Origin of the sequence: Shinella sp. BE166 (assembly GCF_051201095.1) — a bacterium.
GTDB classification, from domain to species: Bacteria; Pseudomonadota; Alphaproteobacteria; order Rhizobiales; family Rhizobiaceae; genus Shinella; species Shinella lacus.
Genome location: NZ_JBPEHL010000008.1, coordinates 1 through 112459, shown reverse-complemented (window position 1 = coordinate 112459; position 112459 = coordinate 1). Strand labels below are relative to the sequence as shown.

The window sequence follows — 112459 nt, the reverse complement described above, 5'->3', positions numbered from 1 at the left end:
ACGGCGTGGTGGCAAGCCCCATGCCGGAGCGCAGGATCGAAAACGCGATGACGAAGCGCGGAAAGCTCGTCACCATGATGAGGATGCCGGGGGCGACCGAAAGGACGGTCAAAAGCCCGAAGGTGCGAATGATCCAGGAGGCGACCGAGCCATCGATGGGCGCGTTGAGGAGATCGCCCGGCAGCTGCAACTGCTGCTGGGCGTAGGCCGCACCGGTCATCGCCATCATGGCGACGAAGGTCAGAAGGGCTCGAATCATTCGATCACAAAACTTCGGAACATGACGTTGGTTACGCGCCCTTCGGACCGAAGGTCAACCCGCTCCTGCAGGTCTTCCCGGAGATATTGGAAGCCGCGGGGTCCCTGCACCTGCTGGAGCGAGACCGTGCGCATGTAAGCCATGATGTCCTGGTGGATTTCTTCGGCCAGAACCACGTCCGGAACGCCCTTGAACATCAGCGCGACTTCGAGGCGCACGCGGTTGTCGGAGGGATAGGCGAGATTGCTGGTGATCGGGTCGAGCAGCACGACGCCGTTCGCCGGGGTGGAGATATGCGGCACGGCTTCCGCCGCATCGCCTTCCGCACCACCGCCATGGCCGTCTCCGCCTGCGGCGGCCTCGGCTGCCGCCACCTCTTCCACCGGCTTATCGGTGGGCGGCGGGGCCAGCATGTTGCCGACGAGCCAGCCGCCGCCGAGCGCCAGGACCGTCAGCACCGCGATTGCCGCGATGGTGATGACCAGCGAGGGCTTCTTCTTCTCCTCGACGACTTCCGCTTCGTCCGCCATGCTTTTCTTTCCGGGTTGCTAGGGTTTGGCGTCAGATCGGCGAGAGCAGGTCGACGGCCTGCTGGCCCCATGGCGGCTGCTGCACTTCGGTCAGGCGGCCGCGGCCGCCATAGGAGATGCGGGCTTCCGCGATGCGCTCGTAGGCGATCTGGTTGTCGGAATCGACGTCCTGCGGGCGCACGATGCCGGCAACGTTCAGGATGCGGAGCTCATGGTTGACGCGCACTTCCTGCGAACCGCTGATCAGGAGATTGCCGTTCTCGATCACGCCCGTCACGACCGCGGCGACGAGCAGGTTCAACCGTTCGGACCGCTCCGTCGTGCCGTCGCCCTTGGTGCTGGTCGACGAGCCGTAGTTCAGGTCGGCTTCCGTATCAGTCTTGAAATTGTTCCCCGAGCCGCCGAAACCGAGATTCATGCCGCTCTTGTTGGTGCGCGAGCGGTCAGTCTTGTTGTCGAAGGTCGCCCGGTCGTTGACGCGGATGTTGACGGTCAGGATGTCGCCGATCTTGAAGGCGCGCGAATCCTTGAAGAGCGCCGACTGCTGGTCGCTCCAGATCGAATAGCCGGACACCGCCGTGCGCGGCTGCTTCGGATACATGGCAAGCTGCGGGGTTTCCGCATAGTTCAGCCCGCTGCCGATCGGGCTCATCGCCGGCGCCTTGCCGATCTCGTTCAAGGCCTGGCTAGAGCAGCTCGACAAAGCCAGCGCGACGGCGAGTGCTGAGGCGGTCTTCTTCATGACGGGTCCTTTGACGTGTTCGGGTCGCCCGCAATCGCGATGAGACGGGTGAGAAGTGCTGCCTTGTCGGCCGGCATTTCGGCCAGGATGGTGCTCGACTGGCGCGGCGGCAGCTTCATGATGATCGCCGAGGCGATCTCCGGGTTGATCTCGGCGAGCTGGCCTGCCGCCGCATCCGGCTTCATCTTGCGGTAGATCTCGACGAGGCCACCCTCGGCCATCTTGAGGAAATCGTTGCGGCGCTTCAGCCAGTCCTCATATTCCGCCCGTCGGGCTTCCAGCGTCTTGATGCGCTCGTCGACATCCTTCTGGAGGTTTTCCAGCTCCTGCTTCTGGAGGAGATAGCGCTGGTCGCGCGCCGCATCCGCGATATTGGTGCAGAATTCGCGGATCTCGTCGGCGGTCGCCTTGGTCGTCATGATGACCGGGCGTTCCTCTGCGAAGGCGCCGGGAATGGCCATCAGCACGAAGCCCGCCATCGGCAGCGCGAGCTTGCGCGCCAGCGTCTTCACGGCGGTAAGGGTCGATACGGTGGTCATTGCAACACCAGTTCTGCCTGGAGGGCGCCTGCGGTCTTGATGCTCTGGAGGATCGAGATGATGCCGTCCGGCTTGACCCCGATGCTGTTCAGCCCGGAGACGAGCGAGCGCAGGCTCGAACCATCGAGCAGCGCGACCGTGCCGCCATCCTGCTGGACGAGGATATCCGTGTTCGGCTCGACCGCCGTCTCGCCCCTGGAGAAGGGCTCCGGCTGCACGACCTTCGGCATCTCGTTGATCTGCACGGTCAGCGTGCCGTAACTGACGGCGACGGGCGAGATGCGCACATCCTGGCCGATCACGATCGTTCCCGTGCGTTCGTTGACGACGACGCGCGCGGGCACATCTGTCTCCACGACGAGATTCTCGATATCGGCCATCAGCCGCGCGAGGTCGGCCATTTTCGGCTTGGCGACGTAAACCGACTGCGAATCGCGCGATTCGGCGATCGGCGCGCCATATTGCGCGGCCGCATAGCGGTTGATGGCGTCAGCCATGCCGACGGCGGTGGAAAAGTCGGGGTTGCGCAGTTGCAGCACGAGATCGGACGAATCCTTGAAGCGCGAGGGAAGCTCGCGTTCGATGATCGCGCCGTTCGGCACACGGCCTGCCGTGGTGACACCCTGCTGCACTGTGGCAGCCTCGCCGCCGGCACTGATGCCGGTAACGACGATCGAGCCTTGCGCGACCGCATAGATCTGGCCGTCGGCGCCCGACAGCGAGGTCATGACCAGCGTGCCGCCGCGCAGCGACGATGCATCGCCGAGCGAGCCCACGGTCACGTCGATGCGGCTGCCGGGGCTGGCGAAGGGCGGCAGCGTCGCGGTGACGAGCACAGCGGCGATGTTTTTCGCCCGCGTCTGAGTACCGACCATCGAGATGCCGAGGTTCTGCAGCATCGCCCGCATGGACTGTTCGGTAAACGGCGACGAACGCATGCTGTCGCCGGTGCCCTGGAGGCCGACGACGAGGCCGTAGCCGATAAGCTGGTTGTCGCGCCCGGCCTGAAGCGAGGCGACGTCCTTGATGCGGGCGGCGGGAAGTGCCGGGCCTGCCGCGAGCAGCAGGCAGGCGATCATGGCAAGGGCATGGGAGAAGAGGTTACGCATCATTTCGCCACCACATGCACGGTTCCATCCGCCATGACCGTGCCGGAGACGGTGACGCCCGAATCCTTGTTGCGGATGCGGATCAGTTCGCCGGCCGCGCCATCCTGCAAGGGCGTGCCGGATGCCCGGATGACGAGCGATCCATTGTCGAAGACCATCTGCACGGTCGTGCCGCGCGACACGAGGAAGGGTTCGCGCAGCGCCGAGACGAGGATGACGCGACCCGGCAGCAGCGTGCGCTTGGTCACAAGCCCGCTGACCTCGTCGACATTCTGGGCAAAGCCCTTGACGATGTTCGGGTTGGTGACCTCGACCACTTCGAGCTGTCCCGCCTGGATCTCCTCGCCGGGATAGATGATGCGCTTGGGCACGACCGCAGTGCGCGTGTCGGCAAGGGCCGCATCGGCCACGAGAAGACCGACGAGCGCGGCGGGCGCGAAGAGGGCCGCGCGCCACCGGATCGACCGGGTCTTTTCTTTCCGAAGAGCTGCTATCAGGCGAAACATCATGTTCCCCGCATGTCCGGTTGTTATCTCAGGTTCTTGCTGACCACGGCCGCCATTTCGTCCGCCGCCTGGATGATCTTGGAGTTCATCTCATAGGCGCGCTGGGCGGAGATCAGGTCGGTGATTTCCTTGACCGGATCGACGTTCGAGGCTTCCAGGTAGTTCTGCTGGATATAGGCGAAGCCCGCTTCGTCCGGGGCGCCGACATTGGCCGGGCCGGAGGCTGCGGTTTCGCGGAAGAGGTTTTCGCCGAGCGGCTCAAGGCCGGCCTCGTTGACGAAGTTCGCCAGCGTGATCTGGCCGAGTTCCTGCTGGTCACCGGCGACGGTGGCATAGACCTGGCCGGACTTGCTGACGGTGACTTCCGTCGCGTCGGCCGGAACGTTGATGCCCGGCACGACCGTGTAGCCGTCCAGCGTCACGAGCTGGCCGTCGGCATTGGTGTTGAAGGCGCCGGCGCGGGTGTAGAGCGTCGTGCCGTCCGCCGCCTCGATCTGGAACCAGCCGCGGCCGATCAGCGCGAGGTCGAAGGAGTTGCCGGTGCTGGTAAGGCCGCCCTGGAGGTGCAGGTTGCGCACCGCGGCGGTCTTGACGCCGAGGCCAACGATGGCGCCTTCCGGCACCACGGACTGGTTGGCGCGGTTCGGCACGCCGGCGGCGCGCTCCGTCTGGTAGAGAAGGTCGGAGAACTCGGCGCGGGCGCGCTTGAAGCCCGTCGTGTTGATGTTCGCGATGTTGTTCGCGATCACTTCGAGATTGGTCTGCTGCGCGTTCATGCCGGTGGCGGCAATGGCAAGGGCTTTCATGTCCGGTCCTCAGATCTGCATTCTAGCGACTTCGAGATAGGCGGTGACGACCTTGTCGCGGATGGCGATGGCGGTCTGCAGCGACTGCTCGGCGTTCATGACGGCATCGACCACTTCGCGGGTCGAGGCCTTGCCCTGGATGGCTTCGAAGGACTTGGTTTCGCTGAGCTTCAGCGAATTGGCCGCGTCGGTCGCCATGTCGCCCATCACCTGGGCGAAGCTCATTCCGGTTGCGGTTCCCTGCGCGGCGGCAGCGGAAACGGGGTTCGACGTTTCCGTCACGCCCGAAAGGGGATTGGCGGAGAAGAGCGAATTGACGCCCTTGATGCTCTCGATCATTGCGATGCCCTCAGGAGGTCGATGGTCGCGCTGATCAGGTCGCGCGATTGTTTGATGCTCTGCAGGTTGGCTTCATAGGAGCGGTTGGCTTCCCGCATGTCGGCCATTTCGACCAGCATGTTGACATTCGGCATCTTGACGATGCCCTGTTCGTTCGCCGCCGGGTTGCCGGGGTCGTATTCGGTCGAGAACTCGCCTTCATCGACGCCGAGGCGCTCGACCTCGACGAGGGCCGCGCCGGTCGCCCGGTCGAGCTCGGCCGCGAAGGTCACGGTCTTGCGACGGAAAGGGTCGGCACCCGGCGTATCGCCTGTGGAGCGGGCGTTGGCGAGGTTTTCCGAGACGATACGGATGCGGGTGGATTGCGCCTCAAGTCCCGAGGCCGCGACTTTCAGTGAAGCTATGAGCGGATCCATTTTTTACCTTCTGACTGTCATCAGCATCATGCGATGAAAGGCCTTGACGAGGCCGGCATTCAACTCGAAATCACGCTTGACCTGACCCTCCTTCATGAGTTCCTCGGCAAGGCCGACGGTGTTGCCGGACTCCTGCACGCCGATCTCTTCGGTGGGCTTGGTGTCGATGACGCGGCTTGCCATTTCGGTTTCGGTGAAATGGCCCGGCTGCGTCGCCGCCATGCGGATGCCCGTGGTTTCGAGCACCGACTGGAAAGGGGTCACGTCCTTTGCCTTGAAGGCGGGCGTGTTCGCGTTGGCGATGTTGCCTGCAACCACGCTCTGGCGGACAGAAAGCCATTCGGCTTGTTTCGATGCCAGTTCAAACAGTTGTATCGGTTGCATGACAAGCTCCATCCTTGTTCGAGGCGAACCTACGGAGCCAATCTTGCGTGGGACTTGCACCGGGTGAGCTTCACCGCCAAGTCCCTGAATTCCCCGGAAATAAAGTGCTCAAGCTGCTCTTGCCACAGCGAGCGGGCGGCCGGCATCCCTCATCGGACGGGCCGAATCGAAGGCGGGCGAAGGCCCGCCGTCGCGTCAGTTGCGTTTGACGATGTCGCCGTTCGAGGTGACGATGACCCAGGCGCCGTCGCGCTGTTCCAGCGTCGCCAGGCGGCTGTTGTCCGGCAGGATCGAGCCGACACGCACGATATACATGCCGCTCGCATCCTCGATCAGCGCCCGGCCGTTCGCCACATGCATCAGCCGGAAGCCGGACGAGGCGGGCAGCGGCTGGTCGAGACCGGTTTCCACCGGAGCGCCGAGCGTCGTCTTATCCTTTTCACCGCCGCCAGCGGTGGTCGCGGTCGAGACGGGATCGACGCTTTCCAGGCTCGGATCGTCGTCGTTATCGACCATCGCGGCAGGCGAGACACTCATCACTTCCTTGGGCTTCGTTTCCGGCAGGTCGCGGGTGTTGCCTTCCCAAAGTGCGGGAACCGAAAACTGATCCGGGTTGAGGAAAACGTACCACGGAAAGAAAGCGGCCATGGCGGCCAGCAGCACGCCGGTGCCCACCAGCATCTTGTCGCCGGTGCTGTAACGCCCCTTCGTCACGCGCTTGATCGGCGGAACGCTCTGGTCCGCATCGAAATCCGTCACTGTTATCCCCTTCTCGTTGCCGGCGCGCCGCCCTGCCCGGCCGCATTCTTCAACGCGACCGCAAGGTCGGAGAACGCGTCACCGGCGGGCCTTTCGCCCGGCGTCTGTTTCAAAACCTCGTAGATGACCGGCACCTGCTTGATCGCCATGTCGAGATCCGCATCAGCACCCGGGCGGTAGCCGCCGATGAGGCGCAGGTCCCGCGTCTCCTCGAACCGGTGGATCAGCGCCTTCAGCCGCGACACCAGCTTCTCCTGGTCCGGCGTCCAGGCCTTGCGGGCAAGACGCGAGATGGAGGCGAGCGGGTTGATCGGCGGGTAGCGGCCCTCTTCGGCGAGGCTGCGCTCAAGCACGATATGGCCGTCGAGAATGCCGCGCGTCGAGTCGGCGATCGGGTCGTTGTGGTTGTCGCCGTCGACGAGGATCGAGATGATCGCGGTGATGGTGCCCGCACCCTCGGCGCCCGGTCCGGCACGCTCCAGAAGGCGCGGCAACTCGGTGAAGACAGAGGCCGGATAGCCGCGGGCGATCGGCGGCTCGCCCGACGCGGTCGCCACTTCGCGGATCGCATGCGCAAAGCGCGTGACGCTGTCGATGATCAGCAGGACGTTGTCGCCCTGGTCGCGGTAATGTTCGGCGATGGTTACGGCGGTCAGCGGCGCCATCTTGCGCAGCATCGGACTTTCGTCGCTGGTCGCGACGACGGCAACGGACTTCGCCAGGTTGTCGCCGAGCGTATCCTCAATGAATTCACGCACTTCACGGCCACGTTCGCCGACCAGCGCGATGACGACCTTGTCGAACGCGTCCGCGCGGGCGAGCATCGATAGAAGCGTCGACTTACCAACACCGGAGCCGGCGAAGATGCCGAGACGCTGGCCGAGGCAGAGCGGCGCAAAGATATCGATGGCGCGCACACCGGTATGGAACCCTTTTTCGACGCGCTTGCGGGTCATCGAGGGCGGGGCGGAATTGGAGATCGAGCGGCGCACGTCGCCCTGGACCAGCGGGCCGAGCCCGTCGATCGGCTCGCCGAGCGCATTGATGGTGCGGCCACACCACGAGGAGGCCGGCGCGACGCGGAAGGCGCCCTTGCGAATGACCGTGTCGTGGATGCCGATCGGCTCGCCGGGCTCGATCGGGCAGACGACGACCGTCTCCGGCTCGACACGCACGACCTCGCCAAGATGAATGCCGGTCGGGCTGCGATGCGCGACGAATTCGCCGAGGCGCACATGGCGCGACAGGCCGCTCACCGTATAGTTGCCCGACGCGATCGTCTGGACATGGCCGCCATGCACGACGGAAAATTCCGGCGAGGAATAGCGCCGCACCAGGCCCGCCATCGCGCTCAGCATGCGGCCGCCGTCGGGGATACGGGTGTCGCTGGTCGTCCTCTTCTCTGCCGCCATGATCGTTTACCGGTTTCCGCCGAAGGTGCGGATGGCTTCCTTCAGCGATTCCTCGCTGTCGCGCATCAGCGATGCGATGCTTTCGAAGGCGCGCGTGACCTGGATAAGCTGCGTCATCTCGCCGATGGCGTTGACGTTGGATTCCTCGACATAACCCTGCACCACGCCGGCATCCATGCGGTCGACGACCGGCTCGGGCGGAATGGTGGTGATGATGCCGCTGTTGCCGGCGCGCACGAAGCCGCCGGAGAGATCGGCGTCGAACAGGCCGAGGGCCGCGACGGGCTGGCCGTTCTGGTTGAGCTGGCCGTCGGCGCTGAGCAGGATCGGCCCGTTGGCGAGATCGAGCTGGATCGGCCCGCCGCCGGCATCCAGCACCGCATAGCCGTTGAGCGTCACCAGTTCGCCGGCATCGGTCACCGTGAAGCGGCCATCGCGGGTGAGCGTGGGGCCGGAGGGCGTCTCCACCTGGAACCAGGCGTCGCCCTTGATGGCGAAGTCGAGCGTGCCGCCGGTCTCCGTCATGCCGCCGCTGCGGGTGGACAGGAATTCGTTGCCCTGCGAGACGAAGGCGACGTCGGCGACTTTCTGGTCGCTGACGACCTGGTTGAATTTCACTTCCGTGGCGCGGAAGCCGACGGTCGTCGAATTCGCGACGTTGTCTGCAAGTGTCGTCAGGCGGCGATCAAGCGCAAGCTGGGACGAAAGCGATACATAGAGCCCGGTCTGCATGATCAGCGACCTCCGAGTTTCAGGTTGTTGATGGAAATCAGCAGGTCCGTCGAAATGCCGGTGAGGCTCGACGACTGGAAGACGGTCAGCGGATCGTAGCTGCCGGACGGGTTTTCCAGCTCCCACATGGCGGTGAAGCGTTCGAGGAACTTGCCGACCTTGCTGGTGTCCTTGAAGTCTTCGAGGTTCAGCGCCTCTTCGTAGTAGGCGGCCTGCCGGTCGATATCGGTGCCGGCGAACTCTGCCGGAAGCTGGAGCGCGGTGCGCACGACCTGGGCCAGCGCATCGTCGGCGATGATGGAATAGCCGGACGTGATGGACGAGGCCATGCGCTCGAAATAGAGCGCCAGGCGCACGCCGGTATTGTCCTCGCCGGCGCTGACTTCCAGCGTCTGGCGGGCATATTTGTCGACGACGCCCTTCTGGGCGCGTTCGAAGCCGGTGGCGAACTCGCCGTGCTTGGCGAAGTTCAGCGATTCGGCCAACTCTTTGTAGCGGGTGTCGCTGAGCTGGTTGGCGAAGGCGGCCTCGTCCTCGGTGCCTTCCGTCAGCACCTTGCGCATGAAGGCCTTGGCGTAGGCCATGTCCTCCAGCCCGTGGGCCTTCATCACGTAGTTATAGAGCCGGCTGTCGGCGAAGAATTCATCGACCGACTTTATGCTGCCGATCTTCGAGAGGTAATATTCCGTCTCGCGCTTGACGTCCGGCTGCTCCTGAACGCGCGACAGCGACGTCTGGAGGTCCGCGGTAATCAACTTGTAGCTCGTATAGGTGGTCGTCACGATTGGCCGCCGATCAAGGTGCAAGAAGGCACGATTGCCCGTTATGAGCCATGATCCTGCGGGTTTTTGCTTGCGCGAACCTGATCCGTAAACCTGCCGTTAGGTACAGCCTCACGCAAGGCTGGAACCGTATCTCCACAAGGGTCAGAATTGTGTTGGGACACCTGCGCTCATGAACATTATCATCGGTCTAATCGTTACCTTCGGCTGCGTCCTTGGCGGCTATATGGCCATGGGCGGGCACCTGGAGGTGCTGAACCAGCCCTTCGAGCTCCTGATCATCGGCGGCGCCGGCGTCGGCGGCTTTATCGTGGCGAACACGATGAAGGTGATCAAAGGGACCGGAACCGCGCTCGTCGAAGCCTTCAAGCACAAGGTTCCCAAGGAGCGCCATTATCTCGATACGCTCGGCGTGCTCTACAGCCTGATGCGGGACCTGCGCACGAAATCGCGCAACGAGATCGAAGCGCATATCGACAATCCGGACGAGTCGCCGATCTTCCAGTCCGCGCCAACAGTTCTCGCCAACAAGGAACTGACCGCCTTCATCTGCGACTATGTCCGCCTCATCATCATCGGCAATGCCCGCAGCCACGAAATCGAGGCGCTGATGGACGAGGAAATCCAAACGATCACCCGCGACAAGATGAAGCCCTACCACGCGCTCAGCACGATGGGCGACGCCTTTCCGGCCATCGGCATCGTCGCGGCCGTTCTCGGCGTTATCAAGGCCATGGGCGCCATAAACGAAAGCCCGGAAGTGCTTGGCGGTAAGATCGCGGCGGCCCTCGTCGGCACGCTGCTGGGCGTGTTCCTGTCCTATTCGATCGTCACCCCGATCATCACCAACATCAAGGTCGTGCGCGAAAAGCAGAACCGCCTCTACGTCATCGTCAAGCAGACGCTGCTCGCCTACATGAACGGTTCCGTGCCGCAGGTGGCGCTGGAATACGGCCGCAAGACCATCTCTTCCTACGAGCGCCCGTCGATCGACGCGGTGGAGCAGGAAATGATGAATCCGGGCGGCAGTTCGAAGGCGGCCTAAGACATGAAAGAAGCGAGCGTGAGCGAAACCCCTACCCTAGACCCGATCGTACTGGCCCGGCTCACCGGCCGGCTCGGCGACCACGCGACGATCTCCAAGCTCTGCGCCAGCCTCGGCGACGTCTTCGCCGAGTTCCTGCCGGACATGCTGGAGAGCGAGCTTGGTTTCGAGGTCGCAGTCTCCTATGCGGGTTTCGAGACGGGCAAGTACGGCCCGCTGGTGGAAGGCCTCGGCGGTGCCATGGCGTTCTGCGACGCGTCGCTGCGTGACTGGTGCGATCGCTTCACGCTGATCTGCGACAGCCCGATGATCATCACGCTCGTCGAAAACATGCTCGGCGCCGTCAGCGATACGATCGAGGATCCCGAACCGCGTCCGCTCTCCAAGATCGAGCTCGACCTCGCCGCCATGATGTTCGACCGCATCTCCGGCGTCGTGAAGACCGCCGTCAACGGCGCGAACGGCTTCGAACCCTTCCTCGGCCCGGCGCACAATGCGGAGACCCGCAAGGCTGCCGACGATGGCTCGGACGATACTTTCGTCGCCATGGTCAACATGGCCGTCGGGATCGGCCCGGTGCTCTCGACCTTCCACATCGTCGTTCCGCAGAGCGTTCTCCTGAAATCCAACATCGCGGCGCCGAAACCGGCGAATGTGGCGAAGACCCGCGTCGAGTGGAGCGAACAGCTCGGCGAGCAGGTCCGCCGCTCGAAGGTGACGCTGGAGGCGCGCATTCGTCTCGAAGCCCAGACGCTCGACACGATCAGCCGTCTGCAAGCGGGCGACATCATTCCTTTCAACGAGACGGGCGACGTTCGCGTCGACGTGAACGCCAACGGCCGCAACCTCTATGTCTGCGAGTTCGGCCGCTCCGGCGCCCGCTACACGGTTCGCGTCAAGGATACCTACGGTTCGGAGGACGAGCTTCTCCAGCACATCATTGGATAGTTTAGGCATGAAGCCTGACGAGTGGCACGCCTCAGGCAAGTTTCGAATGGAATAGTGGTCTTATGGCACCGAAGAAAACACCCATCGCTGACGACATGACGTCTTCCCTCAACGCGGGCGACCAGGAACTGGAGCAGGCGATCGACGACCTGCGCGGCGTTCTTCAGAAGGATGCTACCGGCAGTTTCGGCGCGGATCTTCCCGCGACCATCGACAACGACCCGCTCGCCGCTTTCGGCGGCGATTTCGGCAGCTCGGACTTCGGCGGCGGCGCGGCCACGTCGGATTTCGGCGGCGGCACGAGCTTTGGCGGCTCCGATTTCGGTGGCGGCACCGATTTTGGCGCCGATCTCGGCGAAGCGGCCCGCCCGGGCAGCGCGCTTACGTCCAATATGGACCTCATCATGGACATCCCGATCGATCTTCAGATCGTTCTGGGCTCGTCGCAGATGCAGGTCTCCAGCCTCATGAACCTCTCGGAGGGCGCCACGATCGCGCTTGATCGCCGCATCGGCGAGCCCGTCGAGGTCATGGTCAACGGCCGTGTCATCGGCCGCGGCGAAATCACCGTTCTTGAAAATGACGACACCCGCTTCGGGGTCAAGCTCATCGAAGTGAAGAGTACACGCAAGGTCTGATACCGGTTCAGGTCTCAGGGGGATAATCCATGATGGATTTCGAAAATTTCGGCACCTCCACAGCGGTCGGCGCACCGCTATCGCAGGTCGAGAAGGCGGCAGCCGTGCTTCTGGCCATGGGCAAGGGTGTTGCCGGCAAGCTCTTGAAGTATTTTACCCAGAGCGAGCTCCAGGCGATCATCGCCTCCGCACAGAACCTGCGCGCCATCCCGCCGCATGAATTGCTGGACCTCGTCAACGAGTTCGAAGACCTCTTCACCGAGGGCGCCGGCCTCATGGACAATGCCAAGATGATGGAAGGCATTCTCGAAGAGGGCCTCACGCCGGACGAAGTGGACGGACTGCTCGGCCGCCGCGCCACCTTCCAGGGCTACGAGACGACGATCTGGGACCGTCTGCAGGACGCCGATCCGGTCTTCGTCGCAAAGTTCCTGCTCAACGAGCACCCGCAGACCATCGCCTATATCCTGTCCATGATGCCCTCGGCCTTCGGCGCCAAGGTGCTGCTGGAGATCCCGGAAGATCACCGCGCGGACATCATCAACCGTACCGTCAACCTCAAGGATGCGAGCCCCAAGGCGACCGTCATCGTCGAGGCGCGCGTCATCGAGATGATCAATGCGCTCGACGCCGAACGCAACTCGATGGGTTCGAACAAGGTCGCGGACCTCATGAACGAGCTCGAAAAGTCGCAGGTCGACGAAATGCTCGCCTCGCTCGAAACGGTCTCCACCGAATCGGTCAAGAAGGTCCGTCCGAAGATCTTCCTCTTCGAAGACGTGCTCTACATGCCGCAGAGAAGCCGCGTGTCGCTGTTCAACGACGTCTCCGGCGACATCATCACGGCGGCCCTGCGCGGCTCGACGATGGAACTGCGCGAATCGATCCTCTCCTCGATCGGCGCACGCCAGCGCCGCATGATCGAATCCGATCTCGCCGCCGGCGACCAGGGCGTCAACCCGCGCGAAGTGGCGATCGCCCGCCGCTCGATCACGCAGGAAGCCATCCGCCTGGCGGCGGCCGGACAAATCCAGTTGAAGGAGAAGGAACAGGCGCGCGAAGCGGCCTGATCCCGCTTGACACCGTAACGCCACAGGCGGAGCGTACTTCCGGCCCGAATCTCCTGAATGGGGATTCGGGCCGTTTCTTTTAGGGAGCGCGACGTGTCGGACGACGACAAAGACAGCAAAACAGAACTCCCGACCGAGAAAAAGATTCGCGATGCGATGGAGAAGGGCAACACGCCCTTCTCGCGCGAAATCACCATCTTCGCCTCGACGCTCGCGATCTATCTCTTCCTCGTCTTCTTCATGCCGGGCGGCATCGCGCGCATGAACGAGACGCTGCGCGACTTCTTCGAGCAGCCGGAGGCCTGGAACCTCAAGACCGGTACCGACGTGATCGCGATCTTCCGCCATCTCGGCTGGGAGGCCGCAACGCTTTTGACGCCCATCCTCATCATGATGATGGTCTTCGGCATCGCTTCCTCCGTGTTGCAGAACCTGCCGAGCCCGGTGCTCGAACGCGTGCGCCCGCAGATATCCCGCCTCAACCCGGTGAAGGGCCTCGGCCGACTGTTCGGCAAGCAGGGCCTCGTCGAATTCGCCAAGTCGCTGATCAAGATCCTGCTTGTCTCGCTCGTCGTGGCGCTTGCCATGCGCGGCAATTATTTCGCCTCGCTCGACACGATGTTCTCCGAGCCGGCGGCGCTGATCATGATGATGACGGCTGATATCAACAAGGTGCTGCTGATCATCCTGTTTGCCACCGCGCTCATCGCCGGCATCGACTTCGCCTGGACGCGCCATCACTGGTTCTCCGAACTGATGATGACGAAGCAGGAAGTGAAGGAGGAAATGAAGCAGTCGCAGGGTGACCCGATCGTGCGCGCCCGCATGCGCTCGATTCAGCGCGACCGCGCCCGCCGCCGCATGATGACGGCCGTGCCGCGCGCCACCCTCGTCATCGCCAACCCGACCCACTTCGCCGTCGCCCTGCGTTACGTGCGCGAAGAAGGCGACGCTCCGGTTGTCGTCGCCAAGGGCCAGGACCTCGTCGCGCTGAAGATTCGTGAGATCGCCGAGGAGAACGGAATACCCGTTTTTGAAGACCCGCCGCTCGCACGCTCAATGTTTGCGCAAGTCTCGGTCGATAGTGTCATTCCGCCGGTGTTTTACAAAGCCGTGGCAGAGCTGATTCACCGGGTTTACGCAGCTTCGCCTCAGACCAGACGGGTAAACTAGATCCGATGAGAAAATGCACCTATTCCGCCGAGCGCGAGAAGATTGTTGCTGAAGCAATCTGCCCGGTCGCCACAGAGCTCCGACTGCTCGACGCCGCCGATCTCGTCTCGTTGTTGCGTTTCGAGTGCTACGGTAACCTGGCCGATCTGGTCTCCTCGGCGGCGGAGCTGTATTTCCTGCCCGGCACGGTGAATTTCGGCGCCGGCGGTGACTACAGCCTCGACTGGGGCACCGAGCCGGAAGTGACGCTCGACATGGAGCTGCGCCCGCAGGGTGTCACGGTCTATGCGAAACTTCTGTTGCAGAAGGACACGGCAGGCGTGGAAGTCACCCATGTCGCCTTCAACAATCCGTCGGCCGATCCGGACGACAACACGGCCTTCTTGCGCAAGAGCCTCCAGGAGGCCCGCTACGTGAAATCCGGCGGCAAGGCGCCACCGGCTCTGCACGCTCATTAGAGCATTTCTGCAATTCCGGACGCAAAACCGCTACGCACTTTTGCTGGAATTGCTTTAAGGCAAAAGGCTCGTCAGGTGATGTAGCCGAGGCGGATCGCCTTGGCGATCGCCTGGATGCGGTTGACTGCGTCGAGCTTCGTCGTGGCGGTGCCGAGATAGGCGTTCACGGTGTGCACCGAAAGCCCCATCTTTTCGGCGATCGCTTCCGAGATGCAGCCATCGCCGGCCATCTGGAGGCAGGCGATTTCGCGTTCGCTGAGGGCTTCGGAGGGCGCGAGCTTCTTTTCCTCGCAGGCCAGCATGTCGATCAGCACTTGGCAGCTCTTCATGTGCATATCGACGATGAGGTCGCTGGAGGGCGCGATGAACGGCCCCACGAAGACGACATAGCCGTTACCATGCGCGCCGAGACGGATCGGGAAAGCGATGCCCGACCAGGCCAGCAGCCGCGGCGGGAGACGCGTCGTGAAGGGCTCGGCACCTGATTCGGCGAACTGGTTGTCGCCGGCCCCTTCCCAGATCAGCGGCAGCATGGACGCTTCGAGATGGGCGAGCATGGCGGGGCCGTAGGCTTCGATAAGTGCGCGGGCATTGCCGTCGACATCCTGCGCCCAGTTGTGCAGCGAGAGCGTCAGCTTGCGTGCCGACGGCAGGCCGTGGCCGCTGAGGCGAAGCACCGCGAAGTGCTCGGCGCCGATGATCGTCTGCATCACCTGAAGGCGGGAGACGAAATCGGAGGCGCGGGCCGCCTTTGGCGGGCGCGCAAGGCGGATTTCCGTCTCGATGGCCGTGGGGGCGGAAAGCTGGATGTCCATGATGCCCTCCTCAGACCAGGCTGTTGCGAACGGCCCAGGCGATTGCCTCGGACCGCGTCTTGGTCGCGGTCTTGCGCATCACGCTGGTGATGTAGTTGTTGATCGTGTTGCGCGAGATGCCGAGGATGACGGCGATCTCGTCGCTCGTCTTGCCTTCGGCGATCCAGTAGAGGCACTCGATCTCGCGTTCGGTCAGTTCCATCTCGCGATCCTGACGGAGGATCGCGCCCTTGCAGCAGACGCTGGCGAAATAGCCGGTCATGACGCCGACATCGCGCAGCTTGCTCTGGGAGAGGATGAAATGCTCCGGGAAGAGCAGCAGCAGCGACATGCGCGCCCGGCCGACATGGAAGGCGATGACGCAATATTCGCGGCTGACGCCTTTCGGCACCGGAGCGCCCTCGGCGAGGTGGTGGAAGCAGGGCTTCAACAGCCCGAGGCACTTGTCGAGTTCGCTCATGCGGGACTGGCTGGCAAGCACGGAGCCCGCGATGGAGCGCACCATGTCGAACGGCCAGTCCGAGGCCACGACGGTTTCGAGCCCGGCTTCGGGCGAGACATCGTGGCGGACGAGAAGGTAGTGGGACGCGCTGACATAATCGGTCAGCGCTCTCAGACCGGTGGACAGGCCCGCGCGGTTGGCGCAGCGTCCGAGGTGTTGAATCAGAAGCTCACGCGCACTCTTACGCTCACCTGACTCGGCGGAGAATCCATAGGATTCCCAGGCCGCGACATCCGACCGGATCGTTTCCATGATAGCCCCCTGTTCCGATTCAGAACGGACATTCCCGCCTCCTTCCCGCCAAAAGTTCGGAACCGTCCGAACTTCCCCCGGTCAGGCCGCATCGGCGAGAATCACCAAGCGAATCAGTGACTAAAGTGTACATCGGCCATCGCTAAAAACCACCGCCATCTTCTCGGGATTTACTTTTGCCGGCTTCCGTGAGTCGATTCGAAACGGGTGATTTGCCGGCTCACGAAGAGCTTAATCTCGCCGATGAGCCAGAGGTAAGTGATTGTTAACCATACAATATTCATTTGCCGCAATCGGGGTGCCGCTTGAAAGTGGGCGCTAATTCGATTCACGATTGTGAATAAATAATACAAATCACAACCATAAAGATCATAAACTTTTTGCGAGCATCGACGGCGTGCGGAATCGGCGGGGCGGGAAGTGACTCCGCCGGCGAAAAAATTGCGCGGATCGACCAAGCGAGCGTTGCCGAAATGCGACACGAATTGGCAAATCAGCGTCGCCGTTTTGTCATCCGCAAAAGCAAGGGCGCGGTCGTTGCCGACCGCGCCCGATGTCTTTTCGAAATTTTGGAGCCGTCAGGCCGCTTCCTTGTCGACCGCCCACTTGCGCAGGATCTTGGCAGCGCGTTCCTCGCTGATTTCGACCATGCGGCCGAGGCGGCGTTCCGGGCCTTCCTTGACGCGGCGGTTGAAGGTGCCGTCGCCGTCGTCACCGGCATTGAGCAGGTCGTCGGTGCTGTCGAAGCCGAAGTCCGCGCCGAAGCCGTCCATGAGCGTGGCACCGGGGCCGCCGACACCCGCCACCGGCGAGAAGTCGGGCAGTTCGAGGCCGGCCGCGTCGCTTTCCAGCGCATTGGCCGAGGCACCACCGCCGGTAACCGAGCGGACCGCAGGGCGAAGGCCGAACCAGACCACCACGATGGCGACGCCGAGGAAGGCGAGCGCATTGATGATGCCGCCGAGGTTGCGCGTCAGCACTTCCATGATGCCCGGACCCGCCACGGCCTCGTCGAGGAGCTGGTGGTCGAGGAATTCCATGGCGTTGATCGTCACGATGTCGCCGCGGTCGGTGCTGAGGCCAGCGGCTGAAGAGACGATCTTCTGCATGTCGGCGATGTAGGCATCGATTTTCGCCTGGTCGGCAGGCTCGCCAACCATGGCCGCGATACGGGCGCGGTTGACGACGACGGCGACAGACAGCTTCTCGACCGCAAAGCCGCTGCGCACGGTGGCGACGGTCTTGCTGTTGATCTCGTAGTTTGTCTGCTCTTCCTTCTTGTCGGCTTCGTCGCTCGATTTCTGGCCGTTAGCGTCGCCCTCGGGGCCGCCCTGGGGAATGTTCTGCTCGACGGTCGCGGCCTTGTTGTCGGCCTGCTGTTGAGACTTCTGGGTTTCCCGCGTGACGCGGACCGAGCGCTCGACGCGGGATTCCGGGTCGTAGACCGTCTCCTGGATCTGCTGCGAGTCCGTGTTGAGCGAGGCTGTAACGCTGGCGCGGAAATTGTCCATGCCAAGGAAGGGTGCGAGCGCCTTTTCGATGTTGCGTTCGACTTCGCTCTGCACGGTCTGTACGGCCGTCAGAGAGCGGTTGACTGCACCATTCTCCGCATCGTCGCCAGAGGCGAGAAGCTGGCCGGCCGAATCGAGGATGGTGACACCGTCGACTTCCAGGCCCGGCACGGAGGCCGCGACGAGATGGCGGATCGCGCCTGCCGATTCACGGCCGATCTGCGCGCTGGCGCGGATCATCACGGAGGCGGTCGGCACCTGCTCCGCTTTGCGGAAATTGCCGCGCTCCGGCATGACGATGTGCACGCGGGCTGCGGCGATGCCGCTGATCTGCTGGATGGTGCGGGCGATTTCGCCTTCGAGTGCGCGGACACGCGTCACTTCCTGCATGAAGGAGGTGAGGCCGAGCGATCCGACCTTGTCGAAGAGTTCGTAGCCGGAATTGGCGCTGCTCGGCAGGCCGCGCTCGGCGAGATAAAGCCGCGCCTTGCCCGTCTGCCCGACCGGCACTTCGATGCTGCCGCCGTCCGTTCCGGTGTTGAAATCGATATTGGCTTCGGCGAGCGCCAGGCTGATCTGGTTCACGTCGGTCTTTTCCAGACCGACATAGAGTGTCTCGTAAGCGGGTTTGTTAACCAGGATTCCGGCGGCAAGCACCAGACCGATCGAGACGATGGCGGCTCCCGCCAGCATCGCGAGCTTCGCCTGCCCTAGCGAAGCCAGGTTCTTGTAGACTTTCGTCAACTGTTCCAACAGATTCATTCTGTTCCCGCACGGACTAGTCGCCTGGACACCGGGCAACATGCCGGCGTTATCAGACGCATTTTCAATCTCGTGGGACGAAACCGGCGCATTTCCGCACGCGCCGCCTGCCCCATGGAATACCTGGATCTAACTGACCCGACATGGAGACTAGCCGGCGAAACTTGCGCGAGCATTTCGTTGCGGCGCACTGGAGAGTGCCCGCACAATGCAGGACGGCGCCACAGGGGCGCCGCCAAACTCACTGATTATAGTGTGTGGAATCGGCTAGAAGGCCTCGAAATCGCCGACGGCCTTGCCGATCGGCTGGGAATGGCCGTGGCGCATTCCGTTGCTCAGCGCCTTCTGCATATCAGCAAGCTTCACCAGATTGAGCGCGGTCGTAACGTCGACGATCCAGTTCTCCGGAATGCTTGCGGTGATCGTGTCGATGAACTCGGCGAGGCCGCGCGTCTTCTGGACGGCAAGGTCGATGCCTTGCAGCACCATCATGCGCTCCATGGCGTTCGCTGCGGTTTCGCCATGCACGGCGGCCAGCTGCGGCTCGATACGTTCGATCAGGTAGGCGACATCGTGCAGTTCGGACACGATTCGCATCAGGACATCCGGAAGGGCTTCCTCCATGGCAGTCGCTGCACTCAGATACTCGGCTTGCATGGGTGACCCTTTTTATACCCTGTTCGCTTCCTTGGGGTGCGATTGCCCGGTCAGAAGAATTCGATCGAGCTTTCGACAGGCCTGGCGACGGGTACGGGCCGCTGCTCCAGCGCCACCGTCTTCTGCGTCTCCACCCCTGTCAGCGCATATTGCCTGGCCCGGCCGCTCGACGGCCAGTATTCCAGCTTGCGCCCATGCTCGCCGCCGGTGCTTTCACCGACGACCTTGATGCCTTCGTCCATCAGGAACTGCCGGGCGAACAGCGCGTTCTGCTCGCCGACATTGGAGAAGCGCGCGATCGTCTTCGCGCCTCCAAAGATTTTCGCCTCCAGCCGGTCGCGGCGCGCGCCCTGCTTCAAAAGGCCGTTGATCAACAGTTCCATCAGGTGCACGCCGTAGCGCGTGGCGTCGCCGCCCGAGGCCATCGCCTCGGCCGAGCCCGGCAGCAGGAAATGGTTCATACCGCCGACGCCAATGACCGGGTCGCGCATGCAGGCGGCCACGCACGAGCCGAGAATGGTGGTGAGCACCACATTCGGATCGTTGAGGACCTTGTATTCTCCCTGGATGACATGGACGCGGCGCGTCCCGGCGTCTGCTATCATTTCAATGCCCCGAACACGGCTTCGATGGCCGCCTTCATCTTTTCGATGGTGAACGGCTTGGCGAGAACGTTGTTGGCACCGAGTGCCGCCGCCTTCTGCACCAGGGCACGGTCGCCCTGTGCGGTGAGGATGATGAAGGCCGCCTTCTTGGTGGTGGGGTTGGACCGCACCGCCTGAAGGAACTCGATCCCGTCCATCTTCGGCATGTTGAAGTCGGAGATCACGAGATGGTGCGGCTGCTGGGCCATGATGGCCATGCCCTGCGCACCATCACCGGCTGCCGTGATCTGCTTGAAGCCGAGTTGCTGCAGGGCATCACCCAGCAGCAGGCGACTGGTCACCTGATCATCGACGATGAGGACTTTGATTTTTTCAGCGATAGACATTATTCGCTCCCTTCTCTACGGGCCGCAGTGATCTTCAAGATTTCCTCCCCAATGGAGGAGAGCGGAAACTGGTGTTCTACGGCGCCCAGCTCGAAAGCCACTCTCGGCATTCCATATACGACGCAGGTTTTTTCATTCTGACCGATGGTCCGCGCCCCTGCATGGCGCATTTTCAACAGGCCGCTTGCCCCGTCCCGGCCCATGCCGGTGAGGATGACGCCGACCGCATTGCGGCCGGCAAGTTCGGCCACCGAATCAAACAGCACATCCACCGAAGGGCGATGGCCGTTGACCGGATCCCGTTCCACCAACCGGCAGCAGGGTGCATGCGGGTTGGAGACCTGGAGATGACGTTCGCCGCCGGGCGCCAGGTAGATCTTGCCGATCTCAAGGCGGGCACCGTCCGTCGCTTCCTGCACCACGGGCGCGCAGAGCCGGTGCAACCGGTCGGCAAAGCTCTTGGTGAAGGACGGCGGCATGTGCTGGGTGATGACGGTCGGCGGGCAATTGACCGGGAACTTCTGCAGGACCGCGATCAGCGCTTCCACGCCGCCCGTCGAGGCGCCGATGGCGACGACCCGGCGGCCGGGCTTGTAGCTCACGGCCGGGTTGACGTTGGCGGCGGTCGGGGCCAGCGGCGGCACGTCCGTGCGGATCTGGCGGCGCTGCGAGCGGGCGGCGGCCTTCACCTTTTCGGCGAGGTCGCCAAAGGGGCGGGCGTCGCCCGGCTGCGGTTTTCCCACGCAATCGAAGGCACCGATTTCCAGCGCCATCAGCGAAGCTTCCGCGCCGCGATGGGTCAGCGTCGAAACCATGATGACCGGCATCGGCCGGAGCTTCATGATCTTGTCGAGGAATTCGAGCCCGTTCATGTTCGGCATCTCGATATCGAGCGTCACGACGTCCGGATTGAGCTGCTTGATCGCGTTGCGGGCTTCCATGGCGTCGCCGGCCTGGCCGACGACGTTGACGTCCGGATCTGCATTGAGCACGGCCGTGATCAGGCCGCGCATGGTCGGCGAGTCGTCGACGACGAGTACGCGCGCGGGTGCCATCATGCGCTCCTCCTGTACTTGCCCGTGTAGCGGTAGGTGGTGATGCCGATATTATCGAACTGGTTCTTCGCCTCGCCCGAGACGCGCTCCGAGTGGCCGATATAGAGGTGGCCGGCGTCGCCGAGCATGCCGGCGAAGCGCGACCAGATCTTCATCTGCGTCGGCTCGTCGAAATAGATGACGACGTTGCGGCAGAAGATCACGTCGAACGGACCCTTGAACGGCCATTGCGCCATCAGGTTCAGCTCGTTGAAGGTGATGAGGCGCTTCACGCGGTCATCGACCTGCCATTTCTGCCGGCCGCCCGCATCCACCTCGCGGAAGAACTGCTTTCGCATGGCGGGGTTGACCGTTTCGAGCGCATTGGCGTCATAGGCGCCGGCGCGGGCGATGGCGAGGATCTTCGGGTCGATATCCGTCGCGAGGATGCGGAAGTCGTAATCCGCGGCGTTCGGCATCAGCGACAGCACGGTGAGCGCGATCGAATAGGGCTCCTGACCATCCGAACAGGCGGCCGACCAGATGCGCACGCGGCCGCCATTGCGGGCGCGCGCCAGGAGGTCCGGCAGCACGTCGGTCTTCATATGGTCGAAGTGATGGTTCTCGCGGAAGAAGCGCGTGAAGTTGGTCGTCAGGTGCGACAGCATCTCCTTGCGCGGGCCGGCACCGGCGGGCGAGGAAACGAGCGCACAATATTCCCGAAAGCCCTTGAGGCCGAGCTGGCGGATGTGCTTCGACAGGCGCGAGTAGACGAGCGAGGCCTTGGTCTCGTTGAGGTAGATTCCGGCATCCGCATAGATCATGGCCGCAATCTCCGAGAGGTCCTTGCGCGTCAGCGGGTATTCGCCGCTGGCAAGGCACTCGTCCGGAGACTGTCTTGCATCGATGGCCGGGGAATAGGTCATGCAGCTTCGCTTTCCGTATGCGGGAACAGGGCATCGAGTTCGATGAGGCAGATCATGCGGCCCTCGATGGCGAGGATGCCGCGGGCGTAGGCCTTCGCCGCCTCATTGGCGATGTCCGGCGTCGGCTGCATGTTGTCGTCGGTCACGGTCAGGATGTCGGACACCGCATCGACCAGCAGGCCCACCACCCTCGTCCCGACCTGGGCGACGATGATGACGTGGCGCACCGTCGGCTCGGCCGGCTTCATGCCGAGGCGCAGCGACAGGTCGACGATCGGCAGAACGGCACCGCGCAGGTTGATCACGCCCAGCACATAGGACGGCGCATGCGGCATCGACGTCGCCGGGGTCCATCCACGGATCTCCCGGACCGACATCACGTTCACGCAGAACTCCTGGTCGCCGATCCTGAAGGCGATCAGTTCCCGTCCATGCGTGAGATTGTTTGCCGCGTACGTCATTGTCTCTTAACCGGTTGCAGCGAGCGAGATGTCTTGTCTGAGCGACTGTCCGCGCGAGGCGGCGACCACCGCATCGACGTCCAGGATGAGGGCCACGCGGCCGTCGCCGAGAATGGTGGCGGCGGCGATGCCGGGTACGTGGGTGTAGTTGGCCTCCAGGCTCTTGATGACGACCTGGCGCTGGCCCTGGATGGCATCGACCATGAGGGCACGCTGGCCGCCGCCTTCCGATTCGACGAGCAGGGCCACGCCGTCCATCGGATTGGCCTGCGTGTTGCGGAAGTTGAGGATCCGGCCGACATCCACCAGCGGGCAGAAGGAGTTGCGGATCGAGATGAGGCGCTGCGAGGCGCCGAAGGAGTGGATGGCCGAGGCTTCCGGCTGGAGCGTCTCGACGATCGCCGTCAGCGGCACGACCAGCGTCTGGCCGGCAACCGTGACCACCATGCCGTCGAGGACGGCCAGCGTCAGCGGCAGGCTCATGGTGAAGACGGAGCCCTGGCCCGGCTTCGACGAGATCGAGATGCGGCCGCCGAGCGCCTGGATCGAGCGCTTGACCACGTCCATGCCGACGCCGCGGCCGGAAAGGTCGGAAACCTTGTCGGCGGTGGAGAAACCGGCGTGGAAGATCAGGTTGTCGATTTCCTCGTCCGACAGGTTGGCGTCGGCGGCGATGAGATCGTTGTCGATCGCCTTCTGGCGCACCTTCTCGCGGTTGATGCCCGCGCCGTCGTCGGCAAGTTCGATGACGATGCGGCCGGAGCGGTGTTTCGCCGTGAGGCGGACCGTACCTTCCGGGTTCTTGCCGAGCGCTTCGCGCTTCTCCGGCATTTCCAGGCCATGGTCGACCGCGTTGCGGATCATGTGCGTCAGCGGCTCGGCGAGCTTGTCGATGACGGTCTTGTCGACTTCGGTGTTCTCGCCTTCCGTGATGAGGCGGACCGACTTGCCGGTAATATCCGCGATTTCGCGAACGGTACGGGCCATGCGCTGGAAGACCGGCTTCACCGGCTGCGCGCGGATCGCCATCACGGAATCCTGGATCTCGCGGGTGAGCTGTTGCAGCTCTTCGAGGCCCATATTGATGGAGGACGTGCCGTTGGTGTCGTTCTCGACGACGCTCTGCGAGAGCATCGCCTGGTTGATGACGAGCTCGCCGACAAGGTTGATCAGGCGGTCGACGCGGTCGAGATCGACGCGGATCGTCTGGCCTGCGGCGGCAGCCTGGTTGGCCTGAGCGGCGCTGGCGGCGGAAGCCGCGGCCTTGGCGTTTTCGGCGGCGCGGCTTGCGACCTGCGCCACCTTGCTGACGGTTTCGGCGGCGGCAACGGCGGCAGCCGCGTCGCTTTCAATGGCGGCCGGCTCTTCGTCCCCAGCAGTCGAACCACCTTCGTCGAGGATCGACAGGTCGAACGGCACCGGCTGCATCGGCAGCTCTTCCTCGTTCGCCGCCTCGCCGACGACTTCTTCCTCGACGGTGCGGATGTCGAGATCGCAATCCCACTCGGCGAATTCGAAGACGGTGCGCACACCGTCCTCGCCCTTGTCTGTCGTCACCGAGATCTTCCAGGAGAAATAGGCTTCCTCCGGGTTCATCTTGTCGAGCGGCGGCAGGCTGTCCATGTCGCAATAGATGCTCATCTCGCCGAGGCGGGAGAGATCGCGCAGAAGCAGGGCCGCTTCGTTGCCCTTGGCATAGAGGTCCTTCTTCGGGCGGAAGAGGATCTGGCAGGTCGGCACGTAGCGATCGGCCGGCTCTTCGTCGAAATCGCCGAAGGAGAAGGGGATCGGCTGGAAGCCTTCGTCGTTGACCGCCGGCTTTTCGACGACCGGCGCCGGCGCGGCCGCCTTGGGAGCAGCAGCCACGGGTTTCGGCGCGGGGGCCTCGGCAGCGGCCGGCACTTCGCCGTTCGCCAGCGCTTCCAGTTCGCGGATGAGGGTGCGGCTGCGCGCCTCGTCGACGCTTCCGCCGTCGCGCGCCGCATTGGTCAGGTCCGCCAGAACGTCGGCGGATTTCAGCATGACCTTCAGGACGTCCTGGGTCGGCTCCAGCTTGTTGGATCGAACGCAATCCAGTGTCGTCTCAAACACATGGGCGAAGGAAACGAGGTCATCGAGGCCGAATGCACCGGCACCGCCCTTGATCGAATGCACGGCGCGGAACACGGCGTTGACCGTCTCCGGGTCGCGATCCCCATCGTTCAACTTCAAGAGACCGGACTCCAGTTCCGCGAGTTGCTCCTCGCACTCCTGGAAGAAAATCTCTTTGATTTCGTTCATATCCATCGGGAGAAATCCTGGATTAGGCGGTTACGCGCTCGATTGCGTCGATCAGCTTCGTCGGGTCGAAAGGCTTTACGATCCAGCCCGTGGCGCCGGCCTGGCGTGCACGGTTCTTCTTCTCGGCGTCGCTTTCGGTCGTCAGAACGAGGATCGGGATTGCCCGGTACTTCTCGTTGCGGCGAACGCCCTCGATGAAGCCGAAGCCATCGAGACGCGGCATGTTGATGTCGGTGACGATGACATCGGGGTTCGCGTTTTCCAGAACTTCGAGGCCCGCGATGCCGTCTTCGGCCTGGATGGTCTCGAAGCCTGCATTGTTGAGGGTGACGAGAAGCATGTTTCGAATTGTCCGGGAATCATCCACGGTGAGTACTTTTTTCTTCATTGCCTAGCCTCCTGTGCCAGCAAGTGATCAATATTCACGCCAATAAGTTGCATTGTCTTCATGAAAGGTTCGGACACCTTGGCGAAGGTGAAGGGCTGCTTGTCCTCCTCCCAGCTCTTGGCGCCAGCCATCAGTACCTGGGCACAGAGCGCACCGACCCGCTCGACCGCCGAAGCGTCGATGACGAGCGGACCGCCCTTCAGCCCCATGAGCTGTGCATGCAGCGCCGTCGCCTCGTTAAGATCGAGGACGGGGGCAAGGCTTAGACTTTTCTGAGCGGCTTTCTTGCTCGCCATTACCGGGTTCCTTGTCTGCGTCTGTGCAAAATCATCGTTGTCTCGTTCCGGCCGGCGGGCGGATGGCTTCCTTCCGAAAGCCGGCTGCGCGCCGTCGAGAACCAGTGCCGGGGCCGTCTCTCCGTCATCTCACCCTCCGAAGCCGACGGCACGAGCCGTGAGGAAATCGAGGGGCGAAGCCTGCACGTCGCTGCGTTCCGCGGCGACACGCGTTTCCGCCGGCGCGGGACGCGTGTTGCGACGAAGGTCGCGGCCGGACGAAACGTGGAATTCACGGATCGTGCGGCCGAGTTCGAGGATGACCGTGTGCAGGTCGCCGCCGGCCTCGCCGACGCGGCCCGCATCCGAAGCATCGGCTTCGAGCGCACGGCCGGCACGGCCGATATCCGCGGTGACGCCGCCAAGCCCTTCGGCATCGACGGCGCTTTCGCGCACGATGCCGGTGATGGCGTCATTGATGTCGGCAACCTGGCGCACGATGTTGCCGATCGCATCCTGGGTACGGTGAACGTGCTCGACGCCGGCTTCCACCTGCGCCTTGGTGCCCGTCACGAGCTGCTTGATCTCGCGCGCCGCGTCCGCCGAGCGCTGGGCGAGTGCCCGCACTTCCTGCGCGACCACCGCGAAGCCGCGGCCGCTATCGCCGGCGCGGGCGGCTTCGATGCCGGCGTTGAGCGCCAGGAGGTTGGTCTGGAAGGCTATCTCGTCGATGACGCCGATGATCTGGCCGATCTTTTCCGCCGACGCCTCGATATCCGCCATCGCGGACATGGCCTCGCCGACGATGTTACCGCTTTCGGCTACGGACTGCTGCGTTGTGGCGGCGGCCGACTGCGCCTTGCGGGTTTCGCCCAGCGTCTGGCGCACGCGCTCCACGATGGTGCCGAGGGCATTCGCCGTCTCGATCAGGCTTGCCGACTGCTCGGCCGAACGGGCCGACAAGGCGCCGGCGCCCGAGGCGAGCGTGCCGACGAGGCGGTCCGATTCCGTCGCGCGATCGGCGGCGGTGGTAAGTCGGGACTGGATTTCGTCGAGCGCGCCGTTCAGCGTCTCGGCCAGCTCGCGCCAGGCCTCCGGCATCTCGCCGGAAACGCGCGCGGAGAAATCGAGTGCGGAAAGGCTGCGGATCGTTTCGCCGAAGACGCGATCGAGCTCCGCGCGGTCCTCGCGGCGCTGTTCGCCAAGCGCCCGTTGATGGGCGTGGCGCAACTTGTTGAAGCGCAGCGAGACGCCGATTTCCATATCGACCATCGCGGTGCGCAGGAAGGCGGAGACGAGGTCGGTCAGCTCCTGGCGGCGGGCCTTGGCACCGGAGAACATGGATTTCGGCCAATATTGTTCGATCAGGCCGGTGACGACCGTTTCGACGACGACCGAATGGCCGGCAATGCGCCAGCGCGGGTCGAGGCCCATCTGGCTTTCGCTGTCGGAAAGGACCTTGACCCGTTCGGCATAGAGCGCATCGAACCGCGCATCGGTCAGCACGCTCCAGTGGGAGCTCTGGAGATCGTGCAGGCGGTCGATCTGGCGCTCGCTCTGGAAATGGCGGGCGGCATCGGGAAAGGTCTGGAAGCGCTGGAAGAGATCGCGAAGTGCCGTTTCGACATGCCGTTCGAGCGTCTGGCGGTGACGGCGGAGCGTGTCGCCCTGCGTGCCTTCGACGCCGGCAAAGCGCAAACGGTCGCGCAGGCTGGCTGCCTGTCCCGTTCGTGCCTGTTCTGCCGGCATTTCCTGCACCAAACTGCTCCCAAACCAACAATGCCCCGGCCACCCGCAATGGATGGACGACTGAATTCTCGCATGGAGAGGTTGGCTACCGAGCCGTGCTCACGCGGCGGCACAGAGATGCCACCCGTCGATCCATGATCAAATTCGGTGAAACTCGAATACCGGCTCGGATCCGGTACGGCGGTTCGGCATCATGCCTGGGTGAGAAATGGCGAATTTCCCATTCCGACGTGTAGAGCAATGTTTATGGTTAATTCCTTGCCTGAAGGTTAATAGTTCATAGCTTGCTTATGGCATTGCTAAAATTAACAGAACCGACGTTGCGTAAGCCACACGCAAGCTCGCGCGCGTAGGGTCTGGGCATGGACTGACAATGATGTCAGGAGGAACGAACAATGATTGTTCTAGGACTGGGCGCCGCGCTGATCGCTTCTGCAACCCTCGCCGCCATCTACCTGCTTCTCGATATCGATGCGGGCCGCGCCCCGGCCAAGGCCCGGGTGTTCTGAAACAGCCCTCAGCCCTCGGCGACGAGCGAGCGCCAGCGCGCCGCATAGTCGGCTGCGCCCGGCGGTAACTCCTCTGCAATCGTCACCAGCGCCGGCTCCGGCGCCCGGCCCGCCGCAAGGCAGGCCGCGCCGACGCTCGTGCCCGTCGCGCTGCCGCCGGTCAGCACCGCGCTCGCCGTCGCCACCTTCAGCATCATCAGGAACGCCCGGTTGGCCGCAAACGGCCCCTCGACGATCACCGGTCCTTCGGCGCCGATGAGGTCGAGGCAGGTCGCCGTCATCAAGGCGAGATGGAAGGCGATCACGGCCTGCGCTGCGTCTTCGCTCAGGTCTTCGCGCGCAACGGTCCACGTCGCCTCGCGGCCGGGAAACGGCCCGGAATCCTCGGGCAGCGACGGGAGCAGCATGGCGCCACGCCCCAGCACCTCGGCTATGGCTTCCGGCGGCAGGTCGCCGGACTTGCCGCCCAGCACCGAAAAAGCCCGGCCGCCCATGAAGCGGGCGGAGGGCACCGGGTCGCCGAGCGCATTGACGTTGACGAGCGTATCGCGCGCCTCGTCCAGCACGACCGGCCGCGCGCCTATCGCCATCACCACGACCCAGGTGCCCGTCGAGACCACCGCATAGGGCGCCCGCCGCGTCAGGACGTAAGGCAGCAGCGAGGCATTGGAATCATGAATGCCGCAATGGACCGGGATGCCCGGCCGCAGCCCCGCCGCTTGCGCGATTTCCGGGAGGATCGGCCCCAGCACGTCGCCCGCCTTGCGGACGGGCGGCATCAGCCGGGTCCAGCCCTGGCTTTCCACGAGGCTGGAAAAGCGCCCGTTGCGCGGCTCCCAGAGATCGGCATGACAGCCAAGCGACGTCACCTCGCTCGCCGCAACGCCTGTCAGGCGGAAGGACCAATATTGCACATACATCAGGATCCAGCGCGCCTTGGCGAATTCAGCGGGAAAGCGTTTCGACTGCCAGTAGATCTGCAAACCGGCATTAAGGCCGACAGGCAGCACGGGCGTGCCGCTTTCCTTGAAACGTGGACGGACGGTCTGGTATTCTTCTCCGAGTTCCTGCGGCCCCTCATGCTCATAGTCCAGGACGGGAAGGACGAGTTTGCCATCGTCGCCGACAAGGGCTGCCGTGGCACCGTGCGTGGTGACCGAAATCGCATCAATCGGGTGCTCCCGGTTCAGCGCAGCAAGGCTTTCGACGATGAACGCCCAGAGTTTTTCGGTGTCGAAATGCGGATAGGGCGCGGCCTGCACCACGCCGTTCGGCATGGTGCGTGCGGCAACTTCCCGAAAGCTTTCGCCATCGACGAGCACGACCTTGGCATTCGTCTTGCCGATATCGATGACGGCGATGATCATCGGCTCATTCCATATGGAAGACGGTGACGAGCGGCACGGCGACCGGTTCGTTGTCCGGCTTCGTTTCCATGATGTCCGCCATGAACGCCCACCAGCGTTTCATGACCGGATGACTCGGCAGGTCCGCCATCGTGTGGTCGTCTCGCCGCCAGAGCACGCCGAAGAGCAGGTTCGTCTCCTCATCGAGGTGGATGGAATAGTCGGATACGCCGGCCTCCTTCAGGAGCGCGGAGAGCTCCGGCCAGATCGCATCGTGCCGCGCCTTGTATTCATCCGCCATGCCGGGATTGAGCCGCATGCGAAACGCGTATTTCTCCATGGCTCAACGGCTCCGGAAGCGGCGATAGAGGATCGGCAGCGCGATGACGGAGATCAGCAGCAAACCGATGAAGATCGACATGACTATGCCCGGCACATTCAAGAGGCCAAAGCCGAAGGTCACCATGCCCATGATAAGCGCCGCCAGCACGACACCCGGAATGGTACCCGAGCCGCCGAGAATGTTGACGCCGCCGAGCACGACCATCGTCACCACTTCCAACTCCCAGCCGAGCGCAATGGATGGCCGCGTCGAGCCGAGGCGCGCGGTGAGGCAGATCGAGGCGATCGCCGCCATCAGGCCGGTCAAAAGGAACAGCACGAATTTGACGCGACCGACGCGGACGCCGGAGAAAAGGGCAGCCGTCTGGTTGTTGCCGATGGCGTAGACGGCGCGGCCGAAATTCGTCTTGTGGAGGACGATGCCGTAGATGATCGCGAGTGCCACGAAGAGGCAGAATTCGAAGGAGAACACCCACCAGACGTAGCCCTGGCCGAACCAGGAGAAACTTGCCGGATAGCCGGTGAACGCCTTGTCGCCGAGAATGACGAAGGAGAGGCCGCGGAAAAGGCTCATCGTGCCGATGGTGACGACGATCGACGGCAGGCCGAGGCCGGTGACGAGCAGGCCGTTGAAGGCGCCGCAGAGCAGGCCGGTGGCAAGGCCGACCATGACGAGCGCCGGCGTGTCGAAGCCAAGTTGCACGGCGTAGCCCATCGCGGTGGAAGTCAAAGCGATGATCGAGGCGACGGAGAGGTCGATCTCGCCAGAGATGATGACCAGCGCCATGGCAAAGGCGATCATCGCCTTTTCGGTGAAGTTGAACGTTGCGTCCGACAGGTTCCACGGATCGAGGAAATAGGGCGAAGCGAAGGAATTGACGAGGAAGATCGCCAGCGACACAGCGACCAGCAGCGTCTCCCAGCTCTTCACAAGACGCGCGCCGCGGCCTTCCAGCCGGTCGGGGATGTGGCGCGCCACCATCTGGGTCTCAGCCATGCACCGCCTCCGCTTTTCTGAGGATCACCCGACCTTTTCGCTTTTCGGCACGCGCATTCACGGCGACGGCGATGATGATGACCATGCCGGAAATCGCCATCTGGGCGAAGGGCGAGATGTTGATGACGGGCAGCGCATTCTTGATGACCCCGAGGAACAGCGCCCCAAGCAGCGCCCCGCCGACCGAGCCGATGCCGCCGGCAATCGAGATGCCGCCGATGACGCAGGCCGCGATGATATCGAGCTCGAAGCCCGCCGCGATATCGACATAGGCGACGGCGTAGCGCGACACCCAGAGATAGCCGGAAAGGCCGGCCAGCGTGCCCGACAGGCAATAGGCGAAGAAGCGCGTGCGGCCGACATCGATGCCGGTATAGACCGCCGCATGCGGATTGCCGCCGACGGCGAAGAAGGCGCGGCCGAGCGGCGTGCGGCGCATCACCACGACCATGATGGCGATGATGACCAGCGACAGCCAGGAGAGCAGCGGAAAGCCTAGCACGACTGCGCGCGGTAGTGCCTTGAAGGCATCGCTCATCTGGTGCGCATTGATCCAGGCGCCACCCGACAGCAGGAAGATCAGGCCGCGATAGATGGTGAGCGTGCCGAGCGTGACGACGATCGGCGGAATGTCGAGTTTCCAGACGAGCAGGCCGTTGATCGAGCCGAGCACGGCTCCAAGCGCCATGGCGATCAGGATGATCAGCGGGATCGGCAGGCCCGGCATCGCCGCGTTGATCATCGCCGCCACCATGCCGGAAAGCGCGAGGTTCGCGGCCATCGACAGATCGATGCAGCGCGTCAGGATCACGGCCATCTGGCCGAGCGCCAGGACGATCAGGATCGACGTGTCATTGTAGACATTGGCGAGATTGCCCGGCGTCACGAAGGGCGGGAAGCGGATGGCGATCAGCACGACCAGGGCGACGATCGCCACGACCAGCAGCATTTCGCGGTTCTTGAGCAAGAGTGTCATGCGGCCTCCTGAATGCCGGCGGCGGCGCGCACGAGCTTTTCCGCCGTGAGGTCCGCGCGCTCGAAGCGGCCGGCAATGCGGCCCTCGCGCATGACGATGACCCGGTCGGCCATGCCCATGATTTCCGGGATTTCAGAGGAGACCATGATGACGCTGAGGCCCGAGGCTGCAAGTTCGCTCATGAAGGCGTGCACGGCCGCCTTGGAGCCGATGTCGATGCCCTTGGTCGGCTCGTCGAGGATGATGACTTTCGGCCGCGTCGCCAGCCATTTGGCGATCACCACTTTCTGCTGGTTGCCGCCCGATAGCGTGCCGACATCCTGGTCGAGCGAGGCGGCGCGCAGATCGAGGCGTGCCGTATATTCCCGCGCCAGGGCGAACTCCTCCGCCATGCGCAGGAAGCCGGCGCGGGAGGTGCGCGAGAGCGAGGGCAGCGTGACGTTCTGGAAGATCGGCAGGCCGATGATCGCGCCCTGCCGGCCGCGCTCCTCCGGCACATAGACGATGCCGGCTTCGATCGCTTCCGCCGGCGAGCGGATGACCTTGATCTCGCCATCCAACCGGACGGCACCGGCTGAGGGCCTGGTGATACCGATCAGCGATTGCATGAATTCCGACCGACCTGCGCCGACGAGGCCGTAGAAGCCGAGGATTTCGCCGCGGCGTAGTTCGAAATTGATGTCCTCGAATTCCGTCGGGTGGCGGTAGCCGGAGACGGTGAGCACCGGCTCGCCGATCGCCACCTCCTGCTTGGGAAACACCTGGCCGACATCGCGGCCGACCATCAGGCGCACGAGATCGTCCTGCGTCGTCTCGCCAATCAGCCCCTCGCCCACCATACGGCCATCGCGGAAGACAGTATAGCGGTCGGCGATGCGGAGAATTTCATCGAACTTGTGACTGATGAAGAGGATCGCCTTGCCATCCGCCTTCAGCCGGTCGACCAGTTCGTAGAGTTCGTGGATTTCCTTGTGCGACAGCGCCGCCGTCGGCTCGTCCATGATGACGACGCGGGCGTCGATGGAGAGCGCGCGGGCGATGGCAACGAGGTGCTTGTTGGCGATGCCGAGATCGCGCAGCCGGATCGACGGGTCGAGATCGGCACCGACGCGGGACAGCAGGGCGCGGGCATCGGCGTTCATCCTTTTCCAGTCGATGAGGCTGAGGGCAGTGCGCGGGGCGTGGCCCAGAAAAATGTTTTCGGCGACCGAGAGTTCGTCGAACAGCACGGTCTCCTGATGGATGGCGGTGACGCCAGCTTTTGCGGCAGAATTGGCGGTCGGGAAGCGGGTCTCCACGCCGTCGACTTGGATTACGCCCTCGTCGGGCTGATAGATGCCGGTGAGGATTTTGACCAGCGTCGACTTGCCGGCACCGTTTTCGCCGACGAGCGCCGTCACCGAGCCCGGATAGAGCGCGAGCGAGACCTCTGCGAGTGCGCGCACGCCGGGAAAGGATTTCGAGATCCCCTCAAGCGCTACGGCGGGCTTCATCCGCGATGTGGTCGTGTCCTGCAGCAAGTCTCGGTCCACTCGTTGGGTTCATGCTTGATAACGGGCAATGCGCACCCCCCTCTGACCTGCCGGCCATCTCCCCCTCAAGGGGGGAGATCGACAAGGGGCAAGAACCCTGCTCCATCAGCAGCGTCGGAGATGGGCGAGGCGATGCCCCATCCGATCTCCCCCCTTGAGGGGGAGATGCCCGGCAGGGCAGAGGGGGGTCACGCCAGATCAGAAGATCTTGGCGAACTCTTCGACGTTCTTGGCATCGTAGATGAACGGATCGGCCATGGCGCCTTCGTTCTTGTCGTCGAGCTTGACGGTGCCCATGCGGCCCATCTTCAGTTCTGCGCCGGGCTTGGCTTCCGCGCCGCCGATCAGGTCATAGGCGATCATGGTGGCGGAATAGCCGAGGTCGATCGGGTTCCAGATGGCGAAGGATTTGGAGGCGCCCGACTTCACATGGCCGGCCATTTCCGAGGGAAGGCCGAGGCCGGTGACGTTGATCTGGCCGATCTTGCCAGCGTCGGTGACGGCCTGGGCGGCGGCGACGATGCCGACGGAGGTCGGCGCGATGATCGCCTTCAGGTTCGGATGCGACTGGATGAGCCCTTGAGTCTCGCGATAGGACTTGTCGGCAAGGTCGTCGCCATAGACGGTGGCGACCACGTTGATGCCCTTGTAGTTGGGCAGCACCTTGGTCATCTCCTCGATCCAGACATTCTGGTTGGTCGAAGTCGCGGTGGCCGAGAGCACGGCGACGTCGCCGCCTTCCGGCAGGTTGTCGGCGGCGAGCTTGATGATCATGTTGCCGATCAGCGGGTTCGACGACGGGTTCAGGTGCATCGAGCGACCTTCGGGTGCGACGCCGGAATCCCAGGAAATGACCTTGATGCCGCGGTCCATGGCCTTCTTGAGGGCCGGTACGAGCGCATTCGTATCGTTCGCCGAAACGGCAATAGCGTCGACCTTCTGGGCGATCAGCGAGTTGATCACCTCGATCTGACCTTCAGCGGTCGTCGTCGTCGGGCCGGTATAGATGACCTCGACATCGCCGAGTTCCTTGGCGGCTTCCTGCGCGCCCTTGTTGGCGGCCTCGAAAAAGCCGATGCCGAGCGCCTTGACGACGAGGGCGATCTTCTTGGTTTCCGCCTGCGCGGTGGCCATCATCGCGACCGAGACGGCCGCGGTCATAAGCAATGTCTTCAGAATTTTCACGACTGTTTCCTCCCAGTGAAAATCAACCCGCCGGCGTCATGCCGACGAGGGTGCATTCTGCGTTTTGGCATCGGCCTGAACGTTTGCGACGATCAGGTTGACGCCGGCCTCCTCCAGCATCGCGGCATCCCTGTCCTCGATGCCCGAATCCGTGATGACGGTTGCGATGCGCTTCAGCCCGCAGAGAATGAGGCTGGAGCGCTTCTTGAATTTGGTGGAATCGACCAGCACGATGAGTTCGTCCGCCTGGTCGATCAGTTTCTGCTCCGCCTGGATGAGCAGCGGATCTGCCTCCATCAGGCCGAGCGGCCCGAGGCCCTGCGCGCCCATGAACATGCGGCGCGCATAGAAATTGCGCGTCACGTCATTGTCGAAGGGGCTGAGCACGATGTTCTGCTCGCGGTAGATCGTGCCGCCCGAGAGCATGATCGTGTTCTTCGAATGCTTCAGCAGGTGTTCGGCGATGTTGAACGAGTTGGTGAAGACCTGCATGCGGCGGTTGGTCAGGAAATGCACCATCTGGAACGTCGTGGTGCCGCCGTTGATGATGATCGGGTCGCCGTCCTCGCAGAGCCCGACAGCCTCCTTGGCGATCGCCTGTTTCTGACGGGTGTTCAGCGTCTCGTTCACCGTGAAGGGCCGGCCGGCGAGGCCGACGAATTGCGGCGGATGCAGCGCCTCGGCGCCGCCGCGCACCCGGCGCAGCTTCTTCTGCACGTGCAGGGCCGCGATGTCGCGGCGTATCGTCGCTTCGGAACTGTCGGTCAGGTCCACCAGTTCGGGCACGGTGACGACCGGCTTTTCCTGAACCGCGGACAGAATGATCCGATGTCTTTCCTTCTCGTGCATGGTTCCTCCAGTGCTGGCAATGCTTCCATCAGGAACGCGCAATGTCAATCACGATCAATCATATTTTTTCATTGTGCAGCGCAATATGACTGTTTTTGATCGTTTATGATTGACATCCGCGAAGTTTCCGTGAGATTTGAAAGCATGCCTTCAAGCGCGGCGATAGCCTTGCGCATACGAAACACCGGGAGGAAATGCCGATGCTGGAGAAGAACCAGGGCGCACGCCTTGCAACCCTGTGGGATGACGCAAAGGCGTCGACGATGAGCGAGCCCGAGCGGCTGCTTTATCGCTCCAACCTGCTCGGCTCCGACAAGCGCATTACCAATTACGGCGGCGGCAACACCTCGGCAAAGGTCATCGAGAAGGATCCGCTCGGCGCGGGCGAGGTGGAGGTTCTCTGGGTCAAGGGCTCGGGCGGCGATGTCGGCACGATCAAGATGGACGGCTTTGCCACGCTTTACATGGACAAGCTGACTGCGCTGAAGGGGCTCTATCGCGGCCTGGAGCATGAGGATGAGATGGTGGGTTACCTCCCCCACTGCACCTTCAACCTCAACCCGCGCGCCGCCTCGATCGACACACCGCTGCATGCCTATGTGCCGAAGAAGCATGTCGATCACATGCATCCGGACGCGATCATCGCGATTGCCGCCGCAAAGAACAGCCGCGAGCTGACGCAGCAGATTTTCGGCGACGATATCGGCTGGCTTCCCTGGAAGCGGCCAGGCTTTGAACTGGGCCTATGGCTCGAAAAGTTCTGCCTGGAAAACCCGACGGCGCGCGGCCTCGTGCTGGAAAGCCATGGGCTCTTCACCTGGGGCGATACGGCCAAGGAATGCTACGAGGTCACCATCGAGATCATCAACAAGGCGATCGGCTGGTTCGAAGAAAACAACACGGCGCCGGCCTTCGGTGGTGCGGTGAAGCCGGTGCTGGCCGCTGCCGAGCGCCGCGCGGTTGCAGAAAAGCTGATGCCGATCATCCGCGGCATGATCAGCGAGGACGAGAAGAAGGTCGGCCATTTCGACGATGGCGAGGCCGTGCTGGACTTCGTGACGTCGAAGAATCTTGCACCACTCGCGGCCCTCGGTACGAGCTGCCCTGACCATTTCTTGCGCACGAAAATCCGGCCGCTGGTCGTCGATTTCGATCCGGCCAATCCGGATGTCGACAAGACGCTTGCCGGCCTCGCCGATGCGATAGCCGCCTATCGGGCCGATTACGCCGCCTACTACGAGCGCTGCAAGCGGGACAACAGCCCGGCCATGCGTGATCCGAATGCCGTGGTCTATCTGGTGCCCGGCGTCGGCATGATCACCTTTGCCAAGGACAAGGCGACGGCGCGCATTTCCGGCGAGTTCTATGTCAACGCCATCAATGTCATGCGCGGCGCTTCCGGTGTGTCGGACTATGTCGGCCTTCCGGAGCAGGAGGCCTTCGACATCGAATATTGGCTGCTGGAAGAGGCAAAACTCCAGCGCATGCCGAAGCCGAAGAGCCTCGCCGGTCGCATCGCGCTCGTCACCGGAGGTGCCGGCGGCATCGGCAAGGCAACGGCCAACCGGCTGATGGCGGAAGGCGCCTGCGTGGTGCTGGCCGATATCGACGAGGCGGCGCTTGCCGCCGCGCAAAACGAGCTTGCCAGCCGCTATGGCAAGGATGTCGTGCGCTCGGTCGCGATGAACGTGACGGATGAAGCGCTGGTGGCGAAGAGCTTTGCCGATACGCTGGTCGAATTCGGCGGCCTCGACATCCTCGTCTCCAATGCCGGCCTCGCCTCCTCCGCCGTCATCGAGGAAACGACGCTGGAGCTCTGGAACAAGAATATCAGCATTCTCGCCACCGGTTATTTCCTCGTCTCGCGCGAAGCCTTCCGCATCTTCCGCCGGCAGAAGGCTGGCGGCAACGTGGTCTTCGTCGCCTCGAAGAACGGCCTTGCCGCCTCCCCCGGCGCCTCGGCCTATTGCACGGCGAAGGCCGCCGAGATCCATCTTGCCCGCTGCTTGGCGCTCGAAGGTGCATCCGAGCAAATTCGCGTCAATGTGGTGAACCCGGACGCGGTGCTGCGCGGCTCGAAAATCTGGACCGGCGAGTGGAAGGAACAGCGCGCGGCAACCTACAAGACGGATGACCTGGAGGCGCATTATCGCGAGCGCTCCATGCTGAAGATGTCGGTCTATCCGGAGGACATCGCCGAGGCGATCTACTTCCTCGCCTCCGACATGTCGGCGAAATCGACCGGCAATATCGTCAATGTCGACGCGGGCAATGCCCAGTCCTTCACGCGCTGAGGAGATCGACCGATGACGATGATTTCCAAGGACGTGGTTTCGCGCGAGAACGACAGGCGTCTTGCCGATCTAAAGAGCGACTATGCGCATCTCGGCGCGCAGCTTGCCCGCCGCGGCGTCGATATAGATGCGGTGAAGCGCAAGGTCGCGGCCTATGCGGTGGCAGTGCCCTCCTGGGGCGTCGGTACCGGTGGCACGCGCTTTGCCCGTTTTCCCGGCGAGGGCGAGCCGCGCAACATCTTCGACAAGCTGGAGGATTGCGCGGTCATCCAGGAACTGACCCGCGCGACGCCCACGGTCTCCTTACATATTCCGTGGGACAAGGTAACGGACCTCAAGGAATTGAAGGAACGGGGCAATGCGCTCGGCCTCGGTTTCGACGCGATGAACTCCAACACTTTTTCCGATGCGCCGCAGCAGGAGCATTCCTACAAGTTCGGTTCGCTCTCACACGCCAATGCCGCGACGCGCCAGCAGGCCGTCGAGCACAATCTCGAATGCATCGCCATCGGCAATGCGCTCGGCTCGAAGGCGCTGACGGTGTGGATCGGTGACGGCACGAACTTTCCGGGGCAGGCGAATTTCACGAAAAGCTTCGAGCGTTATCTCGATGCGATGAAGGCGATCTACAAGGAGCTGCCGGAGGATTGGCGGCTCTTTACCGAGCACAAGATGTACGAGCCGGCCTTCTATTCGACGGTGGTGCAGGACTGGGGCAGCAACTACCTGATCGCGCAGGAACTCGGCCCCAAGGCCTATTGCCTCGTCGATCTCGGCCACCATGCGCCGAACGTCAATATCGAGATGATCGTCGCCCGGCTCATCCAGTTCAAGAAACTCGGCGGCTTCCATTTCAACGATTCGAAATATGGCGACGACGATCTCGATACGGGCTCGATCGATCCCTACCGGCTCTTCCTCGTCTTCAACGAACTGGTCGATGCGGAGGTGCGCAAGGCTGAGGGCTTTGCGCCGGCGCATATGCTCGACCAGAGCCACAACGTGACCGACCCGATCGAAAGCCTGATGCGCAGCGCCACGGAGGTCTGCCGTGCCTATGCGCAGGGGCTGATCGTCGATCGCGCGGCGCTCCTTGGCTATCAGGACGGCAACGATGCGCTGATGGCGTCGGAGACGCTGAAGGTCGGCTTTCGCACCGATGTCGAGCCGATCCTTGCCATGGCGCGGCTGGAGTCCGGCGGCGCGATCGATCCGGTCGCGACCTACCGGGCGGCGGGTTACCGGGCGAAGGTCACCGGCGAGCGGCCGGCGGTGGCGAGCGGGGGCGGCGGCATCGTCTGAGCGGCTGAAGAGAAGTTTTCAAAGCCCCTTGCTTTCCGGAAAACGGCTGCCAGATTGAGCAGTGACAGAATGATGCTGTCAAAGGGAGCATTCCATGGGCATTGAAAGCATTCTTATTTTCCTCCTCATCGGCGCCATTGCGGGCTGGCTTGCGGGCCTGATCGTCTCGGGCTTCGGCTATGGCCTCATCGGCAATATCGTCGTCGGCATCGTCGGCGCCTTCATCGCCGGTTTCCTGTTTCCCCGGCTCGGCTTCTCCATCGGCGGCGGCATTCTCGCCGCGATCATCAACGCCACGATCGGCGCGGTGATCCTGCTCGTGCTCATCAAGGTCCTCAAACGCGCCTGACCAAGGCGCAAAAATCGAAAAGGCCGTGGCGGGAAACCGCCACGGCCTTTTCGTTTCAGTTGACGCTCACCGGCTTCGAGCGCATGCGCGACACCGTCTCGCGCTCGGCGCGCTTGCAGCGCATCGGCGGCAGGCCGCGGTCCATCAACACCATATCCTCCAGCACCATGTCGCCCATCTTCTTGAAGGCACTGTCGAGCGCGCCGGCGCGGTGCGCCGAACGCACGAAACCGGCAAGCGTGCGCACCGGATGGTCGAGCGGCAGTGGTTCCTCCGGATAGACGTCACTTGCCGCAACGATATGGCCGGATGCGACGGCCGCCATCAGCGCCGGGAAATCGACCACGTCGGCGCGGCTGAGCAGGATGAAACCCGCGCCCTTTCGCATGGAGGCGAAGGCCTCAGCGCCGAGGAACCCCTTGTTCTCGCTCGTCACCGAGGCGACGACGAAGACGAAATCGCTCATCGCCAGCACTTCGGAGAGCGACGCCGGCTCGACGCCCGCCTCGCGCAGCATCGACGGCGGCAGCCAGGGATCGAACACGCGGATTTTCGCCCGGAAGCCGGAAAGCACGCGGTTCAGCGCCCGGCCGAGATCACCGAAACCGACGATGCCGATTTCGGAGCCGGAGAGAAGGCGGGCTGACTGGTTGCCCTCGCCGCCCCAGAGCTCTTTGCCCTCGCGGAACGCGACGTCCGCATCGATCACCCCGCGCGCGAGGTTCAAGGCCATGGCGAGGCCGAGTTCCGCGACCGGCTCGGCAAAGACCTGCCCCGTCGTCACGACATGAATGCCGCGCGAAAACAGGATCTCGTAGGGCATGTTGTTGAGGAGATTGCTCTCGACATTGAGGATGGCACGCAATTTCGGCATGCGCGCCAGCGTCTCGGCGGAGAGCGGCGGCTGTCCAAGGATATAGCGCGCCTCGCCGAGCACATCGTCGGAAAGCCCGGCGATGTTGTCCGGATCGGCCTCGACGATGCGGTAGGTGCTGCGCAGCTCGGCCTCGGCCTCCCGCGTGAAGATCAAGTCCAGCGAGCGCGGCTCGGGCGCGCTGATCACCAGCGGCAGGGGGGCATCGGTCATGGCTGCTCCGGAGAATGGATGGGAGAATGTTACCAGTCGAGGCCGCGCAGGTTGCGCTCGCGCGACAGCGGCATGCCGCTGCCCGTCGTGGTCACGCCGCTGCGCGTGCAGTCATAGACCGTGCGGCCCCAATGTTGCTGCGTGCTGTTTTCCGGCGGCGGAATGTAGCGCGGCGTGCAGTCCACCCGCTCCTCGGCTTCATGCTCCTGTGTCGTCACGACACCGGGCAGGTCATGAAAAACCTGCGCCTGCGTGGCGGCCGGGGCAAACAGGAGGCTCAGGGCGACAAGGGCCAATCGTATCTTCATCGTCTCTTCCGGCCGGCGGCCGGTCCTTCGTCTTCCACAAAGAAGTACCGCGAGCCGGAAACATGCGCTATAGGCCTCACGATAATCGTGCAGCTTAGATGGGGTTTTTCATGGCAAGTGCAATCCGCTATCACGAAGGCGACATTTCCGCGGCGGATGCGGCCCGCTACACCGGCGCCATCGCCATCGACACCGAGACGCTCGGCCTCATCCCGCGGCGCGACCGGCTCTGCGTGGTGCAGCTTTCGCCGGGCGACGGCACGGCGGATGTCATCCGCATCGCCGCCGGCCAGAAGGAGGCGCCGAACCTGACGGCCATGCTGGAAGATCCGGCCCGCCAGAAGATTTTCCACTACGGCCGCTTCGATATCGCCGTGCTGTTCCACACCTTCGGTGTCACCACCACGCCGGTGTTCTGCACCAAGATCGCCTCGCGGCTGACGCGCACCTATACCGACCGGCACGGCCTGAAGGACAATCTCAAGGAAATGCTCGAGGTCGACATTTCCAAGCACCAGCAGTCCTCCGACTGGGCGGCCGAAACGCTGTCGCCGGCGCAGCTCGAATATGCCGCCTCCGATGTGCTGCACCTGCATGCACTGCGCGACAAGCTGAATGCGCGCCTCGTGCGCGACGGCCGGCTGGCCCATGCGGAAGCCTGTTTCGCCTTCCTGCCGACCCGCGCCAAGCTCGACCTCATCGGCTGGGAAGAGACCGACATTTTCGCGCATAGCTGAGCCTTTTCGTGCAGGAGCAGCACCAGACCGGGCCGACGCTGGAGCCGTTGCGCCGCGTGATCCGCGGCCGGCTGGCGGCGCTGCCGCCGGGGCTTGCCGAATTCGTGCTGTTCGGGCTGAAGCAGGCCTGGGCCTGCCTGTTCGGCGGGCTGATGCTCGGGCTGATCATCCTGACGAAACTCGTCTGGCAGCCGGACTGGCCGATCCATCGCTACGACGCGCTTTTCGTGATGGCGCTCGCCATCCAGGTCACCTTCCTCAAGCTCAAGATGGAGAGCTTCGAGGAAGCGAAGGTCATCCTGATCTATCACCTCGTCGGCACGGCCATGGAGATCTTCAAGGTCCATATGGGCTCGTGGGTCTACCCGGAGGAGGCGCTCATCCGCATCGGCGGCGTGCCGCTGTTTTCCGGCTTCATGTATGCCTCGGTCGGCAGCTACATGGCGCGCGCCATCCGCATCTTCGACATGCGCTTCACCCACTATCCGCCCTTCTGGGCGACGGCGCTGCTGGCGATCGCCATCTACGTCAATTTCTACATGCACCATTTTTTCATCGACATCCGCATGGTGCTCTTCGCGGCGACGGTGCTGCTGTTCTGGCGGGTGCGCATCTACTACACGGTCGAAGAAAAGCCGCGCTGGATGCCGCTCGTGCTCGCGGCTTTCTTCACCAGCATTTTTCTCTGGATCGCCGAAAACATCGGCACGGCAACGGGTGTATGGCTCTATCCGGGGCAGAAGACCTGGCACATGGTGCCCTTCACCAAGCTCGGCTCGTGGTATCTGCTGCTCTATGTCAGCTTCGTGCTGGTGACGGTCGTCTGCCGGCCACAGCCGCCGGATACCCCCGAAATCCGACGGGCACAGGCTTAACGTTCGGTTAATCGCCTGCGGACTATCCTCCGGCAAGACTGGAGGTTGCCATGTTGACACCCCTGCAAAGCGCGCAGTCCACCGCCGCCGTCTCGGCGATGCAGTCGATCGTCGAGACGATCGAGGATCGGCGCCGCGAGGAAGCGGAAAAGACCAGCGGGCGCAAGACCGATGACGTCCTGCAGCCGGCGGCCCTGCGTTCGGATGACACCGCGCGGCAGGCGAATGCCCGCATCAACGAACATTTCTTCGGCAGCAACGGCCGCGGCGAGGATACGCTCGCCAAGCTCATCTCCCGCTTCAGCGATGCGCTCGGCGTGACGCAGCAGGAGGGCGAAACGTCCCGCGCCTTCGCGCAGCGCCTTTCCGACATGCTGACGCTCGTCGACGGCATCGCGCTCCCGGCCAAGGGCAGCACGCTCAACGTGACGCTCGGCGGGCTCGGCACAACGCTGACCGCCGTCAAGCAGGCGATGTCCGGGCCCTCGGACGACCAGACCGCCAACCTCGTCGCCCGCCTCGCATTCGCCTCCGGCGTGGAGCAGGGCGAGGAGGAAGCGGACGCCGATTTCGAAAAACGCCTTTCCAACATGCTGACGCGCCTGCGCGGCGAATTGCCGACGGACGTGGCGACGCTGGAAAGCAAATCCGGCCTTTCCGATCTCGGCCTCAAGGCGACGGATCTCGTCGCGGCGATCCGCAGCCCTTATGGCGCGGAAGCGGAGCGCGTGAAGGAAGCGCTTGCCGAGAAGGCGCGCGACGAAAAGGCACTGACGCCCGAGATGCGCAAGGTGCTCGCCCGTCTGGAAGACGCGGCCGACCCGAAGACCATCGAGGAACTCAAGCTCGACCGCACGAAGCGCGACCCGACTCGCGTCGAGGATGCCGAGACCCGCGCCGAGCGCGAGGAAACGATCCAATCGCTGGAAGCCGGCGAGAAGCTCGAAGACGTGCAGAAGCTGCAGGACGCCGTCGGCCGCGCCCATGAGGATGCGACGAAGGGCAAGACGGACGGCAAGGCGGCGAACGACCCGGCAAAAGCCGCGGTCGACACGATCCAGCTGCTTGCAGCCGGTGCCGCGGCGACGGCACTTGCCGAGAAGACGCCAGCGAAATCCGACAAGGCCCCGACCGACGCCAAGGACATCACGGCGGAAACCGTTCGCGATCTCGATGCCGCAAGCGTGCGCGAGCAGGAAGAGCGCGAAGAGGCCAAGAAGGAAATCTTCACGCTGCGCGTCGATGACAACGGCATCTACGACCTCATCACCCGTCAGCTCGTGGCCTGACGATCAGGGCTTGCGCCGCACGATGCCGAGCCGGGCGATGACTTCCGGTGGAATGGCGTAGCGGCGGACAGCATCCTTCTGGCTGCGCAGGCCGCACATTTCCCGCTGGATGAAGAAGGCCCAGACTTTGTCTGCCGCGTCGTTCAGCAGGTCCTCGCGTTCCAGCTCGGTGCAGCCGGCGGCAAGGCGCTCGGCGAGCAGCGCCAGCGCCTTCTCGACCTTCAGCCCATGCCGGCCGAGCGCATCCGCCCGTTCCGACATCAGCTCGTATTCCAGGATGTTCAGCCCCGTGTCCTTGGTGAAGGAGGGGGCGAGCGCCTGCGGCGGGCGTACCGTCATCTCTCGTCTCCAGTCATCGAAGCCAAGATGGAGCGGCGGACGCCCGTCTGCAAGGGGATCAGGCGGCGCGGGCGCGCACCTCGTCGAAGGTCCAGTCGCGCAAAAGCTTGCCATCGCGCCAGACTGGCTGGAGCAGGTTTTCGCGGCCGACGAGCTGGTCGACGCGCGCGGCTTCCAGGCCGCCAACGCCCGTCACCACCGCCTGCCGGCCAGCCTTCGAGGCTTTCAAGTTCATCGTCGCCGGGCGCTTGTAGACGTCGTGCCAGGCGCCGGCCGTATCCTGCCGGGCATTGGCCTTCATGGCGAAGGAATAGGTGTCACGGTTGACCTTCTGCAAAAGGCCCGCGCCCATGCCGAAGGCGATGTTTTCCGCGGAGAAGCCGAAGGCCTCCAGGCGGCCGAGTATAAGGCCGATATCGGCGGGTGAAATGCCATCGCCCTGGATGACGCGCACGCTGTCGTCGAGCACCTTGTAACCCTTGGCATTCAGGTGCGTGCCGAAGGCATAGGCGAGCTGGCGCACGACCTGCACCGGTGTCTCCACCGGATCGCCGCTGTCGGGGCGCACGACCAGCGTGCCGCCGGCCGTCTGCACCCGCTCCTTCAGCTGCTTGCCCCAGATTTCCGCGACGGCATTGTTGATGTCGTAGCTGTCGGAGACGACGGCATAGAGGCCCTTGGCCCCGAACTTGTCGATCATGTTGCCATAGGCTTCCGCCTCGTGCTCCTGGCCCCAGGAGGTCATGGTCGAGTGCTCGGAGGCCGGGATCGAGAAGCCGGCCATGTCGGCACCGTAGTAGCGGCGGGCGAAGAGTACGGCGCTCACCGTATCCGTGCCCATGAAGTTGACGAGATGCGCCGCACCGCCGATGCCCGCCTGCTCGAAGCTCGTCGTGCCGCGCGCGCCAAAATCGTGCAGGCGGAAGGGGAGGACGGCGGCCGGGTCGTCGCAGGTCTTTTCCAAGAGGGGCTGGATGATCTGCTTCACCTTGCGCGAATTGGAGGCGACCGTGCTCGGATACCAGATGGCGCGCAGAAGCGAGGTCTCGATATAGGAGGTCAGCCAGTAGCAGGCCGGATCGGTGTTCACCACCTGAACGACCGGCACGCCGCGACGCACCATGGTGCCTTCCGGCAGCGCCTCGATGAGAAGCGGGAGGAAGCCACCGTGCTTGTTGACGATATGCGCCCAGCCCTCGCGGTTGAACGGCAGGCCATGGGCCGTCACGATGCCTTCGGCCTCCTCGATATCCTGGCGCGTGACCGGCTTCGACAGATAGTCCTTGAGGAACATCTGGAGGCCGAAGAACAGCACTTCCGGCTGCTCGGAATGGCCGCGCGCCTCGACATAGGAGGAAATCGCGCGCGTTTCTGGCGGATATTGCAGGTAGTGGCTGAACTTGTAGCTGTCGGTGTTGAGGATGGGATTGGTGAGGTTCATCGAGGGGGTCTCCGCCGCATCCGCGGCCCGCAAAACACCGGCGGCCAACAGTGCCGGGAAGATTTACGCGAGCTGAGCATAAGGGGCAAGGCCCGTTTCGCGCGACAATTCGGGGTCAACAATGCTGCGTGTGCGAAGCGTTTCAGCACGCGTTAGCAATTCGTTAACCATAAAATGCCAATTCTAATGGATAGGAAGTTGTTCGGAATAGCGGGCTCGCCCGTCCGGCACAGTTGCAGCGGTTCAGTGTTTCGCCGGGTTATCCGTCGCCTCCGCAGAAATGCCCGGTTCGTCCGGGCCGAAGATCATCACCTCGCAGCGTCGCGCATGATGCGCCATCCGACGAACGATGGAACATTGGCAGGCTTTGCGATGCGGATAGCATCGGCCGGGAAGAACAGGAGGCGGGCATGCTGCCACGAGTGGCACCTACGACCGGGGCACTACAGCCCTCCCTCGCCCTTCAGGCCGGCACCCCCGTCGAGGCCGCCGTCAAGCCGCAGCTTTCCGCCGCCGCCCTCGCCAATCTCCGCGCCGAGGTGCTGCTGCGCCTCATCGAGACCATGCTCAAGCACATGCCGCGCACGAGCGAGCCGAGCCCGAGCCGCGACCTGCTCGAGACGCTGCTTGCCGCGCTGAAGACCTTGCCCGGCCGGGAGGGCGAAGGCGGGCGCAAGCTTGCCGACATCCTCGCCAAGCTGCCGCCGGAACTTCGCCCCGCCGTGGAAAAACTGATCGGCACCGTGCTTTCCGCCATGCCGACGCGCAGCCTCGTCGAGGTGGTGCGCAACCCGAACGGGCCGGAAGCGCAAAAGCTCGCCATCCTGCTGACGGCACGCCTCGATGCCGTCGATCTTCCCGCCGCCGGCGCGGAACGCCAGCAGAAGCCGCTCGGTCTCACCGCCCAGCAGCTCGCCGCCGTCGGCCGCCATGGTCCGCAGCAGACCGCTCAGGCAACGCAGATCGCCGGCGATGCCCGCGCGCTCCAGACCGTGCTGAAGCGCATCTTCGATCTCGACAGCGGCAGCAAGCCGCGAACCGTGACCACGACGCGCACGGTGGAAACGGCGCTGGCACGCCCGGTCGCCCTCGCCGGCGCGAACCGCCTGCCGGTTCAAGCGAATACGACAGCGCGGACGGAGCTGCCCGTGCAGGCTCCCATCACCAAGGTCGCCGACCGGCCGCCGGTGGAAGCAACCGAGGCGGTTACCCGCGACAACAACGATACGGAAGAAACGCAGAAAGCGGCGCCGGCCGTGAAGCAGGACGAGATGCCCGCCAAGGCGCAGACCGCCAATGCCGCCGGCCAGGCGCTCGCGCGCAGCGTGCTGCAAGCCGTGGCGCGTGACCTGCCGCAGGCACTCGTGATGCAGGCCGTCGCCCACCTCGTCGAAAACCTGTCGCCGGAAGAGGCGAAGTTCCTGCAAGCGCTGCTGGAACAGCCCATCGATCCGCCGGCGGAGCAGAACCAAAATCCCCTCCGCACTAAACTGCCAGAACAGGCCGCAGAACAGGCAATGGAGGCCGAAACGGTCGCCGATGGCGGCAAGGTGCGCGCCGAGACCACGCAATCGACCCCGACCCTGCCGCGCCAGACGGCCGAGCTGGACGACGCCCTGCCGCTGCCGCTGCAGAGAGAAACCATCCGGGCCGCCGTCGCGGCCGACACGACACCCGAGAGGCTGCTTGCAGCAACGGTCTTGCCGCGCGAGGGTGTGCCGCTCGCCTTCGTGCCCTACCTGCCAGCGGAAGAGGATCTTGAATGGTTCGAAACCCGCGACACGGAGAAGGACGAAGAGCAGGCGGAGGGTGAAGGCGAAGGGGACGGCGAGGATGCAGACCCGGATGCCTCCGGCGACGAACCGGGAGAAGCCACCCCGGAAACCACCGACATGGTGCGCCGGCGCGAGAAGACGGCGGAGATGGTCGGCGTCATCGAGCCGGGCCTCGTCTTCTACCAGAAGCTCGGCGACTACTGGACCTGAACGAAAAAGCCCGCGGAGATCGCTCTCCGCGGGCTTCTTATTTTTCAAGCAAGCAAGGCTTACTCGGCGTTGTTGCGGTTCTTCAGAGCCGCGCCGAGGATGTCGCCGAGCGACGCGCCGCTATCGGACGAACCGAACTGTGCGACGGCTTCCTTCTCTTCGGCGATTTCGAGCGCCTTGATCGAAAGCTGGATCTTGCGATCCTTCTTCGAGAAGTTCAGCACGCGGGCGTCGACGGTCTGGCCGACCGAGAAACGCTCCGGACGCTGTTCGTCACGGTCACGCGACAGGTCGTTGCGGCGGATGAACGAGGTGAGGTCTTCGTGGTTGACGAGACGCACTTCGATGCCGCCATCGTTGATCGCGATGACTTCAGCCGAAACGACGGCGTTCTTGCGCAGGTCGCCTGACGCAGCGGCGTCGCCGACCGAGTCCTTGCCGAGCTGCTTGATGCCGAGCGAGATGCGCTCCTTGTCGACGTCCACATCCAGAACGACAGCCTTGACGACGTCGCCCTTGTTGAACTCCTCGATGACCTGCTCGCCCGGACGGTTCCAGTCGAGGTCGGAGAGGTGCACCATGCCGTCCACGTCGCCGTCGAGGCCGATGAACAGGCCGAATTCGGTCTTGTTCTTGACTTCGCCTTCGACTTCCGTGCCAGCCGGATGGCTGTGCGCGAAGGCCTGCCACGGGTTCTCGAGGGTCTGCTTGAGACCGAGCGAGATGCGGCGCTTCGTCGGATCGACTTCGAGAACGACTACGTCGACTTCCTGGCTCGTGGACAGGATCTTGCCGGGGTGAACGTTCTTCTTGGTCCAGGACATTTCGGAGATGTGGATCAGGCCTTCGATGCCCGGCTCCAGCTCGACGAACGCACCGTAGTCGGTGATGTTCGTGACCGTACCGGAGATCTTCTTGCCGGTCGGGTACTTGGTGCCGATGCCATCCCACGGATCCGACTCGAGCTGCTTCATGCCGAGCGAGATGCGGTGGGTTTCCTGGTTGATGCGGATGATCTGAACCTTGACCTGCTGGCCGATGGACAGGATCTCCGACGGATGGTTGACGCGGCGCCAGGCCATGTCGGTGACGTGCAGCAGGCCGTCGATGCCGCCGAGGTCAACGAACGCACCGTAATCGGTGATGTTCTTGACGACGCCGTCAACAACCTGGCCTTCTTCGAGGTTCTGAACGATTTCAGAACGCTGCTCGGCGCGCGATTCTTCGAGAACCGTACGGCGCGAAACGACGATGTTGCCGCGACGCTTGTCCATCTTGAGGATTTCGAAGGGCTGCGGGTTGTGCATGAGCGGCGTGACGTCGCGGATCGGACGGATGTCGACCTGCGAACGCGGCAGGAAGGCAACGGCGCCGTCGAGATCGACGGTGAAGCCACCCTTGACCTGGTTGAAGATGACGCCTTCGACGCGCTCGCCGGCTTCGAACTTGACTTCGAGCTTGGCCCAGCTCTCTTCGCGGCGAGCCTTTTCGCGCGAAAGAACAGCTTCGCCCAGCGCGTTTTCGATGCGCTCGACATAGACTTCGACTTCGTCGCCGACCTTCAGCGTGCCGTCCTTGGACTTGGCACCGAATTCCTTCAGCGGTACGCGACCTTCGACCTTGAGGCCGACGTCGACGATGGCGACGTCCTTCTCGATGGCCGTAACGATGCCCTTGGCGACATAGCCTTCGGCCAGGTCGTTAGACGCAAAGGATTCCTGCAGAAGGGCTGCGAAATCTTCGCGCGTGGGGTTTGCTTGAGACATGAAAACTCCTGGTGTGCCACTCGGGCACGGGCGCCGGGGGTTAGCGTTGATGATAAACGGAGCTTTGTCCGCTGCCTCGTGAGGCAGCAAATCCGGCGCGGGGACAGGCTTCGTTCTAGTGCTTCAGAGCGGCGTCGATGATCGATTTAGCCGCCGAAAACGCCGCCTCTATACTCATTTCCGAGGTATCAAGCAAGTGCGCATCGTCGGCGGGGCGAAGCGGGCTGTCGGCGCGGCCCATGTCGCGCTCGTCGCGGCGGCGGATATCGTCGAGGATCGTCTCGAAATCGGCCACCCCGCCGCCCGCCACGATCTCGTCCAGGCGGCGCGTCGCGCGCACTTCGGGCGAGGCCGTGACATAGAGTTTCACCGCCGCATCGGGGCAGACCACGGTGCCGATATCACGCCCGTCGAGCACCGTGCCGGGCTCGCGCGCCGCAAAACCGCGCTGCGCCTCGACCAGCGCCCGGCGCACGGACGGCATCACGGCGATCTTCGACGCCGCCTCGCCGATGTCATGGGCGGACAGCACCGTGCGGTCGAGCCCGCCGAGATCCAGATTGCGCGCCACGCCGGCCGCCACCGCCTCGTCGTCGAGCGGCAGCCCGCGATCGATGAGCGCCTTCGCCGTCGCGCGATAGGTCAGCCCCGTATCGAGGTGATGAAAGCCATAGTCCTCCGCAATGCGGCGCGACAGCGTACCCTTGCCGGCAGCGGCGGGACCATCGATGGCAATCGTTTTCATAGAACACCCATGTGTCACATGTTTTTCATGAAGGGTGTTAGCGGAAGACGAGGGGCGATGCCAAGAGGCAAGGTGCATGGCGCAAATTCATGAGCCGGCATCGCCACGCGCGAGCGTCAATCGTTCACCTCGATCTTCGCCCCAAGCCCCGCCATCAGGTCCATGAACTCCGGGAAGCTCGTGGCGATCATCGTCGCGTCGTCCACGGTAACCGGATGTTCCGAGACGAGGCCCATGACGAGGAAGCTCATGGCGATGCGATGATCGAGATGGGTGGCGACAGCCGCACCCGAGGCGTTGCCGAGGCCCTTGCCATCCGGGCGGCCGCGCACGACGAGCGAGGATTCGCCCTCGTCGCAGTCCACGCCGTTAAGCTTGAGGCCGATCGCGACGGCCGAAAGCCGGTCGCTTTCCTTGACGCGCAGTTCTTCCAGGCCGTTCATCACTGTCGTGCCTTCCGCGAAGGCGGCGGCGACAGCGAGCACCGGATATTCGTCGATCATCGACGGCGCGCGGTCTTCCGGCACCGTCACGCCCTTGAGCTCGGAGGAGCGCACGCGCAGGTCCGCGACGTCTTCGCCGCCGGCAAGGCGCGCGTTCAGCACTTCGATGTTCGCGCCCATTTCCTGCAAGGTGAGGATCAGGCCGGTGCGGGTCGGGTTCATCAGCACGTTGAGGATCGTGATGTCCGAGCCCGGCACGAGCAGCGCTGCAACCAGCGGGAAGGCCGTGGAGGACGGATCGCCCGGCACGTCGATGACCTGGCCGGTGAGCTTGCCACGACCTTCAAGCCGGATCGTGCGCACACCGTCCGCATCCGTCTCGACGGTCAGGTTGGCGCCAAAACCCTGCAGCATCTTTTCCGTATGGTCGCGCGTCATGATCGGCTCGATGACCGTCGTGATGCCCGGCGTGTTGAGGCCGGCGAGCAGCACAGCGGACTTCACCTGGGCGGACGCCATCGGCACGCGGTAAGTGATCGGCGTCGGGGTCTTCGGGCCATGCAGCGTCACGGGCAGGCGGTCGCCGTCAACGGACGTTACCTGCACGCCCATTTCACGCAGCGGATTGAGCACGCGGCCCATCGGACGCTTGGTGAGCGAGGCATCGCCGACGAAGGTGGACGAGAAATCGTAGACGCCGACGAGGCCCATGGTCAGGCGGCAGCCGGTGCCGGCATTGCCGAAATCGAGCGGCGCTTCCGGCGCCAGCAGCGCGCCATTGCCGAGGCCGTTGATGATCCAGGTATCGCCGTCCTTGCGGATCTTGGCGCCCATGGCCTGCATGGCCTTGCCGGTGTTGATGACGTCCTCGCCTTCGAGCAGGCCGGTGATGCGCGTCTCGCCGCTGGCAAGCCCGCCGAACATGAAGGAGCGATGGGAAATCGACTTGTCGCCGGGGATGCGGACGGTCCCGGAAAGGCCTGAGGATTTGCGGGCGGTTGCGGGCCGGCTGCTTGCGCCGTGCGACATGGGCGTCTTCCTTATATACATCCACCGCTCCCCGGAGAGGATCGCCCGGGGAGAACGCGGGCTTGCTATCACAAACGATTTAAAGCGTCATCATCCCGCCGGAAAACATTCGTCCGGGAGCGGCGGCCGTTTCCTCCCGAAGTTTGGCTTTGACAGGATTGCCCAAGACGACTATGGGGACCGGCTAATCATTCTACCGTTCAACGCGCCGGCAACCCGGCCCCGCCGGAAACATACGGCACAGAGAAGGCTTCGACTGTGGCAAAAGCGGAACTCGGAACCAAACGCATCGATCCGGAAACGGGCAGGAAGTTCTACGACCTGAACCGCGATCCGATCGTCTCCCCCTACACGGGCAAGTCCTACCCCTTGTCCTATTTCGAGGAAACGGCTGCTGTCGCCGTTCTCGAAAAGGCTGAGGAAGAGGATGTCAACGAAGTCGATACGGAGAACACCGAAGTCGAACTCGTCTCGCTCGAGGATGCCGACGACGAAGCAGCGGCCGGCGACGACATCCCGGATCTCGGCGATGACGACGTCGAAATCGACGGCGACGAGGACGATACATTCCTGGAACAGGAAGAAGACGACGATGACGACATGACCGGCCTGATCGGCGTCACCGGCGACGAAGACGAAGTTTAAGCTTTTGATTTTCCGGCCGGTTTCAAAAAAACCGGCCGGATCTCATTTTTCGGCTTGCCATCTCCGATCACCGGAAGTAATAAGCCGCACACCGAACGGACACACCGCTTCGGTTCCCGGAAAACCGGCCATGCCGGACCCGTTATGGGGCTATAGCTCAGCTGGGAGAGCGCTTGCATGGCATGCAAGAGGTCAGCGGTTCGATCCCGCTTAGCTCCACCAAACTTCCCCTGATCCATAAAATGACTGAAATCGCCGGAACGCTACGGCTGTTCGCGTGTGCCGGGCACCTCGCGCTGGTCGGCGTCTTCAAGGTCGGTCTTCACGACGAAGGCGTCCGTGTGTTGGCGGGCGGCTTCGCGTACTGCGGCGAGGTTGGGGACGTCGTCGCCCTCGATTTCGCCATCGCCCTGGTCGATTTCGCGGGCGGCCTGAAACCAGTGATCGTCGGGCTTGCCGTCAGGCTGGCCTTCCTGCTGCCAGAGTTCGTGGGCGCGTTTGCGGATTTTTTCTTCGCGGTCGTCGGTCATGGAGGTGCTCCCTTCGCATTTCAGCAATGAACGAAGGCCACGGCGAGATGTTCCGCGCCCTGCCCTTCGCCTCCGCCGGATTATGTCCCCGCTTGCGCAGGTAAGGAAGCGCGAATAAGCATGGGCTTTCGGGCGTCTCAGGGATTGGACGCACGCCTTGTCGGGGGACAAACATGAGCTTTACGGAAACGACGACCACCTCCTGGTTCTCCAGGCTGAAGGGCGCGCTAATCAAGATCGTGGTCGGCTTCATCCTTCTCATCGCCTGCATCTGGCTGCTGTTCTGGAACGAGGGCCGGTCGGTGAAGACCTACCGGGCGCTCGTCGAGGGCGCGGGACTGGTCGTGTCTGTCGACAATGGCAGCGTCGATCCGGCGAATGACGGCAAGCTCGTGCATATTTCCGGGCCGGTGAAGCCGGTGGGCGTGCCGGAGGACGACGTACTCGGCATTTCGGCGGATGGCGCGGTCGGCGTCAACCGCATCGTCGAGATGTATCAGTGGATCGAGACCTCGAAGTCGGAGACGCGCAAGCAGCTCGGCGGCAGCGAGGAGACGGTGACCACCTATTCCTACCACAAGGAATGGAAGAGCAACGAGGTCAACTCCAACAACTTCCGCCAGTCGGGCCATGAAAACCCACAGAAGCCCATCGACGATGCGAGCTTCCCGGTAAAATCCGCCACGATCGGCGCCTTCAGCGTGGATGGCCGCGCGGTCGCCCGCCTTGGCGATGAGCGCCCCGTGCCGCTCACCGCCATCGAGGCGAACCGGATGAGCGAGGCCGTAACGCTCGGAAAGCCGGTCTCGACGATTGCCGGCCAGGCCGTCTTCTCCTTCAACCCGGAGGACCCGCAGGTCGGCGATATCCGTATCCGCTTCGAGCGCTCGGACATTTCCGAAGCGAGCTTCGTCGGCGCGCAGCGCGGCAGCGGGCTGACGCCCTACAAGACGACGAACGGGCGCGACCTCTTCCTCAGCGACGCCGGCCTTCTCGATGCGCCCGCCATGTTCGATGCGGCGCAGAGCGAGAACACCATCATCACCTGGCTGGTGCGGGTCGGCGGCCTCGTCGGCATCTTCGTCGGCTTCGCCTTCATCCTGTCGATCCTCGGCGTGATCGCCGACGTGGTGCCCTTCATCGGCTCCATCGTGCGCTTCGGCACGACGGCGATCGCCCTCATCTTCACCCTGCTGATCGGCCCAGCCGTCATCGCCATCGCCTGGATCGCCTATCGCCCGTTCGTTGCCATTGCGGTTCTCGCCGCCGGCATTGCGATCGCGGCCGGCATCCTCTATCTGCGGCGCGGCAAGGCGGCGGCGACAACACCGGCTCTCGGGAGAGCGTGAACGCGCCCGCACGACAACAGCAGGGCGGGTGACGCTTGACCTATTATGCCTCGAAGATCTTCTGGCTCGCGGCCCAGCCCTTGTCGCTTGCCCTTCTGCTGGTCCTGTTCGGCCTGCTGGCCGGGCTCCTGCGCTGGAAGCGGCTGCGGACGACGGCAAACATTTTTGCTGCCCTCCTGCTCTTCGTCACGCTGTTCACCTCGACCGGCGCGGTGCTGCTGCAAACCCTGGAAGACCGCATCCCGCGGGCGGAGCTACCGGCCGGCGGCCCGGGCTGCGTCATCATGCTCGGCGGTGGCGTCGAGGCGGAGGTGATTGCGGCGCGCGGCGGCTTCGAGATGAACCAGGCCGGCGACCGCTTCATCGAGACGCTACGGCTGGCGCGGGAGTTTCCCGCGGCGCGCATCCTGATTTCCGGCGGCGACGGCTCGTTCAGCGGCAACTATGAGGGCGATGCCGCGGTGGCGACGCGCTTCTTCGAGGCTTTCGGGGTTCCTGCCGACCGGCTGATCCGCGAGACGGAATCGCGCACCACCTTCGAGAATGTCGAGAACACCAAGGCGCTATTGGCGGCAAACGGCCTCGACCGCTGCTTGCTGGTGACCTCGGCCTTCCACATGCCGCGCTCGGTCGGCCTGTTCCGCAAGCTCGACATCGACGTGCTCCCCTGGCCAACGGATTTCCGCACGACGGGCCAGGCCGGCCTCGCCTTCGATTTCAGCCAACCCTCGACGAACAGTCAGCTGATGACGACGGCATTGCGCGAATGGACGGGCCTGCTCGCCTACTATCTCGCCGGCCGCACGCACGCGCTTTTCCCGCAATAGAAGCTATTTTTTCGAGATCGTGTCGAACTGGGCGCCGCGCACGCGGATCGTCATGATGCAGTATTCGGAATCGTCGCGCCCGCAGCTTGCGGCATTGGCCTTCAGTTCCAGCACCATGTTGCCGTAGCGCTTCTTCAGCTCGTAGCCGTAGAGATCGGCATTGGCGGCGAGGAAATAGCCGCCCTCGGCCACCTGGATGTAGAATTCATAGGGGCAGCCGACATTGCCGCACAGGCCGCCCGGTGTGCCGTCGCAATTGACCGCGCCGAGATTGACGATGGCGTCGGGAAGGCTGTCATTGTTGAAATCGATGGTCTCCGAAAAGTCCTCGCCGTAGATCGGCGTCTTGCAGCGCTTGGCGACCTCGGCCTGCGCAGTGGCGATGGCATCCGGCACGATTTCCGCCGCGCGGACCGGCAGGACGGTCGAAACGAGCGCTGCGCAGACAAGCGCCAGGATTCTGATGCGGATGGCCATCTCTCAAACCTTTCCATGGCAGGCGATTCGGTCATTATGCGGACGGGCCGGCGCGCTGCCTGATTCTGCCCGGGTACACGGGCGCGCACTCTAGCGCGACAAAGCTGTCGCGAGGCTTGGCCCGAGAATGGCCTGTGATGGAAGGGGACAAGCGTGCCGATCCTGGAACTGCTCGATTATACCGGCGTGGCGGTCTTCGCCGCCACCGGCGCGCTTTCGGCCTCGCGCAAGCAGCTCGACATTATCGGCTTTCTCTTCCTTGCGGCCGCGACCGGCATCGGCGGCGGCACGTTCCGTGACGTCATCCTCGGCGCAACGCCCGTCTTCTGGGTGGTCAACCCGACCTATCTCATCGTCTGCGTCGTCGTGGCGCTCGTCGTCTTCGTGCTCGCGCACCGCATCGAGTCGCGCTACCGGCTTCTGCTCTGGCTCGATGCGATGGGTGTCTCGGCCTATTGCGTGATGGGGGCGGCGAAGGGCCTTGCCGCCACCGGCTCACCGACGGTCGCGATCACCACCGGCGTGCTGACGGCAAGTTTCGGCGGCATCCTGCGTGACCTGCTGGCGGGCGAGCCTTCCGTGCTGCTGCGGCCGGAGGTCTATGTCACGGCGGCACTCATCGGCTCTGCGGCCTTCACGGCGGCAAGCGTTGCCGGCGCACCGCTCTGGCTCGCCTCGGCGATCGGAATCGGCGCGGCCTTCATCGTGCGCGGCGGGGCGTTGCGGTTCGGCTGGCGGTTTCCGGTCTACAGGCCGCGGCCGGGGCGGCATCCGGATGACGTGATGTGAGGGCTTTGAGCGCTCTCAGGGCTTGCGCGGGCGCAGGCGGATGATCACATCAACGTGAGCGATCTCCATGCCTTCCGGCGGCTCCGGCAGGTTGCCGATCGCGATATTGCTCACCGGAATGTCGAGAACGTGGTTTTCACCCTCGACGAAGAAATGGTGGTGGTCGGAGACATTGGTGTCGAAGTAGGTCTTCGAGCTTTCGACCGCGAGAACGCGGATGAGGCCGGCCTCGGTGAACTGGTGCAGCGTGTTGTAGACGGTTGCGAGAGACACCGGAACGCCCGCGGTAACCGCTTCTTCGTGCAGTTCTTCCACCGTTAGGTGGCGGTCGCCCTTGGCGAACAGCAGGTCGGCGAGAGCCACGCGCTGGCGCGTCGGGCGCAGGCCGGAATGGCGCAGGCGCTCTTCGATGGGCAACTCGTGTGCATGCGTCATGGGCGACGGATCCGCTTGTCTGGCCTTGAACAACAATCTTGATATTTCGATATAACTTTAGCGCCGCCGGGATTCAATAGGATTACGGCGCTTGAAAGGCGCGCAACAGGCGGAAAAACCGGGGCCTTTGCTTGCCTCGCCCGAATTTAGGCTGGCTGTCACCGCAAGCATCATGTATGCGGACTGCTGGATTAACGTATCGCCCGGCCAGGGCGCGACGATAAAAAGGGGTGGTCCGGGGTGCTTCAATTCGCGCCTTAGCTGCTCTAAATCTAAACGCAATAAGCGTCTACGCGACCGGGGATGAGACATTCGATGACGACCAGGCAATCCAGCTACAACTATGAGGAAATTCTGAGCTGCGGCCGCGGCGAGCTTTTCGGCCCCGGCAATGCCCAGCTTCCTCTGCCTCCCATGCTGATGGTCCATCGCATTACCGACATTTCCGAAACGGGCGGTGCCTTCGACAAGGGCTATATCCGCGCCGAATACGATGTGCGCCCCGACGACTGGTATTTCCCCTGCCACTTCCAGGGCAATCCGATCATGCCGGGCTGCCTCGGCCTCGACGGCATGTGGCAGCTCACCGGCTTCTTCCTCGGCTGGCTCGGCGAGCCCGGCCGCGGCATGGCGCTCTCCACCGGCGAAGTGAAGTTCAAGGGCATGATCCGCCCCACCACGAAGCTCCTGGAATACGGCATCGATTTCAAGCGCGTCATGCGCGGCCGCCTCGTGCTCGGCACGGCCGACGGCTGGCTGAAGGCCGACGGCGAGACTATCTATCAGGCATCCGACCTGCGCGTCGGCCTGTCCAAGGACAAGGAAGCCTGAGGCGGCGGCCTACGCCGCCTTCACCACGAGACGTTCTAGATAAAGGTCAGAAACATGAGACGGGTTGTTGTCACGGGTCTGGGGATCGTATCCTCCATCGGGAACAATGCTGACGAAGTGACGGCGTCGCTGCGCGATGCGCGCTCCGGCATCAGCTTTTCCCAGGATTTCGCCGACCACGGCTTCAAGTGCCAGGTCTGGGGTGCGCCGAACATCGACACGGCCGACCTCGTGGATCGCCGCGCGGCCCGCTTCCTGTCGCAGGGCGGCTCCTGGAACCACGTTGCCATGAAGCAGGCGATCGCCGATTCCGGCCTGGAAGAAGCCGATTACGCCGCCAACGAGCGCGCCGGCATCATCATGGGTTCGGGCGGCCCCTCCACCCGCACGCTGATCGAGGCGGCCGAGATCACGCTGAAGAACAACTCGCCCAAGCGCATCGGCCCGTTCGCCGTGCCGAAGGCGATGTCGTCCACGGCATCCGCGACGCTTGCCACCTGGTTCAAGATCCACGGCGTCAACTATTCGATCTCCTCGGCCTGCTCGACCTCGGCGCACTGCATCGGCAATGCCGCGGAAATGATCCAGTGGGGCAAACAGGACATCATGTTCGCCGGCGGCCACGAGGACCTCGACTGGACCATGTCGAACCTCTTCGACGCGATGGGCGCCATGTCCTCCAAGTACAACGACACGCCCGCAACCGCCTCGCGCGCCTATGACGTCAGCCGCGACGGCTTCGTCATCGCCGGCGGTGCCGGCGTGCTGGTGCTGGAAGAGTACGAGCGTGCCAAGGCCCGCGGCGCCAAGATCTATGCGGAAATCGTCGGCTACGGCGCGACCTCGGACGGTTACGACATGGTCGCTCCGTCGGGCGAAGGCGCGATCCGCTGCATGCGCCAGGCGCTTGCCACCGTGAAGGGCGACGTCGACTACATCAACACGCACGGCACCTCGACGCCCGTCGGCGATTCGAAGGAGATCGGCGCGATCCGCGAAGTCTTCGGCGACAAGATCCCGCACATCCAGTCGACCAAGTCGCTGACCGGCCATTCGCTGGGTGCAGCCGGCGTGCAGGAATCGATCTACGGCCTCCTGATGATGCAGGCCGGCTTCATCGGCGAAAGCGCGCATATCACCGAGCTCGATCCGGAATTCGACGGCGTTCCGATCGTGCGCAAGCGCATCGACAATGCCAAGATCGACACTGTTCTTTCCAATTCCTTCGGCTTCGGCGGCACGAACGCCACGCTGGTCTTCCAGCGCCACAACGGATGACAAGCATGACGGGGATCATGAACGGCAAGCGCGGCCTCATCATGGGGGTCGCGAACAACCACTCCATCGCCTGGGGCATCGCCCAGAAGCTGGCAGCCCAGGGCGCGGAACTCGCTTTCACCTACCAGGGCGAAGCGCTCGGCAAACGCGTGAAGCCGCTTGCCGCCGAGCTCGGCTCGGATTTCGTCATCCCCTGCGACGTCGAAGACATCGCTTCGGTGGATTCGACGATCGAGGCCATCAAGGAAAAGTGGGGCAAGCTCGACTTCGTCGTGCACGCCATCGGCTTTTCCGACAAGAACGAGCTGAAGGGCCTTTACGCCGACACCTCGCGCGACAATTTTTCGCGCACCATGGTCATCTCCTGCTTCTCGTTTACGGAGATCGCCAAGCGGGCGGCAGAGCTGATGACGGAAGGCGGCTCGCTCCTGACGCTGACCTATGGCGGCTCGGTGCGCATCATGCCGAACTACAACGTCATGGGTGTCGCCAAGGCCGCGCTGGAAGCCTCGGTGCGCTATCTTGCCGGCGACTACGGCCCGCGCGGCATCCGCGTCAACGCGATCTCGGCCGGCCCGATCCGCACGCTGGCCGGCGCCGGCATTTCCGATGCACGCGCCATGCTTTCCTGGCAGCAGAAGAACGCGCCGCTGCGCCGCACCGTCACCATCGAGGATGTTGGCAATTCGGCGCTCTACCTGCTTTCCGATCTGTCGAGCGGCGTCACCGGCGAAATCCACTACGTGGATGCCGGCTACAACATCACCTCCATGCCGACGCTCGAGCGTCTGGCGAAGGCCGACAGCGAATAGGATTTTCGGCGCGAAGCGAAAGCCTCGCGCCGTCTTCTCCTGCCTTCAAAGCGCCATCAGCACGACGACGAGCAGGATGACCACGGCGAGCACGCCGAGGAACAGCACGCGCACGCGGCTGTTCATTTCCGGCACTTTTGCCTCCGCGGCGCGCTTCAGGAAGGCGAGCGGCACTTCGGAGGTCGGCGTGTGCCCCTCCGCCTCCTTCACATCCTTGACGATGACTTCCGCCACATCTTCCGTGATCGGCGGTCTTGCAGGTCCAAAAGCCATTACGGATCTCCTGAACGGAACGGTTCCGTGATGGTGGACCTCTTTCATTGAAATGGCAATCGGTCGCTATTCCAGCACGACGGGCACCAGCGAGAGGACGAGCAGCAACGCCATCGCACGGTTGAACAGCCGGAGGCTGCGCTCGCGGGTGATGAAGCGAGCAGCCCCGACGCCGACGATGGTCCAAGCCACGGTGCTGACAAGTGTCGCACCGCCGAAGATGACGGCGAAGGCGGCCGGAACCGTCAGGTCTCCGGCGGTGCCGCTGCCATAGGTGACGACGGCGCCCGCCACCATCACCCAGAGCTTTGGATTGACGAGTTGCAGCAGAGCGCCTTCGACGACCGTGAACGGCCGCTGCCTGCCGCTTTCCGCAGCAAAGCCGGCAGGCGCGGCGTTGGCAATGCGCCAGGCGAGCCAGAGCAGATAGGCGACGCCCACCCATTTCAGCACCAGATGCACGCGCGGCTCTGAGACGATCGATCCGCCCGCCGCCGCAACGACGAAGATGATGACGGCAACACCGATTCCCATGCCGATCGCCACCGGAAGCGTGCGGCGGAAGCCGTAATTCGCCCCGGAGGCCGTCACCATCGTGTTGTTCGGCCCCGGCGTGCCCGCCATGGCGAATGCAAAGCCCGATGCCGCCAGAACCCAAGTCCAGTCCATATCGCTCTCCTCGTCAAACCGGGCAAGCCTAGCCGACCCCATGCGCAACGGGGTTGCCAAGATGCCAAAGCTGGGGAAGAGTTTGGCATCGGCTGCCGTTAACCGGCTTGAACGTTTGTGAGGATTCCAATGCAGCTCGACGACATAGACCGCCGCATCCTGCGCGAGTTGCAGCAGGACGGCCGGATGCAGAATATCGAGCTGGCACGGCGCGTCGGCCTGTCGCCCTCGCCCTGCCTGCGCCGGGTCAAGCTGCTGGAAGAGGCGGGCGTGATCAGCCGCTATGTGGCGGTCGTCGACCAGGCGAAGGTGGGCTTGCAGCTTTCCATGTTCGCCCGTGTGTGGCTCACGGCACAGGATGCCGAGACAATCGACCATTTCATCGCAGCGATGAAGCGGCTGCCCGAGGTGGTGGAGTGTTACATCATGCTCGGCGAGAGCGACGCGCTGTTGCGCGTCGTCGTGTCGGACCTTGCGGACTACCGCCGCTTCCAGGCGGCGAACCTCACCCGCAAGAACGGCATCCAGAACGTCAAGACGGACGTGCCGAGCGAGACGATCAAGCAGACCTTCGCGCTGCCGCTGTGAGCATTTAGACTAGCGCTTGCCCCAGAGCACCTTGAAGCGGGCGTTGCGGCAGACCTCGCCGCTCTCCTTGAAGGCCTCCTTCAGCACCGGCTCGTAGGGCAGGCCGCGGTTGGCGACCATCAGCAGGCGGCCGCCGACCTTGAGGGCCTTCGCCGCCGCCTGGATCATGCCGGCGCCGAGCGCGTGGTCGGCCGCATGGCCTTCATGGAAGGGCGGGTTCATGACGATGAGGTCGTAATGGTCGCGCGGCGTCTCGGCGGTCAGGTCGAACCAGTAATAGCGCGTCGGGATGTTCGGGCAGTTCTCCGCCATGTTCTCCTTGGCGGCTTCGAGCGCTTCATAATGCGCCTCGAACAGGTCGATGCCCTTCACCTCCGGCGCGCGGCCGCCGAGCATGACGGAAAGGTAGCCCCAGCCCGCGCCGAAATCGGCGGCATGGCCGTGGAAATCTTCCGGAATGCGGGTGGCGAGCAGTTCCGAGCCGTCATCGATACGGTCATGCGAGAACATGCCCGGGGCTGCGGTAAAGCGGCCGACGATGCGCACCGGCTTGGCCGCGAGCTTGGCGATGGCGTCCGCCGGGTCTTCCGGACGGGCGAACCAGATGGCGAGGCCGTGGTACTTCGGCATGTAGTCGCCGGTCAGGCCGAGCTGGTCCAGCCGCTTGCGCATGGACTGGATGCCGTCTTCCTTGCCGCCGGCAACGACGATAATGCCGCCCGTGCGCACGCGGCGCAGCGCCTCGGCAATGCGGTTCTCGTTCTCGCCCTTGTGCTTGTTGATCAGGATCAGCGCGCCGTCATAGTCCTCGCCCTCGACCAGCGGCTTGACGGGCACGCGCACCGCCTCCAGGCCGCGATAGAGCGGGCGAAGTGGCTGGACCGCGTCGAGCGCCGCCCCAAAGCCCTCCGGCGGCCGCTGGCCGGCCTCTGCGCCGAGGAACAGATAGCGCTCGTCCTCGCCGGGCATGGCGAGCGTGCCGGAGGCGAAAGGATGGAACAGGGTTTTCAGGGCTTCGCGGGTCATATGGGTGGGCTTTCGGACGGGCGGGAGAACAGATTGAGCATAAGTAAAAGGGGCGCGGAACGTGCCGCTCCGCGCCCCTTTTAAAGGTAGAGAGTAGGCTTACTCGGCGGCTTCGCCGTCGCCCTTCTTCTCGGCAGCGACTTCCTTGCCGGTCGCCTGGTCGACGACCTTCATGGAGAGGCGGACCTTGCCGCGCTCGTCGAAGCCCATCAGCTTGACCCAGACCTTGTCGCCTTCCTTGACGACGTCGGAGGTCTTGGCAACGCGCTCCTGGGCGAGCTGCGAGATGTGCACGAGGCCATCACGCGGGCCGAAGAAGTTGACGAAGGCGCCGAAGTCGGCGGTCTTGACGACCGTGCCTTCGTAGATCTGGCCGACTTCCGGTTCCGCGACGATCGAGTGGATCCACTTGCGGGCCGCTTCGATCTCCTTGCCGGAGGACGATGCGATCTTGATCGTGCCGTCGTCTTCGATGTTGATCTTGGCGCCGGTCTTCTCGACGATTTCGCGGATGACCTTGCCGCCCGTGCCGATGACTTCACGGATCTTGTCGACCGGGATGTTCATGACTTCGATGCGCGGTGCGAATTCACCGAGCTGCGAGCGGCCTTCGGAGATGGCGTTGGCCATTTCGCCGAGGATGTGCTTGCGGCCGCCCTGCGCCTGGCTGAGCGCGACCTTCATGATCTCTTCGGTGATACCGGCGATCTTGATGTCCATCTGCAGCGAGGTGATGCCGTCGGCGGTGCCGGCGACCTTGAAGTCCATGTCGCCGAGGTGGTCTTCGTCACCGAGGATGTCGGAGAGAACGGCGAAACGGTCGCCTTCGAGGATCAGGCCCATGGCGATGCCGGCGACCGGCTTGGCCAGCGGAACGCCGGCGTCCATCAGCGCGAGCGAGGTGCCGCAGACCGTTGCCATCGAGGACGAGCCGTTCGACTCGGTGATCTCGGAGACGACGCGCAGCGTGTAGGGGAACTGTTCCGCCGTCGGCAGCATCGGGCGGATAGCGCGCCAGGCGAGCTTGCCGTGGCCGATTTCGCGGCGGCCCGGGGAGCCCATGCGGCCCGTTTCACCGACCGAGTAGGGCGGGAAGTTGTAGTGCAGCAGGAAGCGTTCCTTGTACATGCCGGTCAGGCTGTCGACATACTGCTCGTCTTCGCCGGTGCCCAGCGTCGCAACGACGACGGCCTGGGTTTCACCGCGGGTGAAGAGCGCCGAACCGTGGGTGCGCGGCAGGATGCCGACTTCCGAGACGATGGCGCGAACGGTGTCGAGATCGCGGCCGTCGATGCGGCTCTTGGTGTCGAGGATGTTCCAGCGAACGATCTTGGCCTGGAGGTGCTTGAAGACGGCGCCGATGACCTCGGCGGTGTACTTCGGCTCGACGCCTTCCGGGAAGAAGTGGGCCTTAACCTTCGCCTTGACGGCGTCGACGGCGGCGTAGCGGTCGGCCTTCTGGGTGATCTTGTAGGCGGCGCGCAGTTCGGTTTCGGCGAGGCCCAGCATTTCGGCTTCGAGCGCGGAATGGTCTTCCGGGTTGAAGTCGCGGGGTTCCTTGGCAGCCACTTCAGCGAGCTTGATGATCGCGTCGATGACCGGCTGGAAGCCCTTGTGGCCGAACATGACGGCGCCGAGCATGACGTCTTCGTTCAGTTCCTTGGCTTCGGATTCGACCATCAGGACGGCGTCCTGCGTGCCGGCGACGACGAGGTCGAGAACCGACTCGTCCATCTCGTCGAGATGCGGGTTGAGGACGTATTCGCCGTTGATGTAGCCGACGCGCGCACCGCCGACCGGGCCCATGAAGGGAACGCCGGAGATCGTGAGCGCTGCGGAAGCGGCAACCATCGACAGGACGTCGGGATCGTTTTCGAGGTCATGCTGGACGACCGTGACGACGACCTGCGTGTCGTTCTTGTAGCCTTCCGGGAAGAGCGGGCGGATCGGACGGTCGATCAGGCGGGAAACCAGCGTTTCCTTTTCCGACGGGCGGCCTTCGCGCTTGAAGTAGCCACCCGGGATCTTGCCGGCGGCGTAGGTCTTTTCCTGGTAGTTGACGGTCAGCGGGAAGAAATCCTGGCCCGGCTTCGGCGCCTTGGCGGAAACGACGGTGGCGAGAACGACGGTTTCGCCGTAGGTCGCGAGAACCGCACCATCAGCCTGACGGGCGATCTTGCCGGTTTCCAGCTTGAGCGGACGGCCCGCCCATTCGATTTCAACCGTATGGGTATCGAACATGTCTTGTCCTTCTTGGCAGATACGCGCACCGCCGCCCGAAAAGGCGCAGGTGGTCTATCCGCTTTCATGACGCATCATGGGCAAGACAACGGGAGGCTTCCGGGTGGTGGCTCGCGAACTCTGCGGGCGAAGGCTCTGTGAGCCCGGCCGACGACAGGCGCGCGCCTGAAGCATCCTGCAATCCTGCCCCATGACAGGTCATCGGTTGGTTCCGCAGGACCGGCCCATCCGGCCTGCTGGAGAATTCCGTTTCACGAGGCGGTCGCAACCGGCACAGGCAAAACGGTGTGTCCTTGTTCCCGCAATCCCAAACGCAAAACCGCGGTCCGCGCTCCTGCTGGAATTGCTTTAGCGGAATTCTCTTCCGCGAAAGAAAGCGGCGGGCGCTCGTGAGAACGCCCGCCGAAAAGGCTTAGCGGCGAATGCCCAGGGCAGCAATCAGCTTGCTGTAACGGGCTTCGTCCTTCTTCTTGAGGTAATCAAGAAGCGAGCGACGGCTGGAAACCATGGTCAGAAGGCCACGACGGGAGTGGTTGTCCTTCTTGTGGTCCTTGAAATGGCCGGTCAGGTTGTTGATCCGCTCGGTCAGGATAGCAACCTGGACTTCCGGGGAACCGGTGTCGCCTTCGACAGTTGCATATTCCTTGATCAGCGCAGCCTTGCGCTCAGCAGTAATCGACATCGTATGTCCTTTCATGAATGGAGAACTTAGGACGCCAAAAGCCGGGATGTCGTCCAGCAATGGCCGTGAATGCAAGCGGAGCCTAGGCCCGCATTGCTGGCGGTGCCTATAAACCATTCCCTTATGAAAGGGAAGAGCCGTCGTTCGGGACGCCTAGCGCTGCTCGGCCGGCTGGCTCGGTCCCGCCTCGCGCGTTTCTCCCGGCTGCTTGCAGACGACGTAGGCGCCGAAGATCCAGCCGAGCCTTTCGCCTTGCCGCGCGACGAAGAGCCAGTGTTTCTGGCCGATCTTCATCTCGTCGACCACCTCGACGATCGAGCCGTTCGCAAGCGTCGTCAGGATCGTGCCGTTCGGCGCCGTGCGCACGTTGAGCGGCGTGCCCGTCGGGTCGTCGACGTAACATTCGCCATAGGCGGCGAAGGCGGAAGGGATGGAGGCGACAAGGCATGCCAGGACGGCGAACACACGCAAGAAGGACGTCATGAAATAGACCTGCAATGAATATGTCGGAAGAAAGTCGGCTTGCTCATGGCGCGGTGCCCTGCTGGTGGACGTCCTCATCGCGCAGCCGCGCCAGCGGGATCGTCACCCGCCATTCGATGCCGTCATCATGCACGATGAAATCGAGCTTGGCATCGAGCGCCATGCCCAGCATGCGCTCCAGCACCACGCTGCCGAAACCCTTGCGGCTTGCCGCGATGGCGTCCTTGTCGATCGTCGCCCGGCTTTCGCGCCAGACGAGATTGAGGTCGTCGCCCGATGTCACCCAGCTCAGCGAGACCACGCCCGTCTCGTTGGCGAGCGCGCCGTATTTCGTGGCATTGGTGGAAAGCTCGTGCAGCGCCATGCCGAGCGTCTGGGAGGCCTGCGGATCGAGCAGCACGGCGGGGCCGGCGATGCGCACGCGCGTCGTGTCGTCCGGCGTGAAGGGTTTCAGCTGGTTCTTGGCGAGTTCGGCGAGGTTCACGCCCTGGGTGGCATTGGCGATCATCAGGTCCGTCGAACGGGCGAGACCGGCGACGCGCTTGCGGAAGGTATCCGCAAAGTCGGACGCATTGTCCGCACCCGCCGCCGACTGGTTAAGCATGGCCTGGATGACGGTCAGCTGGTTCTTCGAGCGGTGCGCCACCTCGCGCATCAGGAAGCGCACCTCGTTTTCCGATTTGACGCGGGCATCGGCCGCCTCGGCGAGCGCGCGCGACACCGTCTCCAGCTCGGAAATGGCGTAGGGGCGCGGCGCGACCCGTTCGCCGTGGCCTAGCCGTCGCGCATCATGCGCAAGCAGCCGCACGTCGCGCGACAGCACGCGGGCGATGCCGACGGCGCTGGCCGCGGCAAGGGCCGCAAAGACCGCGCCGCCGATCGTCAGCCAGAGGAAGGAGGAGACGGCCGGTCCCTGCACATCCGACGACTTTGCCCAGGCGATCATGCGCCAGCCGGCAAGCGAGGAGAATTCCGTGACGACCTGATATTCTGTGCCGCCCTGCCGCATGGTGCTGACGCCGAGGCGCAACGACGGCACGACGCGCAGGAAGAAGGGCGTTCCGGTCTTCTGCTTGTCATCCGTCGAGACGATGACCGTGCCCTCGGAATCGAGCACCGCGGCATTCCAGCCGGGCGAAAGAATATCCGGATTGACCGCGCGCCGGAGTGACTCGGCATTCTTCGTCAGCGTCAGCAGCACATGCTGGCCATTGGCGAGGCGCATCGGCTGATAGACGTTGAACACCCATTGCTGCGCGGTCCTGCCGAAGAACAGGTCCGAGACGATGCGCTCGCCGCGCGCCAGCGCCAGGCCGGCGGAAACCGGCTCCGAGGTCGTGTTCAGCACCGTGCCATAGGGCACGCGCGTGTTGAGCAACTGCCGCATCGTCTGGTCGATGACGAGGAAATAGATGTCGGTGCCTTCCAGCGCCTTGGTCGCCTGCCCATGCAGGGACGCGTAATCGCCCTTCTCCAGGCTGTCCGAGGTCGACAGGAAATTCAGCGTCGAGAACATGCCGGAAATCTCGCGCTCGACCGCACGGTTCACGGCGCCCGTCGACGTGCGCAGCAGCGATTCGAAGATGCGTTCCTGCGCCTCGTTGGTGCGCTTCAGCACGACGATCGAAAACAGGAAGGACGGAATGACGATGACGAGGATGAGGCAGACGAGGTAGAAGACGACCGGGTGGTGCATGCGCCGGCGGCTCTGAACAGGGCCTGCGCCCTCACCCGCGTCCTCATCGGACACCGTTCTGTCAGTCGGCGCAATCGTCAACGGCCAGCCCTTTCACCCTTCGCCCACGACCGGGCGAGACGGCAATGCGCCGCCCTGCCCGCTTGTGAGCGAACCTCGCCGGCCATAGAGCCTGTAGCTTGTGGTGAAATCAAGTCGGCAGCGATTGGTTCCGCCGACCCATTGTTAGCCGGCAAAGACCCGCTTGGGCCGGAATTCGCCGCCGCCGATCTCGCCGATCGCCACCAGTTTTCCGCGCGCCGTGGCATAGGCCTCATCCGCCGAAACCGGCGCATCGCGACCGCGCAGGATGATCGGATTGCCCATGCGCAGGCGATGCGCCTGGTCGTCGTTGATGACGATCTGCGGCAGGCTGGAGAGCGCCTCGCCGGTGTCGATCAGGAAGGCGTCGAGGGCTGCCAGGCGCTCGGCCTCGTCCTCGATCTTTTCCAGCGCCGTAAGCTCGGCGAGCGGCACCATGTCGTCCTCGCCGAAGGGCGCGACGAAGCTGCGGCGTAGCCCGGAAATATGGCCGTAACAGCCGAGCTGGCGGCCGAAATCGCGGGCGAGAGCGCGCACATAGGTGCCCTTGCCGCATTCGACCTCGAATTCCGCCGTGTTCTCGTCCGGGCAGCCGATCAGCGTCAGCCGATGGATTTCCACCTCGCGCGACGGGATTTCGACGACTTCGCCTTCGCGGGCGAGATCGTAGGCGCGCTCGCCGTCGATCTTGATTGCGGAAAACTGCGGCGGGATCTGCTGGATGGTGCCGGTATATTCGCCGAGGATCGCCTTGATCTCATCGGCGGTCGGGCGCTTGTCGGCGCTCTGCGTCACCGTACCTTCGAGGTCGTCCGTGCTGCGCTCCTCGCCCCAGGTCACGGTGAATTCGTAGATCTTGCGGCCATCCATCACGTAGGGCACGGTCTTGGTGGCGTCGCCCAGCGCGATCGGCAGCATGCCGGACGCGAGCGGATCGAGCGTGCCGGCATGGCCGGCCTTCTGCGCCTTGAACAGCCACTTGATCTTGGCGACGGCTTCGGTCGAGCCGAAATCGAAAGGCTTGTCGAGGATAAGCCAGCCGGAAATCGGCCGGCCCTTGGGCTTGCGGGGCTTGGACATCTTATTCCTAAGTTATTTGTCGCCGTCGTCGTCGGCGGCAAGATCGCGAGCGACTTCCGGCGAACGCAGGATTTCGTCGATCTTCTTGTAATTGTCGAAGCTCGTATCGTCGCGGAAGCGCACGTCGGGCATGTACTTCATCTGGCGCAGCTGGGAGCCCATACGGCCTCGGATGAACTTTGCGTTCCGGTTGAGCGCCTCGATCACCGTGTCATGGTCCTTGACGCCGAGCGGCGTCACGAAGGCCGTGGCGTGCTTGAGGTCGGGCGACATGCGCACCTCCGAGATGGAGATCACCGTCGTCTCGATCAGCGGGTCGCGCACTTCGCCGCGCTGAAGCACCTGGGTGATCGCCGCGCGCACCTGCTCGCCCACGCGCAGCATGCGTTGCGAGGGCGCTGAGGATGTTGCTCTTACCATGGTCGTCACCTTTAAAAAAATGCGAGCGCCGAAACGATCCGGCGCTCGCATGATGTTTGGATCGCCGGACGCTTAGAGCGTGCGCGTGATGTGCTCCACGCGGAAGCACTCGATCGTGTCGCCGGCGCGGATGTCTTCGTAGTTCTCGAAGGCCATGCCGCATTCCTGGCCCATCGGCACTTCGGCGACTTCGTCCTTGAAACGCTTGAGCGTCTTGAGCTTGCCTTCGTGGATGACGACGTTGTCGCGTACGAGACGCACGCCGGCACCACGCTCGACCTTGCCTTCGATGACGCGGCAACCCGCGACCTTGCCGACCTTCGTGATGTTGAACACCTCGAGGATCTCGGCATTGCCGAGGAAGGTTTCGCGCCGTTCCGGCGAGAGCAGGCCCGACATGGCTGCCTTCACGTCATCCACCAGATCGTAGATGATGTTGTAGTAGCGGATTTCGAGACCGGCGCGCTCGGCGGCGGTGCGGGCCTGTGCGTTGGCACGGACGTTGAAGCCGATGATGGCCGCATTCGACGCCTCGGCGAGCGAGATATCGGATTCGGTGATGCCGCCGGCACCCGAATGCACGATGCGTGCGCGAACCTCGTCCGTGCCGAGCTTGTCGAGGGCGCCGGCAATGGCTTCGATCGAGCCCTGCACGTCGCCCTTGATGACCAGCGGGAACTCCTTGAGACCCGTGGACTGGAGCTGGCTCATCATCTGCTCGAGCGAGCCGCGCGAACCGGCCTGGCGGGCAACCTGCTTCTCGCGGGCGAGACGCAGACGGTATTCCGAGATTTCGCGGGCACGGCTTTCGTTTTCAACGACAGCAAAGCGGTCGCCGGCAGCCGGCGTGCCGGAGAGACCCAGCACTTCGACGGGCATGGAAGGCCCTGCCGACTTGACGTGTTCACCCTTGTCGTTGACGAGCGCGCGCACACGGCCCCACTGGTCGCCGGCCACGATGATCTGGCCGGGCGTCAGCGTGCCCTTCTGCACAAGAACCGTCGCGACGGCACCGCGGCCGCGGTCGAGTTCGGCTTCGACGACGACGCCCTCGGCGGTACGGTTGACGTTCGCCTTGAGGTCGAGGATTTCGGCCTGCAGCAGCACGGCTTCAAGCAGCTTGTCGAGGTTCAGGCCGTTCTTGGCCGAGACTTCGACGTCGAGCGTTTCACCACCCATCGATTCGACGAAGACCTCATGCTGAAGGAGTTGGTTGCGCACCTTCTGCGGATCGGCTTCGTGCTTGTCGATCTTGTTGATCGCCACGATGATCGGAACACCGGCCGCCTTGGCATGATTGATGGACTCGATCGTCTGCGGCATCACGCTGTCGTCGGCCGCGACCACGAGGATCGCGATGTCCGTGGCCTGCGCACCACGGGCACGCATCGCGGTAAACGCGGCGTGGCCGGGGGTGTCGATGAAGGTGATCTTGTGGCCGTTGTGCTCGACCTGGTAGGCGCCGATATGCTGCGTGATGCCGCCGGCTTCGCCGGAGACAACGCTGGTCTTGCGGATGGCGTCGAGCAGCGAGGTCTTGCCGTGGTCGACGTGACCCATGATGGTCACGATCGGCGGACGGGCTTCCAGATCGCCGTCGTCGTCCGACACGTTAAAGATGCCTTCTTCGACGTCGGATTCCGAAACGCGCTTGACGGTGTGGCCGAATTCGCCGGCGATGATTTCAGCCAGGTCGGCGTCGATCAGATCGCCGGGCTTCATCATCTGCCCTTCCTTCATCAGGTACTTGATGACGTCGACGGCGCGTTCGGACATGCGCTGCGACAGTTCCTGGATGGTGATGGTTTCCGGCAGGATGACTTCGCGCATGACCTTTTCACGGGTCTCCTGCATCTGGCTGCGCTTGAACTTCTCCTGGCGACGGCGCATGGCCGAGAGCGAACGGCCACGCTGCGTGGCGTCCTCGTCGGTCGAAGCGGTGGTCAGCGTCAGCTTGCCCTGGCGGCGGCCGTCGTCGGCCTTCGGACGGGCCGGGACCTTGGCAGGCTCCGGACGCGTGACCTTGCCACGGTTGACCGGGGCGCCGCCACGCGGGCGTGCTGCCTCTTCCTCTTCCGTCTCGCGACGGCCACGGCCGGGAACGGCTGCCGGTGTCACGGCCGGGGTGGTGCGGGTCGGCTGCGGGCGGCTGTCGGCACCTGCGGGCGCCGTAACGGCCGGCCTTGCGACAACGACCGGCTCGGCGGCAACCTCGGCCACGGCCGGGGCCGGCGAAGCGGCCTCGATGGCGCGGCGCTCGGCCTCTTCCTTCTCCAGGCGCAAACGCTCCTCTTCGGCAGCCTTCTGGCGCGCTTCCTCTTCCACCTTGCGGCGGGCCTCGTCCTCGGCGCGCTGGCGCGCTTCGGCGGCGTCGCGGATCTGCGCTTCTGCAAGCGCGCGGCGACGGGCCTCGACTTCATCGGGGGAAAGCTGGTTCAGCACGACGCCGCCGCGCGGACGGCTATGTTCCACCTGCGGCGTCTGGCGCTGCACCGGGCGCGGCTGCTGCGGCTGCGGCGCGGGCTGGCGCTGCTGCACCGGTGCAACAGGTGCTGCTACCGTGCGTTCGTCTCCCGGGCGGCTAAAATGGCGCTTCGTGCGGGTCTCGACCACGACGGCCTTCGTCCGGCCACGACCCATGTCCTGGCGAACGGTTCCCTGCTGAACCCCCGAGGGCTTCAGGCTCAGGGTCTTCTTGCCAGCCACACTGATCGTCTTGTCGTCTTCGTTGTCGGTCATTCCGTTCCGTTCCTAAGATCAGAGCCGGATGCGTATCACCAGACTCCGTCGTTCAATTGTGTTCGTCCAATGCGATTTCGGCCGGCCGAATGCCGGTAACCGCGTCATCGGTTGGTATGGCCAGCGCCACCTTTTGCCATCATTTGGCTGTCGCCCCGGTACTTTTCGAGCATGATTGCGCGCTTCACTACACCCTCACCCGCCTGCCCTGCAAGCGCTGCGGCGTGGATAAAAGCATTCTGGCCCAAAAGGCCCTCCAATTCACTCTCCGAGAAGAGCTTGAAGGACGGTATTTCCGTCTCGTCATCGCGCAGGAAGCTTGCCGCCTTGCGCGCCTGGTCAATTTTTCGCACGCCATCGGCGGCGGCATCCGTCGCGTGGAAGACCGCAAGTGCCGCCAATGCACGCACCGCCTGGTCGACCTTCGACGAACCGGTGATGAACTGGGCCGCCTTGCGCGCCATGTTCATCATGCCGCCAAGTTGGCCCGCCAGAAGACGGTCCACTTCGGCGCCGAGTTCCGCATCCGCCCTGGCTTCCGCCTTCAGCGCCCGCGAAAAAAGCTTCTTGGCGACCGCCTTGTCGACGATCGCCCGTTCGGCCTTCACCCAGCATCCACGTCCGGGGAGCTGACGCTTCAGGTCCGGCACGACATTCCCGTCCGGGCCGGCGACGAAGCGGATCAGATCATCCGCCTCACCCTTTTCGCGCGTCACGATGCACATGCGGTCGTTCACGCCGTCGTCGTCCTTCTTACCCATATAGGTCCTCGCAATTCCGTCCGCAAAACCGTTCAGACACTTTTGCTGGAATGCTCGGCCAACGGCGTCTCCAGCGCGCGGGACGCCGATTAGGCGTCCTGCTCGCCGCCTTCGACGACCGGTTCTTCCTCGGTAGCCAGGTCCTCTTCCGTGATCCAGCCAACCGCAAGGCGGGCCTGAACGACCATGGCTTCGGCTTCGGCGCGCGAGACTTCGAGCTTCGAGAACAGGCCCTCGAACTTCTTCGTCTCGCCGTCCTTGCGTTCCGACCAGCCGACGAGATCGTCAGCCGCGCAGCCCGCAAAGTCTTCCATGGTCTTGATACCGTCCTCGCCGAGCGCGACGAGCATCTGGCCCGTCATGCCGTCGATCTGGCGCAGCTCGTCGGCAACGCCGAGTTCCTTGCGCTTGGCATCCATCTCGGCCTCGATGCGGTCGAGATATTCGCGGGCACGCGTCTGGATTTCCTGGGCCGTGTCTTCGTCGAAACCGTCGATCGAGGCGATTTCGTCGAGATCGACATAGGCAAGCTCTTCGACAGCAGCAAAGCCTTCGGAGGCCAGAACCTGGCCGACCATCTCGTCGACGTCGAGCGAATCCATGAACAGGTTGGTGCGCTCGTTGAATTCCTTCTGGCGGCGCTCGGACTCTTCGGCTTCCGTCAGGATGTCGATATCCCAGCCGGTGAGCTGCGAGGCGAGGCGCACGTTCTGGCCGCGGCGGCCGATGGCGAGCGAAAGCTGCTCGTCCGGCACGACGACTTCGATGCGTTCCGCATCCTCATCCAGAACGACCTTGGCGACTTCCGCCGGCTGAAGGGCGTTGACGATGAAGGACGCCGGATCCTGCGACCACGGAATGATGTCGATCTTCTCGCCCTGGAGCTCGCCGACAACGGCCTGGACGCGCGAACCGCGCATACCGACGCAGGCGCCGACCGGATCGATCGAACTGTCGTTCGAGATGACGGCGATCTTGGCGCGCGAACCCGGATCACGAGCAACGGACTTGATCTGGATGATGCCGTCGTAGATTTCCGGCACTTCCATGGTGAAGAGCTTCACCATGAACTGCGGATGGGTACGCGACAGGAAGATCTGCGGACCGCGCTGCTCGCGGCGCACATCGTAGACGAAGGCGCGAACGCGGTCGCCGTAGCGCATGTTCTCGCGCGGGATCATCTCGTCGCGGCGGATAATGCCTTCGCCACGGCCGAGATCGACGATGACGTTGCCGTATTCGACGCGCTTGACCGTGCCGTTGACGATCTCGCCGATGCGATCCTTGTATTCGTCGAACTGGCGGTCACGCTCGGCTTCGCGCACCTTCTGCACGATGACCTGCTTGGCCGACTGGGCGGCAATGCGGCCGAAATCCATCGGCGGCAGCGGATCGGCGATGAAGTCGCCGAGCTTGGCGTCCGGGTTGCGGTCGCGGGCAAGCTCCAGCGGGATCTGCGTCGAATAATCCTCGGCCTTCTCGACGACTTCCAGCAGGCGCTGGAGGCGGATTTCGCCGGTCTTGGAATTGATGTCGGCGCGGATGTTCGATTCCGTGCCGTAACGCGAGCGGGCCGCCTTCTGGATGGCGTCGGCCATCGCGGCAAGCACGATCTCGCGGTCGATGACCTTTTCACGGGCCACGGCATCCGCGATCTGCAGAAGCTCAAGCCGGTTCGCACTGACTGCCATTGTCTCAGGTCTCCATGATCAAGCCGGGGCGAAGCCTCCGGTTCCGTCCTCTCCGTTTCGCCCGCATCGGGGGCAAAACGCACTCACACATTCATTCGTCGTCTTCGACTTCGTCGTTCTGGTTCGCGGCCTGCGCGGCCTTCGCCTTCTTGTCGGCGGTCAGCGCGTCGCGGATCAGGTCGTCGGTCAGGATCAGCTTACCCTCGGCAAGCGCCGTGAACGGGATGACGACCGAAGGCTCCTCGCCATAGGCGGGCTGGTCCCGCTCCAGCGTAAAACCGTTTTCGTCGGCGGCGACGATCTTGCCGCGGAAGCGCTTGCGGCTGTCGACGAGGATCGACGTCTCGCACTTCACCAGGTGGCCAAGCCAGCGCGTGAAATCCGACTTGCGGACCATCGGCCGGTCGATGCCGGGCGACGACACTTCGAGATGATACGCCTTGTCGATCGGATCCTCAACGTCAAGCACCGGCGAGACGGCCATCGAGACCTTCTCGCAATCCTCGACGGTCATCGTACCATCCGGCCGCTCGGCCATGATCTGCAGGGTCGCGCCATTCTGCGCCGAAAGGCGAACGCGCACCAGCCGGTAGCCGATCTGCTCGATGCTCGGCTCGATGATCTCGGCGACGCGCCGGTCGAGACCGGTCTCGACGATCAGGCGCGGCTCGACGGCCGCATTTTCTGTCTGGGTCGTGTCGTTCATGACATGCCCTCCCGGGATAGTCGTTATCATGCGCTCGATCGGGGCAATAAAAAAGAGCGGGTCCTCGCGGGCCCACTCTTCATCTGACGATCAAGAATTTGAGGGTGATATAGACGCTCTCGCCCGCAATTGCAAGTTCGGCTTCCCAGGCCCGTTTTTCGCCCGGCTTCGACTTGCCGCATTCCCCTGATGGGCTAGATTGCTCGTAACGCTGCGTCGAGAATGAGTGCCTGCCCGTGCCAGACCGGACATCCCCCCTTGCCCCCTTCCGGAACGAAACCTTTCGGCTGATCTGGGCGGCAAGCCTGGTCTCCAACTTCGGCGGGCTCATCCAGGCCGTCGGTGCCGCGTGGATGATGGCCTCGATCTCGTCTTCTGCCAACATGGTAGCGCTGGTGCAGGCCTCGACCTCGCTGCCGATCATGCTTTTCTCCGTCGCCGCCGGTGCGCTCGCCGACAATTTCGACCGGCGCAAGCTGATGCTGACCGCCCAGTGTTTCATGCTGACGGTGGCGATCGCGCTGACGCTCTGTACCTGGTACGGCGTCATCACGCCCTGGCTGCTGTTGACCTTCACCTTCCTGCTCGGCTGCGGCACGGCGCTGAACAACCCGGCCTGGCAGGCCTCCGTCGGGGACATGGTGCCACGCGAGGATTTGCCCGCCGCCGTCTCCCTCAACAGCATGGGCTTCAACCTCACCCGCAGCGTCGGCCCCGCCATCGGCGGCGCGATCGTCGCGGCTGCGGGCGCGGCAGCCGCCTTTGCGGCAAATGTGCTGAGCTACTTTGCCCTCCTCTTCGTGCTCTTTCGCTGGAAGCCGGCCATTCCGCCGCGCACGCTGCCGCGCGAGGATTTCATCCGCGCCATCTCGGCCGGCCTGCGCTACGTCTCGATGTCGCCGAACATCGGCAAGGTGCTCCTGCGTGGCTTCGCCTTCGGCCTCGCGACAAGCTCCATCCTTTCACTGCTGCCCCTGATTGCGCGCGACCTCGTCTCCGGCGGGCCGCTGACCTACGGCGTGCTGCTCGGCTGTTTCGGGCTCGGCGCCATCGGCGGCGCGCTGATGAATGCGCGGCTGCGCGAACGCTTCACCAGCGAGACCATCGCCCGCCTCGCCTTCACCGGCTTTGCCGTCAGCGCGAGCGTTTCCGCCATCAGCACTTCGGCGTTTCTGACCGGTGCCGTGTTGCTGGTTGCCGGGGGCTCCTGGGTCATGGCGCTCTCGCTGTTCAACACGACCGTGCAGCTTTCGACGCCGCGCTGGGTGGTGGCCCGGGCGCTCTCGCTCTATCAGACGACGACCTTCGGCGGCATCGCGGCGGGAAGCTGGATTTGGGGCACGACGGCGGACACGCACGGGGCGCAGACAGCGCTTCTCGCCTCCGCCGTGGTGATGATCGCCGGTGCGGCGCTCGGCCTGCGTTTCGCGCTGCCGGAATTGCAGAGCCTCAATGTCGATCCGCTCAACCGCTTCAGCGAGCCGGACCTGCCGCTCGACCTGAAGCCGAGAAGCGGCCCGATCGTCATCCTGATCGACTACGAGATCGCCGAGGGCGACATTCCGGACTTCCTGGAGGCGATGACGGAGCGGCGGCGCATCCGCATCCGCGACGGCGCCGGACAATGGGCGCTGATGCGCGATCTCGAAAACCCGACCGTCTGGACCGAGACCTACCATGTGCCGACCTGGGTGGAATATGTGCGCCACAACCAGCGCCGCACGCATGCGGATGCCGCCAATGGCGAGAAGCTGAACCAGCTGCACAGCGGCGCCGAGCCGCCCCGCGTCCACCGCATGATCGAGCGACAGACGATCATCCCGCACGAATACGAGCGGTTCAAGCAGCAGGTCGAAATTCACTAATCAGCGAAGTTTCGTCTTCACCAAGGCATCCGGATAGCAGGTGGGCGCGAGGCCGGCTTTTGCCTGCCAGTCACCCAGCGAGCGGCGCGTCTTGTAGCCCGGCAGCCCATCGACCTTGCCGACGTCATAGCCCTTGGCGACCAGCGCCTTCTGCATGGCGAGCACATCCGAGCGCAGCATCTTGCCGACATCGCCCCATTCGCCGCGGAAAGGGCCGCTGCCATAGGCGATGCGATCGGCGAGATTGCCGATGAAGAGGGCGTAGAGGTCGGAGTTGTTGTATTCCTTGAGCATATAGAAATTCGGCGTGACGATGAATTCCGGCCCATGCGTGCCGGCCGGCACCAGCATCATGCCGGAGGCCTTTGCCTCGCCGGAGGAAAAGCCCTTGCCGGAAACGCGCGTGATGCCGGTCGATGCCCAGGCCGAGATCGGTTTTTCAAGATCCGGTCCCTCCTGCGCGCAGGAGACGCCCGCCGGGATCGTGACCTCGTAGCCCCAGCCGCGGCCCGCCTGCCAGCCCTTCTTGGCGAGGTAGTTGGCGATCGACGCCAGGCTATCCGGCACCGAACCCCAGATGTCGCGCACGCCATCGCCATCGAAATCGACGGCATATTGCAGGAAGCTCGTCGGCATGAACTGCGGCTGGCCGAGCGCACCCGCCCACGACCCCTTCAGTTGCGCCACCGTCCGGTCGCCACCATCGACGATATGGAGCGCTGCGATGAGCTCCTTGCGGAACATGTCCTTGCGCGTCGACATGAACGCTTTCGTCGCGAGAACTTCCACCGCCGAATAGGGGATCTTCGCGCTGCCGAAGCCGGATTCGCGGCCCCAGATCGCGACCACGATCTCGCCCGGAACGCCGAAGCGCTGCTCGACCTTGCGCAGCGTCGCGGCATGGGTTTTCGCAAGGCTGCTGCCCCGCCCCGCCAGCCCTTGCAGGCGCTTTTCGGAGAAATAGGCGCCGGGCGAGGAGAATTCCGCCTGGCTCTGCGACTGTTCCTTCTTGGGCTTAGAGCCGGGCGGCACGAGATCGGGCAGGTCCCAATTGAGCGTCACGCCCTCCATCGCCGCGCGAAAGGTCTTCTCGCTGACGCCGGTTTTTTGCGCGGCCGGCCAGAGGTCCTTGTCGATCCAGGCCCGGAACATCTTTTCGACTTCGCCCTTGGAGGCGGCGTGGGCGGGCATGGAAAAACCAAGCGGGATCAGCGCACAGACGACGGCGGCCTTGATGGCATTGCGAATGGTCAGCATGGGTCTCCCTCAGATCGCCGTGCGGGCGCGCAAAGCGGCCGTCAATGTTCCTTCGTCGAGATAATCGAGCTCGCCGCCGACCGGCACGCCGTGGGCGAGCCGTGTGATCTTCACGTTGAGGCCGGAGAGCTGGTCGGTGATATAGTGGGCCGTCGTCTGGCCCTCGACGGTGGCGTTGACCGCGATGATCAGTTCCCGCACGCCGCCCTTCGCCACCCGGTCGACGAGACCGCGGATGTTGAGGTCGTCGGGGCCGATGCCGTCGAGCGGCGAGAGCGTGCCGCCGAGCACATGGTAGGCAGCGTTCATCGCCGCGGCGCGTTCCAGCGCCCAGAGGTCGGAGACGTCCTCGACGACGATGATCACCGTATGGTCGCGGCGCACGTCCGTGCAGACGGTGCAGGGATCGCTGGTATCGACATTGCCGCAGCACGAGCAGATGCGCACCTTGCGATGCGCCTCGCCCATCGCGTCGGCGAGCGGCCCGAGCAACTGGTCCTTCTTCTTGACGAGATGCAGCGCCGCGCGGCGCGCCGAACGGGGCCCGAGGCCCGGCACTTTCGCCAGGAGCTGGATCAGTTTTTCGATTTCGGGGCCGGTGACTCGTTTTGCCATTGCCGGTATCTAGCCCATATCCAGGGGAAACGGAATCTCGGGAGTTCGACGCGTGATCAAAATCCTCGCCGTGTGCACGGGCGTCGCCCGCCCGGTCCCTGGCAAAAGCTACAAGACCGGCATTTTCAAGACGCCCACCGATGCGGCTATCATGGTGGACCGCGAAGGCCTGCTCGGCGATGCGATCTGCAACAAAAAGCATCATGGCGGGCCGGAACAGGCGGTCTACGGCCTCGGCTCGATCGACCTCGACTGGTGGTCGAAGGAACTCGGCCGGACGATCGAACCCGGAACCTTCGGCGAAAACCTCGTCATCGAGGGCGTCGACAGCCGCGCGGTCTCCGTCGGCGACCGGTTCGAGACGGAGAGCGTGCTGATGGAGGTGACCTCCACCCGCATTCCCTGCAACACGCTGACCGCGCGCATGGGCGACCCGGGTTTTGCCAAACGCTTCATGCAGGCCGGTCGGCCGGGTTTTTATTGCCGCGTGCTGCGCGACGGCGTGGTTCAGGCCGGTGACGCGGTGACCTACACGCCGTTCGACGGCGAGCCGGTCTCGATGCCGGAGCTTCTGCGCACCTATGGCCGGAACCTGCCGGAGGACGACCGGCTGCGCTATCTCGCGGCCCCCATCAACGACAAGCTGCGGGCCGCGCTGACCGGCTGATCAGCGGGCGGCAATTGCCGCCGCCGCACCCGCCATGGTGCCACCGCTGACGCGGTTGGCGATGCGCACGGCGCGCGGGCTTTTCAGGAACAGGCGCGCGCGGGAGGCGAGGAACACCCAGGCAAGGTCGATCGCCACCAGCACGACGAACATCGTCACGACCAGTTCCACCCAGCCGACCAGCGTGACGGCGCCGAGATCGATGATCGCCGGCAGCAGCGCCACGTAGAACATCATGATCTTTGGATTGCCGAGCGTCACCGTCAGCCCGGCGAAGAACAGTTTCAGGCCGGAACGCGCCTCGGGAAGCGCTGCTTCGTCCGCATCGGTCGGGGCGAACCACATCTTCCAAGCGAGGTAGAGCAGATAGGCGACGCCGAACCATTTGATGGCGACGAAGGCGGCGTGGAAGGTCTCGGCAATCGCGGCGAGGCCGAGCACGGCGCAGGTGAGCCAGATGCCCTCGCCGATCCACATGGCGGCGAGGAAGGGAAACACGTCCCTGGCGCCACGCGACAGCACGCGGGCGACCAGCGCCGCGATGCTCGGACCGGGCGAGCCCGCCGCCATCATCAGCGCGCCGGCGAAGACAAGCAGGGTCATCAGGCTCATCGAAATCCTCCTCGAAAAAACCCGACCTTATAGAATCAGAACGGCAGTTTGAAGCCGGGCGGGATCGGCAGGCCGGCGGTGAGCGCCTTGGTCTTTTCGGCGGTCAGGGCCTCGGCCTTGTCCTTGGCGTCCTTGTGGGCGGCGACGATCAGGTCTTCGAGGATTTCGACGTCGTCTTCCTTGAACAGCGACGGATCGACCTTCAGGCCCTTGAGGTTGCCCTTGCCGTCGAGCGTGACCGAGACGAGGCCGCCGCCGGAGGTGCCGGCGACTTCGAGCGCCGCGATCTCCTCCTGCATCTTCTCCATCTTGGCCTGCATTTCCTTGACCTTGCCCATCATGCCCATGATGTCGCGCATCGGTCTCTCCTCTTTTTATTGACTGTCAGGTTTCGATATCGTCGCCGGGCAGGATGTCGCCCTCGGCGGATTCCGCGACGGCCGCGACCTCGACGGTCTCCGGCTCGTCTTCCGTTTCCTGCACCTTGATGCGCACGTCGGTGATCTTGGCGCCCGGGAAGCGCTGCAGGATCGCCGCCACGTCCGGGTCCTGGCGCGCATCGGCGACGCGTGCTTCCTGCGCCTGGGATTCGGCTTCCGACAGGGTCGGGCCGCCGGCTTCGCGCGACAGGATCACCATCCAGCGCGCGCCGGTCCATTCCTGCAGGCGGTTCTGGAGGTCGGGCACCAGCGATTTCGGCGCATCATTGGCAAGGCTGATTTCCAGCCGTCCGGCCTCCACGCTGACCGGCCGCACGAAGGCGCGAACCAGGGCGCGCAGCCGGATGTCGCGGTTCTTGGTGCAGAGATCGGCGACATCGGAGAGGGACTTGACCGGCACCAGCGGCACCACCGCCGGCTGCTCGGCCGGCACGGGCTCGATGCGGCCGACCGGTTCGGGCGCGGGATCGGCCTGCGGCACGGGGCGCAGCATGGTCACGGTCGCGCCGCCCGACTGGGCGCGCTGGGCCGGGGCGTCCGGCTGCCGCGATATGGCCGAAACGGCGGCCGCCTGCGACGTCGGCTGGCCGCCATTGCCGCTGTAACCGCCGGATTGCGGGGCGCGGGCGCCCTCACTGCCGGAAAACTCGGCGAGGCGGCGGGCGGCGTCTTCCGGCGAGGGCAGATTGGCGGCATGCGCGAGACGGATGATGACCATTTCGGCGGCACCGGCCGGGCGGCTGGAGGATTCCGTTTCCGGAATGCCCTTCAGCAGCATCTGCCACATGCGCGACAGCGCAGTCACCGCGATGGAATTGGCGAATTCGACGCCGCGCACGCGCTCGATCTCGCTCAGCGACTGGTCGCCGGTGGCATCGGGCACATATTTCATGCGGGTGACGAGATGGGTGAAATCGGCAAGGTCCGTCAGCACGACGGGCGGGCTGGCGCCCGCCTCGTATTGCGCGGCGAACTCGGCAAGGGCCGACGCGGCGTCGCCTTTCACGATATGCTCGAAGAGATCAACGATGCGGGCGCGGTCGGCAAGGCCAAGCATGGAGCGTACGGCATCTACCTCGACGCGGCCGCCGCCATGCGCGATCGCCTGGTCGAGCAGCGAGAGGCCATCGCGGGCGGACCCTTCGGCGGCGCGCGCGATCATGGCGAGCGCGTCGGCCTCGGCCTCCACGCCTTCCTTGCCGAGAATGGTGGTGAAGAGGCCGACGAGATCGGAGGCATCGATGCGGCGCAGGTCGAAACGCTGGCAGCGCGACAGCACGGTGATCGGGACCTTGCGGATTTCCGTCGTCGCGAAGATGAACTTGACGTGCTCCGGCGGCTCTTCCAGCGTCTTCAACAGGCCGTTGAAGGCTTGGGTCGAGAGCATGTGCACTTCGTCGATGATGTAGACTTTATAACGCGCCGAAACCGGGCGGTAGCGCACCTGCTCGATGATCTCGCGGATGTCGTCGATGCCCGTATGCGAGGCGGCGTCCATCTCGATGACGTCGACATGGCGGCCTTCCATGATCGCCTGGCAATGTTCGCCGGGCACACGAAGGTCGATCGTCGGGCGGTCGATCTGCGGGGTCTTGTAATTCAGCGCGCGGGCGAGGATGCGGGCGGTGGTCGTCTTGCCGACGCCGCGAACGCCCGTCAGCATATAGGCCTGCGCGATGCGCCCAGTCTCGAACGCGTTGGTCAGCGTGCGGACCATCGGTTCCTGGCCGACCATCAGGTCGGAGAAATCCTTGGGGCGGTATTTTCGCGCGAGCACCCGGTAGGCGGCGGGCTTTTCGCTGGACGGATTTTTGATGTCGTCGCTCATCGACCCTGCCGTTAATCAAATGTCTGTCCCGACAGGACGGCCAGAAGCAGGACGGTAAGGTGGGAGGCTGGCACGATGACCCGTGCCGGGCTCGTTGGGGCTGCTTCCTTCCGGACCTGACCCGGTTGGCGAGTGGCTCGTCCACCACCAACCTCCCGTCCCCCATATCGGCAATATTCCAACCGAATGCAAGCGCGAGCGACAAAAAACTATTGGGGGAATTTCGATGCCATGGCATGACTCTCTTCCATGATCGCAATTCCGGACGCAAAACCGCAGCGCCCTTTTGCTGGAGTTGCTCATAACAAGCATGCCGGAGGCCCCCGTGAGCGAATTTCGACCCGATGAACGGCTGGCGCGCGACAGCGATCTCCTGACGAAGATCGGCCTGTGCGAACTGCGCCTGATGAAGGATGGCCGCTGGCCCTGGCTGGTGCTGGTGCCGCAGCGCCCGGATGTCAGCGAGATTTTCGACCTGACGCCGCTCGACCAGACCATGCTCGCCTTCGAGACGACGCTGGTGGCCGAGGCGCTGAAGGCCGCGACAGGGGCGACGAAGATCAATACCGGCGCGCTCGGCAATATCGTGCGTCAGCTTCACGTCCATGTCATCGCGCGCAGCGAAGGTGACCCGAACTGGCCCGGCCCCGTCTGGGGCTACGGCGCCGCCGAACCCCGCTCGGCCGACGACACCAAGGCCTTTGCAGCCAAGATCCTGGACGCGCTCTCGCCATGAAGCCATCGCTTTTCGATCTCTACCGCCCGCATCCCGAACCGAGCACCATGGTCGCCTTTGCGGAAAACAGCCTCGACCGCCAGTCGGAGCACCGCGCACCCGACTGCCTGGAGCAGGCCTTCAAGGCCGAGACGGTGCATGCCTTTGCGCTCGCCGGCGGCAAGCTCGTCGTCAAGCATGACGAGAAGATCATCGACCCGCTGTTTGCGCCCTACGAGCTTGCCGAACTCGACCCGATCCCGGAAGAATCCATCCTTCTCGGCTACCTGAAGAACGGCGAGCCGCGGCTGGCGATCCCCGTGCGCGCCGATCCCGATACCTTGCAGGAACCGCTGAAGGCCACCGACGGGCGAACGCTCTATCGCCAGCAGATGCTCGATGACGACCTGCTCGGCCAGTTCGCGCAGGCCTCCAGCCTGATGACCTGGAACGGCAACAACCGCTTCTGCGGCAAGTGCGGCTCACCGACGCGCTCGGAGATCGGCGGTTACCGCCGGGTCTGCGAGGCGTGCAGCCACACGATCTTTCCGCGCACCGACCCGGTCGCGATCATGCTTGTCATCGATATCGAGCGCGACCTGTGTCTCCTCGGCCGCTCGCCGCACTTTCCGGAAGGCATGTATTCGTGCCTCGCCGGTTTCCTTGAACCCGGCGAGACGATCGAGCACACGGTGCGCCGCGAGACCTTCGAGGAATCCGGCATCAAGGTCGGCCGCGTGCGCTACCACGCCTCGCAGCCCTGGCCGATGCCGCATTCGCTGATGATCGGCTGCTACGGCGAGGCGATCTCCTTCGAGATCCACCGCGACGACAAGGAACTGGAAGATTGCCGCTGGTTCACCCGCGAGGAAACCGCGGCGATGATCGAGCGCAGCGCCTCCTCGGGCGTCGCCCCCGGTTCCACCACCCCGCCGCCGAAGGGTGCCATCGCGCACCGGCTGATGCGCGACTGGCTGGATTGGAAGGGTTAGAAAGCACTCCGCATCGGGTGCGCCCGGTAGGTGCCGAGGATGCGGACCTTTTCGGAGAAGAAACGCAGCTCTTCCAGCGCCTGGCGGACATGCGGCTCGTCCGGATGGCCTTCGATATCGGCATAGAACTGCGTGGCGATGAACTTGCCGCCGATCTGGTAGCTTTCGAGCTTCGTCATGTTGATGCCGTTCGTCGCAAAACCGCCGAGCGCCTTGTAGAGGGCGGCCGGGATGTTGCGCACATTGAAGACGAAGGTGGTGACGACGATGTCGTCGCCGCTCTGCTCCGCCTTCTTCTCGTCGCGCGACAGCACGACGAAACGCGTCATGTTGCTTTCGGTGTCCTCGACATTTTCCTGAAGGATCGACAGGCCGTAGAGATCGGCGGCAAGCCGCGGGGCAAGGGCCGCCATGGAGCGGTCGCCGGTTTCCGCCACCAGCTTTGCCGCGCCCGCCGTATCGCCGGCGATCACCGGCTTCCAGCCGTTGAGGCGAACGATCTTGCGGCACTGGCCGAGCGCATGGATATGGCTGTGCACCGTGCGGATCTCATCCTTCGTCACGCCCGGCAGCACCATAAGCTGGAAGCGGATCGGCATGAAATATTCGCCGACGATGTGCAGGCGCGATTCCGGCAACAGGTGATGGATATCGGCGACGCGGCCGGCGATCGTGTTCTCGATCGGGATCATGCCGAGGTCCGCATCGCCGTTCTCCACGGCGAGAAAGGCATCCTCGAAGGTCTGGCAGGGCAGCGGCTCCATGTTCGGGAACATGTCGCGGCTCGCCATGTCCGAATTGGCGCCGAACTCGCCCTGGAAGGCGATCTTGTTGGTCTTCATGATCATGACGGTTCGCCTCAGACTGGGTTGGCCGCGAGGATGGCGCGGGCTTTTTCGAGGTCGGCCGGGGTATCGACGCCGAGCGGCACGGTATCGACGATCTCGGCATCGATGCGCATGCCGGCTTCGAGCGCCCGAAGCTGCTCCAGCGATTCGCGCTTTTCCAGCGTCGAGGGCTTCAGCGCGACGAAGGCTTCGAGCGCCTTGCGGCGGTACGCATAGAGGCCGATGTGGTGATAGAGCGGCCCCTTGCCGTGCGGCGCGGTCGCGCGCGTGAAATAAAGCGCGCGCAGGCGGCTGTCGCTGAGCGGCGAGCCGACGATCTTCACGACGTTCGGATTGGTCTTCTCTTCCTCGTCGCTGATCTCGGTCGTCAGCGTTGCGATGTCGGTCGAGGCGTTTTCCAGCGGGCGAAGGGCGGCGCGGATCGTTTCCGGGTCGATCGTCGGCAGATCGCCCTGCACGTTGATGATGATCTCGGCGCGGCCCTCCGGGTCGCTCTTGGTCAGCGCCTCGTAGATGCGGTCGGAGCCGGACTGGTGATCGACCCGGGTCATCACCGCCTCGAAGCCCGCTGCCACGACAGCGTCAAAAATATCCGTATGATCGACGGCCACGACGACACGGCCCACATCGGCCGCGGCGGCCCGGCGGGCCACCTGGACGATCATCGGCAGGCCGGCAATATCGGCCAGCGGCTTGCCCGGAAGCCGCGTCGAGGCCATGCGCGCCGGAATGAGGACGAGGGTCGTGTCAAAATTGGCGGGTTTCATCTCAGGCCCTTCAAAACCCCCGGGAAAAGTGTCAAAACGTCTCAGTGCGGGGGCTACAATCACTGTTGCAACGAAGCAGCAAAAGACATAGGTTCCGCGCGATTTCAAGACTGGCCGGCGCATGTCCGCTGGTTCCTAGGGGAGCGTTTGGATGAACTCTTATGTGAACATGGGCGTGGGTGCCCTATTGGGCACCGTCTTCGTACTGATGTCCGTGTCGATCGCTTCTGAAGGCATTTTCCACTCGGCGCACCCCGAGAAGGAAGGTTTTGCCATCGTGGCCGAGGAGACCGGCGGCGAGGAAGCGGGCGGCGACGCCCCCGCAGCTGTTCCGATCGCAACCCTGCTCGCCACCGCCGATGCCGGCGCCGGCGAAACCGTCTTCAAGAAATGTGCGAGCTGTCACACCCCAGAGAAGGGCGGACCGAACAAGGTCGGACCCGGTCTCTGGGACATCGTGAACCGCCCGATCGCTTCGCATGAAGGCTTCAGCTATTCCGCCGGCATGACCACCTTCTCCGAAGGCCACAAGGTCGTGTGGGACTATGACCACCTGAACTTCTTCCTCGAAGCACCGAAGAAGCACGTTCCGGGCACCGCCATGGGCTTTGCCGGTCTCAAGAAGAACGACGAGCGCGCCAACCTGATCGCCTACCTGCGCACGCTTTCCGACAGCCCGGCCGCCCTGCCGACCGCGTCGAACGAAGGCGCTGCCGCCACGACCGAGGGTGCAACCACCACCGAAGGTGCAGCTCCCGCCGATGGCACGGCGACGACCACCGAGGGTGCAGCCCCGGCGGATGGCGGCGCTGCCACCACGACGACCGAAGGGACGGCACCGGCCGAAGGCACGACCACCGAAGGCACCACGGAAAAGCCGGCTCAATAAGCGGCCGCATCCGAGACGACAAAAACCCGGCCTTTGCGCCGGGTTTTTTGTTGCCGTCAGGTCAGCAGCCAAGCCCAGAAGGAAACGGTGAAGACGCCGAGCGCCGTCGTCATGGTTATCGTCGAGGAGGCGAGCGCATGGCCGACGCCGAAATGGTTGGCGAGCAGCCAGGCATTGACGCCCGTCGGCACCGAGGAGGTCAGCACCATCGCGGCCGTCCATTCCGGGCTGAGGCCCAAAAGCCGGCAGGCGACATAGACGCAGCCCGGCAACAATACGAGCTTGAGGCTGGTCATGGCGAGCGCGATGCCGGCATTGCCGCCGACCTTGTACTTGTTGAGCGCCATGCCGATCGAGACGAGGGCCGCGGGTGCCGCCGTCGCGGCGAGCTGGTCGACCACCACCTTGACCGGCCCCGCGAGTGGCACGCCGCCCACATGGAACAGCGCGCCGGCCGCAAGGCCGATGACCAGAGGATTGCGCACGAGGCTCTTGCCGATGCCGAGCAGCAGGGCGCCGAAACGCTGCGGCTCGCGCGTGCCGCTCTTGCGCTCCGCACGCTCCATCAGCACGGTGCCGGCGATCATCATGACCGGCAGGTGTACGGAGAGCAGCACGGAGATCGCCACCAGCCCGTCCTCACCCACGATGCGCGAGACGAGCGGCAGGCCGATGAAGACCGTGTTGGCGAAGGCAGAGGAGACGCCGGCAAGCACGCCGATCCGCCGGTCGCGCTTGAAGCCGAGCGTCGCCACCAGATGGGCGATGGTCCAGGTGACTGCGACGCCGGCGAAATAGGCGAGCCAGATGCGCAGCGGCGATTCGCCGGCAAAATCCGCCTCGGCAATCGTGCGGAACAGCAGCACCGGAACCGCCACGCGGAAGACGAATTCGCCAAGCCCCTCGCCCAGTTCCTCCCGCAGATAGCGGGTACGCACGAGCACCCAGCCGATCAGGATCAGCGCGAAGATGGGCAAGACATTGAGGGCGACGTCCGACATGAAACCGTCCGGAAAACAGGGAATGAGAGACGACGGACAGCCGCCCTGGAGCAATTCCAGCAAAACTCCGTAGGGGTTTTGCGTCCGGAATTGCGTAAAAACAAAAAGATAGAGCATTTTCGCGTTTCGGAGAAAAGCGGAAATGCTCTAAAGGCTTCATGGGTAGGCCAAACGTCGGGGAGGGTCCAGCGCGAGGCCGGCGCAAGGGCGCACCGCAAATGAAAAAAGCGAGGGTTATCCCCCCGCTTCCTCATCCCGACCTGGCCGGGGAAGTGCTTCGCGCGGTGCCAGTACATCCGTGGTCACTGCTGTGCGAAACACGACTTTCGTGTCTGACGAGGTTCTACCGAGCCGCTATTACAGCGGTATGACAGAGGAATGCCCGTCGATGAAAACAAGTCTGCGCGCATATGGTTAACAAAAGGTTAACGCGCCGAAGGGCAAAATTTTCGCATTTCCGGCGATTGAACGGCGGATCTGAAACGTCTTCCCCCTGGTTCCATGCGCCACCCCCTTCCGGCTTCCCCGACGCGCCCTGTCTTTCGATTGACAAGCCGATCGCGGGTCTGGACAGTGGCGGCGGCAACGAGACGGGCAGCGTTAGAGCATTTCCGCTTTTCTTCGAAGCGCGCAAACGCCCTAACGCTTGGTTTTTACGCAATTCCGGACGCAAAACCGCGTTTTGCACTTTTGCTGGAATTGCTTGAGGAGGACTTGATGTCTATGCGCGCATTCTTCGGTTTCTCGGCACTTCTTCTTATGGCCGTGGCCTCCCCTCCCCTTCCCGCCAGCGCCCAAGAGACGCGCACTGTCGTGACGACGGAAAACCGCGATTATTTCGGCTTTGATCTGCGCACCGTGCAGGATGTGACGCTGGACCAGTGCAAGGCAGACTGCGTCGACGACCTCTCCTGCCGCGCCTTCACCTACAATCCCAAGGTGAAATGGTGCTTCCTGAAGAGCGATTTCAACCAGCTCAACCCCTTCCAGGGCGCGATTGCCGGCAAGATCGTCAAGGCGGACACGGCTGCAGACATCGGCGCGCCGGCCGCCCTGCCGTTCATTACCGAATATATGATGAGCGACGCCCGCTCCTTCCGCAACGGCCTGTCGCTTGCCGCCGACCAGCAGGGCCAGGGTGCCGAAAGCCTCGCCTCGCTCGGCCGCATCGAGACGGCATCCGGCCGGTTCGACTATGCGCTGACCGCTTTCAGGGGTGCCCTCTCGCTCGCGCCGGACGACTACTATCTCTGGATGGAGACGGCCGAGTCGATGGCGCGCGCCTTCAACAACAGCTATCTCGCAAGCCAGGGCGCGCTCGCCGCCATCAACGCCTATGAGCTCTCGCGCACGACAGAGACCCGCGCCAGGGCGCTCGCCGTGCTTGCCGACACGCTCGACAAGTCGAGCAACTACCGCGCCGGCATCAACGCCTACAAGGCGAGCCTGGACCTGAAGGACGACGTCGCGGTGCGCTCGGCCTATCTGGGTCTTCGCGCGCGCCAGGGTTTCCGCATCGTCAACCACACGATCGATTCGGATAGCGCGACACCGCGCGCCTGCGTCGAGTTCTCCGAGCCGCTCGTCAAGTCGGGTGCCGACTACGCCTCCTTCGTCACGCTGGATGGCGCGGCACCCAAGGCCGTGGAAGCCAAGGACCGGCAGATCTGCGTCGAGGGCCTGACCCATGGCCAGCGCTACAAGATCGCCTTCCGCCCCGGCCTGCCGTCGGCCGTCGACGAGCCGCTGGCATCCATGGTCGATCTCGACATCTACGTGCAGGACCGCGCCTCCATGGTGCGCTTCACCGGCGACAGCTTCGTGCTGCCGGGCAGCGCGCGCCGCGGCATCCCGATCGTCTCGGTCAACACCGACAGCGCCGACCTGAAGCTCTACCGCGTGGGCGACCGCGCCATCGCTTCGCTCCTCGCCGACAGCCAGTTCCTGACGCAGCTCGACGGCTATTCGGCCGAGCGCATCGAAAGCCAGAGCGGCCAGCTCGTCTGGCAGGGCAAGATCGACATCTCGCCGGAGCTCAACAAGGACGTCGTGACCAGCTTCCCGGTCGACGAGGCGCTGCCGGAGCGCAAGCCCGGCGTCTACGTGCTGACCGCCGCCGCCTCGAACGGCCGCACCAACGAATGGGAGGCGAAGGCCACCCAGTGGTTCGTCGTCTCCGACGTCGGCCTTACCACCTATGCCGGCACGGACGGCCTCAACGTCTTCGCCCGCTCGCTGGACAGTGCAGCGCCCATCGACGGCGTCGAACTCCAGCTGATCGCCAAGAACAACGAGGTGCTCGGCACCGCGACGACCGATGCGGACGGCCGCGCGACCTTCACCGCCGGCCTGATGCGCGGCACCGCCGCGATGACGCCCGCCGTGATCCTCGCGAAAAAGGGCGATTCGGACTTCGTCTTCCTCGACATGACGCGCGCCGGCTTCGACCTCTCCGACCGGGGCGTCACCGGCCGCCCGGCACCGGGCGCCATCGACGTGCTCGCCTGGACCGAACGCGGCATCTACCGCGCCGGCGAGACGGTGCATGCGACGGCGCTTGCCCGCGACATCGAGGCGAATGCCGTCGAGAAACTGCCGCTCACCTTCGTCTTCAACCGGCCGGACGGCGTGGAAGACCGCCGCATCGTCAGCGATGGCGCGGCCCTCGGCGGCCATGCCGTGGACCTGCCGTTGCAGGCCAACAGCATGCGCGGCACCTGGACCATGCAGGTCTATACCGACCCGAAGGGTACGGCGATCGGCGAAAAGCAGTTCCTCGTCGATGACTTCGTGCCGGATCGCATCGAATTCGACATGACGAGCGAGGCCAAGGCCATCGAGACCGGCGTTCCGGCGCAGGTGTCCGTGGAAGGCCGCTATCTCTACGGCGCGCCTGGTGCTGGCCTGGAAATCGAGGGCGATGTCACGCTGAAGCCGACGCGCGCGGACCCCGCTTTTCCCGACTACGTCTTCGGCTTGGCCGATGAAGAGGCGATCGAGGCCAGCAGCACGGCGCTGGAAGGCCTCGACGTGCTCGACGACGACGGCAAGGCGACCTTCGATGTCAATGTCACCGACCTGCCCGCGACGACGCAGCGCCTCGAAGCGCTCGTGACGCTGCGCATGACGGAAGCCGGCGGGCGCGCCGTTGAGCGTTCGCTCACCCTGCCGGTCAAGGCGACCGGCCCGATGATCGGCGTCAAGCCGGAGTTCAAGGACGAGCTTACGGAAAACAGCGTCGCGAATTTCAACGTCATCGCTGTTGGTGCCGATGGCGCCAAGCAGGCGATGCAGGGCATGCCCTGGAAGCTGCTCGCCGTCGAACGGAACTACCAATGGTATCGCGACGGCAGCTCGTGGCGTTATGAGCCGGTGCTTTCGACCAAGCAGCTGGCAAACGGTACTGTCGATGCCACCGCGGATGGCGGCCAGATCTCGGTTCCCGTCACCTGGGGCCGCTACCGCCTGGAAGTCGAAAGCGCCGAGCCGGACGGCCCGGCCACCAGCATCGAGTTCGATGCCGGCTGGTACGTCGCCGCCACCTCGACGGAAACGCCGGACGCACTGGAAATCTCGCTCGACAAGGAAAACTACGCTGTCGGCGACACGGCCAAGCTGAAGATCTCGCCGCGCCATGCCGGCCAGGTTCTCATCACCATTGGCGCCGAAAGCCTGATCGCCACCCAGACCGCCGCGATCGGCGCCGAGGGCGGCGAGGTGGACATCCCGATCACCAAGGAATGGGGCCCCGGCTCCTACGTCACCGCAACGCTGTTCCGCCCCGGTGCGGACCGTGAAAGCCGCATGCCGATGCGCGCGATCGGCATCACCTGGCTGAAGGTCGACCCCGCAGAGCGCAAGCTCAACGTTGCGCTCGACGTGCCAGAAAAGACACTGCCGCGCCAAGCGCTCGACATTTCGCTCCAGGTTTCCGGTGCGGGCGCCAACGAGGACGCCTATGTCACGGTTGCGGCCGTCGATGTCGGTATCCTCAACCTCACCCGCTATGAAGCGCCCGATCCGGCCGGCTGGTACTTCGGCCAGCGCCGCCTCGGCATGGAAATCCGCGACCTCTACGGCCGCCTGATCGACGGCTCGCTCGGTGCTACCGGGCGGCTGCGCACCGGCGGCGACGGCGGCGAAGGCGCTCTGCAAGGCAACCCGCCAACCGAAAAGCTCGTCGCCTTCTTCTCCGGCCCCGTGAAGCTCGATGCCGAGGGCAAGGCCAAGGTCAGCTTCGACATTCCGCAGTTCAACGGCACCGCCCGCCTCATGGCCGTCGCCTGGACGAAGACCGGTGTCGGCAGCGCCACGAAGGATGTCATCATCCGCGACCCGGTCGTCGTGACCGCCAGCCTGCCGAAGTTCCTCTCCCCCGGGGACCGCGCAGACCTGAGGCTGGACATCGCCAACACGGATGCGCCGGCCGGCGACTACACGGTCGAGATCACGCACAATGCCTCGGTGATGGTCGAGCAGACCGGCGCCGGCCAGACGCTGCGTCTTGAACCCGGCGCAAAGTCCGCGCTCACCCTGCCGCTGATCGGCGGCGAGGTCGGCGACGGCGTCGTCACCGTGAAGCTCTCGAACGGTGCCGGCATGTCGCTCGAACAGGCGCTCAACATTCCGGTGCGCCCGGCCGCCATGCCGATCACCACGCGCCGGCCGATCGAGATCGCCGCAAACGGCAGCCTGACGATCGACGACCAACTGCTCGCCGACAGCCAGCTTGCCGGCGCCTCCGTCAGCCTCAGCGTGTCGCGCGCTGCCGCCTTCGACATCCCGGCACTGCTGATGGCGCTCGACCGTTACCCCTATGGCTGCGCCGAGCAGACGACGAGCCGGGCGCTGCCACTGCTCTATCTCAGCGAGCTCTCCAAGCAATCCGGCCTGCCGGAGGACACGGAGACGCAGAAGCGCGTGCAGGATGCGATCTACCGCGTGCTCGCCTATCAATCCTCCTCGGGCAGCTTCGGCCTCTGGGGTCCGGGCTACGGCGATCTCTGGCTCGATTCCTTCGTCACCGACTTCCTGACGCGGGCCCGCGAACAGAAGTTCGACGTGCCGGAGCAGGCCATGCTGCAGGCGCTCTCCAACCTGCAGAATGCCATCTCCTACGACGTCAATGTCACCAACCAGGGCAACGAGATCGCCTATGCGCTCTACGTGCTCGCCCGCAACCGCAAGGCCGCGATCAGCGACCTGCGCTACTACGCCGACACGAAGCTCTCGGAGTTCTCCTCGCCGCTGTCGCGCGCGCATCTTGCCGCGGCCCTCGGCCTCTATGGCGATGCCCAGCGTTCGATGACGATCTTCTCGAATGCCCTCGGCCTCTCGCGTGACAGCATCCTGAACGCCAGCCTCTCGCGCAACGACTATGGTTCGTCGCTGCGTGACGGGGCCGCCGTCCTGGCGCTCGCCGCCGAAGCCCGGCCGGTTCCGGATATCATTCCGCAGCTAACGAAGATCGTCGCCAAGCAATGGGAAGAAAAGCGCTGGACCAGCACGCAGGAACAGACCTGGATGCTGCTCGCCGCGCGCTCCGTGAAGGATGCCGACAAGGACCTGAAGCTTGAAATCAACGGCGTCGCCCGCGATGGCGGCTATGCCGCGCAGATGACCGGCAAGGCGCTGCTCGAAAACCCGCTGACGGTCGCCAACCGCACCGGTGAGCCGGTCTCGGCCGTGCTCACCACCGTCGCAGCGCCGGTCGATCCGCTGCCGGCCGGCGGCGACGGCTTTGCCATCGAGCGCACCTACTACACGCTCGACGGCGAGGAGGCGAACGTTTCCGAAGCGACGCAGAATGAACGTTATGTCGTGGTGCTGAAGGTGACAGAGAGCAATGACTGGCCGTCGCGCATCATCATCACGGACCTGCTGCCGGCCGGCTTCGAAATCGACAATCCGAGCCTCGTCGACAGCGCGAAACTGGCGAATTTCGACTGGGTCGGCGAGATCGAGCCGGCGCATACGGAGTTCCGCTACGACCGCTTCGTGGCTGCCTTCAACCGCAGCGGGGGCGATACCCGCGAAGTGACGCTTGCCTATGTCGTGCGCGCCGTCACTCCCGGCACCTACGATCACCCGGCCGCGCAGGTGGAGGACATGTACCGTCCGCAATACTCCGCCCGCACGGCGACCGGCCGCATGCAGGTCGTCAAGGCCGAATAAGAGGATCGGTCCATGGCGCTCTGGCGCAAGCTCGTTATCGGCTCCCTTGGCGGGGCGGCGTCCATCGCCGCCCTCGCCTTCGGCCTCGACTATGCGGACAAGGCCTATCCGCCGCCGATCGCGGTTGCCGGCACCGTGTCGAAGGAAGTGCTCGATCGCGACGGCCGGCTGCTGCGCGCCTTCGCCACGCCGGACGGGCTCTGGCGGCTGAAAACCACGGCGGCCGATGTCGATCCGCAATTCCTGCGCATGCTCGTCGCCTATGAGGACCGGCGCTTCCACGAGCACGCCGGCATCGACCCGCTGGCGCTGCTGCGCGCCGCCGGGCAGTTCGTCACCAACGGCCGCATCGTTTCGGGCGCCTCGACGCTCTCCATGCAGGTCGCCCGCCTGATCGAGCCGCGCGAAAACCGCTCGATGCTGGCGAAACTGCGCCAGATGGCCCGCGCCATCCAGCTCGAACGGCGGCTGTCCAAGGCGGAAATCCTCGATCTCTACCTGACGCTTGCCCCCTATGGCGGCAATCTGGAAGGGGTTCGCGCCGCAAGCCTCGCCTGGTTCGGCAAGGAGCCGAAGCGGCTTTCGGTGGCCGAGGCAGCACTGCTCGTCGCCTTGCCGCAGCTTCCCGAAAAACGCCGGCCGGACCGGCACCGCGGGGTGGCGGAAAAGGCCCGCGAGCGCGTGCTGAACCGCATGGCGGTCTCCGAAATCATCGGCGAGGGCGAGGCCGAGCGCGCCTCCGCCGAGGCCGTGCCGGATCGCCGCCGCCAGCTCCCCTCCTATGCCGCCCATCTTTCCGAAATGGCGCTGCGCAAGGACCCGAAGGCAACCGAACACAGGACGACGCTCGACCGCACCGTGCAGGACGGGCTGGAGACCGTGGCGCGCGAGGCGGCGGAACGGCTCGGCGCGAAAATCTCCATCGCCATGGTGATGGCGGACGCCCGTACCGGCGAGATTCTCGGCGAGGTCGGCTCGGCGGACTACTTTGATGGCAGCCGCGCCGGCTGGATCGACATGACGCGCATCCGCCGCTCGCCCGGCTCGGCGCTGAAGCCGTTCATCTATGGACTTGCCTTCGAGGAAGGTCTGGTGGCGCAGGAAACGATCGTCGAGGATCGACCCTCCGACTTTTCCGGTTACCGCCCGCGCAATTTCGACATGACCTATCAAGGCGATGTCAGCGTGCGCAAGGCGCTGCAACTGTCGCTGAACGTGCCCGCCGTGCGCCTGCTCGAAGCCGTCGGCCCGACGCGGCTGATGGTGCGCTTCCGCCGCGCCGAGGTGCATGCAGAACTGCCGCCGGGCGAAACGCCGGGGCTGGCGATCGGCCTTGGCGGTGTCGGCGTCACGCTGCGCGAGCTCACCCAGCTCTACGCGGCGCTCGCCAATCGCGGCATGCCGGTGCGGCTCGGCGACGGCATTTCGCGCAACGCGTCGCAGATCGAGGGCGAGCCGCTGCTCGACCCCGTCGCCACCTGGCAGGTCTCCGACGTGCTTTCCGGCGTCACCCCGCCGACCGGCAGCCGCCGCCTCGGCATCGCCTACAAGACCGGCACGAGCTACGGCTACCGCGACGCCTGGTCCGTCGGCTACGATGGCCGCCATGTGCTCGGCGTCTGGGTCGGCCGCGCCGACAACGGCGCCGTGCCCGGCCTGACCGGCTATGGCGCCGCCGCCCCCGTCCTCTTCGAGGCCTTTTCGCGCTCCGGCATCGCCATCACCGCGCTGCCGCGCGCGCCGTCCGGCGCCGTGCGCATCGCGCAGGCCGAACTGCCCGCGAGTCTCCGCCGCTTCTCCACCACCACGGGCGGCCTCGTCGCGACCGTGGCGCGCGAGCCGGCGCCCGAAATCATCTACCCACCGGAAGGCGCCCATGTGGAACTCGGCGCCACCACGAGCTCGGATATCTCACCACTCGTGCTGAAGCTGCAAGGCGGCCGCGCACCCTTCCGCTGGCTCGCCAACGGCAAGGTATTGCCGGATGCCTCCCGCCGACGCACGACGCAGTGGATGCCGGAAGGTGCCGGCTTCTCGACGCTGACGGTGATCGATGCTGCCGGGCGGGCAGCGAGTGTGCGGGTGTTCATCGAGTAGCGGAAAAATAGCCCCTCATCCGCCTACCGGCACCTTCTCCCCGCAAGCGGGGCGAAGGGGATATGCCGCGCCGTTTTACCATCCAAAGGCGTGGCGTGGGGCGCGTCCCCTCTCCCCGCTTGCGGGGAGAGGGTTAGGGTGAGGGGCAGAGACAGGACCGCAGCGTTGCGGGCATTACTTCGTTGTATCCAACGGCACCCACCCCGGCTTCCGCTTCTCCAGAAACGCCGCAATCCCCTCCGCTGCTTCCGGCGTTTCCCAGGTGTCGGCAAGCCGCGTCAGCGTCATCTCGATGACCTTTTCGTCGATCGGCGTGGCCAGCGCATGCGCCAACGCCTTGGTGGCCGCAGCCGCCTCGGGGGACGCCGCGAAATAGGGCGTGATCTCCGCCTCGATCGCCCCGTCCAACTCAGTCACCGCGACGACGCCGCTGACGAGGCCGATGCTCCGCGCGGTCGGCGCGTCGAACAGGCGGGCGGAGGTGGCGAAGCGCAGAAGCGCCGCGGGGCCGATGCGGGCGGCGACATAGGGGCTGATCGTTGCGGGGATGAGGCCGAGGCGGGTTTCCGTCAGGCCGAAGCGGGCGCCTTCCACGGCGATCGCGGCGTCGCAGACGCTGATCAGGCCGACGCCGCCGCCATAGGCCTGGCCGTTGACGCGGGCGATCAAGGGTTTCGGCAGGTCGCGCAGCGCCTTCAGCATCAAGGCGAGCCGGCGCGCTTCGGCGATACGCGCCTCGCGGGTGGCGGCCATCTGCTCCTTCATCCAGTTGAGATCGCCGCCCGCGCAAAAACTCTCGCCCTCGCCCGTCAGCACGACGACGCGCACCGCCTTGTCCTCGCCGAGCAGGTTCGCGACAGCGGTCAGTTCGCGGATCATCAGGCCCGAGAGCGCATTGTGCTGCGCGTGGCGGCGAAGCGTCAGCGATGCCACGCCGCGCCGATCGACGGATACGGAAATCGTTTCGAAATGCATGACCACACCTCCTCTGCGCAGTGCGCAAATCGCTAGGCACTTTTCCTGGCATCGGTCTTGCCGGTGATCTGCCGGGCAAAGGCAGCGGCCACCGCCAGTTTTTCTCGATCAAGCCCCGTCTCGTATCCCTCGGCCGCCAGCATGTCGGCGACGGCGAGCGTGTCCACATTGCCGCGTGCGCCCGGCGCATAGGGGCAGCCGCCGAGCCCACCGACCGAGGCGTCGAAGACGGTGAGCCCATGATCGAGCGCCACGCGGATATTGTCGAGCGCCAGGCCGTTCGTATCGTGGAAATGGCCGGCGAGATTTTCCGGGAAGGCGACGGCGAGCACGACATCCAGCATGGCCGCGACCTCCGCCGGCCTGGCACGGCCGATCGTATCGCCGAGGCTTACTTCATGGCAGCCGAGGCGCAGGAGCTGTCCGGTGACGCGCGCCACAGCGCAGGGCTCGACCGGGCCATCATAGGGGCACTGCACGACGCAGCTCACATAGCCGCGCAGCGGAATGCCGTCCGCCTTCGCCGCTTCGGCGACCGGCCGGGCGCGCTCGATGCTTTCTGCAATCGAGCAGTTGAGATTGGCGCGGGAAAAGCCTTCGGAGGCCGAGAGGAAGACGGCGACTTCATCGACGCCGGCGGCCTTCGCCGCCTCGTAGCCCTTCATGTTGGGCACCAGCGCCGCATAGGAAAGGCCGGGGCGGCGCGCGATGCCGGCCATCACCTTGGCGCCATCGGCAAGCTGCGGCACCCATTTGGGGCTCACGAAACTCGTCGCCTCGATGCGCTGGAAGCCACAATCCGACAGGAGGTCGATCAGCGCGATCTTGTCCGTAGACGGGATGATCGCCTTCTCGTTCTGCAACCCGTCGCGGGCCGCCATCTCGACGATTTCGATGCGCCGGCTCATGCGGCCTCCTCGGGCTCCAGCGAGATGAGAAGCGCGCCTTCCGCCACCTGATCACCGACCGCGACCGGCACCGTCGCCACCACGCCATCGCGGGGTGCTGCCAGCACCAGCTCCATCTTCATCGCCTCCATGGTGACGAGCGCGTCACCCTTTGCGACGCGCGCACCCGGCTCCGCCGAGACGATGCGCACCAGGCCCGGCATGGGCGCCGAGAGCCGATCCCCGCCGGCCGCCGCCTCGCCATGATGGCCGGCCTCTTCGGCGATTGCGAAGGTGTGGGCGTGGCCGGCGAAGAAGACGAGGATATTGGCTCCTTCGCGATGCACCGTTGCAGACAGAACGCGGTCGTCGAACGCTGCGCGGACGAAACGTTTATCGGTCGATTGCAGGGCGATATCGGTGGTGATGCCGTTGTGTTCGACGTGGAAGCGATTTTTCTCGCGCGCCGTCACGCGTAGCGCATGTTCCGCATCGCCATGATCGAGGAAAACTGTCTGCGCCGCCTCGCCCCACAGCCGGAAGCTGCGGAGATGGCCCCATGGATCAGGATCGGCCGGGGCTTCGAGGAAGCCGAGCGCCGCCAAGGCGGCCAGCGCAAAGGCCTCCTCGGAGGCGTCGGGTTCGTTGAGCAGGCTTTCGCCTGCCCGGCCGATCAGGCCCGTATCGACGTCGCCCGCTGCAAAGGCCGGCAGGCGGCAGAGGCGGGCGAGGAAACCGGCATTGGTCGTGACCCCGCCGACGCGGCAGGTTTCGAGCGCCGTTTCCAGCTTTGCCAGCGCTTCCGCGCGGGTGCGGCCGTGCACGATCACCTTGGCGATCATCGGGTCGTAATAGGGCGTGATGAGATCGCCGGCACGCACGCCGGAATCGATGCGGGCGTCCTGCGGCAGGTCGAAGACGGAGAGGCGGCCGGTCGCCGGCAGGAAATCGCGCGCCGGGTTTTCCGCGTAGAGCCGCGCCTCGAAGGCCCAGCCGTCGATGGAAAGCTCTTCCTGCCGCTTTGCCAGCGGCTCGCCGGCGGCGACGCGGAGCTGCCATTCGACGAGGTCGAGGCCGGTGATCGCTTCCGTCACGGGATGCTCGACCTGGAGGCGCGTGTTCATCTCCATGAAGTAGAAGCGGTCCTGCAGGAGCCCTTCGGAGACGTCGGCGATGAACTCGACGGTGCCGGCGCCGCTATAGCCGATCGCCGCTGCCGCGCGCACCGCGGCCTGCCCCATCGCCGCGCGCATTTCCACCGTCATGCCGGGGGCCGGCGCCTCTTCGATCACCTTCTGGTGCCGGCGCTGGAGCGAGCAGTCGCGCTCGAAAAGGTGCACGACATTGCCGTGTTTGTCGCCGAAGACCTGTACCTCGATATGGCGGGGTTTCGTCATGTATTTCTCGACGAGCACGCGGCCATCGCCGAAGGCGCTTTCGCCCTCGCGCCGGGCGCTTTCCAATGCGGCCGCAAAATCCTCCGGTCGCTCGACGCGCCGCATACCCTTGCCGCCGCCGCCGGCGCGCGCCTTGATCAGCACCGGATAGCCCATGGCCTCGGCCTCGCCGGCGAGGAAGGCAGCGTCCTGCCGCTCCCCGTGATAGCCGGGCACGACGGGCACGCCCGCCTTTTCCATCAGCGCCTTGGCCGCATCCTTGAGGCCCATGGCGCGGATGGCGCTCGCCGAGGGGCCGATGAAAACGAGCCCGGCCGCCTCCACCGCCTCGACGAAATCCGGGTTTTCCGACAGGAAGCCGTAGCCGGGATGCACCGCTTCGGCGCCGCTCGCGCTGGCCGCCTCGATGATCGCCGGAATGTTCAGGTAGCTTTTTGCCGCCTCCGCCGGGCCGATGCGGATCGCCTCGTCGGCGATGGCGACATGCAGCGCATCACGGTCGGCATCGGAAAAGACGGCGACCGTCGCAACACCCATCTGCTGGACGGTGCGGATGACGCGGCAGGCGATTTCGCCGCGGTTGGCGATGAGGATTTTTCTGAACATCCCAGATCCGGCTTTCTATTGCGCTGCTATGGCTTCGACTTCCAGCAGCCACTTCTCGTCGAAGATCGAGCAGATGACGACGCTCATCGCCGGCGCGTTGGCGCCGAGATAGTCGCTGCGGATCTCGCGGTTGGCGGTGGCGTGGTGGCGGTCGGAAAGGTAGGTCGTGACCTTGACGAGGTCGGACTTCGCCATGCCGGCGGCCTTCAACTGGGCGTCGATATTGCGCCAGACGAGCCGGGCCTGCGCCTCGAAACCCTCCGGCACCTTGTCATCGTCCGAAACGGGGATCTGGCCGCTGATGAACACCAGCTTCTTGAAATCCTCGATCTTCACGGCCTGCGAGTAGCCGCCGCGCGGGTCAGGCGCGTTCTTGGCATTGATCGATTCGCGGTTCATGGACTTCCCTCCTCTACATCCGAAAAATGCCGAAACGGGTGGGCTCGATCGGCGCATTGAGCGCCGCCGAGAGCGAGAGCGCCAGCACGTCGCGCGTCTTGCGCGGATCGACGATGCCGTCGTCCCAAAGCCGCGCCGAGGCGTAGAGCGGGTGGCTCTGGCGGGCGAACATGTCGATGGTCGGCTGCTTGAAGGTGGCCTCCTCCTCGGCACTCCAGCTGCCGCCCGCGCGCTCGATGCCCTCGCGCTTGACGGTGGCCAGCACGCCGGCCGCCTGCTCGCCGCCCATGACGGAGATGCGGCTGTTCGGCCAGGTCCAGAGGAAACGCGGCGAATAGGCCCGGCCGCACATGCCGTAATTGCCGGCGCCGTAGGAGCCGCCGATCAGCACGGTGAGTTTCGGCACATTCGCGGTGGCGACTGCCATGACGAGCTTGGCGCCGTTCTTGGCAATGCCCTCCGCTTCGTATTTGCGGCCGACCATGAATCCGGTGATGTTTTGCAGGAAGACGAGCGGAATGCCGCGCTGGGCGCAGAGTTCGATGAAATGCGCGCCCTTCAGCGCCGCCTCGGAGAAGAGCACGCCGTTGTTGGCGATAATGCCGACGGGCAGGCCATGCAGGGCGGCGAAACCGCAGACGAGCGTCGTGCCGAAGCGGGCCTTGAACTCGTCGAAGCGGGAGCCGTCCACCACGCGGGCGATCACCTCGCGCACGTCATAGGGCGTGCGGGTGTCGGCGGGCACGATGCCGAGCAGCTCTTCCGGGTCGTAGAGCGGTGCCTCGCCGTCGCTGGATTTCGTAACGTCCGGCTTACGCATGTTGAGATTGGCGGCGATCTGGCGGGCGATGGCGAGTGCGTGCCGGTCGTCGCGGGCGAGGTGATCGGCGACGCCGGAGAGGCGCGTGTGCACGTCGCCACCGCCGAGGTCTTCGGCCGTCACGACCTCGCCCGTCGCGGCCTTCACCAGCGGCGGGCCGGCGAGGAAGATGGTGCCCTGGTTCTCGACGATGACGGTCTCGTCGCTCATTGCCGGGACATAGGCACCGCCGGCCGTGCAGCTGCCCATGACGACGGCGACCTGCGGGATGCCGGCGGCAGACATCTGCGCCTGGTTGTAGAAAATGCGGCCGAAATGATCGCGGTCGGGAAAGACCTCGTCCTGGTTCGGCAGGTTGGCACCGCCGGAATCGACGAGATAGATGCAGGGCAGCCGGTTTTCCGCGGCGATCTCCTGGGCGCGAAGATGCTTCTTCACGGTGATGGGGTAATAGGTGCCGCCCTTCACCGTGGCATCGTTGCAGACGATCATGCACTCGCGGCCGGAGACGCGGCCGATACCGGCGATCATGCCGCCGGAGGGCGAGGCGCCGTCATAGAGGCCATGGCCGGCGGTGAGGCCGATTTCGAGAAAGGGAGAACCGGGATCGAGCAGCTGCGCGACGCGGTCACGCGGCAGCAGTTTGCCGCGGGAAACGTGGCGGTCGCGCGCCTTCGCACCGCCGCCATCCATGGCGAGGCTGGTTGCTTCCTCCACCAGCGCCAGCGCGTCGAGCATTGCCTTGCGGTTTGCCGCAAAGGTCTCGCTGCGGGTGTTCACGGCCGAGGGGATGACCGGCATCACAGCGTCTCCTGGAAGATTTCGCGGCCGATCAGCATGCGGCGGATTTCCGACGTGCCGGCGCCGATCTCGTAGAGTTTGGCGTCACGCAGCAGGCGGCCGGTCGGGTAGTCGTTGATATAGCCGTTGCCGCCGAGCGCCTGAATGGCTTCGAGTGCGAGTTTCGTCGCCATTTCGGCGGAGAAGAGGATGCAGCCGGCGGCGTCCTTGCGCGTCGTCTCGCCGCGGTCGCAGGCGCTCGCAACAGCATAGACATAGGCACGCGCGGCATTGAAGGCGACATACATGTCGGCGGCCTTGCCCTGCATCAGCTGGAACTCGCCGATCGACTGGCCGAACTGTTTTCGCTCGTGCAGGTAGGGCACGACCACGTCGAGGCAGGCGGCCATGATGCCGAGCGGGCCGCCGGAGAGCACGACGCGCTCGTAGTCGAGGCCGGACATCAACACGTTGACGCCGCGCCCGACCGTGCCCATCACATTCTCCTCTGGCACCTCGCAATCGGTGAAGACGAGTTCGCAGGTGTTGGAGCCGCGCATGCCGAGCTTGTCGAGTTTCTGCGCGGTCGAGAAACCAGCAAAACCCTTTTCAATGAGGAAGGCAGTGATGCCGCGGGAGCCTGCTTCCGGATCGGTCTTGGCGTAGACCACCAGCACGTCCGCATCAGGGCCATTGGTGATCCACATCTTGTTGCCGTTCAGCACGTAGCGGTCGCCGCGCTTTTCGGCCTTGAGCTTCATGGAGACGACGTCGGAGCCGGCACCCGGCTCGGACATGGCGAGCGCGCCGACATTTTCGCCGGAAATCAGTTTCGGCAGGTATTTCTGGCGCTGCTCCGGCGTCGCGTTGCGCACGAGCTGGTTGACGCAGAGGTTGGAATGGGCGCCGTAGCTCAAGCCCACCGAGGCCGAGGCGCGGCTGATCTCCTCCATCGCCACGCAATGGGCGACATAGCCCATGCCGGAGCCGCCATAGCTCTCCGGCGCGGTGATGCCGAGCAGGCCGAGATCGCCCATCTCGCGCCAAAGCGGCATGGGGAAAGTGTTGCTGCGGTCGATTTCGGCCGCCTGCGGGGCGATGCGATCCGTCGCGAAACGCCGCACGCTTTCGCGCAACGCCTCGATATCCTCGCCGAGCCCGAAGCTCATTCCGGCGTCATACATATGCCATCCTCCCCATCTCGCGACCTCAGGCGGCCGTCTTCTGCTGCCCTGCCGTGTCGAAGGCCGCGCGCATCTGCGGCTCACGCGCCCTCACCCGCCTTGCCGCCTCCTCCTTCACCGGCCCATAACCGCGAATCTCGCCGTAAAGCGAGAGAAGCGCAACGGCGGCGTCGAGCGTCTCGCGGCAAAGATTCGTCAACACATGCGCCACCAGCGCCTCGTAATCGGCGATAAGCTGGCGTTCCATGCGGCGTTCTTCCGTGCGGCCGAACGGGTCGAAGGCCGTGCCGCGCAAGCCCTTGAGCTTTGCAAGTAGCCCGAAGGCCGGCAGCATCCAGCGGCCGAAGCGGCGTTTTTTCGGTCGGCCATTGGCGTCCTCGCCCTTCAGGAACGGCGGCGCGAGGTTGAAGGCGATGCGGTAATTTCCTTCGAACTGCTCCGTCAGCCCCGCCTTGAAGGCCGGATCGGTGAAGAGCCGTGCCACCTCGTATTCGTCCTTGTAGGCGAGGAGCTGGGCGTAGACATGGGCGACGGCGCGGGTCAGCCGGTCGTCCGGCCCGAGCGCCTTTTCCGCCTGGTGGACCTTGTCGACGAGCGTGGTGTAGCGGCCGGCAAGCGCCGCGTTCTGGTAGGCCGTCAGGTGCTTGACGCGGTGGGCAATCAGGTCTGGCGTCGCCATGGTTTCCAGTGTTGCCGTGCGTTTTCCCGGCTCAAGCAGGCGCTCGGCGCGGGCCGGGTCGGCGGCAATCAGGCGGCCCCAGCCGAAGGCCGAGAGCGTGGCATCGACGGCCACGCCGTTCAGCGCGATCGCCTGTTCGATCGACTGGCGCGTCAGCGGGATCAGCCCCTTCTGCCAGGCAAAGCCGGTCATGAGGATGTTCGTCGCCATGGCATTGCCCGCGACCTTTTCCGCGATGGTCGTGAAATCGAGCAGGTGCGAGGGCTCGCGTAGCGCTGCCCGCACCGTGCTCTCGACATCACGGCGGCGGAAGTCGAAGTCGCGCTTGCGCACGAAATCGGCGACTGGCGTCAGCTTGGTATTGACGACGCCCGTCGTGCGGTGATGGTCGCAAAGCGTCACGGCGTCCTTCGAGGAGGCCACCACGTCGTCGGCAGCAATGAGCAGGTCCGCGCCACCGGTGATGATCCGGGGCGACGAGACGTCCTGGTCGTGCAGGCCGATGCGCAGGTGGCTCATCACGGCGCCGCCCTTTTGCGCAAGGCCGGCCATGTCGAGGATCATCGGCGACTTGCCGTCGAGATGGGCGGCCATGCCGAGGATGGCACTGATAGTAAGGATGCCCGTGCCGCCGATGCCGGCGATGGCGACATTGTAGGAGCGATCGCCGATCTTGACGATCTCCGGTTCGGGAATCCCTGTCAGGTCCGGGTTCGAGCGCGCGGTCTTGCGCAGGCGTCCGCCTTCCACCGTCACGAAGGAAGGGCAAAAGCCCTTGAGGCAGGAATAGTCCTTGTTGCAGGTCGACTGGTTGATCTTGCGCTTGCGGCCGAGTTCCGTGTCGAGCGGCTCGACGGAGACGCAGTTCGACTGGGTGGAACAGTCACCGCAGCCTTCGCAAACGGCGGGGTTGATCATCAGGCGAACCGGCGGGTCCTCCATCAGGCCGCGCGAACGGCGGCGGCGCTTTTCGGCGGCGCAGGTCTGCACGTAGACGATGGCAGAACAGCCGGGTGCCTCGCGGATGTCGCGCATCACCCGGTCCATCTCGTCGCGGTGGCGAATGATGACGCCGGGCGCGAGCATGGACGGCGAATATGCCTCCGGGTGGTCCGAAACGAGGTAGATCGGCTCGACGCCTTCGTCGTGGATCTGGCGTGTCACTGCCTCGGGGCTGATCGGCCCGTCGACAGCCTGTCCGCCGGTCATCGCGACCGCATCGTTATAGAGCAGCTTGTAGGTGATGTTGACGCGGGCGGCGACCGACTGGCGGATCGCGAGAATACCGGAATGGTAATAGGTGCCGTCGCCGAGATTGACGAAGATGTGCTTTTCATCGGTGAAGGGCGCGATGCCGGACCACGGCACGCCCTCGGCGCCCATATGGGTGAAGGTCGTGGTGTCGCGGTCCATCCACTGGACCATGTAATGACAGCCGATGCCGGCCGTCGCGCGGCTTCCCTCCGGCACCTTCGTGGACGTGTTGTGCGGACAGCCGGAGCAGAAATAGGGCACGCGCTCGATGGGGGCGGCGTGTTTCTTGCGGATTTTTTCGCGTTCCAGAAGATAAGCGAGTTCGTCGGAAATCAGCGTCTTGAGGCCGGCGTCGAACTCGAAATGCAGGAGGCGCGCGGCAATCGCCCGGGCCACCATACCGACCGTCAACGCCTGCGACAGCGGCAGGAACGCATGATCCTCATGGTCGAACTTGCCGATGATGCGCGGGCGCTCGCCATGATGCCAGTTGAAGAGCTGCTGCTTGATCTGGTTCTCGATGATCTCGCGGCGTTCCTCGACGACGAGCACCTCTTCCAGCCCCTGCGAGAACTCGCGCACGCCTTCCGGCTCCAGCGGCCAGGGCATGCGGACCTTGTAGATGCGCATGCCGATCTCGGCCATCTCGGCCGGGCCGAGGGAGAGTTCCTTCAGCGCCTGGAGCACATCCTCATAGGCTTTTCCCGAGGCGATGATGCCGAAGCGCGCCTTCGGCACGTCGTGCGTCACCTCGTCCACCCGGTTGGCGCGAGCGAAGGCAATTGCCGCATAACCCTTGTAGGTCTGCAGCCGCTCGTCCTGCGGCAGCGGCGGATCGGGCCAGCGCAGGCTGAGGCCACCCGGCGGAAGTTCAAAATTCTCGGGCAGGACGAACTGGCGGCGCTCGCCGGCGAGATCGACGGAGGCCGTCGTCTCGACCGTGTCGGAGATGAACTTCATGCCCACCCAGCAGCCGGAATAACGCGACATGGCGGTGCCGAGCAGGCCATATTCGACGAATTCGTGGATGGACGAAGGATAGAGCACCGGCATGAGGGCCGACATGAAGGCGTGGTCGGACTGGTGCGGGATGGAGGACGACTTTGCCGAATGGTCGTCACCGGCGAAACAGAGCACACCGCCATGTTTCGAGGTGCCGGCGGCATTGGCGTGCTTGAACACGTCGCCGCAACGATCGACGCCCGGTCCCTTACCGTACCAGTAGCCGGCAACGCCATCCTTCAGCGCGCCGAGCGAGAGATGAAGCTGCTGGGTGCCCCAGACGGCGGCGGCCGCCAGATCCTCGTTGACGCCCGGCCGAAACACGATGTCGTGCGCCGCCAGGTGCTTGCCGGCCTTGGCAAGCTGCTGGTCGTAACTTCCGAGTGGCGATCCGCGATAACCCGAGATGAATGCGGCGGTGTTCAGCCCCGCGGCACGGTCGCGCCGCATCTGAACGATCGGCAGGCGCACGAGTGCCTGGATGCCGGAAAGGAAGATCCTCCCACTTTCCGCCGTATACTTGTCCTCGAGAGAAAAGCTCTGCTTCAGCATGACTTCCTCCTCGATGGCCCTCCTCCGTGAAAGCCATCCTCCATATGTAGGAGCCTACGCCTGGATTGGGAGGAGCGGGTCCTTATTTTCCCCTTGCAGCATCACGATTTAGGGATGGCATCCGCAAAGCGGGCCTCTCGACGCAAAGCCATCCTAGTGGCGCGTCAGATCGGTACCCGGTGGGTGTTCTTCAGCTCGTCGAGGGCGAAGCTGGAATTGACGAATCCGACGCCGGGAAGCTTCAAAAGAGCCTTCTTCAGGATCTCCTCGTACTGGCGCACATTGCTTGTCAGCACGCGCAGAACATAGTCGTGCTCGCCGGTCATCGAATAACATTGCACGACCTCGGGCATGTTCTTCACCGCTTTTTCGAACTCCAGCAGCGTCTCCTCGTCATGCTGCTTCAGCCGCACGAAACAGAAGACGGAAACCTCGAATCCGACGAGTTTCGGGTCGATCGCGACGATGCGGCCGCGGATGATGCCGAGCCGCTCCATCTCCTTGATGCGCCGCCAGCACGGCGTGTGGCTGAGGCCCACGCGTTCGCCGATCTCGGCGACGGTCAGGTCCGGTTCGCTCTGGAGCAGCCGCAGGATCTTGCGGCTCGTCTCGTCCATGCCGCCCTCGGCCATGGGCTAGAGAAGCCCGCGAGAGGAGAGATTGCGCATCAGCGCGGTGATGCCGAAGGTCCAGGGCGGGCATTCGGTTGAGAGGCGCACGGTGTTGGTGAGGGCGCCCAGTTCGGCATTGGAGATCGTCACGCGGTCGCCGGTCTTGTGGGTAAAGCCCTGGCCCGGCGCATCACGGTCCTCGACCGGCGCGAACAGCGTGCCCATGAACAGCATGAAACCATCAGGATATTGATGGTGCTGGCCGATGGTCTGCGACACGAGGTCGAGCGGATCGCGGCTGATCTCGCGCATCGTGCTGCGACCCTTCAGCACGAAACCGTCCTCGCCTTCGATCAGGAGATCGAGGTCTGCCTTGCGCACTTCGTCGATCGCATAGGTCTCGTCGAACAGGCGGATGAAGGGACCGATGGCAGAGGAGGCATTGTTGTCCTTCGCCTTGCCGAGCAGAAGCGCCGAACGGCCCTCCACGTCGCGCAGGTTCACGTCGTTGCCGAGCGTGGCACCCTTGACGCGACCCTGGCTATCGACGGCAAGCACGATTTCCGGCTCCGGATTGTTCCACTTGGAGATCGGATGCAGGCCGACCGAGGCACCCCAGCCGACGGAAGCGAGCACTGGCGCCTTGGTGAAGACCTCTGCATCCGGCCCGATGCCGACTTCGAGATATTGCGACCAGATGCCCTCCTCGATCAGCGCCGCCTTGACCTGGGTTGCCGCTTCCGAGCCCGCCTTCAGGTCACGCAGGCTGTCGCCGATGATGGCGGTGACGCGGCCGCGCACCTTTTCCGCCATTGCCGGATTGCCTGCCGCCTTTTCCTCGATGACGCGTTCGATCATCGAGCGGGCGAAGGTGACGCCGCAGGCCTTGACGGCCTGGAGGTCGCAGGGGGCGAGGAGATGGAGACGGGAGAAATCGCCCGCCCCTTCGACCGAGGCGTCGAGCACGGCATCAACTGCGCCGAGAGATTCGCCCGGCGCAGCGCGGGCAACCGCGGCCGGATCGTCCTTTTCCAAGAGATCGCGCATGGTGGGCAGATCGGCGGACGTGATGTCGAACAGCACGCCGTCGCGCACGACCACGATGGCCGGCCCCTGCACATCCGGCCGCCAGACGCGCCCGACAAAGGTTCCCCGCGAAAAATCTCCTGCCGTCACCGTCACGCGCGTTCCTCCCAGAATCCTCGCCCCGAGTTCTAGACCGAAAGAGGCGGTGGCGAACAGGGCGAAGACGGCCGCCGGCCGATTTTCCGCTCAGCCACGCACACCGAGCGCATGGGCGACGATCATCGTCGCGGCCAGCAGCAGCACCGTCGCTTCCGCGACCGTCCGCAGGACGAGCCAGACGGCCGCGAGGCGACCCACATGCAGGTCATGCTCGAACCAACGGACCTCGACGATGATGTACCAGAGCAGCGAAAGCAGCGAGATCGCCGTGCCGACGGCGACCATCTCCTGATGGCCGGTGCGGGCGATGTTCATGCCTGCGCTGAGCCCGAAGGCAAAGGGAGCCGCAACGTAGCACTGGCTGTAGAAAGGCGGCTTCAGCGTCTCGCGGTCGAGCGCCGCGCCCGTGCGCCCCAAAAGCCGCACGGCCATCAGCAGCGGAAAGATACTGAAGAGAAAGGCGCGGAAAATCAGGAGATTGGTATCGTTGCGCAGCATCTCCCGGCAGCATGGCATCGTCCCGGTGGGCGATCAGCGCCAGTTCGAGCCCGTGGGCGAAGAGCAGCGTGAGCAACAGGAAGAGCGGCGGGCTCAGCGTATCCTTGTAGCGCTCCTCCTGCGTATCGCCGAGTTCGACATCGGCATAACGCATCATCTGCTGCGGCCGGCGCAGCGTGCGCCAGAGCGTGACCGGATAGAATACGAGCCAGGAGACGAGCTCGTAGAGCAGTTCTTCCAGCGACTGCAAGAGACGCATAAAATCCATTTTTGGCATCCCCGTGGCGCGGTCGTTCCGGCATACCGGGTTTTCACGCCAGCGAGAAGCCTTGGGATTGGCGGCCCCGGCGGAGCCGCCATCCATGTCATGCCGGGCGGGTGTGCACAGCCGAGACGATGGTGATCGCGGCCAGGAACAGCACCACGCCGCTTGCGACGAAGACGCTCGAAACACCGTTGGCATCGAACAGCGCACCGCCGGCAGCGGCACCGGTCGCGATCGCGAAATTGATCGCGGCGACGAAGAGGCCGCCCGCACTTTCGGCTTCATCCGGCACGGCGCGGGTGATCCAGGTCGACCAGGCGACCGGCACTGCACCGAAGGCGAGGCCCCAGAGCGCCACCATGGCGGCATCGGCCACGAGATCGCCGCCGAACATCGAGAGCGACAGCGCCAGCGCGCCCATCACGACCGGCATGATCGTCAGCGTCAGGCGCATGGAGCGTTCCAGCAGCACGGCGCCCAGATAATTGCCGAAGAAGGTGGCGATGCCGAAGCCGAGCAGCACGGCCGAAACACCTTCCACGCCAACGCCCGTCACCGTTTCAAGGAACGGCCTGATATAGGTGAAGAAGGCGAAGTGGCCGGTGAAGACGAGCAGGATGGCGAACATCGCAAAGCCCACGCCCGGTCGCGCCAGAACCTCGATCAGCGTTCCAAAGCGTGAATGCCCGCGCGGCGGCAGCGACGGCAAGGTCGCAAGCTGCACGACGAGCGCCAGCGCGCCCAGCACGGCGGCCCCGAGGAAGACATTCCGCCAGCCGACGATATCGCCGACATAGCTGCCGACCGGCGCGGCGAACACCGTCGCCGCCGAAACACCGAGGAACATCACCGACAGCGCCTTCGGCACCACGGCCTCCGGCACCAGCCGCATCATGGTCGCGGCCGACAGCGTCCAGAACCCCCCGAGCGCCATGCCGAGCAGCACGCGGCCGACGAGCAGCATGGCGAGGTTCGACGACATCGCCACGAGAATGTTGGAAAAGATCAAGAGGACCGAGAGACCGAGCAACACCAGCCGGCGGTCGAGCTTGCGCGTCACCACCGTGATCAGCAGGCTCGTCACCAGCGCAACCGCGGCCGTTGCCGTCACGGCCTGTCCTGCCATGCCTTCGGAAATCCCCAGGTCATCCGCCATCGGCGTCAGCAGGCTTGCGGGCAGAAATTCCGCGCCCACCAGCCCGAACACGCCAAGCGTCATCGCGATCACGGCCCCCCAAGCCGGCCGGACATCCGCCTCGCTCTCCGGCGCGGCTATCGTTGCATCCGTCATGTGCAGTCCCTTTCCTGTTGCAATGCGTGCTCCAACAGGTGGGTTGAAATGCCAGACGCACAATGCCATTTTATCCGCAATGTTTGATCGATCGTCCGACCCAGCCAAAAATGCGCATGATCCCGTCAGCGAACTTCTGATGGGCATGCGCCTGCGCGGTGCGAGCTATGGCAGGCTCCAGCTGACGCCGCCCTTCGGTATCCGCTTTCCGGCGGGTCCGGAAGCCCGTTTCCACTTCGTCGCCCGCGGCAAGGTCTTTTTGCGAACCCATGGCGAGGCGGGCCGCGAACTCGCCTGCGGCGATGCCGTGCTGCTGCCGAGCGGCGGGCCGCACGAGATCGTCACCGGCCCGAACGTCCAGATACGCGACTATGACAGCTACAAGATGACACCGCTCTGCCCCGACGTGGCAGCGGTGGAGGCCTGCGTCAAGGAGACGAGCCGGGAAAACGACACGCTGATCTTCACCGGCCGCATGGAATTCGAGCTCGACACGCTGCATCCGCTCGTCGGCCTCATGCCGCAGGTCATGTCCGTCGGCGCGCTGATCGGCCGCCAGCCGGAGCTGATGCCGCTGCTCGACGCCATGGAGCGGGAAATGTCGGAAGAGCGCGTCGGCGCGGCCGGCATCCTCGCGCGCCTTGCCGACGTCATCGCCGCCTCCATCGTGCGCGGCTGGGTGGAATGCGGCTGCGGCGATGCGACGGGCTGGATCGAGGCGCTGCGCGACCCGCGCCTTGGCCGCGTCATCGCAGCGCTGCACCGCGAGCCCGGCCGCAACTGGACGCTCGCCGAGATGGCGCACGAGATGGGCAGCTCCCGCTCGGTCTTCGCCAAGCGCTTCGTCGACGTCACGGGCATGACCCCGCAACGCTACGTGCTGGCGCTGCGCATGCGGCTTGCCGAACAATGGTTCCGCCGCGACAAGCTCTCCATCGACACCGCCGCCCGCCGCCTCGGCTTCGGCTCCCAGGCCGCCTTCGCCCGCGCCTTCAAACGCGTCGTCGGTGAACCACCCGGTCATACGCGCAAGAAGGCGGCGCCAAACGGGGCGGAGATGGGCAAAACGGGAGGCGGAAATGGCGCCGCCGGAAGGCCTTGACCTGGATCGCGGCGTTTACGGGCATTGACGCCGTTTAGCGGGAAAGTCGGATTTATTTGGCCCTGTCCTAAAACAGAGTCCGAAAAAATCTTTTAGCATAAGCGGTAGAAGCGCTATCGCGCTGGAACATGCGCGCGTACCGCGTAGATCGGCGCCATATGGAACGCTAACCTGTCCTCCACGTTCTCAAAGTGTGTATCGAACTTAGGGAGAGCACGATGGACGAGAACCTTATTGCCCAGCTCAACGCAACGGGCGCCGATTTGCGGAGGCGAGCACTGGAAATCGACAAGTCAAGCGAAGAACCAGATACCGCTCTGATAATGCATGGCCTGGCAACGGCAATGGACGCGATCCGTGCTCTTGCCGCGACGGCAGGCCGACTAGACGGCCCCTCTGGCCTCGGAAAGAGTGGACACTAGGAGCGGCAATCTACGAAAGCGAGCGCCCTGGGGGAAGGGCGCCCGCATATTTACTTGTGGGTTGGAACGCTTGGAGCAACTGGTCCGGTCGGCTGCGAAATCTAGAGCAAGTAATCCGCTTCCGCTCCGAGACCGAGCCCGCCGAGCAGGCCACCCAGCACATCTCCGAGATCATCCAGAACGTCATCGACGAGGTTGCCGAGACCGTTGTTATTCAGGAGGTTGGTCAAGCCGTCCTCCATGCCACCCTGGCCGCCAAGAGACGACAGCAGATCATCGACACCTAGCCCATCGACCAGGTTTTCCAGCGAGAACTCATCGACCCCGAGGCCGCCAAGCACGCCGCCAAGCCCGAGTTCATCAAGCAGATCGCCCACACCAAGGCCGTCCAGCAGGTCATCAACAGCCCCGGTCAGACCGGACAGGCCGACACCCAGATCGAGAACGGTATTGTCGCCGGTGACGATTTTTTCGACGCTGTAGAAGTTCTGCGTTTCACCCCCACCGAGGAGATTGAACCCTCCGTCGATATTGAGGGAAATCAGAACGTCCTGGGCATCGCCTTGGATGTACGCGGTGTCGGTTCCATCGCCGCCGTAAACGGTGTCGTTGCCGTCGGCATAAAGAATATCATCCCCTGCGCCGCCGCCGATAATGTCGTCACCTTCGCCGCCACGCACAGTGTCGTTTCTGTCGCCGGCATAGACCGTGTCGTTACCCGCCCCACCGTCGATGTCGTCGGAGCCAGAGTTCGGGGAAATCTTCGGGCCGCCGTAGACGATATCGTTGCCAGCGCCGCCGCGGACAATATCGTCGCCGGCGCCGTGAAAGAGCGTGTCGTTGCCCGCGCCGCCATCGATCTCATCGTTGCCGGCATTGCCCCAGATCAAATCGGCGCCGCCGCCGCCCTGGGCATTATCATCGCCAATACCGAGGCCGATCGTGTTGTCGCCGTCGTTGCCGACAACCGTATCGTTACCACCCTGGGCGAATACGCTTCCCTGCCGATCGCCAAAAACAAATGTGTCGCTGTCGGCGGTGAGAAAATAGGTCTTTGCCATTTGTCCACTCCTGCGAACCTTGAGTTGAACGGGCCGGTATTGGCTCGTGCTATAAATACGGACGCAGATGATAAAAGTTCAATCAAGGCGGGTAAATTGTAATGCTCTGGTAATTGAATGATTAATCGACTATCGCTAGCGTTGCAGGAACAAGCAAGTTTTGTTCCGTCAAGGCAGCAACCTAGGAACGAACAGGCATTGCTAATCTTTCGTTGACTCCAAGACAGAATCACACGCTAAGAATGTGCAAACTCAAAGCTTTTGGGGTAATCTGGTGCAATCGCGGATTAACCAATAGTTAGTTTGGATCACGAGGTGCACATGTATACAGGGCACAGTTTATCCATTCCGCCTTTGCAGCCAGAAGAAGTGGCGGGGCTACGAGCTATTATAGACGAGTGGTGTCACGAGTATGGTTGTAACATCACGGGTAAGCTTGCACAGGACAGGGCGAAAAAGCTCTTACTTGCGTATAGCGCGGGTGTTAGGGACGCCGAGGCGCTTCGCAATCTGATCCGGCCATTTTAGATCCCGTCCGAGCGACTAGGCTCAGGACTCATTGATTAAAGCCAGAAGATGACGGTTGCTGCGATGCAGATGGCTGAGAAGAAAGTATGCGCGCACCGGTCGTATCGGGT

Annotated in this window: 108 protein-coding genes, 1 tRNA gene, 1 other RNA gene and 1 pseudogene (1 of these 111 cut by a window edge); 32 read left to right on the top strand and 79 right to left on the bottom strand. The window is 64.3% G+C overall.

Annotation, left to right across the window (positions count from 1 at the left end):
* The 14 genes from fliP to J2Y63_RS20205 form a co-directional block, all read right to left on the bottom strand.
* A protein-coding gene (gene fliP / locus J2Y63_RS20270) for a flagellar type III secretion system pore protein FliP (RefSeq protein WP_256120736.1) crosses the window boundary here: on the bottom strand, positions 1–259 show its start. It extends 488 nt beyond the left edge of the window; 259 of the gene's 747 nt are visible here — the first part of the coding sequence; it begins with the start codon at positions 257–259; its stop codon lies off the left edge, out of view.
* Positions 256–789: a flagellar basal body-associated FliL family protein gene (locus tag J2Y63_RS20265; RefSeq protein WP_435267554.1), complete on the bottom strand. Its 534-nt coding sequence runs from the start codon at positions 787–789 to the stop codon at positions 256–258. The genes fliP and J2Y63_RS20265 overlap by 4 nt, the downstream gene beginning before the upstream one ends.
* A gap of 31 nt (positions 790–820) precedes the next feature.
* Positions 821–1531: a flagellar basal body L-ring protein FlgH gene (gene flgH, locus J2Y63_RS20260; RefSeq protein WP_256120738.1), complete on the bottom strand. Its 711-nt coding sequence runs from the start codon at positions 1529–1531 to the stop codon at positions 821–823.
* Positions 1528–2070 (bottom strand): MotE family protein, encoded by a 543-nt coding sequence (locus J2Y63_RS20255; RefSeq protein ID WP_319318398.1) that lies wholly within the window; start codon positions 2068–2070, stop codon positions 1528–1530. Before J2Y63_RS20255 ends, flgH begins: the two co-directional genes overlap by 4 nt.
* Positions 2067–3179, bottom strand: a complete 1113-nt coding sequence (locus tag J2Y63_RS20250; RefSeq protein ID WP_435267675.1) for a flagellar basal body P-ring protein FlgI — start codon at positions 3177–3179, stop codon at positions 2067–2069. The genes J2Y63_RS20255 and J2Y63_RS20250 overlap by 4 nt, the downstream gene beginning before the upstream one ends.
* Entirely contained in the window at positions 3179–3688 is a 510-nt protein-coding gene (gene flgA / locus J2Y63_RS20245) for a flagellar basal body P-ring formation chaperone FlgA (protein ID WP_435267553.1), read from the bottom strand. The genes J2Y63_RS20250 and flgA overlap by 1 nt, the downstream gene beginning before the upstream one ends.
* Before the next feature lie 20 nt (positions 3689–3708).
* A complete protein-coding gene (flgG, locus tag J2Y63_RS20240) occupies positions 3709–4491 on the bottom strand; it encodes a flagellar basal-body rod protein FlgG (RefSeq protein ID WP_256120741.1) in 783 nt (260 codons plus the stop codon).
* 9 nt (positions 4492–4500) lie between these two features.
* On the bottom strand, positions 4501–4830 hold the full coding sequence (locus tag J2Y63_RS20235) for a flagellar hook-basal body complex protein FliE (RefSeq protein WP_256120742.1): 330 nt from the start codon (positions 4828–4830) through the stop codon (positions 4501–4503).
* A complete protein-coding gene (gene flgC / locus J2Y63_RS20230; RefSeq protein ID WP_256120743.1) occupies positions 4827–5246 on the bottom strand; it encodes a flagellar basal body rod protein FlgC in 420 nt (139 codons plus the stop codon). Before flgC ends, J2Y63_RS20235 begins: the two co-directional genes overlap by 4 nt.
* Before the next feature lie 3 nt (positions 5247–5249).
* Complete coding sequence (flgB, locus tag J2Y63_RS20225) at positions 5250–5630, bottom strand: flagellar basal body rod protein FlgB (RefSeq protein WP_256120744.1); 381 nt, start codon at positions 5628–5630, stop codon at positions 5250–5252.
* Between the two features lie 195 nt (positions 5631–5825).
* Positions 5826–6395 (bottom strand): flagellar protein, encoded by a 570-nt coding sequence (locus tag J2Y63_RS20220; RefSeq protein ID WP_435267674.1) that lies wholly within the window; start codon positions 6393–6395, stop codon positions 5826–5828.
* Positions 6392–7801 carry a flagellar protein export ATPase FliI gene (fliI, locus tag J2Y63_RS20215; RefSeq protein ID WP_435267552.1) on the bottom strand — a complete coding sequence of 470 codons (1410 nt, stop codon included), beginning with the start codon at positions 7799–7801 and terminating at the stop codon, positions 6392–6394. The genes J2Y63_RS20220 and fliI overlap by 4 nt, the downstream gene beginning before the upstream one ends.
* Before the next feature lie 6 nt (positions 7802–7807).
* Positions 7808–8533: a flagellar basal-body rod protein FlgF gene (flgF, locus tag J2Y63_RS20210; protein ID WP_256120747.1), complete on the bottom strand. Its 726-nt coding sequence runs from the start codon at positions 8531–8533 to the stop codon at positions 7808–7810.
* A 2-nt stretch (positions 8534–8535) separates the two neighbouring features.
* Positions 8536–9315, bottom strand: a complete 780-nt coding sequence (locus J2Y63_RS20205) for a DUF1217 domain-containing protein (RefSeq protein ID WP_256120748.1) — start codon at positions 9313–9315, stop codon at positions 8536–8538.
* 172 nt (positions 9316–9487) lie between these two features.
* On the opposite strand from J2Y63_RS20205, the gene motA reads away from it, so the two are divergent.
* From motA to J2Y63_RS20175, 6 genes are all read left to right on the top strand, one after another.
* The gene (motA, locus tag J2Y63_RS20200) at positions 9488–10360 is read left to right on the top strand and encodes a flagellar motor stator protein MotA (protein WP_256120749.1); all 873 of its coding nucleotides are present in this window, start codon (positions 9488–9490) and stop codon (positions 10358–10360) included.
* Between the two features lie 3 nt (positions 10361–10363).
* Positions 10364–11308, top strand: coding sequence for a FliM/FliN family flagellar motor switch protein (locus tag J2Y63_RS20195; protein WP_435267551.1), 945 nt, complete (start codon positions 10364–10366; stop codon positions 11306–11308).
* Between the two features lie 62 nt (positions 11309–11370).
* The gene (fliN, locus tag J2Y63_RS20190; protein WP_435267550.1) at positions 11371–11946 is read left to right on the top strand and encodes a flagellar motor switch protein FliN; all 576 of its coding nucleotides are present in this window, start codon (positions 11371–11373) and stop codon (positions 11944–11946) included.
* 29 nt (positions 11947–11975) lie between these two features.
* Positions 11976–13016 carry a flagellar motor switch protein FliG gene (gene fliG, locus J2Y63_RS20185; RefSeq protein WP_256120752.1) on the top strand — a complete coding sequence of 347 codons (1041 nt, stop codon included), beginning with the start codon at positions 11976–11978 and terminating at the stop codon, positions 13014–13016.
* Positions 13017–13073: 57 nt separating this feature from the next.
* The gene (gene flhB / locus J2Y63_RS20180) at positions 13074–14189 is read left to right on the top strand and encodes a flagellar biosynthesis protein FlhB (protein ID WP_256120753.1); all 1116 of its coding nucleotides are present in this window, start codon (positions 13074–13076) and stop codon (positions 14187–14189) included.
* 5 nt (positions 14190–14194) lie between these two features.
* Complete coding sequence (locus tag J2Y63_RS20175) at positions 14195–14647, top strand: hypothetical protein (protein WP_256120754.1); 453 nt, start codon at positions 14195–14197, stop codon at positions 14645–14647.
* A 71-nt stretch (positions 14648–14718) separates the two neighbouring features.
* On the opposite strand, the gene visR is transcribed toward J2Y63_RS20175, so the two are convergent.
* From visR to J2Y63_RS20075, 20 genes are all read right to left on the bottom strand, one after another.
* Positions 14719–15462 (bottom strand): transcriptional regulator VisR, encoded by a 744-nt coding sequence (visR, locus tag J2Y63_RS20170; protein WP_256120756.1) that lies wholly within the window; start codon positions 15460–15462, stop codon positions 14719–14721.
* Positions 15463–15472: 10 nt separating this feature from the next.
* Entirely contained in the window at positions 15473–16216 is a 744-nt protein-coding gene (gene visN / locus J2Y63_RS20165) for a transcriptional regulator VisN (RefSeq protein WP_435267549.1), read from the bottom strand.
* 578 nt (positions 16217–16794) lie between these two features.
* Positions 16795–18489: a flagellar basal-body MS-ring/collar protein FliF gene (fliF, locus tag J2Y63_RS20160; RefSeq protein ID WP_256120758.1), complete on the bottom strand. Its 1695-nt coding sequence runs from the start codon at positions 18487–18489 to the stop codon at positions 16795–16797.
* A gap of 267 nt (positions 18490–18756) precedes the next feature.
* On the bottom strand, positions 18757–19146 hold the full coding sequence (gene cheT / locus J2Y63_RS20155; RefSeq protein ID WP_256120759.1) for a chemotaxis protein CheT: 390 nt from the start codon (positions 19144–19146) through the stop codon (positions 18757–18759).
* Positions 19147–19196: 50 nt separating this feature from the next.
* Positions 19197–19751: a chemoreceptor glutamine deamidase CheD gene (gene cheD, locus J2Y63_RS20150; protein WP_256120760.1), complete on the bottom strand. Its 555-nt coding sequence runs from the start codon at positions 19749–19751 to the stop codon at positions 19197–19199.
* A complete protein-coding gene (locus J2Y63_RS20145) occupies positions 19748–20137 on the bottom strand; it encodes a response regulator (protein ID WP_069059978.1) in 390 nt (129 codons plus the stop codon). The genes cheD and J2Y63_RS20145 overlap by 4 nt, the downstream gene beginning before the upstream one ends.
* On the bottom strand, positions 20137–21195 hold the full coding sequence (gene cheB, locus J2Y63_RS20140; protein WP_435267548.1) for a protein-glutamate O-methylesterase CheB: 1059 nt from the start codon (positions 21193–21195) through the stop codon (positions 20137–20139). The genes J2Y63_RS20145 and cheB overlap by 1 nt, the downstream gene beginning before the upstream one ends.
* Positions 21192–22097, bottom strand: a complete 906-nt coding sequence (cheR, locus tag J2Y63_RS20135; protein WP_435267547.1) for a protein-glutamate O-methyltransferase CheR — start codon at positions 22095–22097, stop codon at positions 21192–21194. Before cheR ends, cheB begins: the two co-directional genes overlap by 4 nt.
* Positions 22094–22558 carry a chemotaxis protein CheW gene (locus J2Y63_RS20130; protein ID WP_256120763.1) on the bottom strand — a complete coding sequence of 155 codons (465 nt, stop codon included), beginning with the start codon at positions 22556–22558 and terminating at the stop codon, positions 22094–22096. Before J2Y63_RS20130 ends, cheR begins: the two co-directional genes overlap by 4 nt.
* Positions 22559–22564: 6 nt before the next feature.
* Positions 22565–24844, bottom strand: a complete 2280-nt coding sequence (locus tag J2Y63_RS20125) for a chemotaxis protein CheA (protein WP_435267546.1) — start codon at positions 24842–24844, stop codon at positions 22565–22567.
* Positions 24845–24860: 16 nt separating this feature from the next.
* Positions 24861–25226, bottom strand: a complete 366-nt coding sequence (gene cheY1, locus J2Y63_RS20120; protein ID WP_435267545.1) for a chemotaxis response regulator CheY1 — start codon at positions 25224–25226, stop codon at positions 24861–24863.
* Positions 25223–25522 carry an STAS domain-containing protein gene (locus J2Y63_RS20115; RefSeq protein WP_134649657.1) on the bottom strand — a complete coding sequence of 100 codons (300 nt, stop codon included), beginning with the start codon at positions 25520–25522 and terminating at the stop codon, positions 25223–25225. Before J2Y63_RS20115 ends, cheY1 begins: the two co-directional genes overlap by 4 nt.
* 129 nt (positions 25523–25651) lie before the next feature.
* A complete protein-coding gene (locus J2Y63_RS20110; protein ID WP_435267673.1) occupies positions 25652–27250 on the bottom strand; it encodes a globin-coupled sensor protein in 1599 nt (532 codons plus the stop codon).
* Between the two features lie 517 nt (positions 27251–27767).
* Complete coding sequence (locus J2Y63_RS20105; protein ID WP_435267544.1) at positions 27768–29126, bottom strand: FGGY-family carbohydrate kinase; 1359 nt, start codon at positions 29124–29126, stop codon at positions 27768–27770.
* Positions 29127–29130: 4 nt separating this feature from the next.
* On the bottom strand, positions 29131–29445 hold the full coding sequence (rhaM, locus tag J2Y63_RS20100; RefSeq protein WP_435267543.1) for an L-rhamnose mutarotase: 315 nt from the start codon (positions 29443–29445) through the stop codon (positions 29131–29133).
* Between the two features lie 3 nt (positions 29446–29448).
* The gene (locus J2Y63_RS20095; protein WP_435267542.1) at positions 29449–30444 is read right to left on the bottom strand and encodes an ABC transporter permease; all 996 of its coding nucleotides are present in this window, start codon (positions 30442–30444) and stop codon (positions 29449–29451) included.
* Positions 30437–31420, bottom strand: coding sequence for an ABC transporter permease (locus J2Y63_RS20090; RefSeq protein ID WP_435267541.1), 984 nt, complete (start codon positions 31418–31420; stop codon positions 30437–30439). Before J2Y63_RS20090 ends, J2Y63_RS20095 begins: the two co-directional genes overlap by 8 nt.
* Positions 31417–32913, bottom strand: a complete 1497-nt coding sequence (locus J2Y63_RS20085; RefSeq protein ID WP_435267672.1) for a sugar ABC transporter ATP-binding protein — start codon at positions 32911–32913, stop codon at positions 31417–31419. Before J2Y63_RS20085 ends, J2Y63_RS20090 begins: the two co-directional genes overlap by 4 nt.
* Positions 32914–33150: 237 nt before the next feature.
* The gene (gene rhaS / locus J2Y63_RS20080; protein ID WP_435267540.1) at positions 33151–34137 is read right to left on the bottom strand and encodes a rhamnose ABC transporter substrate-binding protein; all 987 of its coding nucleotides are present in this window, start codon (positions 34135–34137) and stop codon (positions 33151–33153) included.
* A gap of 36 nt (positions 34138–34173) precedes the next feature.
* Positions 34174–34986 (bottom strand): DeoR/GlpR family DNA-binding transcription regulator, encoded by an 813-nt coding sequence (locus J2Y63_RS20075; protein ID WP_435267539.1) that lies wholly within the window; start codon positions 34984–34986, stop codon positions 34174–34176.
* A 200-nt stretch (positions 34987–35186) separates the two neighbouring features.
* Between J2Y63_RS20075 and J2Y63_RS20070 the strand changes: the two genes are divergently transcribed.
* From J2Y63_RS20070 to J2Y63_RS20060, 3 genes are all read left to right on the top strand, one after another.
* Positions 35187–37280, top strand: coding sequence for a bifunctional rhamnulose-1-phosphate aldolase/short-chain dehydrogenase (locus J2Y63_RS20070; RefSeq protein ID WP_435267538.1), 2094 nt, complete (start codon positions 35187–35189; stop codon positions 37278–37280).
* 12 nt (positions 37281–37292) lie between these two features.
* Positions 37293–38582: an L-rhamnose catabolism isomerase gene (rhaI, locus tag J2Y63_RS20065; protein ID WP_435267537.1), complete on the top strand. Its 1290-nt coding sequence runs from the start codon at positions 37293–37295 to the stop codon at positions 38580–38582.
* A gap of 94 nt (positions 38583–38676) precedes the next feature.
* Complete coding sequence (locus tag J2Y63_RS20060; RefSeq protein WP_256120773.1) at positions 38677–38931, top strand: GlsB/YeaQ/YmgE family stress response membrane protein; 255 nt, start codon at positions 38677–38679, stop codon at positions 38929–38931.
* A gap of 55 nt (positions 38932–38986) precedes the next feature.
* Here the strand turns inward: J2Y63_RS20060 and J2Y63_RS20055 are convergent, their stop codons facing one another.
* Together J2Y63_RS20055 and J2Y63_RS20050 are read right to left on the bottom strand one after the other, a co-directional pair.
* Positions 38987–40018 (bottom strand): hydroxyacid dehydrogenase, encoded by a 1032-nt coding sequence (locus J2Y63_RS20055; RefSeq protein WP_435267536.1) that lies wholly within the window; start codon positions 40016–40018, stop codon positions 38987–38989.
* A 29-nt stretch (positions 40019–40047) separates the two neighbouring features.
* On the bottom strand, positions 40048–40326 hold the full coding sequence (locus tag J2Y63_RS20050; RefSeq protein ID WP_435267535.1) for a hypothetical protein: 279 nt from the start codon (positions 40324–40326) through the stop codon (positions 40048–40050).
* A gap of 110 nt (positions 40327–40436) precedes the next feature.
* On the opposite strand from J2Y63_RS20050, the gene J2Y63_RS20045 reads away from it, so the two are divergent.
* From J2Y63_RS20045 to J2Y63_RS20035, 3 genes are read left to right on the top strand one after another with little or no spacing between them, the layout of a single operon-like run.
* Positions 40437–41063, top strand: a complete 627-nt coding sequence (locus J2Y63_RS20045; RefSeq protein ID WP_256117797.1) for a ribonuclease D — start codon at positions 40437–40439, stop codon at positions 41061–41063.
* Between the two features lie 8 nt (positions 41064–41071).
* A complete protein-coding gene (locus J2Y63_RS20040; RefSeq protein ID WP_435267534.1) occupies positions 41072–41938 on the top strand; it encodes a DUF817 domain-containing protein in 867 nt (288 codons plus the stop codon).
* A gap of 50 nt (positions 41939–41988) precedes the next feature.
* Entirely contained in the window at positions 41989–43227 is a 1239-nt protein-coding gene (locus J2Y63_RS20035; RefSeq protein ID WP_435267533.1) for a hypothetical protein, read from the top strand.
* A gap of 3 nt (positions 43228–43230) precedes the next feature.
* On the opposite strand, the gene J2Y63_RS20030 is transcribed toward J2Y63_RS20035, so the two are convergent.
* Both J2Y63_RS20030 and J2Y63_RS20025 read right to left on the bottom strand, forming a co-directional pair.
* Positions 43231–43566: a DUF6665 family protein gene (locus J2Y63_RS20030; RefSeq protein ID WP_256117800.1), complete on the bottom strand. Its 336-nt coding sequence runs from the start codon at positions 43564–43566 to the stop codon at positions 43231–43233.
* A gap of 58 nt (positions 43567–43624) precedes the next feature.
* Positions 43625–45007 (bottom strand): nicotinate phosphoribosyltransferase, encoded by a 1383-nt coding sequence (locus J2Y63_RS20025; protein WP_435267532.1) that lies wholly within the window; start codon positions 45005–45007, stop codon positions 43625–43627.
* A 410-nt stretch (positions 45008–45417) separates the two neighbouring features.
* On the opposite strand from J2Y63_RS20025, the gene J2Y63_RS20020 reads away from it, so the two are divergent.
* A complete protein-coding gene (locus J2Y63_RS20020; RefSeq protein ID WP_435267531.1) occupies positions 45418–46992 on the top strand; it encodes a hypothetical protein in 1575 nt (524 codons plus the stop codon).
* 59 nt (positions 46993–47051) lie between these two features.
* Here J2Y63_RS20020 and rpsA read toward each other — a convergent pair whose 3' ends face one another.
* From rpsA to aroA, 3 genes are all read right to left on the bottom strand, one after another.
* Entirely contained in the window at positions 47052–48758 is a 1707-nt protein-coding gene (gene rpsA / locus J2Y63_RS20015) for a 30S ribosomal protein S1 (RefSeq protein WP_256117804.1), read from the bottom strand.
* A gap of 115 nt (positions 48759–48873) precedes the next feature.
* Entirely contained in the window at positions 48874–49503 is a 630-nt protein-coding gene (gene cmk / locus J2Y63_RS20010; protein WP_256117805.1) for a (d)CMP kinase, read from the bottom strand.
* 116 nt (positions 49504–49619) lie between these two features.
* Positions 49620–50975: a 3-phosphoshikimate 1-carboxyvinyltransferase gene (gene aroA / locus J2Y63_RS20005; protein ID WP_435267530.1), complete on the bottom strand. Its 1356-nt coding sequence runs from the start codon at positions 50973–50975 to the stop codon at positions 49620–49622.
* Positions 50976–51233: 258 nt separating this feature from the next.
* Here aroA and J2Y63_RS20000 point away from each other — a divergent pair, with 258 nt between their 5' ends.
* On the top strand, positions 51234–51620 hold the full coding sequence (locus J2Y63_RS20000; protein ID WP_256117808.1) for a TIGR02300 family protein: 387 nt from the start codon (positions 51234–51236) through the stop codon (positions 51618–51620).
* Between the two features lie 146 nt (positions 51621–51766).
* Positions 51767–51842, top strand: a tRNA-Ala gene (locus J2Y63_RS19995).
* Between the two features lie 41 nt (positions 51843–51883).
* Here J2Y63_RS19995 and J2Y63_RS19990 read toward each other — a convergent pair.
* Positions 51884–52150: a DUF2934 domain-containing protein gene (locus J2Y63_RS19990; RefSeq protein ID WP_413818659.1), complete on the bottom strand. Its 267-nt coding sequence runs from the start codon at positions 52148–52150 to the stop codon at positions 51884–51886.
* A 173-nt stretch (positions 52151–52323) separates the two neighbouring features.
* Between J2Y63_RS19990 and J2Y63_RS19985 the strand changes: the two genes are divergently transcribed.
* A complete protein-coding gene (locus J2Y63_RS19985) occupies positions 52324–53499 on the top strand; it encodes a TMEM43 family protein (protein WP_435267529.1) in 1176 nt (391 codons plus the stop codon).
* 35 nt (positions 53500–53534) lie between these two features.
* Positions 53535–54326 carry a YdcF family protein gene (locus J2Y63_RS19980; RefSeq protein WP_435267528.1) on the top strand — a complete coding sequence of 264 codons (792 nt, stop codon included), beginning with the start codon at positions 53535–53537 and terminating at the stop codon, positions 54324–54326.
* Between the two features lie 3 nt (positions 54327–54329).
* On the opposite strand, the gene J2Y63_RS19975 is transcribed toward J2Y63_RS19980, so the two are convergent.
* Positions 54330–54803, bottom strand: a complete 474-nt coding sequence (locus J2Y63_RS19975) for a hypothetical protein (RefSeq protein WP_256117813.1) — start codon at positions 54801–54803, stop codon at positions 54330–54332.
* Between the two features lie 153 nt (positions 54804–54956).
* Between J2Y63_RS19975 and J2Y63_RS19970 the strand changes: the two genes are divergently transcribed.
* Positions 54957–55592 (top strand): trimeric intracellular cation channel family protein, encoded by a 636-nt coding sequence (locus J2Y63_RS19970; protein ID WP_435267527.1) that lies wholly within the window; start codon positions 54957–54959, stop codon positions 55590–55592.
* Positions 55593–55607: 15 nt separating this feature from the next.
* Here J2Y63_RS19970 and irrA read toward each other — a convergent pair whose 3' ends face one another.
* Complete coding sequence (gene irrA / locus J2Y63_RS19965) at positions 55608–56027, bottom strand: iron response transcriptional regulator IrrA (RefSeq protein ID WP_256117815.1); 420 nt, start codon at positions 56025–56027, stop codon at positions 55608–55610.
* A 315-nt stretch (positions 56028–56342) separates the two neighbouring features.
* Here irrA and fabA point away from each other — a divergent pair, with 315 nt between their 5' ends.
* Genes fabA through fabI form a run of 3 tightly spaced genes read left to right on the top strand, consistent with a single transcriptional unit; the run spans position 56343 to position 58948 of the window.
* Positions 56343–56858, top strand: a complete 516-nt coding sequence (gene fabA / locus J2Y63_RS19960; protein ID WP_256117816.1) for a 3-hydroxyacyl-[acyl-carrier-protein] dehydratase FabA — start codon at positions 56343–56345, stop codon at positions 56856–56858.
* Between the two features lie 54 nt (positions 56859–56912).
* On the top strand, positions 56913–58136 hold the full coding sequence (gene fabB, locus J2Y63_RS19955) for a beta-ketoacyl-ACP synthase I (RefSeq protein WP_256117817.1): 1224 nt from the start codon (positions 56913–56915) through the stop codon (positions 58134–58136).
* Positions 58137–58141: 5 nt separating this feature from the next.
* Entirely contained in the window at positions 58142–58948 is an 807-nt protein-coding gene (gene fabI, locus J2Y63_RS19950) for an enoyl-ACP reductase FabI (protein WP_435267526.1), read from the top strand.
* A gap of 45 nt (positions 58949–58993) precedes the next feature.
* On the opposite strand, the gene J2Y63_RS19945 is transcribed toward fabI, so the two are convergent.
* Both J2Y63_RS19945 and J2Y63_RS19940 read right to left on the bottom strand, forming a co-directional pair.
* Positions 58994–59221 (bottom strand): hypothetical protein, encoded by a 228-nt coding sequence (locus tag J2Y63_RS19945; protein ID WP_435267525.1) that lies wholly within the window; start codon positions 59219–59221, stop codon positions 58994–58996.
* A 66-nt stretch (positions 59222–59287) separates the two neighbouring features.
* Entirely contained in the window at positions 59288–59890 is a 603-nt protein-coding gene (locus J2Y63_RS19940; RefSeq protein WP_435267524.1) for a LysE family translocator, read from the bottom strand.
* Positions 59891–60019: 129 nt separating this feature from the next.
* Here J2Y63_RS19940 and J2Y63_RS19935 point away from each other — a divergent pair, with 129 nt between their 5' ends.
* Positions 60020–60478, top strand: coding sequence for an Lrp/AsnC family transcriptional regulator (locus J2Y63_RS19935; RefSeq protein WP_256117825.1), 459 nt, complete (start codon positions 60020–60022; stop codon positions 60476–60478).
* 9 nt (positions 60479–60487) lie between these two features.
* Here the strand turns inward: J2Y63_RS19935 and J2Y63_RS19930 are convergent, their stop codons facing one another.
* From J2Y63_RS19930 to rimP, 11 genes are all read right to left on the bottom strand, one after another.
* Positions 60488–61504: a class I SAM-dependent methyltransferase gene (locus J2Y63_RS19930; protein ID WP_435267523.1), complete on the bottom strand. Its 1017-nt coding sequence runs from the start codon at positions 61502–61504 to the stop codon at positions 60488–60490.
* A gap of 99 nt (positions 61505–61603) precedes the next feature.
* Positions 61604–63745, bottom strand: a complete 2142-nt coding sequence (pnp, locus tag J2Y63_RS19925) for a polyribonucleotide nucleotidyltransferase (protein WP_256117828.1) — start codon at positions 63743–63745, stop codon at positions 61604–61606.
* A gap of 412 nt (positions 63746–64157) precedes the next feature.
* Positions 64158–64427, bottom strand: a complete 270-nt coding sequence (gene rpsO, locus J2Y63_RS19920) for a 30S ribosomal protein S15 (protein ID WP_230807809.1) — start codon at positions 64425–64427, stop codon at positions 64158–64160.
* 153 nt (positions 64428–64580) lie between these two features.
* Positions 64581–64910 carry an SH3 domain-containing protein gene (locus J2Y63_RS19915; RefSeq protein ID WP_435267522.1) on the bottom strand — a complete coding sequence of 110 codons (330 nt, stop codon included), beginning with the start codon at positions 64908–64910 and terminating at the stop codon, positions 64581–64583.
* 43 nt (positions 64911–64953) lie between these two features.
* Positions 64954–66660, bottom strand: a complete 1707-nt coding sequence (locus tag J2Y63_RS19910; protein ID WP_435267521.1) for a sensor histidine kinase — start codon at positions 66658–66660, stop codon at positions 64954–64956.
* Positions 66661–66831: 171 nt separating this feature from the next.
* Entirely contained in the window at positions 66832–67767 is a 936-nt protein-coding gene (gene truB / locus J2Y63_RS19905) for a tRNA pseudouridine(55) synthase TruB (RefSeq protein ID WP_435267520.1), read from the bottom strand.
* A gap of 12 nt (positions 67768–67779) precedes the next feature.
* Positions 67780–68187 carry a 30S ribosome-binding factor RbfA gene (gene rbfA / locus J2Y63_RS19900; protein WP_256117838.1) on the bottom strand — a complete coding sequence of 136 codons (408 nt, stop codon included), beginning with the start codon at positions 68185–68187 and terminating at the stop codon, positions 67780–67782.
* Between the two features lie 72 nt (positions 68188–68259).
* The gene (gene infB, locus J2Y63_RS19895) at positions 68260–70926 is read right to left on the bottom strand and encodes a translation initiation factor IF-2 (protein ID WP_435267519.1); all 2667 of its coding nucleotides are present in this window, start codon (positions 70924–70926) and stop codon (positions 68260–68262) included.
* A 104-nt stretch (positions 70927–71030) separates the two neighbouring features.
* The gene (locus J2Y63_RS19890) at positions 71031–71687 is read right to left on the bottom strand and encodes an RNA-binding protein (RefSeq protein ID WP_256117841.1); all 657 of its coding nucleotides are present in this window, start codon (positions 71685–71687) and stop codon (positions 71031–71033) included.
* Between the two features lie 89 nt (positions 71688–71776).
* Positions 71777–73378, bottom strand: a complete 1602-nt coding sequence (gene nusA, locus J2Y63_RS19885) for a transcription termination factor NusA (protein WP_435267518.1) — start codon at positions 73376–73378, stop codon at positions 71777–71779.
* A gap of 91 nt (positions 73379–73469) precedes the next feature.
* The gene (rimP, locus tag J2Y63_RS19880) at positions 73470–74084 is read right to left on the bottom strand and encodes a ribosome maturation factor RimP (RefSeq protein ID WP_256117843.1); all 615 of its coding nucleotides are present in this window, start codon (positions 74082–74084) and stop codon (positions 73470–73472) included.
* A gap of 236 nt (positions 74085–74320) precedes the next feature.
* Here rimP and J2Y63_RS19875 point away from each other — a divergent pair, with 236 nt between their 5' ends.
* Positions 74321–75949 (top strand): MFS transporter, encoded by a 1629-nt coding sequence (locus tag J2Y63_RS19875; RefSeq protein WP_435267517.1) that lies wholly within the window; start codon positions 74321–74323, stop codon positions 75947–75949.
* Here the strand turns inward: J2Y63_RS19875 and J2Y63_RS19870 are convergent, their stop codons facing one another.
* Both J2Y63_RS19870 and recR read right to left on the bottom strand, forming a co-directional pair.
* Entirely contained in the window at positions 75950–77140 is a 1191-nt protein-coding gene (locus tag J2Y63_RS19870) for a lytic murein transglycosylase (RefSeq protein ID WP_435267671.1), read from the bottom strand.
* Positions 77141–77215: 75 nt separating this feature from the next.
* Positions 77216–77821 (bottom strand): recombination mediator RecR, encoded by a 606-nt coding sequence (gene recR / locus J2Y63_RS19865; protein WP_435267516.1) that lies wholly within the window; start codon positions 77819–77821, stop codon positions 77216–77218.
* Between the two features lie 55 nt (positions 77822–77876).
* Between recR and J2Y63_RS19860 the strand changes: the two genes are divergently transcribed.
* Positions 77877–78488 (top strand): MOSC domain-containing protein, encoded by a 612-nt coding sequence (locus J2Y63_RS19860; protein ID WP_435267670.1) that lies wholly within the window; start codon positions 77877–77879, stop codon positions 78486–78488.
* Here J2Y63_RS19860 and J2Y63_RS19855 read toward each other — a convergent pair whose 3' ends face one another.
* From J2Y63_RS19855 to ffs, 4 genes are all read right to left on the bottom strand, one after another.
* Positions 78489–79100 (bottom strand): LysE family translocator, encoded by a 612-nt coding sequence (locus tag J2Y63_RS19855; RefSeq protein ID WP_435267515.1) that lies wholly within the window; start codon positions 79098–79100, stop codon positions 78489–78491. It lies immediately after the preceding gene.
* Between the two features lie 35 nt (positions 79101–79135).
* Positions 79136–79459, bottom strand: a complete 324-nt coding sequence (locus J2Y63_RS19850; protein ID WP_256117849.1) for a YbaB/EbfC family nucleoid-associated protein — start codon at positions 79457–79459, stop codon at positions 79136–79138.
* 25 nt (positions 79460–79484) lie between these two features.
* Complete coding sequence (locus tag J2Y63_RS19845; protein ID WP_435267514.1) at positions 79485–81368, bottom strand: DNA polymerase III subunit gamma/tau; 1884 nt, start codon at positions 81366–81368, stop codon at positions 79485–79487.
* 59 nt (positions 81369–81427) lie between these two features.
* Positions 81428–81524: signal recognition particle sRNA small type (ffs, locus tag J2Y63_RS19840), an RNA gene on the bottom strand.
* Between the two features lie 154 nt (positions 81525–81678).
* Here ffs and J2Y63_RS19835 point away from each other — a divergent pair.
* Positions 81679–82104, top strand: coding sequence for an HIT domain-containing protein (locus J2Y63_RS19835; protein ID WP_256117852.1), 426 nt, complete (start codon positions 81679–81681; stop codon positions 82102–82104).
* On the top strand, positions 82101–83075 hold the full coding sequence (gene nudC / locus J2Y63_RS19830) for an NAD(+) diphosphatase (protein ID WP_256117853.1): 975 nt from the start codon (positions 82101–82103) through the stop codon (positions 83073–83075). Before J2Y63_RS19835 ends, nudC begins: the two co-directional genes overlap by 4 nt.
* Here the strand turns inward: nudC and J2Y63_RS19825 are convergent.
* Complete coding sequence (locus tag J2Y63_RS19825; protein ID WP_256117854.1) at positions 83072–83923, bottom strand: prephenate dehydratase; 852 nt, start codon at positions 83921–83923, stop codon at positions 83072–83074. The two genes, nudC and J2Y63_RS19825, sit on opposite strands and share 4 nt — an antisense overlap.
* Positions 83924–83934: 11 nt before the next feature.
* Positions 83935–84690: a 3-deoxy-manno-octulosonate cytidylyltransferase gene (locus J2Y63_RS19820; protein ID WP_256117855.1), complete on the bottom strand. Its 756-nt coding sequence runs from the start codon at positions 84688–84690 to the stop codon at positions 83935–83937.
* A 151-nt stretch (positions 84691–84841) separates the two neighbouring features.
* On the opposite strand from J2Y63_RS19820, the gene J2Y63_RS19815 reads away from it, so the two are divergent.
* Positions 84842–85579, top strand: a complete 738-nt coding sequence (locus tag J2Y63_RS19815; RefSeq protein ID WP_435267513.1) for a c-type cytochrome — start codon at positions 84842–84844, stop codon at positions 85577–85579.
* A 56-nt stretch (positions 85580–85635) separates the two neighbouring features.
* Here the strand turns inward: J2Y63_RS19815 and J2Y63_RS19810 are convergent, their stop codons facing one another.
* Positions 85636–86580, bottom strand: a complete 945-nt coding sequence (locus tag J2Y63_RS19810) for an AEC family transporter (protein ID WP_435267512.1) — start codon at positions 86578–86580, stop codon at positions 85636–85638.
* Between the two features lie 723 nt (positions 86581–87303).
* Between J2Y63_RS19810 and J2Y63_RS19805 the strand changes: the two genes are divergently transcribed.
* Entirely contained in the window at positions 87304–92754 is a 5451-nt protein-coding gene (locus tag J2Y63_RS19805; RefSeq protein WP_435267669.1) for an MG2 domain-containing protein, read from the top strand.
* Between the two features lie 12 nt (positions 92755–92766).
* The gene (pbpC, locus tag J2Y63_RS19800; RefSeq protein ID WP_435267511.1) at positions 92767–94851 is read left to right on the top strand and encodes a penicillin-binding protein 1C; all 2085 of its coding nucleotides are present in this window, start codon (positions 92767–92769) and stop codon (positions 94849–94851) included.
* 174 nt (positions 94852–95025) lie between these two features.
* Here the strand turns inward: pbpC and J2Y63_RS19795 are convergent, their stop codons facing one another.
* The 10 genes from J2Y63_RS19795 to J2Y63_RS19750 form a co-directional block, all read right to left on the bottom strand.
* Entirely contained in the window at positions 95026–95826 is an 801-nt protein-coding gene (locus tag J2Y63_RS19795; RefSeq protein ID WP_435267510.1) for a crotonase/enoyl-CoA hydratase family protein, read from the bottom strand.
* 32 nt (positions 95827–95858) lie between these two features.
* Entirely contained in the window at positions 95859–96734 is an 876-nt protein-coding gene (locus J2Y63_RS19790; RefSeq protein WP_435267509.1) for a hydroxymethylglutaryl-CoA lyase, read from the bottom strand.
* Positions 96731–98716 (bottom strand): acetyl/propionyl/methylcrotonyl-CoA carboxylase subunit alpha, encoded by a 1986-nt coding sequence (locus tag J2Y63_RS19785; RefSeq protein WP_435267508.1) that lies wholly within the window; start codon positions 98714–98716, stop codon positions 96731–96733. The genes J2Y63_RS19790 and J2Y63_RS19785 overlap by 4 nt, the downstream gene beginning before the upstream one ends.
* A gap of 15 nt (positions 98717–98731) precedes the next feature.
* Positions 98732–99115 (bottom strand): RidA family protein, encoded by a 384-nt coding sequence (locus J2Y63_RS19780; RefSeq protein WP_435267507.1) that lies wholly within the window; start codon positions 99113–99115, stop codon positions 98732–98734.
* 13 nt (positions 99116–99128) lie between these two features.
* The gene (locus J2Y63_RS19775; protein WP_435267506.1) at positions 99129–100736 is read right to left on the bottom strand and encodes a carboxyl transferase domain-containing protein; all 1608 of its coding nucleotides are present in this window, start codon (positions 100734–100736) and stop codon (positions 99129–99131) included.
* Entirely contained in the window at positions 100736–101884 is a 1149-nt protein-coding gene (locus J2Y63_RS19770) for an isovaleryl-CoA dehydrogenase (protein ID WP_435267668.1), read from the bottom strand. Before J2Y63_RS19770 ends, J2Y63_RS19775 begins: the two co-directional genes overlap by 1 nt.
* 40 nt (positions 101885–101924) lie before the next feature.
* Positions 101925–105386 (bottom strand): indolepyruvate ferredoxin oxidoreductase family protein, encoded by a 3462-nt coding sequence (locus tag J2Y63_RS19765; protein WP_435267505.1) that lies wholly within the window; start codon positions 105384–105386, stop codon positions 101925–101927.
* A gap of 164 nt (positions 105387–105550) precedes the next feature.
* On the bottom strand, positions 105551–106003 hold the full coding sequence (locus J2Y63_RS19760; RefSeq protein ID WP_256117868.1) for an Lrp/AsnC family transcriptional regulator: 453 nt from the start codon (positions 106001–106003) through the stop codon (positions 105551–105553).
* A gap of 18 nt (positions 106004–106021) precedes the next feature.
* Complete coding sequence (locus J2Y63_RS19755) at positions 106022–107173, bottom strand: fumarylacetoacetate hydrolase family protein (protein ID WP_435267667.1); 1152 nt, start codon at positions 107171–107173, stop codon at positions 106022–106024.
* 96 nt (positions 107174–107269) lie between these two features.
* Complete coding sequence (locus J2Y63_RS19750; protein WP_435267504.1) at positions 107270–107680, bottom strand: hypothetical protein; 411 nt, start codon at positions 107678–107680, stop codon at positions 107270–107272.
* Here J2Y63_RS19750 and J2Y63_RS19745 point away from each other — a divergent pair.
* On the top strand, positions 107670–108083 hold the full coding sequence (locus J2Y63_RS19745; protein ID WP_435267503.1) for a hypothetical protein: 414 nt from the start codon (positions 107670–107672) through the stop codon (positions 108081–108083). The genes J2Y63_RS19750 and J2Y63_RS19745 overlap by 11 nt on opposite strands.
* Here J2Y63_RS19745 and J2Y63_RS19740 read toward each other — a convergent pair.
* Positions 108046–109236 (bottom strand): MFS transporter, encoded by a 1191-nt coding sequence (locus J2Y63_RS19740; protein ID WP_435267502.1) that lies wholly within the window; start codon positions 109234–109236, stop codon positions 108046–108048. The two genes, J2Y63_RS19745 and J2Y63_RS19740, sit on opposite strands and share 38 nt — an antisense overlap.
* On the opposite strand from J2Y63_RS19740, the gene J2Y63_RS19735 reads away from it, so the two are divergent.
* Positions 109235–110338 carry an AraC family transcriptional regulator gene (locus J2Y63_RS19735; protein ID WP_435267501.1) on the top strand — a complete coding sequence of 368 codons (1104 nt, stop codon included), beginning with the start codon at positions 109235–109237 and terminating at the stop codon, positions 110336–110338. The genes J2Y63_RS19740 and J2Y63_RS19735 overlap by 2 nt on opposite strands.
* Before the next feature lie 218 nt (positions 110339–110556).
* Entirely contained in the window at positions 110557–110760 is a 204-nt protein-coding gene (locus J2Y63_RS19730) for a hypothetical protein (protein ID WP_435267500.1), read from the top strand.
* Between the two features lie 101 nt (positions 110761–110861).
* On the opposite strand, the gene J2Y63_RS19725 is transcribed toward J2Y63_RS19730, so the two are convergent.
* Together J2Y63_RS19725 and J2Y63_RS19720 are read right to left on the bottom strand one after the other, a co-directional pair.
* Positions 110862–111821 (bottom strand): calcium-binding protein, encoded by a 960-nt coding sequence (locus J2Y63_RS19725; protein ID WP_435267499.1) that lies wholly within the window; start codon positions 111819–111821, stop codon positions 110862–110864.
* 563 nt (positions 111822–112384) lie between these two features.
* Positions 112385–112459 (bottom strand): annotated as a pseudogene (locus tag J2Y63_RS19720) (transposase); the annotation flags it as partial.

Excerpts from the sequence above, each read along its gene's own strand:
- J2Y63_RS19740 (WP_435267502.1), bottom strand. The coding sequence starts at position 109,236 with ATGACGGATGCAACGATAGCCGCGCCGGAGAGCGAGGCGGATGTCCGG.
- visR (WP_256120756.1), bottom strand. The coding sequence starts at position 15,462 with ATGGACATCCAGCTTTCCGCCCCCACGGCCATCGAGACGGAAATCCGC.
- J2Y63_RS20025 (WP_435267532.1), bottom strand. The coding sequence starts at position 45,007 with ATGAACCTCACCAATCCCATCCTCAACACCGACAGCTACAAGTTCAGC.
- motA (WP_256120749.1), top strand. The coding sequence starts at position 9,488 with ATGAACATTATCATCGGTCTAATCGTTACCTTCGGCTGCGTCCTTGGC.
- aroA (WP_435267530.1), bottom strand. The coding sequence starts at position 50,975 with ATGTCGCACGGCGCAAGCAGCCGGCCCGCAACCGCCCGCAAATCCTCA.
- rpsO (WP_230807809.1), bottom strand. The coding sequence starts at position 64,427 with ATGTCGATTACTGCTGAGCGCAAGGCTGCGCTGATCAAGGAATATGCA.
- recR (WP_435267516.1), bottom strand. The coding sequence starts at position 77,821 with ATGGCAAAACGAGTCACCGGCCCCGAAATCGAAAAACTGATCCAGCTC.
- J2Y63_RS19870 (WP_435267671.1), bottom strand. The coding sequence starts at position 77,140 with ATGCCCGCCCACGCCGCCTCCAAGGGCGAAGTCGAAAAGATGTTCCGG.
- J2Y63_RS19765 (WP_435267505.1), bottom strand. The coding sequence starts at position 105,386 with ATGCTGAAGCAGAGCTTTTCTCTCGAGGACAAGTATACGGCGGAAAGT.
- J2Y63_RS20115 (WP_134649657.1), bottom strand. The coding sequence starts at position 25,522 with ATGGCGAGCAAGAAAGCCGCTCAGAAAAGTCTAAGCCTTGCCCCCGTC.
- cheR (WP_435267547.1), bottom strand. The coding sequence starts at position 22,097 with ATGACCTATTCCCCGGCCATCGATGCAAGACAGTCTCCGGACGAGTGC.
- J2Y63_RS19990 (WP_413818659.1), bottom strand. The coding sequence starts at position 52,150 with ATGACCGACGACCGCGAAGAAAAAATCCGCAAACGCGCCCACGAACTC.
- J2Y63_RS20030 (WP_256117800.1), bottom strand. The coding sequence starts at position 43,566 with ATGACGGTACGCCCGCCGCAGGCGCTCGCCCCCTCCTTCACCAAGGAC.
- nusA (WP_435267518.1), bottom strand. The coding sequence starts at position 73,378 with ATGGCAGTCAGTGCGAACCGGCTTGAGCTTCTGCAGATCGCGGATGCC.
- J2Y63_RS19825 (WP_256117854.1), bottom strand. The coding sequence starts at position 83,923 with ATGATCATGAAGACCAACAAGATCGCCTTCCAGGGCGAGTTCGGCGCC.
- J2Y63_RS20060 (WP_256120773.1), top strand. The coding sequence starts at position 38,677 with ATGGGCATTGAAAGCATTCTTATTTTCCTCCTCATCGGCGCCATTGCG.
- flgB (WP_256120744.1), bottom strand. The coding sequence starts at position 5,630 with ATGCAACCGATACAACTGTTTGAACTGGCATCGAAACAAGCCGAATGG.
- J2Y63_RS19845 (WP_435267514.1), bottom strand. The coding sequence starts at position 81,368 with ATGAGCGACGACATCAAAAATCCGTCCAGCGAAAAGCCCGCCGCCTAC.
- J2Y63_RS20175 (WP_256120754.1), top strand. The coding sequence starts at position 14,195 with ATGAGAAAATGCACCTATTCCGCCGAGCGCGAGAAGATTGTTGCTGAA.
- infB (WP_435267519.1), bottom strand. The coding sequence starts at position 70,926 with ATGACCGACAACGAAGACGACAAGACGATCAGTGTGGCTGGCAAGAAG.
- fliN (WP_435267550.1), top strand. The coding sequence starts at position 11,371 with ATGGCACCGAAGAAAACACCCATCGCTGACGACATGACGTCTTCCCTC.
- J2Y63_RS20255 (WP_319318398.1), bottom strand. The coding sequence starts at position 2,070 with ATGACCACCGTATCGACCCTTACCGCCGTGAAGACGCTGGCGCGCAAG.
- flgH (WP_256120738.1), bottom strand. The coding sequence starts at position 1,531 with ATGAAGAAGACCGCCTCAGCACTCGCCGTCGCGCTGGCTTTGTCGAGC.
- J2Y63_RS19770 (WP_435267668.1), bottom strand. The coding sequence starts at position 101,884 with ATGAGCTTCGGGCTCGGCGAGGATATCGAGGCGTTGCGCGAAAGCGTG.
- J2Y63_RS19790 (WP_435267509.1), bottom strand. The coding sequence starts at position 96,734 with ATGAGCCGGCGCATCGAAATCGTCGAGATGGCGGCCCGCGACGGGTTG.
- J2Y63_RS20250 (WP_435267675.1), bottom strand. The coding sequence starts at position 3,179 with ATGCGTAACCTCTTCTCCCATGCCCTTGCCATGATCGCCTGCCTGCTG.
- fabA (WP_256117816.1), top strand. The coding sequence starts at position 56,343 with ATGACGACCAGGCAATCCAGCTACAACTATGAGGAAATTCTGAGCTGC.
- J2Y63_RS19820 (WP_256117855.1), bottom strand. The coding sequence starts at position 84,690 with ATGAAACCCGCCAATTTTGACACGACCCTCGTCCTCATTCCGGCGCGC.
- J2Y63_RS19805 (WP_435267669.1), top strand. The coding sequence starts at position 87,304 with ATGCGCGCATTCTTCGGTTTCTCGGCACTTCTTCTTATGGCCGTGGCC.
- J2Y63_RS20265 (WP_435267554.1), bottom strand. The coding sequence starts at position 789 with ATGGCGGACGAAGCGGAAGTCGTCGAGGAGAAGAAGAAGCCCTCGCTG.
- J2Y63_RS20070 (WP_435267538.1), top strand. The coding sequence starts at position 35,187 with ATGCTGGAGAAGAACCAGGGCGCACGCCTTGCAACCCTGTGGGATGAC.
- J2Y63_RS20090 (WP_435267541.1), bottom strand. The coding sequence starts at position 31,420 with ATGACACTCTTGCTCAAGAACCGCGAAATGCTGCTGGTCGTGGCGATC.
- J2Y63_RS19835 (WP_256117852.1), top strand. The coding sequence starts at position 81,679 with ATGCCGGAGGCCCCCGTGAGCGAATTTCGACCCGATGAACGGCTGGCG.
- J2Y63_RS20235 (WP_256120742.1), bottom strand. The coding sequence starts at position 4,830 with ATGATCGAGAGCATCAAGGGCGTCAATTCGCTCTTCTCCGCCAATCCC.
- fabI (WP_435267526.1), top strand. The coding sequence starts at position 58,142 with ATGACGGGGATCATGAACGGCAAGCGCGGCCTCATCATGGGGGTCGCG.
- J2Y63_RS20055 (WP_435267536.1), bottom strand. The coding sequence starts at position 40,018 with ATGACCGATGCCCCCCTGCCGCTGGTGATCAGCGCGCCCGAGCCGCGC.
- flgF (WP_256120747.1), bottom strand. The coding sequence starts at position 8,533 with ATGCAGACCGGGCTCTATGTATCGCTTTCGTCCCAGCTTGCGCTTGAT.
- cheD (WP_256120760.1), bottom strand. The coding sequence starts at position 19,751 with ATGATAGCAGACGCCGGGACGCGCCGCGTCCATGTCATCCAGGGAGAA.
- pnp (WP_256117828.1), bottom strand. The coding sequence starts at position 63,745 with ATGTTCGATACCCATACGGTTGAAATCGAATGGGCGGGCCGTCCGCTC.
- J2Y63_RS20045 (WP_256117797.1), top strand. The coding sequence starts at position 40,437 with ATGGCAAGTGCAATCCGCTATCACGAAGGCGACATTTCCGCGGCGGAT.
- J2Y63_RS20085 (WP_435267672.1), bottom strand. The coding sequence starts at position 32,913 with ATGAAGCCCGCCGTAGCGCTTGAGGGGATCTCGAAATCCTTTCCCGGC.
- J2Y63_RS19730 (WP_435267500.1), top strand. The coding sequence starts at position 110,557 with ATGGACGAGAACCTTATTGCCCAGCTCAACGCAACGGGCGCCGATTTG.
- J2Y63_RS19775 (WP_435267506.1), bottom strand. The coding sequence starts at position 100,736 with ATGCCGGTCATCCCCTCGGCCGTGAACACCCGCAGCGAGACCTTTGCG.
- J2Y63_RS20105 (WP_435267544.1), bottom strand. The coding sequence starts at position 29,126 with ATGATCATCGCCGTCATCGATATCGGCAAGACGAATGCCAAGGTCGTG.
- nudC (WP_256117853.1), top strand. The coding sequence starts at position 82,101 with ATGAAGCCATCGCTTTTCGATCTCTACCGCCCGCATCCCGAACCGAGC.
- J2Y63_RS20050 (WP_435267535.1), bottom strand. The coding sequence starts at position 40,326 with ATGAAGATACGATTGGCCCTTGTCGCCCTGAGCCTCCTGTTTGCCCCG.
- rhaI (WP_435267537.1), top strand. The coding sequence starts at position 37,293 with ATGACGATGATTTCCAAGGACGTGGTTTCGCGCGAGAACGACAGGCGT.
- J2Y63_RS20020 (WP_435267531.1), top strand. The coding sequence starts at position 45,418 with ATGCTGCCACGAGTGGCACCTACGACCGGGGCACTACAGCCCTCCCTC.
- J2Y63_RS19890 (WP_256117841.1), bottom strand. The coding sequence starts at position 71,687 with ATGGGTAAGAAGGACGACGACGGCGTGAACGACCGCATGTGCATCGTG.
- J2Y63_RS20110 (WP_435267673.1), bottom strand. The coding sequence starts at position 27,250 with ATGCCGGCAGAACAGGCACGAACGGGACAGGCAGCCAGCCTGCGCGAC.
- visN (WP_435267549.1), bottom strand. The coding sequence starts at position 16,216 with ATGGAAACGATCCGGTCGGATGTCGCGGCCTGGGAATCCTATGGATTC.
- J2Y63_RS20035 (WP_435267533.1), top strand. The coding sequence starts at position 41,989 with ATGTTGACACCCCTGCAAAGCGCGCAGTCCACCGCCGCCGTCTCGGCG.
- fliI (WP_435267552.1), bottom strand. The coding sequence starts at position 7,801 with ATGGCGGCAGAGAAGAGGACGACCAGCGACACCCGTATCCCCGACGGC.
- J2Y63_RS19815 (WP_435267513.1), top strand. The coding sequence starts at position 84,842 with ATGAACTCTTATGTGAACATGGGCGTGGGTGCCCTATTGGGCACCGTC.
- J2Y63_RS19780 (WP_435267507.1), bottom strand. The coding sequence starts at position 99,115 with ATGAACCGCGAATCGATCAATGCCAAGAACGCGCCTGACCCGCGCGGC.
- J2Y63_RS19760 (WP_256117868.1), bottom strand. The coding sequence starts at position 106,003 with ATGGACGAGACGAGCCGCAAGATCCTGCGGCTGCTCCAGAGCGAACCG.
- cmk (WP_256117805.1), bottom strand. The coding sequence starts at position 49,503 with ATGAAAACGATTGCCATCGATGGTCCCGCCGCTGCCGGCAAGGGTACG.
- irrA (WP_256117815.1), bottom strand. The coding sequence starts at position 56,027 with ATGACGCATGCACACGAGTTGCCCATCGAAGAGCGCCTGCGCCATTCC.
- J2Y63_RS19810 (WP_435267512.1), bottom strand. The coding sequence starts at position 86,580 with ATGTCGGACGTCGCCCTCAATGTCTTGCCCATCTTCGCGCTGATCCTG.
- rpsA (WP_256117804.1), bottom strand. The coding sequence starts at position 48,758 with ATGTCTCAAGCAAACCCCACGCGCGAAGATTTCGCAGCCCTTCTGCAG.
- J2Y63_RS19855 (WP_435267515.1), bottom strand. The coding sequence starts at position 79,100 with ATGAGCCTGATGACCCTGCTTGTCTTCGCCGGCGCGCTGATGATGGCG.
- J2Y63_RS19735 (WP_435267501.1), top strand. The coding sequence starts at position 109,235 with ATGTGCAGTCCCTTTCCTGTTGCAATGCGTGCTCCAACAGGTGGGTTG.
- flgA (WP_435267553.1), bottom strand. The coding sequence starts at position 3,688 with ATGATGTTTCGCCTGATAGCAGCTCTTCGGAAAGAAAAGACCCGGTCG.
- J2Y63_RS20125 (WP_435267546.1), bottom strand. The coding sequence starts at position 24,844 with ATGGATATGAACGAAATCAAAGAGATTTTCTTCCAGGAGTGCGAGGAG.
- rimP (WP_256117843.1), bottom strand. The coding sequence starts at position 74,084 with ATGAACGACACGACCCAGACAGAAAATGCGGCCGTCGAGCCGCGCCTG.
- flhB (WP_256120753.1), top strand. The coding sequence starts at position 13,074 with ATGGGGATTCGGGCCGTTTCTTTTAGGGAGCGCGACGTGTCGGACGAC.
- J2Y63_RS19850 (WP_256117849.1), bottom strand. The coding sequence starts at position 79,459 with ATGCGCGACATCATGGGCATGATGGGCAAGGTCAAGGAAATGCAGGCC.
- J2Y63_RS20075 (WP_435267539.1), bottom strand. The coding sequence starts at position 34,986 with ATGCACGAGAAGGAAAGACATCGGATCATTCTGTCCGCGGTTCAGGAA.
- J2Y63_RS19785 (WP_435267508.1), bottom strand. The coding sequence starts at position 98,716 with ATGTTCAGAAAAATCCTCATCGCCAACCGCGGCGAAATCGCCTGCCGC.
- cheT (WP_256120759.1), bottom strand. The coding sequence starts at position 19,146 with ATGCAAGCCGAGTATCTGAGTGCAGCGACTGCCATGGAGGAAGCCCTT.
- J2Y63_RS19750 (WP_435267504.1), bottom strand. The coding sequence starts at position 107,680 with ATGCTGCGCAACGATACCAATCTCCTGATTTTCCGCGCCTTTCTCTTC.
- J2Y63_RS20145 (WP_069059978.1), bottom strand. The coding sequence starts at position 20,137 with ATGTCTATCGCTGAAAAAATCAAAGTCCTCATCGTCGATGATCAGGTG.
- J2Y63_RS19985 (WP_435267529.1), top strand. The coding sequence starts at position 52,324 with ATGAGCTTTACGGAAACGACGACCACCTCCTGGTTCTCCAGGCTGAAG.
- pbpC (WP_435267511.1), top strand. The coding sequence starts at position 92,767 with ATGGCGCTCTGGCGCAAGCTCGTTATCGGCTCCCTTGGCGGGGCGGCG.
- J2Y63_RS19935 (WP_256117825.1), top strand. The coding sequence starts at position 60,020 with ATGCAGCTCGACGACATAGACCGCCGCATCCTGCGCGAGTTGCAGCAG.
- cheY1 (WP_435267545.1), bottom strand. The coding sequence starts at position 25,226 with ATGAAGAAAAAAGTACTCACCGTGGATGATTCCCGGACAATTCGAAAC.
- J2Y63_RS19795 (WP_435267510.1), bottom strand. The coding sequence starts at position 95,826 with ATGCATTTCGAAACGATTTCCGTATCCGTCGATCGGCGCGGCGTGGCA.
- J2Y63_RS19915 (WP_435267522.1), bottom strand. The coding sequence starts at position 64,910 with ATGACGTCCTTCTTGCGTGTGTTCGCCGTCCTGGCATGCCTTGTCGCC.
- flgG (WP_256120741.1), bottom strand. The coding sequence starts at position 4,491 with ATGAAAGCCCTTGCCATTGCCGCCACCGGCATGAACGCGCAGCAGACC.
- cheB (WP_435267548.1), bottom strand. The coding sequence starts at position 21,195 with ATGATGGCACCCGCGCGCGTACTCGTCGTCGACGACTCGCCGACCATG.
- J2Y63_RS19930 (WP_435267523.1), bottom strand. The coding sequence starts at position 61,504 with ATGACCCGCGAAGCCCTGAAAACCCTGTTCCATCCTTTCGCCTCCGGC.
- J2Y63_RS19725 (WP_435267499.1), bottom strand. The coding sequence starts at position 111,821 with ATGGCAAAGACCTATTTTCTCACCGCCGACAGCGACACATTTGTTTTT.
- rhaM (WP_435267543.1), bottom strand. The coding sequence starts at position 29,445 with ATGGAGAAATACGCGTTTCGCATGCGGCTCAATCCCGGCATGGCGGAT.
- J2Y63_RS20195 (WP_435267551.1), top strand. The coding sequence starts at position 10,364 with ATGAAAGAAGCGAGCGTGAGCGAAACCCCTACCCTAGACCCGATCGTA.
- J2Y63_RS20130 (WP_256120763.1), bottom strand. The coding sequence starts at position 22,558 with ATGACGTACGCGGCAAACAATCTCACGCATGGACGGGAACTGATCGCC.
- fliF (WP_256120758.1), bottom strand. The coding sequence starts at position 18,489 with ATGAATCTGTTGGAACAGTTGACGAAAGTCTACAAGAACCTGGCTTCG.
- J2Y63_RS19940 (WP_435267524.1), bottom strand. The coding sequence starts at position 59,890 with ATGGACTGGACTTGGGTTCTGGCGGCATCGGGCTTTGCATTCGCCATG.
- fabB (WP_256117817.1), top strand. The coding sequence starts at position 56,913 with ATGAGACGGGTTGTTGTCACGGGTCTGGGGATCGTATCCTCCATCGGG.
- flgC (WP_256120743.1), bottom strand. The coding sequence starts at position 5,246 with ATGGATCCGCTCATAGCTTCACTGAAAGTCGCGGCCTCGGGACTTGAG.
- rbfA (WP_256117838.1), bottom strand. The coding sequence starts at position 68,187 with ATGGTAAGAGCAACATCCTCAGCGCCCTCGCAACGCATGCTGCGCGTG.
- fliG (WP_256120752.1), top strand. The coding sequence starts at position 11,976 with ATGATGGATTTCGAAAATTTCGGCACCTCCACAGCGGTCGGCGCACCG.
- truB (WP_435267520.1), bottom strand. The coding sequence starts at position 67,767 with ATGTCCAAGCCCCGCAAGCCCAAGGGCCGGCCGATTTCCGGCTGGCTT.
- J2Y63_RS19945 (WP_435267525.1), bottom strand. The coding sequence starts at position 59,221 with ATGGCTTTTGGACCTGCAAGACCGCCGATCACGGAAGATGTGGCGGAA.
- J2Y63_RS20095 (WP_435267542.1), bottom strand. The coding sequence starts at position 30,444 with ATGGCTGAGACCCAGATGGTGGCGCGCCACATCCCCGACCGGCTGGAA.
- J2Y63_RS19975 (WP_256117813.1), bottom strand. The coding sequence starts at position 54,803 with ATGGCCATCCGCATCAGAATCCTGGCGCTTGTCTGCGCAGCGCTCGTT.